Origin of the sequence: Pelagerythrobacter aerophilus, assembly GCF_003581645.1 — a bacterium.
Classification (GTDB): Bacteria; Pseudomonadota; Alphaproteobacteria; order Sphingomonadales; family Sphingomonadaceae; genus Pelagerythrobacter; species Pelagerythrobacter aerophilus.
In genome coordinates this window covers 1-110,336 of record NZ_QXFK01000008.1, presented here as the reverse complement: position 1 = coordinate 110,336, position 110,336 = coordinate 1, and the positions used below count along the sequence as shown (strand labels likewise).

Genomic DNA, 110,336 nt, shown 5'->3' with positions numbered 1-110,336 from the left:
GTGCGGAAGACGCCTGGGCTCGCATCCGCGCGGGCGCCAGCCTGGTCCAGCTCTACAGCGCCATGGTCTATGAAGGGCCGGGGCTGGCGCGGCGGATCGTGCGCGGGATGGAAGAGCTGATGCGCCGCGACGGCTTCGCCACGCTTGCCGAGGCGGTCGGGAGCGAATAGCCACGTCGCATGCTTCGCACCGTTCTCGTCCCCATCGCCGCCCTCCTCGCCCTAGCTGGGTGCGCGACCGTTCCGCCAGCGGAGACCGACGCCGGCTTCGTCGGGACGGTCAGCGCCGCCGATCCGCGCGCGCAGGAGGCGGGCATGGCCATGTTGCGCCGGGGCGGCAGCGCCACCGACGCCGCGATTGCGACGATGCTCGCGCTGACCGTGGTCGAGCCGCAGAGCTCGGGCATCGGCGGCGGCGGCTTCATGGTCCGGGGCGCCGCGGACGGAACGGTCGAAACCTTCGACGGACGAGAGAAAGCGCCGGCCGGCGCGACGCCGGACTGGTTCCTGCGCCCGGACGGCACGGTGCCGCCGTTCGGCGAGTCGGTGAAGAGCGGTCTCAGCGTCGGCGTTCCGGGTAACATTGCGCTGGCCGCACTCGCCCACGAACAGCACGGACGGTTGCCCTGGGCCACGCTGTTCGAGCCGGCGATCGAGCTGGCGCGCGAAGGCTTCCGCATCAATCCGCGGCTCAACGGGTCGCTCACCTCGACGGCCGAGCGCGCCGGATGGACCGAGACGGGGCGGGCGCTGTTCTTCGATGAGGCGGGCCAGCCGCAGCCCGCCGGGCACCTGGTCGTCAACGAAGAGCTTGCCCGCACGTTCGAGGCGATCGCCGCCGCAGGACCCGAAGCCTTCTACGAAGGTCCGCGAGCCGAGGCGCTCGCCGCAACGGTCGCCGCCGAGACACCGCACGATGGCGCGATGACGGCGGCCGATCTCGCCACCTATGAGGCGAAGGAACGTGAGGCCGTCTGCGGCACTTACCGTGCCTACCGCATCTGCGGCATGGGTCCGCCGAGCTCGGGCGGGATCGCGGTGCTGCAGATCCTCGGCCAGCTCGAGCGCTTCGACCTCTCCGCACTCGGGGCCGAGAGCCCGGTCACTTGGCATCTGTTCCTCGAATCGCAGCGGCTCGCCTATGCCGACCGCGAACTCTACATCGCCGACAGCGACTTCGTATCGGTCCCCGTCCAGGGCCTGATCGACCGCGATTATCTCGCGCGGCGCAGCGCGCTGATCGATCCCGATTCGACGATCGAGGCGGTCGTCGCCGGCGTGCCCGCTGGTGCATCGACCGCGCTGGCCGACGGCGACGAGCCGGAGGAGCGCGGTACCTCTCACTTTGCCGTAGTCGACGCCGACGACACGATGATCAGCTATACCTCGACCATCGAGAGCGCCTTCGGCTCCGGGCTAATGACCGGCGGCTTCTTCCTCAACAACGAGTTGACCGACTTCAGCCGGTCGCCGGAAGTCGACGGTCGCCCGGTCGTCAACAGGGTCGAAGCGGGCAAGCGTCCGCGCAGCTCGATGGCACCGATGGTCGTATGGGATCCGCAGGGCCGCCCGGTGCTGGCAATCGGCGCCGCAGGCGGGAGCACGATTCCGGTGCAGACCGCCCGCAGCATCATCGGCGTGATCGACTTCGGCCTGGGCACGGAAGCGGCGCTCGGCATGCCGTTCGTCATGGCGTACGGCGACGGTGTGACCGTGGAGGAGGGCACCTGGCTCGAAGGCGCAATCCCGCAGTTGAAGGCGCTCGGCCACAGCGAGATCGCGGTGCGCGAGGCGGGTGTGAAGGGGAATGCGGTGCTGCGCCGGGGCGACCGCTGGATTCCCGCCCGCGACCCGCGGGTCGAGGCGAAGCTGATCCTGCCCTGACGGCGATCCCACGCTTGCCGCTACCGCGACGGCGGCGTAATCCGGGCCACCGGCCGCAGTGAAGCCGGACGTGGGAGCAGGAGCCCAGAGACTTGCAGCTTTCCGATATCGATTCGGCGAATAACCTCGTCGAACTCTTCCTCAAGCGTGCCGATGCGAAGGGCGACGCGCCCATGCTGGGGGTCAAGCGCGGCGGGGCGTGGCAGACGACGAGTTGGCGCGAGGCGGCCGAAACGGTCTGCATTCTGGCCGAAAACCTCCGCGCCCTCGGGCTAGAGCAGGGCGACCGGGTTATGCTGGTCTCCGAAAACCGCCCCGAATGGTGCATCGCCGATCTTGCGATCATGGCGGCGGGCTGCGTTACCGTGCCCGCCTACACCACCAATACCGAGCGCGACCACGTCCATATCCTCGACAATTCGGGCGCCCGGGCGGTCATCGTATCGACCGAGAAACTCTCGCAGCCCCTGCTCCCGGCGATCATGCGCACCGGCATCGCCGAGCATGTCATCCCGATCGACGGCATCCGCAAATACCAGCAAGGCAATCTCGCCTGCCACGCCTGGCCGAACATGGTCAAAGGCGACGCCGTCGCCGCACGCAAGGCGGTGGAAGAGCGGATCGCCGCTATCGGCCGCGACGACACCGCCTGCATCATCTACACCAGCGGCACCGGCGGCGCGCCACGCGGCGTGTTGCAGCATCACGGTGCGATCCTTTGCAACGTCGCCGGCGCGGCGGATATCCTGGCGAACGATTTCGGGCTCGATGCAGACGAGCGCTTCCTCTCGTTCCTGCCGCTGAGCCATGCCTACGAGCACACCGGCGGCCAGTGCCTGCCGATCGCGGTGGGCGCGGAGATCTACTACGCCGAGGGACTCGAGAAGCTCGCCAGCAATATCGAGGAGACGCGCCCGACGATCATGGTCGTCGTCCCGCGCCTGTTCGAAGTCCTGCGCCAGCGGATCATGAAGCAGGTCGATAAGCAGGGTGGGGCGGCCAAGGCGCTGATGGACCGCGCGCTCGCGCTCGGCGAGCGGCAGGCGGAAGGCCGCTACCGTTTCGGCGACAAAACGCTGAATTTCGTTCTCGAGCGGCTGCTGCGGCCGAAGATTCGCCAGCGCTTCGGCGGGCGGATCAAAGCGATGGTCAGCGGCGGCGCGCCGCTCAATCCCGATGTCGGGGTGTTCTTCCAGGCGATGGGGCTGACCATGCTTCAGGGCTACGGCCAGACCGAGGCGGGGCCGGTGATCAGCTGCAATCGACCGAACGCAGGGATCGCGATGCATACGGTCGGCCCGCCCTTGCGCGGAGTGGAGATTCAGATCGCGGAGGATGGCGAGATCCTCTGCCGCGGCGAGCTGGTCATGCACGGTTATTGGCGCAACGAGGCCGAGACGCGGCGTACGCTCAAGGACGGCTGGCTGCACACGGGCGACATCGGTCATCTCGACGAGAAGGGCCGGATCGTCATCACCGACCGCAAGAAGGACATGATCGTCAACGACAAGGGCGACAACGTCGCGCCGCAGAAGATCGAGGGCATGCTGACCCTGCGGCAGGAGATCGCGCAAGCGATGGTGAGCGGCGACCGGCGCCCTTACGTCGTGGGCCTGATCGTGCCCGACGCGGAATGGGCGCTCGAATGGGCCAACGCCAACGACGAGAAGTTCGACATGAAGGAACTGCAAGGCCTGCCCGCCTTCCGCAGCGCGGTGCGCGCCGCGATCGACGAAGTGAACCGGGATCTCTCGGTGATCGAGAAAGTCCGCCAGTTCGCCTTCGCCGACGAGCCGTTCACGATCGAGAACGAGGAGATGACTCCCTCGATGAAGATTCGCCGCCACAAGATCCGCGAACGCTACCAGCCGCGATTGGACGCGCTCTACCGGAGTTAGCGCCGCCTAGGGAACGATCGTGATGAACAGGAAGGTCGCGAAAATCGTCAGGTGAATCACGCCTTGGACCACAGTCGTGCGTCCACGGCCCAGCGTGATCGCGGCGACCAGGAGAGTGAGGGCGAGGATCACGATCGAGGGCATCGACAGACCCAGTTCGAGATCGAGACCCAAGATCAGCGCCACCGTCGCGACCGCGGGAATGGTCAGCCCGATGGAGGCCAATGCGGAGCCGATCGCGAGGTTGAGGCTGGTCTGCACGCGATTGGCGCGCGCGGCACGCAGCGCTGCGAATCCCTCTGGCGCGAGCACCAGCGCGGCGATGATGATTCCGACTAGCGCACGCGGCGCGCCGATCGCCGCGACCCCGACCTCGATCACCGGCGAGAGGTTCTTGGCCAGCAGCACGACCGCCGCCAGCGCGACAAGCATGGCCGCACCTGCCGCCATTGCTTTCGGACGCGGCACCGGCGCTTCGTGCGCACGGTCGTCTGCGTCGGGAATGTGGTGCAGGAAATGGTCGCGATGGCGGATCGTCTGCGCGACGACGAACGTCGCGTAGATCAGCAGCGAGATGATCGCCACGAACACGAGCTGCTGGGAATTGTAGAAGGCGCCGCTGGCGCTGGTCGTGTAGTTCGGCAGGATCAGCGTCAGCACGGACAGCGTCGCAAGCATGGCCAGGCCGGCACTCACTCCCGACTGGGTATAACTCTGCTCGTGATGTCGCCGGCCGCCGGCCAGCAGACAGAGGCCGATGATGCCGTTGATCGTGATCATGATCGCCGCAATCAGCGTATCGCGCGCCAGCGCCTGGGCCTGCGCGCCCTCGCTCAGCATGATCGAGACGATCAGCGAGCTTTCGATGATCGTGACCGCCAGGGCGAGCACGAGCGTACCGAACGGCTCCCCCAGGTGATGCGCAAGGACCTCGGCATGATAAACCGCGGCCAGGATCGCGGCGCCGAGCAACACGCCGACCACGACCGCAAGGGCCGGACCTTCGGGTTTGCCCAGCAGAACGGCAGCCAGCGCGACAAGCGGTGCAAAAACCGACCAGGAAGAAAGGCCGAAGAAGCGCACGGACGGTCTGGTAGTCTGGGCTGCAGGCGCTGTCATCCGTCCCTCGCTAGCGCGTTGGACACCGCGCGACTAGTCGCGCCACTTGTCGTTCGTCGGGTCGTCGATGCTCTCGTCGTGACCGGTCCCGCTCGAGAGGAACACCAGCCCCATCAGGGCGGCGGTCAGCATCATTGCCACCCCGACGCCGAGTCCGGTGGCGATGTAGAAGTGGATCGAAAGCGCGCTGTCGGTGACATAGATGTAGCCAAGGACCAGCGCGACCACGACCAGCGTGACGAGCACCATCACGCGCATAAGCCGCTTGTAGCGGCCCCACGCGAATGCGGCCTTGTCGGGATCGTCGAGGGGCGATCGGGATGTCATCCAGTCCCAACTGGCTGTTTCCCGCCCGATTGGCAATGGCGGGCGTTTCATGGCATTCTCCCATCCTAGCGAAGGAGGCCGGATACCATGGACATAGCCAGCCTGATCGTCGGCCGGGCACGCGCCGACATCGTGCAGTGCGAAGCAGCGACCCGGATGCGCGATGCGGTCGCCCTGCTCGCCGAGCGCCGGATCGGCGCCATGCCGGTTATGGAAGGCGGCAGGGTTGCGGGCATCTTCTCGGAGCGCGATGTGCTCTACTGCGTGGCGAAGGAAGGGGCCGCCGCGTTCGACCGCACGGTGGGCGAGGTGATGACCGCGCCCGCAATCACCGTTTCGCCGAAAACCAAAGTCGACGAGGCCATGGCGCTGATGACCCGGCGGCGCGTGCGCCACTTGCCGGTCGTCGACGGGGAGGTCATGTGCGGGTTCATCTCGATCGGCGATCTGGTCAAGTCGCGGATCGACGAAGTCGAGCGCGATGCGGCTGCGATGCGTGACTATATCCGAACCGCTTGAGCGCGGCCCGGCGCATCCCCATATCGCCCCCATGGCCGACACGCTGACTCTCACGCCCGCCGCCGCGAAGCGCATTGCATGGATTGCCGAACGTCAGGCGAAACCCGCCGTGCTGCGGCTTTCGGTGGAAGGAGGCGGCTGCTCCGGCTTCCAGTACAAGTTCGATCTCGCCGATGCGCCCGACACGGACGACAGCGTGAGCGAGACCGACGGCGTGCGCCTGGTGGTCGATCCCGTCAGCCTGGACCTCGTCGCGGGCAGTACGGTCGATTTCGTGGAATCGCTGGGCGGTGCGGCCTTCAAGGTCGAGAATCCCAACGCCGCCGCCGGTTGCGGCTGTGGCTCCAGCTTCGGAATCTAGCGCCGCTTCCCACTTGGGCGCGCGCCGCGCTTTCGAAGCCGCCCATTTTCTTCTAGCGAAGCGTTGAAGGGCGGGACCGGTAGGCTCCGCTCCAACGGTGTGCGGGAGGTTGCTCTGAGAATCGCCAGCTTCAATATCAACGGCGTCAAGGCGCGCCTGCCGCGGCTGATCGAGTGGCTCGAGGAAACCCGCCCCACGGTCGCCTGCCTGCAGGAGATCAAGAGCCAGGACGAGGGCTTCCCCGCCGACGCGTTCGAGAAGATCGGCTACAAGGCGATCTGGCATGGCCAGAAAGGGTTCAACGGCGTCGCGATCCTCGCGGACGGGGTGCAGCCGGTCGAGGCGCAGCGCACCTTGCCCGGCGATCCGGACGATCTCCATGCGCGCTACATCGAAGCCGACGTGAACGGCGTGCGGATCGCCTGCATCTACCTGCCCAACGGCAATCCGCAGCCCGGCCCCAAGTTCGATTACAAGCTCGCCTGGATGGAGCGGCTACGTGCGCGCATGGCCGAGCTGTGGGCGCTGGAGATCCCCTGCGCCGTGGTGGGCGACTTCAACGTCATTCCCGAGGACAAGGACGTCTGGTCGCCCGCGGCCATGGCCAGCGACGCGCTGATGCAGCCGGAATCGCGCGCCGCCTATCGCCGGTTGCTGGCGGCCGGCTGGACCGACGCGCTCGATACGTTGAATCCGCGCGGCGGTGTGTGGACCTTCTGGGACTATCAGGCCGGCGCCTGGCAACGCGACCACGGCTTCCGCATCGATCACCTGCTGCTCAGCCCCGAACTCGCCGACCGCATGGTCGCCGCGGGGGTCGACAAGGAATACCGGGGCCGCGAAAAAGCCAGCGATCACACGCCGGTGTGGGTCGACGTCGCCGACCGGGCATGAGGCTGCGGAGGCATCGGCCTCCGCTCACCGATCAGCGGTAGAAGACGTGTGTGTCGATCGTGGCGCGCGCCTGCTTGCTGCGGCTCCACGACGGTTTGACGTAAGTGGCGTGGAAATAGAGCGAGTCCGCGGCTTCGCTTTCCCACAGCCCTTCGTGCGCGATGTGCGCCACGGCCTTGGCACGTTCCCACGCGGCCGATCCGCGCCGAATGTGAGGCATGCCGCCGCCCCGCACGAAGGAGAACTGGGCGCGCTGGAACACCACACCGCAGTAACTCGAGGGGAAGAGGCCCGAGTTGGCACGATTGATCACCACTTGCGCCACGGCAAGCTGGCCTGCGAGCGGCTCGCCGCGCGATTCGAAGTAGATCGCACCCGCGAGGCATTCCATCTCGCGCGAAAGCCGCCCATGATCGGGGATTTGCGCAACCAGTTCGCGCAGCGAGCTCGCATCGGCGAGATCCTGCGCCGTTGCGGCGTCGGGAAGCGGCTGGACCACTTCCTTCTCGACGAAAACCGGAACGACCTCCTCGGTCAGCACCGGTTCGGAAATCTGGGGGTTCTCGCCCATCTGGGCGTTGGCGCCGGAACCTTCGGCGCTGGCAACCGTAAAACTGGTCATTGCGGCAAGCGCCGCCAACGACGCCAAGCGGGTCTTTCGACTCATCAATCCGTCATATCTAGGCGGTGAACGAGCACAGTCGCAGGCTGGGACCTGATCGCGTCAAATTGCGTTTAGGATGGGTCCGGATGAAAAAGGCCTGCCGGCCGTTCCCCGTCTGCGTGCCTGCCGCGCGGCCGAAATGCCGCCCATGCCGCCTGCGCATCGGTAGTTGCGCGGCCAGATAGATAGCGGCGTTTCGATGTCAACTTAACGCGGCAGGGATGCGACGAACCGTTCTTGGTCCGCGATATCTGCCTCGAGAATCCAGATATCGCCGTCCTGGCGCTTGCGCCGCGTCAAATACTCGGAAAATTCCAATGGGTTTTCAGCGTCTTGCTCGCGAGACAGCACGAAAGCGCGGGTTCCGTCGAGCTGCGGCATTCTTTCGTAAAGCCGCGCCGCGCGACCGCGAAATATCGTTACCAGCAGAATCGTGCCCGAGTCGCGTTCACCTTTTTCGATAACCGTGCCGAACCCGCCGAGCGATTCGGCAAGCCGCAGAATCGCCGCCGCTTCGAGATGCGCGGGCAGCCGGCGGTCCACCATCAGGCCTGGCCGGGGCGATAGCCCGCGAGGCTCGAAAGTGCGATCCGCGAGCGCATGAACGTGCCCGTGCCCCGGCCGATCTCTTCGCCTTCGGCATCGATCAACCGCGCTTCGGCGACCAGAACGCGCCGCCGTCCGCTGATCCAGCGCCCCTCGGCCGTCACTTTGCCTTCGCGCACCGGCTTGGTGAAATGGAGGTTGAACGAAGTCGTCAGGAGGAAGCGGTCGGTGATCAGCGTGTTCGCCGCGTAGAAGGCGGCATCGTCGAGCATCTTGAAATAGATCGTCCCGTGCGCCGCGCCGGCGGCGTGATAGGCGGCCGGGGTCACGACGAACTCGATCCGCGACCGCCCTTCGTCGACGATTTCCAGCGTCGATTCGAACAGTGCGTTGACCGGCGCGGACCGGTAGAGCGCCTCGAGCCCTCGGTAGTGCGGGCCGGCGCCGGACCGAGAGTCAGGCGACGTCACGATCGCTGGCGTTGGTGAGCGACGCGATCAGCGCCTCTGTGTCGGTCGCCTCGAGCAGCATCCGATTGGTCGCCTCGTCGCGCACCAGCCGCGAAATGGCCGCGAGCGCGTGAAGGTGCGCGACGCCGGCGTTCTCGGGCGAGATCAGGCCGAAGGCGAGTTCCACCGGCATGCCGTCGGCCGCATGGAAATCGACCGGTGCGGACAGCTTGAGCACGGCCGCAACCGGGCGGTTGATCCCGGTGAGGCGTGCGTGCGGGATCGCGACCCCCCGGCCGAAACCGGTGCTGCCGAGCTTTTCGCGCTCCTCGAGCGCCTCCAGCACGTCGGACACGGCGAACCCGTAGGCGCGCGCGAAGCACTGGGCGAGATCGCCCAGAACCGCGGCTTTGGTGCCGGCATCGCTCAGCACGAATGCTTCGGGAATCAGCTTGAAATGTACGTTCATCGTTCGGTTGCGAATCAGTTCAGCATGCCATGATCTGGCGAGCGGGCCGCGCGCCGCAGGCGCGATCGACCGTAGCAAGCCCTTGCGATCCGGCTGATTTCCGTGGCGGGCGCTTGTCCGCGCCGCGGTGTCAACGGGGCTCGACCCAGCCGATCGAGCCATCTCGGCGGCGATAGACCATATTATGACGGCCGGTGCCAGCGTTTTTGAAGAACAGCGCATTCGTGTCGCGCAGGTCCAGCATCATGACCGCGTCGGCCACGCTCGTCTCGGGGACGTCTGCGGTGGTCTCGGCGACGATCATCGGCGGCTCGTTGCCCTCGACTTCCTCCACATCTTCGCCGATCGGCGCGAAGATCGTATAGGCCGCCTCCTCTTCCTGCAGCGCGTGCGCTGCCTGGGAGTGGCGATCCTGCAGGCGGCGCTTGTAGCGGCGGAGCTGCTTGTCGATCTTCTCCGCCGCGCGGTCGAGCGCCTGGTGGGCGTCCTGCGCTTCGGCATGGCTTTTGACGATCATGCCCTGCATCACATGGGTCACGATGTCGCAACTGAAGGCCCCGGCGGGTGCCTTGCCGAACGTGACCTGCGAGGTGAGCGCTCGGTTGAAATACTTCTCGACGATCGCGTTCAGCCGCTCGGCGGCGTGATCCTGCAGGGCAGTGCCCGTCTCCATCTGGTGGCCAGAAATGCGGATATCCATCGGCGATCATTCTCCATTGCTTGGGCGAGACCCCCCGGCCCCGATCAGCTACCCCAGAGGGGCGAAGTCATCTTGGCGATAAACGCCTGGTGCCGTGCGAGTTCCTCCTGGCTCGCAGCATGTGGTCGTGGTTCGCGGCGCACACGCGTCGCGGGTATGTGTCGCGGCATCGCGACGATGCCGACGCTGGTGGTTTCCGCAGCAAGCGCGAGCCCGATCTGCCGGCCGCCGGTCAGTTCGACGTAGACTTGCGCCAACAGTTCGGCATCGAGCAGCGCGCCGTGCTTCACCCGGTGGCTGCGATCGATGCCGTAGCGCGTGCACAGCGCGTCGAGCGAGAGCTTTGCGCCCGGATGCCGCTTGCGCGCGAGCGCGACGGTATCGATCATCCGGGTCATGCACACCGCCTCGCGCTCGCACAGCGCAAGTTCGGCATTGAGGAAGCCGAAGTCGAACGAGGCGTTATGCGCGACGAGCGGCGAGTCGGCGATGAAGTCGAGCACCGCGCTCACCGTGTCGCGAAACAGCGGCTTGTCCGACAGGAAGGCGCTCGACAGCCCGTGCACCGCCTCGGCGCCGGCGGGCATGTCGCGCTCCGGATTGAAATAGGCGTGGAAGGTCTGCCCGGTGGGCACGCGGTTGATCAATTCGACACATCCGATTTCCACCAGACGGTCCCCGCTGCGGGGGTCGAGGCCGGTGGTTTCGGTATCGAATACGATTTCGCGCATCCCTTTATCTATCGGCCTCGGACGGCCAAGTGACAAGGGGCGCCGAGCGCTTTTTTAGCTCGGGCCAGGCGAAATTCTAGGGAGCCAGCTCGGCGGCGAGGGCGCGCACGGCGACCTCGGTTTCGGCAAGGGGACCGCCGGTATCGATCACATGGTCTGCGCGGGCCCGCTTCTCCTCGTCGGGCACCTGCAGCGCGAGGATCTGCGCGAACTTCTCCGCCGTCATTCCCGGCCGCCGAAGCACCCGCTCGCGCTGGACGTCGGCCGGCGCGGAGACGACGACGATCGCGTCGACTTGCGCATGCCCCCCCTTCTCGAACAGCAGCGGGATATCGAACACCACCAGCGGCGCACCGGCGTGCTGGGCCAGGAATTCCTTGCGCCGCGCGGCAACCGCGGGATGGACGATCCCCTCCAGTCGGGCGAGCGCCTCGGAATCGCCGAAAACCTGGGCGCCGAGCGCCTGACGCCGGACGCCCTCGGGGCCAGTCGAGCCGGGAAAGGCCGCCTCGATTGCCGGGACCAGCGTGCCGTCCGGTCCCTGCATGCGCCGCACTTCGGCATCGGCGTCGAACACCGGCACGCCCGCGCGTTCGAACATCCCGGCCACGGTCGACTTGCCCATGCCGATCGAACCGGTGAGGCCGACGATCTTTGGACGGGTCATTGCACGAGCCTTTCGCGCAGTTCGCTATCGCGCCCGCGCGGCGGGGCGACACCAAAGAAGCACTCGAAGGCCGCGGCCGCCTGCCCGATCAGCATCGAGAGACCGTCGATCGTATCGAAACCGGCCGCGCGCGCACGCTGGAGGAAGTCGGTATCCACGGGATCGGTGACGATGTCGTAGGCGACCGATCCCGGCGGTGCATGGCTGAAGTCGAACGCAAGCGGCGCATGGCCGCGCATGCCCAGCGGGGTGGTGTTGACCAGCAGGTCGCAGCAGCCCTCGCGGTCGTCGAAGGCGAAATCGGTCGCCTCCGCGAAGTGATCCAGCGCCACCGCATAATGCTCGCCGCCGGGATCGAGCTCGTCGAGCAGCGCGCGAGCCTTCTCCGGATCGCGGCCGGCGAGGACGAGTGTGAATCCGTGACCAGCGAGGGCGGTGATCACCGCGCGCGTCGCGCCGCCGGTGCCGAACACGCGTGCCATGCGGAACAGGTGCCGCTTGCCGAGCATGGCTTCGAGCGGTTCGAGGAAGCCCGCCACGTCGGTGTTGTAGCCCGCCAGCGCATCGCCTTCCCGCACTACGGTGTTGACCGCGCCGACCCGCGCCGCGAACGGGTCGATCCGGTCGAGCAGGGGAATGATCGCCTGCTTGTGCGGCATCGTCACATTGCACCCGCGCCAGGCGGGGTCTGTCCGGCGCTCGGCGAGGTAGCCGGCCAGTGCTCCCTCGGCCACGCGGTGCGCGCGGTAGTCGGCGTCGAGCCCGGCACCTTCGATCCAGAAGCGATGGATGAGCGGCGACTTCGACTGCGCGATCGGATCGCCGATCACTTCGGCATAGGCGGCGCTCATCGCGGCAGCTCCCCCATGTCGCGCAAAGCGCCGAGCACTGCGAGCAGCGGCATTCCGAGCACGGTGAACTGGTCGCCTTCGATCCGTTCGAACAGTTGCACGCCGGGTCCTTCGATCCGAAACACCCCGACGCAGTGGCTTACGGCGGGCCATTCGGCGTTTAGGTAGGTCTGGATGAAATCTTCAGTAAACTTGCGCGTGTGAAGCATGGCGAGTGAAGTTTCGCGCCAGACGACCGAGCCGCCGCGGGCGATGGCGGCGGCGGAGTGGAGGTGCATGACCCGGCCCGAGAACGCGCGCAGGTGCTCGGCCGCTTCCTCGCGGCTGGCGGGCTTGTCGAAGCGCCGCTCGCCGACCACCACCAGCGAATCGCTGCCGAGCACCGGCCGCTCGGGCTCCGCGACGGCGAGCGCCTTGGCCTCGGCCAGCGCCAGCGCGACCTGGTCGGGCGGGGCGGCGCCGAGCTGCGCCTCCAGCGCCCGCTCGTCCACCCGCGCGGGCCGGGCCTCGAACGCGACGCCCGCCGCCTCGAGCATGGCCGCGCGCGAGGCGCTCTTGGATGCGAGCACCAGCGTCATATCGGCTTCGATCCGGTGAGCATGTCGTCGCCATCGCTCGCCCGCTCGCCCAGCAGGCGGATGATCGCCGCCGCGGTCTCCTCGATCGAGCGGCGCGTGACGTCGATCACCGGCCAGCCGTTGTCGGCGAACATGCGGCGGGCGAACTGGACTTCGCCGCGCACGCGCTCGGCATCGACATAGGACGTCTCGGCCGTCTCGTTGAGCGTGAGCAGGCGGTTGCGGCGGATCTGCACCAGCCGTTCGGGCGCGGTGGTCAGGCCGACGACCAGCGGATGGCGCAGTTCGAACAGCGCGGGCGGGGGCGGACTTTCGATCACGAGCGGGATGTTGGCGACCTTGTATCCGCGGTTGGCGAGATAGATGCTGGTCGGCGTCTTCGACGAACGCGAGACGCCGGCGAGCACGATATCGGCCTGCTCCCAGTCTTCCCATCCGAGCCCGTCGTCGTGCGCGATCGTGAAGTGGATCGCGTCGACCCGCCGGAAATAGGCCTCGTCCATCGCGTGCTGGCGGCCGGGGCGGCCATGCGCCTCCTGCCCGAGCTGCGCCTCGAGCGCTTCGGTCACCGCATCGAGCGCGGGCACCGCCGGCAGGCCGAGCTGGCGGCAATGCTCCTCCAACGTCGCGCGCGTCTCGGGATTGACCAGGGTGAACAGCACGAGCCCCGGATTGTCGGCAAGATCGGGCAGTATCCGCGAAAGATGCTGGCGCGAGCGGACCATCGGCCAGAAGTGGCGCACGATCTCCGCCGCGTCGAACTGGGCAAGCGCGGCCTTGGCCACCATTTCCAGCGTTTCGCCGGTGGAATCGGATACGAGATGGAGGTGGAGGCGGCTCATCCGGCAAGGTGCGCGATCGGCTGTGGAGAATGCCGGCATAAACCACGGGAGAAAGCTGGCGACAAGTTCGGGGGCCGATTTCATTCCCGCTGTCAGCCATTCGGCACCCGCGCTTGTGGACAGGGCGCGAGGCTTTTCGACAGGCTGGGGACAGCGGGGATAAGCTTCGGTTGACGCGGCAGACCGATGAGTCGCGAAGCCTCTGGGCCTGTTCATTCCGGGAGAAATCGGGCAGGGCGCGCCTGTCCCCGATATCCACAGGGCCAACAGACTCCAGCATCCTATTTAAATACTATATTATTTGGATTGGACCTTCCCGAATGCCCGGTCTTCTTCTCGACACCCTGCGCGGAAAACGCGGCGAGCGCGTGCCGCTTTGGCTCATGCGTCAGGCAGGCCGCTACCTGCCCGAATACCGCGCGCTTCGGGCGGAGAAGGGCGGTTTCCTCGAGCTGGTCTACGACAGCGAGGCCGCGGCCGAGATCACCATGCAGCCGATCGACCGTTTCGGGTTCGACGGCGCGATCCTGTTTTCCGATATCCTCATCGTGCCCTACGCGATGGGGCAGGATCTCGCGTTCCTCGCAGGCGAAGGCCCGAAGCTCTCGCCGCCGCTGGTCGATAGCGCGCTGGCGAGCCTGGAGGCGGTTCCGGGCCGCCTTGCGCCGATCTACGAAACGGTGCGGCAGGTGCGCGCGCGCCTGTCGCCCGAGACGACGCTGCTCGGCTTCGCGGGCAGTCCGTGGACCGTCGCGACCTACATGGTGGCGGGCGAGGGCAGCCGCGACCAGCACGCGGCGCGCGCGATGGCCTACTGCGATCCCCCGGCGTTCCAGGCGCTGATCGACGCGATCGTTTCGGTCACGGTCGAATATCTCGCCGGTCAGATCGAGGCCGGGGCGGAGGCAGTGCAGCTGTTCGACAGTTGGGCGGGCAGCCTCGCGCCGCACGAGTTCGAGCGCTGGGTGATCGCGCCCAATGCCGCGATCGCCGCCGCCATGGCCGAGCGGTTTCCCGGCCTGCCGGTGATCGGCTTCCCCAAGGGCTCGGGCGAGAAGCTGCCGGCCTATGCCCGGGAAACCGGCGTCGCGGCGATCGGGGTGGACGAGACGCTCGACCCCGCATGGGTGGCGCGCGAACTGCCGGCGGGCATGCCGGTCCAGGGCAATCTCGATCCCCTGCTGCTGCTCGCGGGCGGGGAGCGGCTGGCGAGCGGAGCGCGGGCGATTCTCGAGGCCTTCGCGGGCCGGCCCCATGTCTTCAATCTCGGTCACGGGATCGGCCAGCACACGCCGATCGCGCACGTCGAGACGCTGATCGAGACCGTTCGCGCATGGAGGGGGTGACGACCGCCCCGCGAGCTACTACATCGCGCCCATGCAGGACATCCTCGGCATGACCTACTACTGGCTCAAGGCGGGCCATCTGATTTTCGTGATTTTCTGGATGGCCGGCCTGTTCATGCTGCCGCGCTTCTTCGTCTATCATCAGGAATCTGCGCCCGGATCGGTCGAGGATGCCGCGTGGATCGAGCGCGAGCGGCGCCTGCTGAAGATCATCCTCATGCCATCGATCGTGGTCGTGTGGGTGCTCGGCCTGCTGCTCGCCTTCACCGTCGATGCCTGGAGCCAGGGCTGGTTCCACGCCAAGCTGCTGCTGGTGCTCGCGCTGTCGGGCTATCACGGGTGGATGGCGGCCTATGCGAAGAAGCTGGCACGCGGCGAGCGTCCGCTCGAGGGACGCAAATTGCGGCTGCTCAACGAGGTGCCGGGCATCGCCGTCGCACTGATCGTGGTACTGGTTATCGTCCGCCCGTTCTGATTGCCGGATCGACCGGCGCCGAACCTGCGCAAAGCGAATTGACGGCGCCGCAGCGCGCGCTTATTCCCAACGTCTCTTCCGGCTGAGGCCCCGCGGTCAAGCGGTGCCGGGTCTGCTTTCTCCAAGCCCATCGACCTGCCGGCCATTTCCACCACGGAACGAACACAATGCACTTGAAAGAACTTAAGCAGAAACCCCCGGCCGACCTGGTGTCGATGGCCGAGGAACTCGGCGTCGAGGGCGCCTCCACCATGCGCCGGCAGGACCTGATGTTCTGCATCCTGCGCGAACTCGCCGAAGACGAGGAATACGACGAGAAGATCATGGGCGTCGGCACCATCGAGGTGCTGCAGGACGGCTTCGGCTTCCTCCGCAGCCCCGAGGCGAACTATCTCGCCGGGCCCGACGACATCTACGTCTCTCCCAACCAGATCCGCAAATGGGGCCTGAGGACCGGCGACACGGTCGAAGGCGAGATCCGGGCGCCGAAGGACGGCGAACGCTATTTCGCGCTCACCAGCCTCACCAAGGTCAATTTCGATGATCCCGAAGCGGTCCGCCACCGGACCAACTTCGACAACCTGACGCCGCTCTATCCGGACGAGAAGCTCAATCTCGACACGCTCGATCCGACCGTGAAGGACAAGAGCGCGCGAGTGATCGACATCATCAGTCCGCAGGGCAAGGGCCAGCGCGCGCTGATCGTCGCCCCGCCGCGCACCGGCAAGACCGTGCTGATGCAGAACATCGCCAAGGCGATTACCGACAATCATCCGGAAGTCTTCCTGCTGGTTCTGCTCGTCGACGAGCGGCCGGAGGAAGTGACCGACATGCAGCGCAGCGTGAACGGCGAGGTCATCTCCTCGACCTTCGACGAACCCGCGACGCGCCACGTCCAGGTCGCCGAAATGGTGATCGAGAAGGCCAAGCGTCTGGTCGAGCACAAGAAGGACGTCGTGATCCTGCTCGATTCGATCACCCGCCTCGGCCGCGCCTACAACACCGTCGTCCCTTCGTCGGGCAAGGTCCTGACCGGCGGCGTCGACGCCAACGCGCTCCAGCGGCCCAAGCGCTTCTTCGGTGCGGCGCGCAACATCGAGGAAGGCGGCAGCCTCTCGATCATCGCCACCGCGCTGATCGACACCGGCAGCCGCATGGACGAGGTCATTTTCGAGGAGTTCAAGGGCACCGGCAATTCGGAGATCGTGCTCGACCGCAAGGTCGCCGACAAGCGCATCTTCCCGGCGCTCGACGTCGGCAAGTCCGGCACCCGCAAGGAAGAGCTGCTGGTCGAGAAGGACAAGCTCTCCAAGATGTGGGTCCTCCGGCGCATCCTCATGCAGATGGGCACGATCGATGCGATGGAATTCCTCCTCGACAAGATGAAGGATTCCAAGACCAACGAGGACTTCTTCGCGACGATGAACCAGTAGGTCGGGCATGTCGGTTCCGGTCCGCGCGGCGATCACCGGCGGGTCCCGGCACGGGCAAGTCGACCCTGCTCGAGGCGCTCGACCGGCGCGGGATCGCGACCGAGCCCGAGGTCGCACGCGCGATCCTGCGCGAGGCCGGCGGCATGGCTCTGCGGGCGGACGATCCTGCCGGCTTCGCGCGGGCGATGTTCGAAGCGGAGCTTGCCGCCTGGCGGGCGGCCGAGGGGCGGCCGGGCCCGACGGTGTTCGACCGCGGCTTTCCCGATATCGTCGGCTTCCTGCGGCTCGAAGACCTGCCGGTGCCCGAGGACATCGACCGCGTCTGCCGCGAGCTGCGCTACGACGGCCCGGTGTTCCGCGCGCCGCCGTGGCAGGCGATCTACCGGCCCGACGAGGAGCGGATTCAGGACTGGGAGGCGGCGCTGGCAAGCGATGCGGCGGTCACGGCCGCGTGGCGCGACTACGGCTACGAGTCGGTCGATCTGCCGCTCGTCAGTGCCGAGGAGCGCGTCGATTTTGTGCTTGAATGCCTACAGGCTGCGAACCTGCGTTGGTGACGCGCTAGCAGTCGTGAATCAGTTTCGAATCAACCATTCGAAATCGCCATTTGCTTTGAGCGTAAAATCACCGACCATCAGCGCCTCCCTTCCGATGATCACGTCGAAAGCAGGATACGGACTGACTTCGATTGCAAGGTAGGGTTCATCCAAGATGAACGGCAGTGGTCCGATATCGTCGCAATAGATTCCCAGGAATGTCGTCCATGATCGGTGATAGTTCTGTCCAGCCAGTCCCGATGCCGGCATCTTGCCTCGGTAATTGAGGTTGGCGGCTTCTGCGAGCGAGCGTGTCACGCTCATGCCGTCTGCACCAGTGTCAAGCAGGGCACGGCAATCTACACCCGATTGGGTTGGTGTAGGATTCGATGACGAGGTTGAAAGTAGTTCGGGAGTGGTGGGAAGGACGCAAACACGGATGATAGGCGGTTCGTTGCGCGCGTTACCCTTGATCAACAGCACCGCTGAACATTCCCAATTCAACTGGCCTGTCGGTTATGCGCTGGATCGAGTAGCGCCCGTCGGTGAATTCGCCATCTGCGCTCCGTATCGCCTCGCTAAGTTTTGCATACAGCCCAGCAATTCGCTGGTCTCGCAAAACGGCGAACCAACCTTCGTGATCGGGCAGTAGGTCGGGCAACTGGGGCAGAAACGCGAATAGATTGCGCTGAATTTCGCGATCGAGCTCGATATCCATGCTCCGACTCCTTGCGTGCAGAATATCAGACTCGACTCGTTGATTCCATTTCAAAGTACGAATCTTTCACAACAGAATCACGAAAGCTTGTTACAATCGGCTCGTAAAGGCTGAAATGGCTTTATAGCGCCTTCGCGAAGCTGTCGGCGCGGGCGAGGCGCCAGTCGCGCGCATACTGCGTGCCTTCGGGTTCCATCAGCAGCTCTCCGGGTTCGAGGAAGTTGTAGATGTAGTCGATACTGTCCGAGCGCGCGCTGTTCTGCCGCTCGGACAAGTCGCACGGTTCGATCTGCCACGGATTGTCCAGCCCCATGGCGACGACCATTTCGCGCAGCGCGTGGAGCGTATGGCGGTGGAAGCGGGTGACGCGCTCGGACTTGTCCATCACCACCAGCCCGCGCTGGCGGGTCGCGTCCTGGGTCGCGACGCCGGTGGGGCAGGTGTCGTCATGGCAGCGCATCGACTGGACGCAGCCGAGCGCGAACATGAAGGCGCGCCCGGCGTTGCACCAGTCGGCGCCGAGCGCGAACTTCATCGCCATGCCCGCGCCCGAATGGACCTTGCCGGCGGCGGACAGGCGGATTTCGTCCCGCAGTTCGCAGCCGACCAGCGCATTGCGCAGCAGGATCAGCCCTTCGCGTAGCGGCATGCCGATCCGGTTCGACATTTCGACCGGCGCCGCGCCGGTGCCGCCCTCGGCGCCGTCGACCACGATATAGTCGAGCCGGATGCCCGTCTCGCGCATGGCTTTCATCACTGCGAACACCTCGTGCGGCTTGCCGACGCAGAGCTTGATTCCGATCGGCTTTCCGCCCGAGAGATCGCGCAGTTGCGCCGCCCATTCGAGCAGGCCGACCGGGGTCGAGAAGGTCGAGTGGGCCGCGGGCGAGATGCAGTCCTTGTGCGGCAGAACGCTGCGCGCGCCGGCGATCTCCTCGCTCACTTTCGCCGCGGGCAGGACGCCGCCGTGGCCGGGCTTGGCGCCCTGGCTGAGCTTGATCTCGACCATCTTGACCTGGTCGGCCTGCGCCGCGTCCGCAAAGCGCGCGGGATCGAAGCGGCCCTTATCGTCGCGGCAGCCGAAGTAGCCGCTGCCGATCTCCCACACCAGATCGCCGCCGTGCTCGCGGTGGTAGCGCGAGATGCCGCCTTCGCCGGTGTCGTGGTAGAATCCGCCCGCCGCTGCGCCCTTGTTGAGCGCGAGGATTGCATTGGCCGAGAGCGACCCGAAGCTCATCGCGGAGATATTGAGCAGCGAGGCGGAGTAGGGCCGCGCGCATTGCGGCCCGCCGACGTCGACTCGCCACTCCGTAGGGGCCTCCTCGTTGGGCACGATGGAATGGGCGAGCCACTCGTATTCGTCCGAATAGACGTCGAGTTCGGTGCCGAAGGGATGCGAGTCGAGCTCGCCCTTGGAGCGCGCGTAGACCAGCGCCCGCTCGTCGTGGTTGAACGGCCGCCCTTCGAGATCGCCCTCGACTACGTAGGCGCGGGCATAGGGACGCAGGTCCTCCATGATCCAGCGCACCCGGGCGAGCAGCGGATAGTTGCGGCGCAGCGTGTGCTTGCGCTGGAAGAAGTCCCATACGGCGACCGCCAGCAGGGGGAGGGTGAGCACGAGGCCCCAGCGCAGCGGCTCCCACCACGCGAACAGCGCCGTCAGGACGATCAGCAGCGCCGGCACGACGAAGCGCGAGGCGACGTGCCCTGAGAAACGCCAGGACGCGCGGTTGATCATCGCCTGCCGCCCCTCAGCCGAGGTGCCGGGCGAAGAACTCCGCGGTGCGCTCGTCCGCCAGCGTCGCACCCTGTTCGTCGCGGCGCTTGCCGAATTCGGTGGCGAAGCCGTGGTCGAGGCCCGGATAATCGTGGAGCGTGACCTTGGGATGGTCGTCCAGCCCCTCGTGCATCGCCTTCTGCGTATCCTTGTCGACGAACCCGTCGTCGCCCGCGATGTGCAGCATCAATGGATTGGCGATGCCGTGCTTCTCGCGCAGCAGGTTGTCGATCCCGACCGCGTAATAGCCGACGGAGGCGTCCACGTCGGTGCGCGCCGCGGTCATGTAGGCGAGCCGCCCGCCGAGGCAGTAGCCGACCGCGCCGACTTTCGCGACGCCTTCGCTCCTGCGGATCCAGTGGATCGTCGCCTCGATGTCGCGGATGCCCTGATCCTGGTCGAACTTGCCCATCAGATCGAGCGCGCGCTGGAATTCAGCCTCCACATCGGGGTCGAGCTCGACGCCAGGTTCGATCCGCCAGAACACGTCGGGCGCGACCGCGAGATAGCCGGCCTCCGCCAGACGGTCGCACTTGCGGCGGATGCCGGGGTTCACGCCGAAGATTTCCTGGATCACGACGATCGCCGCCCGCGCCGTTCCCTCCGGCCGCGCGACATAGGCGCTGAACGTCCGGTCGCCCGACAGTGTCTCGATGGTCGCGGTCTCGCTCATTTCGTCGTCCCTTCCTTTCCCGGTTACACCTGCGTAGGCCGGGCTTACCGCTTGCGCGCGGCGAATGCCAAACCCAGTTTGTTTCCCGATCCAACGGAGGAACCGCGATGAAGGTCCATATCGAAATCGACTGCACGCCCGAGGAGGCCCGGACCTTCATGGGTTTGCCCGACGTCGGCAAGGCCAACGACGTCTACGTCGACATGATGGCCAAGGCGATGAAGGGGGTCAGCAATCCCGACCAGTTGCAGGACTACGCGCGCCAGCTCGCCCCGATGGGGCAGGCGGGCCTGAAGCTGTTCCAGAGCTTCATGGAAGGCGCGGCGCGCAACGCGGACAAGAAGCCGACGGACGAGAAGTCCTAGGAGCTCATCGCTTCGATACACCGCAAACAAATCCGTCATCCCAGCTTTTGGTGGGATGACGAGAGGGAGAGCGTGGCCGCGGGCGACCAACCAGCCATGAAACCAACGTCGACTCCTCACGATAGCGGCAAGGCGCTGGCCGAGACGATCTTCGCGCTGTCGAGCGGTGCAGTGCCCGCCGGCATCGCGGTCGAGCGTGTCAGCGGTCCGCGCGCGGGCGAGGCCTTGCAGGCGCTGGCTGGCGCGCTTCCCCCGGCGCGGCGAGCGGCGGCGCGGACCTTGCGCGACGGCCGGGGCGAAGTGCTCGACCGGGCGCTGGTGCTGTGGCTGCCGGGGCCGGGGACCGCGACGGGCGAGGACGTCGCTGAGCTTCACCTGCACGGCGGACGGGCGGTGGTGAGCGCGGTCGAGCGCGCGTTGGCGGAGCTGCCGGGCTTGCGCGCCGCGACGCCCGGCGAGTTCACCCGCCGCGCCTTCGCCAATGGCCGGATCGACCTTGCCGAAGCCGAAGGGCTGGCCGGCCTGCTTGAGGCGGAGACCGAATTGCAGCGGCGCTCGGCGATGGCATTGGCCGGCGGGGCGCTGTCGCAGCAGGTCGGTGAGTGGCGCGACCGGGTGCTCGCGCTTTCCGCGCAAGTGGAGGCGGTGCTCGACTTTTCGGACGAAGAGGACGCGGCGGACTTGCCGTCGTCGTTCACGGACGATGGGTCGCGGCTCGCCGAGGAACTCGACCAGTGGCTCGCTCGCCCGCGTGCGACCGTCTTGCGCGAGGGGTACCGGGTCGTCCTCGCCGGCCCGCCCAATGCCGGAAAATCGACACTTTTCAATGCTTTGCTGGAGAACGAAGCGGCCATAACCTCGCCGATCGCCGGAACGACGCGCGACGTTCTCGAACGGTCGGTCGCAGTCGCCGGAATTCCCTTCACTTTCGTCGACACGGCCGGGCTGCGCGAGGACGAGAGCGGGGACGATATCGAGAAGATCGGCATTGCCCGGGCGCAGGAGCAGCTCGGGCGCGCCGATCTCGTACTCTGGCTCGGCGAGGAAGGGCAGGGGCCGACGGGCGCCTGGGAGATCGATGCCAAGGCGGACGACCAGACTCGCCGGGCCAAGGGCGAGGGTGCGCTCGCGCTTTCGGCGAGGACCGGGTTCAACCTGGATCGGTTGCGCGAGCGGCTGATGGCCCGTGCGCGGGACGCGATGCCGGCGCCGGGAGAAGTCGCGCTGACCGAGCGGCAGTCCGCCTTGCTCGAGGAGGCCCGGGGTGCGCTCGCCGAGATCGGCGCGGCCGGCGACCCCTTGATCGCGGCAGAGCATCTGCGTCTCGCCCGCAGTGCCTTCGATCGCCTGACCGGACGCGCGTCGACCGAGCACATGCTGGACGCGCTGTTCGGGCGCTTCTGCATCGGCAAGTGATGTTTCACGTGGAACATCGCATTCCCGCCAGACCTGGCATCTATCCAGCGCGAGCGCTTTGACCGTCTGAGCGAGATCGCCTATCGCGCGGGCCATGCGCTCCTACGATATCCTTGTCATTGGCGGCGGGCACGCCGGCGTCGAAGCGGCGGCCGTCGCTGCGCGTATGGGCGCGCGCGTCGGACTGGTGACGTTCGATCCCGAAACGGTCGGGGCGATGAGCTGCAATCCCGCAATCGGCGGGCTGGGGAAGGGGCACCTTGTCCGCGAGGTCGACGCTTTCGACGGCGTGATCGGCCGCGCAGCCGACGCAGCGGCGATCCACTATCGCATGCTCAACATGTCGAAAGGCAGCGCCGTCTGGGGCCCGCGCATCCAGGCCGACCGCAAGCTGTTCAAGACCGCCGTCCAGCATGCGTTGGGTGAGCAGGCGAATCTCGACCTGATCCCGGGGGAGGCGGCGGCCCTGATTCTGGACGGCGGCCGGACAAAGGGCCTCACGCTCGCCGACGGTTCGCATATCGAAGCGCAGGCGATAATCCTCTGCACCGGCACGTTCCTCGGCGGCCGCCTGTTCCGCGGCGAGGAGCGGTTCGAAGGCGGACGGATCGGCGAGAACGCCGCGCATGTCCTCGCGGCGCAGCTCCGCGAGGCGAAGCTGCCGATGGCGCGGCTCAAGACTGGCACGCCGCCACGGCTGGACGGGCGGACGATCGACTGGGCGCGGCTGGCCGAGCAACCGTCGGACGACGGGACCTGGACGATGTCCGCCGTCACGCCGCGGCGCGCGAATCCGCAGGTCTTCTGCGCCATCACCCGCACCAACGCGCGCAGCCACAACATCATTCGTGCGGGGCTGGATCGGTCGCCGCTGTTCACCGGCGCGATCGATGCACAGGGGCCGCGCTATTGCCCCTCGATCGAGGACAAGATCCACCGCTTCGGCGACCGCGAGGGACATCAGGTGTTCCTCGAACCCGAAGGGCTCGACACCCACCTCGTCTATCCCAACGGCGTCAGCACTTCGCTTCCGGTCGACGTCCAGCTCGCCATGCTCAGAAGTATGGAAGGGCTCGAGGCCGTCGACATGGTCGTCCCCGGCTATGCCGTCGAATACGATCACATCGATCCGCGCACGCTCACGCCGGCGCTGGAGCTGCGCGCGATCGGCGGGCTCTATTGCGCGGGACAGATCAACGGCACGACCGGCTACGAGGAAGCCGCGGCGCAGGGGCTCGTCGCCGGAATGCATGCGGCGGCCGCGGTGCTGGGCCGGGAGCCGGCGCCGCTCGACCGCGCCAACTCGTACATCGCGGTCATGGTCGATGACCTGACTCTGCAGGGGGTCAGCGAACCCTATCGCATGTTGACCGCGCGGGCCGAGTATCGCCTGCGGCTGCGCGCCAACAATGCTTCGACGCGCCTGACGCCGTTGGCGATCGCGGCCGGTTGCGCCGGCGACGCGCGCCGCCGTTGGTTCGAATCGCGCGAGCAGCGGCGCGCCGAGTGGGACGCGCAGCTCGCGAGGGGAGTGCCTGCCTCAGAGCTGGAGCAGGCGGGACTGCCGATCCGGCGCGACTCCGGCGTTCACCGGCTAGACGAATGGCTACGGTACAACGGCGTCGATCTCGCGGGTCTCGCACCGTGGCTCGACGAGGGTTTCGACCCGGCTGAGGAGATCGCGGTGGAGCTGGCGGAAGACGCGATCTACGCGCCCTATCTTGAGCGGCAGGAGGCCGAGCTGCGGGATTTGCGTGCTAGCGAGACAGTAAGGCTGGGGAGTGGCTTCCCCTATGGGGAAGTGCCGGGCCTCTCCAACGAGATGGTGGAGCGGCTGACCACGGCGCAGCCCGAGACGCTTTCGGCAGCGGGGCGAGTTCCGGGGATCACACCCGCGGCGCTCTCGGCGGTGCTCGTCCATGCGCGCCGGCGCGATATGCGGCCAGAAGCGGCATGATCGCAAGCGAGGATCAGGCCCGCGCATACGTCGCCGGCCTGTGCGATTCGGTCGCCATGGACCGGCTCAACCGGCTGATCGGCGCACTCGCCGAAGAGAACGAGCGGCAGAATCTCGTCGCGCGCGCGACGCTGCCATCGATATGGCAACGCCACATCGCGGATTCGGCGCAGCTCCTCGAATATGTTCCACGTGAAACAGGACCTTGGCTAGACCTCGGCTCGGGGGCAGGGCTCCCGGGCCTGGTCATTGCCGCGATGCGGCCCGAATGGCCCGTGGTTCTCGTCGAATCGCGCCGGAAGCGAATCGAATGGCTGGAGCGTATGCGGGACGAGCTTGCACTCGAACACTGCCGGATCGAAGGGGTGCGACTCGAAAATGTCGACAGTGTTCCCGTGGGCGTGATCTCGGCGCGCGCCTTCGCATCGCTCGAACGTATCCTCGCGCTATCCGCACGATTTTCCACAAGCGAAACCCTGTGGCTGTTGCCCAAGGGGCGTTCGGCGGCGCAAGAATTGCAGGAGCTGCCCAAACGGCAGCGCGCGCTGTTTCACGTGGAACAATCGCGGACGGACCCCGCATCGGGCATTATCGTCGGTAAGCTGGCCGGGAGAAAAGCATGATCACCATCGCCATCGCGAACCAGAAGGGCGGGGTCGGCAAGACGACGACCGCCATCAACATCGCGACGGCGATGGCGGCGATCGGCTGGAAGACGCTGCTGGTCGATCTCGATCCGCAGGGCAATGCCTCGACCGGACTGGGAATCGCCAGCGCCGACCGCGAGAGTTCTAGCTACGACATTCTGGTCGACGAAGCTCCGCTCGCCGAATGTGTCCATCCGACGGCTATCCCGGGTCTCGATATCGTCCCTGCCACGGTCGATTTGAGCGGAGCGGAGGTGGAGCTCGTGTCGGTCGAGGATCGCACCGCACGGCTGCGGCGGGCGCTTGCCGACCATCACGCGCACGACATCTGCTTTATCGATTGCCCCCCGTCGCTCGGGTTGCTCACGCTCAACGCGCTGGGTGCGGCCGACACCCTGCTGGTTCCGCTTCAGTGCGAGTTCTTCGCGCTTGAGGGCCTGAGCCAGCTCCTGCAGACCGTCGAGCGGGTGCAGCAGCGCTTTAATCCCGATCTCGGCATCATCGGGATCGTCCTGACCATGTTCGATCGCCGCAATCGGCTGACGGACCAGGTTGCGGACGATGTGCGCGATTGCCTGGGCAAGCTCGTGTTCGAGGCGGTCATCCCGCGCAACGTGCGCCTGTCCGAAGCACCGAGCCACGGGCTCCCCGCGCTCGTCTACGACCACGCCTGCGCCGGCAGCCGCGCCTATATCGCGCTCGCACGTGAACTGATCGGACGCATTCCCGAGAAGAGGAAAGCCGCATGAGCAACTCCCCCGAACCGACCGCCGCCTCGGCGCCCGTTCGCAACGCGACCGACCGCAAGCGGAAGCTCGGGAGAGGGCTGGGTGCACTCCTGGGCGAAACTCAGCGCGAAGAGCCGCTCGCTCGCAGCGAGGCCGGCGGGTCGGTGGAAAATGCCGGTAAATCAAGTGCTTCACCGCGTTCGGGCCTTGCCTCCATTGCAACGTCGGCGATTGAGCCGCTGCCCGGTCAGCCGCGCCGCCGTTTCGACGAGGCGGCGCTCGAGGAACTTGCTGCGTCGATCGCCCAGCGCGGCGTGATCCAGCCGGTGATCGTCCGGCCGCTCGCCCGCGGGCGCTATCAGCTCGTGGCGGGGGAGCGGCGCTGGCGTGCAGCGCAGAAGGCGCGGCTGCACGAGATTCCCGCGATCGTGCGCGAGCTCGACGAAACCGAGGTCATGGCGCTCGCGCTGATCGAGAACATCCAGCGCGAGGATCTCAATCCGGTTGAGGAAGCGCGCGCCTATCAGGCGCTGGCCGACCGGCAGGGCATGACGCAGGGCGAGATCGCGCAACTGGTCGACAAGTCGCGCAGTCACGTCGCGAATCTCCAGCGTCTGCTCAATCTGCCCGAAGACGTGCTCGATCTGGTCGAGGAGGGCGCGCTGTCGATGGGGCACGCCCGGGCGCTAATCGGAAACGACGCCGCGGTCGAGTTGGCGCAACGTGCGGTCTCCCAGAAGCTCTCCGTTCGCCAGATCGAGAAGCTTGCCGCGCAGCCCGCCGAGGGCGAACCGCGCCGCAAGGTCCGCAATTCGCGCGATCCGGCGAAAGATGCCGACATTGCCGCGGTTCAGACCCACCTGGAGGAGTTTCTCGGACTGGGCGTGCGGATCAAGACCGACGCCGATCCGCGGTCGGGGGCTGTGACGATCCGCTACCGGACGCTCGATCAGCTCGATCTGATCTGCCAGCGCCTGACCGGCGGCGATATCTAGTTTCTATCTAAGTAACTGATATGTCAAGTAAAGGCGGCGACCGGGTGGCTCCGCGGCCGCCGCCTCCCCCTACGAAGCCGCAAGAATGCGGCTTCGCCCCAAGTCATCTGGTCTTGCTGTACTTGATCCGCTTGTCCGGCGCGGGCGTGCGGATCACGCGCCGTTTGGTCGAGACGGGCCGTTCGGCGCGCGGCTCGGCCTCGACCCATTCCTCCGTCACATATTCGCGCACGACCGCGCGCTGCGGCACGGCCATCAGGACGGGCATGTAGGTTACCGCCGGGGCGCAAGCGCAGCCGTGGCCGTAATAGCCGGGGTAGCCGTACCCGTAAGGAGCAGGGGGCGGATAGGCCGGCGCCGGTGCGTGCGCATAGCCGTGCGGATAGCGCTCGAGCATAGCCTCGCAGTAATCCTCCGCCCGGTCCCGATCGACGGCGGCGCCGATCGCGGTGCCGATGGCAAGGCCGGCCAAGCCGCCGACTCCCGCGCCGATCAGGGTGCCCGCAAGCCGCTCGCCGTCGGCAACGCGATTGCCGATCAGCCCGCCCGCGGCCGCGCCGAGCAGTCCCCCGGCGACACCGCCTTCCTCGCGGCCTTCGCCGGCGCGATAGCGCGCCCGGCAGTCCGCCAGCCACGCCTCGGCGTCGAAATGCGGCGGGGGCGCGGGCGGCGCAGGATAATAGGCAGCCGGCGGCGGCGGGACTTCGTGGTAGACCGGCCCACTGCGCTCGTATTCGTAGCGGTCGGCGTAGTCGTCATACGCAGGATCGTCGGAGTATTCCGGCTCGTGATAGACTTCCTGCGGCGGCGGAGACGGTTGTGCCGGCGCCGGAAGCGGCTGAACCACGGGCGCCTGCTCGTAAACGACTTCGCCAGGCGGCAGCGGATAGGCGTACTCGTACGGCATCTCGGGCTGCGCCATCGCCGGAGATGCGGCGCCGATCGCGCCCACTGCGGCGCCGAGCAGGGTCAGGTGACGGGCGGTCATGGTCGATCCCCTTCGTTAGGCCGAGTCGATTCCCGGCGTTAACGAAAAATCTACCATTGCAACCCGCAGAGGCACACGTGCCTGCGGGCGATGTCCCGAAACGGGGCGCCGGGGGGTCAGATCCGGTCGGAGAGGATCGCCGCGAGCGCTTCCAGACCGTCCGCGTCCTCCCGGTCGAAGCGCGCCGGCTCGGGACTGTCGAGATCGATCACCGCGATTACTGCCCCGTCGCGAAATACGGGCACGACCAGTTCGGAGCGGCTGGCTGCGTCGCAGGCAATATGGCCGGGGAAGGCGTGCACGTCCTCCACGAGCTGCGTCTCGCCCGTTCGCGCCGCTGCGCCGCACACGCCCTGGCCCAGCGGAATGCGGATACAGGCCGGCCGACCGGCGAACGGCCCGAGGACGAGCTCGTCCTCCACCATCCGGTAGAAGCCCGACCAGTTGAGGCGCGGAACGAACTCCCAGATCAGGGCGGCGACGTTGGCCATGTTGGCGATGCCGTCACGCTCGCCGGCAGTCAGCGCATCGGCGGCCGCGCAAAGCTGACGGTAAAGCTCGGGCTTGGGGAGCGCGGGGTCGGCAGCGAAATCGTACATGGCACGCCCTCTAGGGTCCGTACTTAACTGGAGCAAGGTCGTGACGGAGCGGATTTTGGTGCCAGGCTAGGAGCAAGGAGGGAGCGATGATGATTCATCGTGACCGACGCGCGACGCCGCATGGCGCCAAAATCCGCCCGCCGCGCAGCGGTTGCCCATGGAGGCTCGCCGAGCAGCGTCGCTTGCTTGCGCGTAGCGCTGCTACGCGCCTGCGCTGCGCTCCTTGTCGGCGGACCTCCATGGGCAATCACGATCCTTGCTCCAGTTAAGTACGGACCCTGGACCGCTGCGCCATTGCCGCAAAGGCCCGCAGCGCGTAATCCTTCCGCTCATGAGCACCAAGCGCAAGATCCTGATCTGGGTCCTTCTCCTGATCCTCGTCCTCATCTTCGCGGCCGCCTGGCTCGTCAGGGGCGACGAGGCCGAGCTCTCGGTGGCCGAGGTCACCGGTACGGATCCGACACTGGCGGAGCCCGACTCCCAGATGATTCCGACGGTTCGGATCGCCAAGCCGGTCGGCTGGGCGCCCGACCAGGCGCCGCAAGCGGCGGAAGGGCTGACCGTCACGCGCTTCGCCGAGGGGCTCGACCATCCGCGCGTCATCTACACGCTGCCCAACGGCGATGTCCTGGTGACCCTGACCCGGGCGCCCAAGAGCGACGACGACGAAGGCGGGTTTACCGACTGGGTCGCCGGCTTGCTGATGTCGCGTGCGGGGGCGACGGGCGAATCACCCGACACGCTCGTGCTATTGCGCGATGCAGACGGCAACGGCGATGCCGAGCAGCGGTTCGTGCTGACCGACGATCTCGAATCGCCGTCCGGCATCGCCTGGGCCGACGAGACGCTCTACGTCGCCAATCACGACGCGCTGCTTGCCTTTCCCTACGAACTCGGCGCGACGCAGATCACCGCCGAGCCGCGCAAGCTGATGGACCTGCCGGCTGCCGGCAACCACTGGATGCGCAACATCGCGCTCGATCCGGAAGGCGCCCACATCTACGTCGCGGTCGGATCGGCCTCCAACATCGCCGAGAAGGGCATCGAGCTGGAAGAAGGCCGGGCCGCGATCTGGGAGTACGATCTCGAGGACGACCGGCAGCGGATCTACGCAACCGGCCTGCGCAATCCCAACGGCCTCGACTGGAGCCCGTGGAGCGGCGAACTCTGGACCACGGTCAACGAGCGCGACATGCTCGGCTCGGACCTCGTGCCCGACTACCTCACCAACGTGCCGATCGGCGCGCAGTACGGCTGGCCCTGGGTCTACTGGAAGAACAATATCGACCGCCGGGTTGAGGCGCCGATGCCGGCGTTTCTCATCGAATATGCCCGGCGGCCCGAATATGCGCTCGGCCCGCACGTCGCGGCGCTCGGCCTGGTCTTCAGTGAAGAAGGCGCGCGCGTGGGTCCGCGTTTCGGTCAGGGCGCCTTCATCGCGCGCCACGGATCATGGAACCGCAAGCCACCTGCCGGGTACGACGTCGTCTACGTAGCCTTCGATGAGCGCGGCAACCCGCTCGGCAAGCCGATCCCGGTGCTGACCGGCTTCCTGACGGGCGAGGGCACGACGCGTGGCCGCCCCACCTGGGTCGAATGGGCCGGCGACGGCGCGCTGCTGGTGAGCGACGACACCGCGGGCATCATCTGGCGTGTGATTGCCCCCGGGGCTGAACCCCTGCCGGCGATCGAGCGCATCCAGGGCGCTTCGTTGCCGCCCCAGCGCGAACTGGGCGGCAGCACAGCCACGTTCGACGACGACTACGCGCGCGAAGACGTGATCCAGTAAAGCCTCAGATCGCGCGTCCGGCGCGTCCGGCAAGCTCGTTCACATAATGCCATGCCGTGCGGCCCGAGCGTGCGCCGCGCCGCCGCGCCCATTCGAGCGCATCGGGCTCGCTCCACTCGAGGCCGTATTCGCGGGCGTAACCTGCGATAATCGCCAGGTAATCGTCCTGCGTGCAGTTGTGGAAGCCGACCGAGAGTCCGAACCGGTCGGCCAGCGCGAGCGTATCGTCGACCGCATCGCGCGGGTTCAGCGGATCGTCCTGTTCGCGCGAATGGCGCGGCACGATTGCCCGGCGGTTGGAGGTGACCGCGAGGCGTACGTTCGTGGGCCGCGCTTCGACTCCGCCTTCGAGCCAACTGCGCAAGTGGCGCGGGCCGGCCGTATCCTCCTCGCCGAACCCGAGATCGTCGATATAGACGAGGAAATTGCGTCCCGCCTCGCGGAGCTGCGCGAACAGGCGCGGGAGTGAGGGCAGGGCGTCCGCCGCGACCTGCACCAGTGCCAGTCCGCCGGGCACTGCGGCTTGGGCTGCAACGACCGAAGCCCGCACCAGCGCCGATTTGCCCATGCCGCGTGCGCCCCACAGCAGCATGTCGTGCGCTGCGTGACCCCTGGCGATGCGCACGACGTTGGCCGCGACGGTGTCGCGCTGGGCGTCGATGCCCTGGAGCAGCGCGAGCGGCGGCGCATCGATCGCGCCGACGGGACGCGCCGCGTGCCCGTCCCATACATAGGCGGGCGCCGCGTTCCAGTCGGTCGCCGGCGCAGCTTCTCCCGCGAGCTTCTCCAGCGCATCGGCAATCCGCGCGAGAGGATCGCCTTGGTCGGACGAAGTCTCGCGCGTCATCCCGCGAGCTGCTCGCTGGTGAGCGTGTAGAGCGGCTCCGCGCCGGCCATGGCCGATGCCTTGAGACCGGCGGCCTCGGGCACGATCCGGTCGAGGAAGAAGCGCACGCTCGCGCGCTTGGCGGCGGCGGTGCCCGGCGCTTCGCCGCCTCCGATCGCGCGAAGCTGCCGCAGCAACTGCCACCCGGCGACCGCGACGGCCGACATCGTGCAGAACGGCACGCTGCCGGCAAGCCGGTCGTCCAGCGACGCAGTGTCGCGCATCCATTCGCCGATCGCGGCGCAATCGTTGGCGAGCGCGGCGAGGGACGGCTCATCGCCCGCCGCATCGCGCGCGATATCCGCCATCAATGCGGCGAACACCGCGCCGTTCTCGAGCCCCAGCTTGCGCGTCACCAGGTCGGCGGCCTGAATGCCGTTGGTGCCTTCGTAGATCGGGGCGATGCGCGCGTCGCGGTAATGCTGCGCCGCACCGGTCTCCTCGATGAAGCCCATGCCGCCGTGGATCTGTACGCCAAGGCTGGCGACTTCGATGCCCACGTCGGTCCCCCAGGCCTTGATCAGCGGCACGAGCACGTCGCCGCGCCGATCGGCCGCCTCGTCGCCCAGCGTGCCGCGGTCGACCTGGCCCGCGGTGTAGTAGAGGAGAGCCCGCGCGCCTTCGGTCAGCGCCTTCATCCGCAGCAGCATGCGGCGCACGTCGGGATGCTCGATGATCGCGACCGGCGTCTTGTCGGGCGATCCGGCGCGGGCCGACTGCACGCGCTCGGCAGCATAGGCGAGCGCGGCCTGGGTCGCGCGCTCGCCGATCTGTACGCCCTGGTTGCCGACGTTGATCCGCGCGTTGTTCATCATCGTGAACATCGCCATCAGCCCGCGGTTCTCCGCGCCGACGAGTTCGCCAATGCATTCGCCGTTGTCGCCGTAGCTCATCAAGCAGGTCGGCGAGGCATTGATGCCGAGCTTGTGCTCGAGGCTCACGCACCGCACGTCGTTCCGGGGGCCGGGCGATCCGTCGTCGTTGACGTGGTACTTCGGCACGAGGAACAGCGAGATGCCGCGGCTGCCCTCGGGCGCGTCGGGCAGGCGCGCGAGAACGAGATGGACGATGTTCTCCGCCAGCTCGTGCTCGCCGAACGTGATGAAGATCTTCTGCCCGGCGATGCGGTATTTGCCGGCGTGCTCGCCGTCTTCGATCGGGGTTGCCGTGGTGCGCAGCGCGCCGAGGTCGCTGCCCGCCTGCGGCTCGGTGAGGTTCATCGTGCCGGACCACTGGCCGCTGACCAGCTTGGGCAGATAGGCCGCCTTCTGCGCCTCGCTGCCGTGATGGTCGAGCGCCTCGATCGCGCCGACCGAGAGCATCGGCAGGAGGCTGAACGCCATGTTCGCGGTGCCGAGGTTCTCGAGCACGTTGCAGGCGAGCGTGAAGGGCAGGCCCTGGCCGCCGAACTCTGCCGGGCCGGCGATCGCGTTCCAGCCCTGCGCGACATAGTCGGCATAGCCCTGCGCGAACCCGTCCGGCAGGCGGACCACGCCGTTCTCCAGCTTCGCGCCTTCCAGGTCGCCCGCGCGGTTCAGCGGTGCCCATTCCCCGGCAGCGAAAGCGCCGATGCCTTCGACGATCGCCTCGACCATATCGGGCTCCGCCGCGGCGAAGCGTTCGGTCGCGGCGAGGTCGGCAATTCCCGCGTTGACGCGGATGGCGAGCAACTGATCCTGGGTGGCGGGCGAGTAGGTCACGTCGTGCGGTTCCCCTTGGCTTTGCGCCAAAGCGCATATAGCGCGCGGGAATGAGCGGCAAGAACGCGACCGAAACAGTTTCTGCAGATGCGAAAGGAATTGCTCGCGCGGCGAGAATTCTCGCCGCCGGCGGGCTGGTCGCGGTGCCGACCGAGACGGTCTATGGCCTCGCTGCCCGGGCCGACAGCGACGAGGCTGTGGCGCGGATTTACGATGCCAAGGGGCGGCCGAGCTTCAACCCGCTGATCGTGCACGTCCGCGATGCCGCGCAGGCCGCGCGGTATGCGCGGCTGGAGGGTGACGCCTCGCTGCTCGCCGAACGCGTGTGGCCAGGGCCGCTGACGCTGGTTCTGCCCCGGCGCGAGGATGCGGGTCTGGCCGCGGCGGTCACTGCCGGTCTGCCGACGGTCGCGCTGCGCGCGCCGGCGCATCCGGCCATGCGGGCACTGCTCGCCGCCTGCGATTTTCCGCTTGCGGCGCCCTCGGCCAACCGCAGCGGCTTCATCAGCCCCACACAGGCGGAACACGTCTCCGCCTCGCTCGACGGGCGGATCGACCTCATTCTCGATGCAGGGCCGTGCGAGGAGGGGGTCGAATCGACGATCCTCGCCATTCGTGACGGCGGGCGCTGGGACGAGCTTCGTCCTGGACCCGTGGATCTCGACGCGCTCCACCGCCTGTTGCTGGGAGCGCCGCGCGAAAGCGGCAGCGCGGGCGGTGCGATCGAGGCGCCCGGCCAGCTCGCGAGCCACTACGCGCCGGGCAAGCCGGTGCGCCTCAACGCCGCGACAGCCACGCCGGACGAGTTTCTGATCGGTTTCGGTGCCGTTGCGAGCCACTGCTCGCTCTCGCCATCCGGCGATCTCGCCGAGGCCGCCGCGCGCCTCTATGCCTGCCTCCACCAAGCGGCGCGATCGGACCTGCCGCGCATCGCGGTCGCGCCCGTGCCGGAAGCGGGGATCGGCGCCGCGATCAACGACCGGCTGCGGCGCGCCGCAGCCTGAGCCGGGCTAGCGCGGTTCGGGGGCGGCCGGAACGCTGGGCAGCAGGATCTGGATCTCGCCGTAGGTCCGTCGCGCGTCGTCGCAGGCGCGGCGGTCGCCGTCGCTGCAGTCGCGCATCTCGTCCGCATAACGGCGTTCGAGCCGGCCAAGTTGCGCCTCGCGCTGGCGTAGTTCGCGCCCGCGTTTCTCGTCCGCTTCGGATTGACTGGTGGTGGCGAGATCGACCGCCCCGCTGGCGACTCTGACCGGTGCCGTCACCGCGCCAACCGCGGCCTTTGCAAGACAGCCGCCGAGCATGAGCGCGCCGGGCAGAACGATGGAAGCCAAGACTATGCCGCGCATGGGAATTCCTCCTCTGCGCAGCATAGCCTGTAAAAAGCGTCGCGGCGATGAACGGGTGCGAATTTATTCCGCTTCGGCCGTTGCAGGCGCCGCATTGTCGCCCGCAGTGGCCGCTGCCGAGGAGCACTTGAGCGTGCCCGAACCCATCGAGCTGATCGTGCAGGAGGCCGAACCGGTCACCGATACGTCGCCCGAGCCCATGATCGACGCTTCCACCGTTCCGTCCGAGGCGAACGCCGCATCGCCCGATCCGGCGATCGTGATGTCGGCCTTGTCGACCTTGAGCCGTTCCATCTCGGCTTCGCCCGATCCGGCGATGTTGAGTTCGAGCGTCGTCGCCCGACCGGCCGCGCGATAGGTGCCCGATCCGGCGATGTTCACTTCGAGCACGTCGGCATCGACCTGCGCGGTATTCGCCGATCCGCTGCCGGCGATCGTCACTTCCGCATTTCCGTCGATCATGTCCGCCTCAACCGTGCCGGAACCTGCGACGACCAGCTTCTCCAGCCGGGGCAGGGTAACGCGCACCGTCGCGCGGCCGTCGGTGCTGCTCCAGTTCTCGTTCTCGCGCATGATGCCGAGCGTCTCGTCGTCGAGGGTGAAGCGCAGCGCGTCGACCGCTTCCCGGTCGCCGCTGACGTCGATGGCGAGGGTCTCGCCGCGGGTCACGATCACGCTGTCGGGCCCGGCTGCGACCACTTCGGTCGGGGTCTTGCCCGTGAGATCGAGCTCGGACAGCGGAACCCCGTCGGAGCCGTTGATGTTGATGCTTCCGTTGCAACCAGTGGCCATCATCAGCGCGATAACCGGGGCAACCCCCTTGAGAATCTTCTGCAGCATGTGAACCTTCCTCGTGCCGAAATGGACCCAGTCCGTGTTGCCGACATAATACAGCAGCATCGTGCGTGCAACCGCGATACGAAAAAGGCCGCCCGGTGGGGCGGCCTTTCGTCGGTCCGAGATGACCCTTGGTCGAAATCAGGCCTCTTCGGCGTTCTCGTAGTACTGCGGGGCGTGTTCGCGCAGGACATTGAGGATCTTCTCGAGCGCGGCGGGCTCATCGGTCTTCTCCATGGCCGCGAGTTCGCGCGCCAGTCGGCTCGAGGCCGCTTCGAAGATCTGCCGTTCGGAATAGGACTGTTCGGGCTGGTCATCGGGGCGGAACAGGTCACGGGTCACCTCGGCGATCGAGACCAGGTCGCCCGAGTTGATCTTCGCCTCGTACTCCTGCGCCCGGCGGCTCCACATCGTACGCTTGACCTTGGGCTTGCCCTTGAGCGTCTCCATCGCTTCCTTCAGCGTCTTGTCGCTCGACAGCTTGCGCATGCCGATCGCCTCGACCTTGTTGGTGGGAACGCGAAGCGTCATCCGCTCCTTCTCGAAGCGAAGCACGTAGAGCTCGAGCTGCATCCCGGCGATTTCTTCGTTCTGCAGCTCAATGACACGGCCGACGCCGTGCTTGGGATAGACGACGTAGTCGCCGACATCGAAGGCGGGAGCCTTGCTGGCCATGCAAAAGTCCTTTCTGCGGTCGGGCCCCGGGAGGCAGAAGTCAAATCGTCTTCGCGCCGCGCCGCACGGGGCACGGTCGAAAGGTCGATTGTCCTGTCGCGAGTGGTCCGGACCTTTCTGCTGTCACGCCTGCGACCGGTCACGACCGGTGCAGTTGTTGCATTATATAGCACAACAGCAACAAAATTGCGAGTCCGCAGTGTAGCCGCCCGAATCGGGTCGCCGGATGCCCCTTTCGGGCCGGCTCGTCAGTCGCCTTCGCCGGGCTCCGGGGTGAAGTACTTCTCGAACTTGCCTTCCTCGCCCTTGTGCTCGTCGGCGTCGGCGGGCGGCTCCTTCTGGCTCGTGATATTGGGCCATTCGGCGGAGTACTTGGTGTTGAGCTCGAGCCACTTCTCGAGATCGCTCTCGGTATCGGGCAGAATCGCCTCGGCCGGGCACTCGGGCTCGCACACGCCGCAGTCGATGCATTCGCTGGGGTTGATCACCAGCATGTTCTCGCCCTCGTAGAAACAGTCGACCGGGCAGACCTCGACGCAATCGGTGTACTTGCACTTGATGCAGGCGTCGGTGACGACATAGGTCATTGGGAAGCGCTTCCTTTGCGGGCCAGGCCCTGGTTCACGGTTTAGCCGCTGCTATGGCGGTTTGCCCCTCCGGGTCAAGCGCGCGATAGCAGGCCTGCGCTTCGGACGCGGGGCCGCGGCGGGCGGGCAGTTCCAGCAATTCGATCACGCGCACGGCCTTGCCGACCGGAAAAGTGAGCACGTCGCCCGGTGCGACCGGCTGGCTTGCACGAGTGACTCGCTGGCCGTTTCGCCGCACGTGCCCGGCCTCGACCAGCGCCTGTGCCCGCGCGCGCGTCTTCACGAAGCGCAAGTGGCACAGCAGCCGGTCGATCCGCATCACCGCACGAGGTCCGCCAGCGCCGCGAAGGCCCCGTTTGCGGGCGGTTTGCGGTCGGGCGGGCGCTTCGCCGGGGGGCGGCGCGACGGGCGCCATTCCCACAGATCGGGCGCCGGCGGGCCGAAAGCGCTTTCGGCGAGCTTGCGCGCGGGGAGGCGGCGGAAGCCCGCAGCGCCGAGCAGCCGGTGCCAGTTCTCGGGCGTCAGGCCGGTGGAGACGGCCAGCGCCTGATCGAGCACGAAGCGGCGCGTCTTCACCTCGCCGCGCGTCTGGTGCGCGGCGCGCAGGATCTTCTCTGCCATGTCGACGCGCACCGCCTGCCGGCCCGCCGGACGGTAGCCTGCGGGGAGCGCCTTTCCGCCGTCGATGACCGGCTGCATCGCTTCCTGCAGCGGCCGCCGGTCGTAGCCGAGCGCATGGAGCAGCGCGCGCGGCGCCGGCTTGAGCAGGGCAGGGGCGAAGACGTCGAGCGCGCCGAACGTGACGCCGAGCCGGCGCAGGAACGGCCGCATGTCCTTCGGCAAGTGTTCGATCCCCGCTTTCTCGCGGGCGACGAACCCATGTCCGCCGATCAGACCCAGCAGCAGCGCGCGGGCCTGCGACCCTGCCTCGGGGTTCCTGGCCGCTTCTTCCAGCTTGGCGAGCGGCTCGAGCGGCGCCAGCGCGGCGGCGAGCCAAGCGGCGAGCGCCTGGACCAGCCGCTCGCGCACGGCCTCGGGCAGGGCGTGGAGTTCGCGCGCGGGTACGATGCGCGGGTGCACCGCGTCGGGGCCCGGCTCCAGCCGTGCCAGCTCCTGCCCCTGCCAGCGGATCGCGCCCCGGTCGAGCGAGGCGCCTTCCATCTGCGAGGCGATCAGCGCCTCGGCACGGTCCGACAGGATGCGCGGCAGGGCCTTTTCTCCCGCAGCCAGCAGCATCTTGCGATCGCCATGGCTGGCCGTGTGATCGACCTTGAAGCGGAAACCCTCGACATGGCCGATCGGCTCGTCCTCCACCAGCAGTGCGCCGTCCTCCGCCAGCGTGACGGGCAGCAGCGCAGGATCGGTGCCCAGGCTCTTCATCAGGATCGTGGTCCTCCGGTTGACGAAACGTTCGGTCAGCCGTGCGTGTAGCGCATCCGACAGTCTTGCTTCCACTGCTCTTGCGCGCGCGGCCATCTCGTCGCGCGCCAGGACCCAGTCGGGCCGCTGGCAGATATAGGCCCAGCTGCGGATCGCCGCGATCCGGCCCTGCAGCGTGTCGATGTCGCCCTGCACGCGGTCCAGCTCCGCGATGCGCGCCGCGACATAGTCGGCGCCGAGGTGGCCTTGCGCCAGATCCTGCCACAGCCGCGCGACGAAGCGCGCGTGGACATCGGGGCCGAGCTGGCGAAAATCGGGCAGCGAGCAGGCTTCCCAGAACCGCCGCACCAGCCCTGCGCCCTTGACGCTATCGGCGATCGGCTCGTCCGCGAGCCGCTTGAGAACCGCGAGATCGATCGCCTCGGGCGCAGGCACGAGCTCGGGCTGGGCCGGCGAGGCCTCCAGATCGGCGATGAGCGTACGAAGGCTGTCGAAGCGCGGCTCGGCCTCGCGCCAGAACAGCTTGGTCAGGGGCGCGAAGCGATGCTCCTCGATCGCATAGACCTCTTCGTCGGTGAACTCGGGAACCGGCCCTTTGCCGGCGGCGAGCGTGCCGAATGTCCCGTCCTTCTGGTGGCGCCCGGCGCGCCCGGCGATCTGCGCCATTTCCGCCGGCGCCAGCCGCCGCTGGCGCACGCCGTCGAACTTGGTGAGCGAGGCGAAGGCGACGTGGGTGACGTCAAGGTTCAGCCCCATCCCGATCGCGTCGGTCGCGACGATGTAGTCGACCTCGCCCGACTGGAACATCGAGACCTGCTTGTTGCGGGTCTCCGGGCTGAGTGCGCCCATGACCACCGCCGCCCCGCCGCGGAAGCGCCGCAGCATCTCGGCGACGGCGTAGACCTGCTCCACCGAGAAGGCGACGATCGCGCTCCGCGGCGGCAGGCGCGAGAGCTTGCGCGCGCCGGCATGGGTCAGGGTAGAGAAGCGCGGCCGCTCGATAATCTCGGCGCGCGGGATCAGCGAGCGGACGACCGGCTCCAGCGTCGCCGCGCCGAGCAGCATGGTCTCCTCACGCCCACGGGCATGGAGCAGCCGATCGGTGAATACGTGTCCGCGCTCGCGGTCGGCGGAAAGCTGCGCTTCGTCGAGCGCGACGAACGCATGACCTCCGCCGTCGCGCGGCATCGCCTCGGCGGTGCAGCAGAAATAGCGCGCGCTTGCCGGCTCGATCCGTTCCTCGCCGGTGATCAGGGCGACCTGGCTCTCCCCCTTGATCGCGACCACCCGGTCGTAGACCTCGCGTGCGAGCAGGCGCAGGGGGAAACCGATCGCACCCGAGGAATGGGCGCACATCCGCTCGATCGCCAGATGGGTCTTGCCGGTGTTGGTGGGTCCGAGGACCGCCTTGATGGTACCATCGGTCACCCGGGGAATGTGGCATCGGGGAGGGCGCGCGGCAAGCCGCGCCAGTACCGTGGGGCCGAGTTCCCGCAGGCCGCCGCGCGAACGACTCGGTCCGCCGCAGGTTAAGGCGGTCTTTACTTTAATCGGGCAGGGATTGGGGCATAGAACACGCTCGGGTCGGGTCGCGAGGCCATGCATCGCGACCTGTGGAGGAGGCGCGGTGTACAAGCAGGGTTTGGGCGACGGTCACGTCTCCGCCGATTCGGGCGGCGACCTCTGGCGCCCGGCCGCGCTTTCGCACTCCCAGATCGTTGCCGATCCGCAGCCGCAGGTGATCCAGCGCGCGCGGCACCTCTCCGAGAAATTCGACGCCTGGCGCGCGGGCGTCTCCGGAACTTTCGAAAGCATGGATCTCGCGCCGGATCTGGCCGAGACGATCGGCAGCCGCCGCTGGTTCCGCGGGCTCGGCACCCTGATCGGCCTTTCCGCGCTAGCGCTGGCGATGTGGCCCGATTTTGCGCCGGTCGAGGCCGCACCGGTGATGCGGCTGGACAATCCGGCGCGCGACGAATTCCGCAGCCAGATGATCATGCCGCTCGCGCTCGGGTCCGACAGCGGGCGGCGCATGGGCGCGACGGCGCTGGTCGTGCCGCTCAAGTCCGCGCCCGAGCGTCCCCGGGTCGAACTGCTCGCCACGCTCGCGCGGGGCGACAGTTTCGAGCGCATGCTGCGCCGCGCCGGGGTCGGCACGACCGATGCGGAAAGAGTCGCCGACCTCGTCTCCGGTTCGGTCGCACTGGACGCGATCGAGCCCGGAACGCAGGTCGACATCACGCTCGGTCGCCGGCCGCAACCCGGGGCGGCGCGTCCGCTCGATGCGCTCGAATTCCGCGCCCGGTTCGATCTCGCGCTGGCCGTCACCCGTGACGATGCCGGGCATCTGTCGCTCACCCGCAAGCCGATCCGCGTCGACGAGACGCCGCTGCGCATCCGCGGCACCGTGGGCAGCAGCCTCTACCGCTCGATGCGCGCTGCGGGCGCTCCCGCGAGCGCGGTCCAGCAGTACCTGAAGGCGCTGAGCGATCAGGTCGATCTCGACCGGGCGGTGCGCTCGACCGATACCTTCGACATGATCGTGCAGTACCGCCGTGCCGCCACCGGTGAGCGTCAGGCCGGGCAACTGCTCTACGCCGGGATCGAGCGGGGTGGGGAGGCGAAGACCCAGCTTATGCGGTGGGGCGAGGAAGGCCGTTTTTACGAGGCATCGGGCGTGGGCGAACAGCGCAGCGGCCTCGTTGCGCCGGTGCCCGGGCGGATCTCGTCCAACTTCGGCATGCGCCGCCATCCGATCCTCGGCTACAAGCGCATGCACGCCGGCATGGACTTCCGCGCCAGCTACGGCACGCCGATCGTCGCGGTGACTGACGGCCGCGTCGCCAGCGCCGGGCGCGCCGGCGGCTGCGGCAAGGCGGTCAAGCTCAGCCACGGCGGCGGGCTCGCCACGCGCTATTGCCACATGAGCCGCGTCGCCGTGCGCAGCGGGCAGAGCGTGCGCCGCGGGCAGGTGATCGGCTACGTCGGGTCGACTGGCCTCTCGACCGGACCGCACCTGCACTACGAGATGTATCGCGGAGGCCGCGCGGTGAACCCGGCCTCGGTCGAATTTGTCACCCGGGCGCAGCTTTCGGGTGCCGAGCTGCGCCGTTTCCGTGCCGCGCTGGCCAGTCTCAAGACCGTCGAGGCCGGCACTGCGCTGGAGGACCTCTCCCCTACCGCGACCGAAGCCGCCGCCGCCGAGCCGGTGCGCGAGATCGACAAGCTCGAGACGCCCAAGCGCGTCGGGTGACTGCTGCTGCCGATTGAACCCGGCGCGGCTTTGCGGCAACAGGCGGGCATGACCGCCTCCTACCCCAACCTGCGGCTGCGCCGCGCCCGCGCGAGCGCATGGAGCCGCGCGCTGTATCGTGAGAACGTGCTGACGCCGGCCGACCTGATCTGGCCCCTGTTCGTCACCGATGGCAAAGAGGTGGAGGAACCGGTCGCGAGCCTGCCCGGCGTGTCGCGCTGGTCGGTCGACGGGATCGCCGCCCGCGCGAAAGAGGCCGTCCGGCTCGGCATCCCGTGCCTGGCGCTGTTCCCCAACACCCAGCCCGGCCGCCGCTCGGACGACGGGGCCGAGGCGCTCAACCCCGACAATCTGATGTGCCGGGCGATCAAGGCGATCAAGGACGCCTGCGGCAGCGACATCGGCGTCCTGACCGACGTGGCGCTTGATCCCTATACCAGCCACGGCCAGGACGGGCTGATCGACGAGGCGGGTTATGTCGTGAACGACGACACGGTCGCCGTTCTTGTGGACCAGGCGCTCAACCAGGCCGAGGCGGGGGCCGACGTCATTGCACCGTCGGACATGATGGACGGGCGCGTGAAGGCGATCCGCATGGCGCTCGAGATGGGCGGCCACCACAACGTCCAGATCATGAGCTACGCTGCGAAATATGCGAGCGCCTTCTACGGACCGTTCCGCGATGCCGTGGGGTCGGGCGGGCTGCTCAAGGGAGACAAGAGGTCCTACCAGATGGACCCGGCCAACGGAGAGGAAGCGCTGCGCGAAGTGGCGCTCGATCTCGCCGAGGGGGCGGACAGCGTGATGGTTAAGCCGGGGCTTCCCTACCTCGACATCGTGCGCCGGGTGAAGGAGCGGTTCGAAGTGCCCGTCTTCGCCTACCAGGTGAGCGGCGAGTACGCGATGATCGAGGCCGCGGCGGCGGCCGGCGCGGGGGATCGCGACGCGCTCGTGCTCGAGACGCTCACCGCCTTCAAGCGCGCCGGATGCAGCGGCGTGCTGACCTATCACGCGGCGCACGCCGCCCGGCTGCTGGGGGCATAGACATGGCTGAATTCCGGCACGAGACCGAACGGCTCGTCCTGCGCGATTGGCGCGAGGAGGACTGGGCTGAGTTCTTCCGCCACACCAACACGCCCGCGGTCATGCGCTGGCTCGGCGGTCAGCTCGACGAGGCGGGCATGGCGGCGCAGCGCGAGCGGGTCGAAGGGAGCGCCCGGCGCAACGGGTTCTGCTTCTGGGTGGTCGAACGCAAGGCCGACGGGGCGCTGCTCGGCTTCTGCGGGCTGAAACGGGCCGATGCTCCGGGTTCGACCGTCACCGGCGCGGTCGAGATCGGCTGGCGCCTGCGCGAGGACGCCTGGGGGCAGGGCTATGCCAGGGAAGCCGCGACCGCCGCGCTCGATCTCGCCTTCGGCCACTTCGGCGCCGAGGAGGTCGTCGCGCTCACAGTCGAGGGCAACGCCGGAAGCTGGGGCCTGATGCGCCGCCTCGGCATGCGCCGGCGCGAGGAGCTCGACTACCCGGACGAGCGCTACGATCCGCCTTGGCGCGACACGATCGTCTATTCGATAGACCGCGCGGCATGGGAAAGCCGCGATGGCTGACATCGTCGCCGAGACCGAGCGGCTGGTCCTGCGCACGATCGAGGAGGGCGACGCCGCGCTCCAGCATCGCCTGCTCAATACGCCCACGGTCATGGCCCGGCTCGGCGGCGTCAAGGAACTGCACGAGATCGAAGCGAAGCATGCCAAGGGCATGGCGCTCTACGCGCAGGAAGGCTTCAGCTTCCTGTTCATGATCGAGAAGGCGACCGGCGAGATGGTCGGCCATTGCGGGATCAAGCGGGTCGACAACCCGCTGGCGAAAAATCAGGGCGATCACGAGGTGGGCTGGCTGGTACGCGAGGACCGCTGGCGGCGCGGCTATGCGGAGGAAGCGATGCATGCCGTGCTCGACTGGGCTTTCGGCCGGGTCGGCGCGCCGCATGTCGTCGCACTGACCAGCGAGGCGAACGTCGGAAGCTGGAAGCTGATGGAAAAGCTCGGCATGGTCCGCCGCGGCGACCTCGACTTCGACGATCCCGCCTATCCGCCGGAGGATCGGCGGACGATCCTCTACAGTCTCACCGCCGAGCAATGGCAGGAGCACAAGGCATGAGCGCAAACCGCCCCGGAGTCCGGATCATCCCGATCCACGGCCGCAGCCCGAAGATTCACGACAGCGCCTTCGTCGCACCCGGCTGCGTGCTGATCGGGGAGGTCGAGATCGGCGCGGACAGCTCGGTCTGGTACAACTGCGTGCTGCGTGCCGACGTCAGCCGCATCGTCATCGGGCAGCGCACCAACGTGCAGGACGGGAGCGTGCTCCACTGCGACCCCGAGCGTCCTGGCGATCCCGAAGGCTCGCCGCTGATCATCGGCGACGACGCGCTGATCGGGCACATGGCGATGGTCCACGGCTGCACGATCGAGGATCGCGGCTTCGTCGGCCTCGGCGCGATCGCGATGAACAAGGCGGTGATCGGCACCGACGCCATGCTCGCGGCGGGCGCCATGCTGACCGAGGGCAAGGTCATGGCCGCCCGCGAGCTCTGGGGCGGACGGCCGGCGCGCAAGATGCGCGACCTCGACGATGCCGCGATTGCCGGGATGCGCGCAGGCGTCGCGCACTATGTCGAGAACGGGAAGGCGCACGCGGCGGCGCTCGATGGCGCGCCCGAAGGCTGATTTCCCCGCGGCGCAGGCGATCCGCGCCCTTGCCGATAGCGAAGGCCGGCTGGCGCTGCGGGTCACGCCGGGCGCGCGGAGCGAAAGCGTGGCGATCGAGAACGGCCGCCTGCTGATGAAAGTGCGCGCGAAACCCACCGACGGCGCGGCCAACGCCGCGGTGCTGACGCTGCTCGGCAAGGCTCTGGGGATCGGCAGTTCGCGGCTGCAACTGTTGCGCGGCGCAACTTCGCGGGAAAAGCTGATCCAGCTCCCGGATGTGCAAGAACCCTAGGCCCGAGCGCGTTCGATCCGGCGGGCCGCGATGCACAGACCCGCCGCCCACACCAGCGGTATCCACGGCGCAAGGGCAGGCAAGCCGATCGTCACGTGCGCGCCCAGCACGGCCCCGGCCGCCAGGCTCGCCCAGAGCAGGAGATGCGCCAGGCCGCCAGGTGCTTGCCTACCCGTCAATCGTGCTGCCAGGCCCTGGCCGAAGCGCACGAGCGCGCCCGTCATATATGTCACGCCGACCGCGACCTCGCCTTCGCGCCGGAAGGCGTTGTTGATCGCGCCCATCGCGAGCGCCGACATGCCGACGAACAGGGCGATCGCTCCCAGCGCGTGTGCGGCCGCGCCCGTGCCGATCAGCAATGTCGAGAGCATCAGAACCGCCGATTTCGGTCTCTCGCTGCGATTCGCCACCACCGCGCCGGCCGTTACGCCGCTCACGAAGCACAGGATCAGGAGAATCGGCACGAGCGCCGCTTCGGGCCGCGTCGCCGCCTCCACTCCAAACCTGGTGGTGTTCCCCGACATAAACGACACGAAATAGCCGCCTGCTGCGAGAAAGCCCGCCGCGTCCACGAACCCGGCCAGTCCCGCTATGCCGTAGGCAAGCGAGCGGCGCGGAAGGTCGTAGCGATGCATGGTCTGCCGGCCTTGCCGCCGGATGGGCGCGATTTCAATCCCGCACCAGCGCGCGCAGAGCATCGATGCGGTCCGCCTCGTGCGCGGGCTTGTCCCAGCGGATGCGGTGGATGCGGGGGAAGCGCATGGCGAGGCCGGACTTGTGGCGTTTGCTCGCGTGGACCGAGTCGAAGGCGACTTCGAACACCAGGCTCCTGTCGGTCTCGCGCACGGGGCCGAAGCGGTTGACGGTATGTGTGCGGACGTAGCGGTCGATCTTGCGCAGCTCTTCGTCGGTGAAGCCGAAGTAGGCCTTGCCCACCGGCAGCAGATCGGCGCCCGCGTCGGGATCGCCGTCCCAGCAGCCGAAGGTATAGTCCGAATAGAAGCTGGAGCGTTTGCCGCTGCCGCGCTGGGCATACATCAGCACGCAGTCGACCAGCAGGGGATCGCGCTTCCACTTGTACCACAGCCCCGTCTTGCGACCGGCGACATAGGGGCTGTCCCGGCGTTTGAGCATCAGCCCCTCGATCGCGTCGTCGCGAGCCCCGGCACGTATCTCGGTGAGATGGTCGAAGTGCTCGGCGTCGACCACGGGGCTGAGATCGAAACGATTCTCAGGCAGCCGCGGCATCAGCGCCTCGAGGTGGGCCCGGCGCCGCGTCCACGGCAAGTCGCGCAGATCGTCGTCTTCGAGGATCATGACGTCATAAAGGCGGATGAAGGCGGAGAACTCCGCGAGCATCGCCTTGGACACGGTCTTGCGTCCGAGCCGCTGCTGCAGCGCATTGAAGCTCGCTGCGCCCCCTTTCTCGCCGCCCTGGTGGACGCCGCGTACGAGCAATTCGCCGTCGAGCACTGCGTCGATCGGAAGAGCATCGAGGAATTCGGGGAAGGTGCCGGAAATGTCGTCGCCCGAGCGCGAGTAGAGGCGCGTTTCTCCCTTCTCACCGCCGACGCGCACGAGCTGGACGCGAATACCATCCCACTTCCATTCGGCCACGTAGTCCTCGAGGTCGACAATGGTGTCGTCCAGCGGGTGGGCGAGCATGAACGGGCGGAACAGCGGCAGGCTGCCGGTATCGGGCGGCGGCGCCCCCTCGGCGGCCCAGGCGAACAGCGCAAGGTAGGGTGGGGTGAGCCCGTGCCAGTACTCCTCGACGTCCTCCACGCCGACGCCGAATGCCTGGGCGAACGCGATCTTGGCGAGCCGCGCCGAGATTCCGATGCGCATCGCCCCGGTGGCGAGCTTCAGCAGCGCGAACCGGCCCGAGGCGTCGAGGCGGTCGAGCAAGGCCGGCAGTTCGGAGAGGACGCTCCTGCGAGTCATCGCGGTGAGCGCCTCGACCGCTTCCGAGACGCTCGGCGGATCGGGCGGCGCTTCGCCGGCCGGCCACAGCAGGCTCGCGGTCTCGGCCGTATCGCCCACGAAATCACGGCTCAGGGTCCAGAGGACGGGATCGACCCGCTCGTGCATCAGGTTGCGGATCGTGCTCGCCTTGACCGCGGGAAAGTCGAGCCCGCCCGTCAGCGCAGCGAGCGCCCATCCGCGGTCGGGATCGGGCGTCGCCTGCAGGTAGTTGGCGATCAACTCCAGCTTCTCGTTGCGACTGCGCGTATAGACCAGCGCATCGATCAGGGCGGCGAACTCCTCCATTAACGCGGCCGCCCCTTAGTCATCCTCGTCCTCGTACCCGATCAACGCCAGCGCACGGGCGCGGCGTTGGTGGAGCTGATGCCAGCGCAGCAGCGCCTCTTCGCGGCCGTGGGTGATCCAGGTCTCGTGCGGATCGACCTCTTCGACCGTACGCGTCAGTTCGCCCCAGTCGGCGTGGTCAGAGATGACCAGCGGCAGCTCGACGTTGCGCTGGCGGGCGCGCTGCCGCACGCGCATCCAGCCTGACGCCATGGCGGTGATCGGATCGGGCAGGCGGCGGCTCCAGCGGTCGTTGAGCGCGGACGGCGGGCAGACGACGACCTGTCCGCGCATGTCCTCCTTCGTCGCGTCGCTCACCAGGCGCAACTCGCCCAGGTCGACGCCCCATTCCTCGTAGAGCCGGCACATCCGCTCCAGCGCGCCGTGGAGGTAGATCGGCCGATCATGCCCGGCACGGCGCAGCTCCGCGATCACCCGCTGCGCCTTGCCCAGCGCATAGGCGCCGACCAGCACGCAGCGCTCCGGATGCGCGGCGAGGCGATCGAGCAGCTTGCCGATCTCGGTCTCGATAGGGGGATGGCAGAACACCGGCAGGCCGAAGGTCGCCTCGGTGATGAAGACGTCGCACGGCGTCACTTCGAACGGCGGACAGGTCGGATCGGGGCAGCGCTTGTAGTCGCCGGTTACGATCACGCGCTCGCCCGCATGCTCGAGCAGGATCTGCGCGCTTCCGAGCACATGCCCGGCCGGAAGGAACGTCGCGCCCACGCCGCCCGGCAAGCGGATCGTCTCGCCATAGCCCACCGGCACGGCGCCATCGGAAGTCGCGTAGCGCAACTTCATGATCGCGAGCGTCTCGGGCGTGGCGACCGTCCGCCCATGCCCACCGCGCGCATGATCCGCATGCCCGTGCGTCACCAGCGCATGATCCGCCGGCTCGGAGGGATCGATCCAGCAATCGGCGGGAACGACATGGATGCCATGCGGCTCGGGCCGGATCCATGCGAAGTCGTGCGCCATGCCCGTCAGAATGACGCGTAACGCCAGGCGGTTCCAGAGGATGGTTCGGGCGAAGGCGCGGGGAGGCTCCGCCGGTCACCTTGACCCGCCACCGACGAAGCGCGGGAATCAGCGAGCGGCGAAGAGTCTTCGCTACTCGGCAGGGCTACTCTTCGCCGCTGTCCACGCCTTCGCTGGCGTCGGCTTCGGGCTCGGCTTTTTTCGCGGCCGCCTTCTTCGCCTTGCGCTTCGGCTTGGCCTTGGGCGGAGCAGGCGTGAGTTCGAAGGCGGGCTTGCCGTCCTTCACGCTCACATGGACCTCGCCGCCGTCGGCGAGCTTGCCGAACAGCAGTTCCTCGGCCAGCGGCTGCTTGATCCTTTCCTGGATCAGGCGGCCCATCGGCCGGGCGCCGTAGAGTCTGTCGTAGCCCTTGTCGGCCAGCCAGCCGCGCGCATCCTTGTCGAACTGGATGTGCACATTCTGCTCGGCGAGCTGGAGCTCGAGCTGCAGGATGAACTTGTCGACCACGCGTGCGACGGTCGCCTTGCCGAGGTAGGCAAAGGGCACGATCGCATCGAGGCGGTTGCGGAATTCCGGCGTGAACATGCGCTTCACCGCTTCTTCGCCTGCATCTTCCTTGCTGACGTTGCCGAAGCCGATCCCCTGGCTTGCCATGTCCGCCGCACCGGCGTTGGTCGTCATGATCAGGACGACGTTACGGAAGTCGACCGTCTTGCCGTGGTGGTCGGTCAGGCGGCCATTATCCATCACCTGCAGCAGGATGTTGAACAGGTCGGGGTGCGCCTTCTCGATCTCGTCCAGCAGCAGCACGCAGTGCGGGTTCTGGTCGACCGCATCGGTCAGCAGGCCGCCCTGATCGTAGCCGACATAGCCCGGAGGGGCGCCGATCAGGCGGCTGACCGAATGGCGCTCCATGTATTCGGACATGTCGAAGCGCTTGAGCTCGATGCCCATGATGCTGGCGAGCTGGCGCGCGACCTCGGTCTTGCCGACGCCGGTCGGGCCCGTGAACAGGAAGCTGCCGATCGGCTTGTCCGGGTCGCGCAGCCCTGCGCGGCTGAGCTTCATCGCGGTCGAAAGGCGCTGGATCGCCTGATCCTGCCCGAAAACGACATGCTTCAGATCGCGTTCGAGGTTCTCGAGCGCCTTCTTGTCGTCGCTCGACACGGTCTTGGGCGGGATGCGCGCCATCGTCGCGATCACCGCCTCGATCTCGCGCGCGGTGATCTTCTTCTTCCGGCGGCTCGGCGGCACGAGCATCTGCATCGCGCCGACCTCGTCGATCACGTCGATCGCCTTGTCGGGCAGCTTGCGGTCGTTGATGTACCGCGCCGAAAGCTCGACCGCAGTCTTGAGCGCGTCGGGCGTGTACTTGACGTTGTGATGATCCTCGAACGCGGTCCTGAGGCCGCGCAGGATCTTTACCGTATCCTCGATCGTCGGTTCGTTGACGTCGATCTTCTGGAACCGGCGCAGCAGTGCGCGGTCCTTCTCGAAGTGATTGCGGAATTCCTTGTAGGTGGTCGAACCAATGCAGCGGATCGCACCGCTCGACAGCGCGGGCTTCAGGAGATTCGAGGCGTCCATCGCCCCGCCGCTGGTCGCGCCGGCGCCGATCACGGTGTGGATCTCGTCGATGAACAGAACCGCGTCGGGCATGCCTTCAAGCTCGCTCACGACCTGCTTCAGCCGTTCCTCGAAGTCGCCGCGATAACGCGTGCCGGCCAGCAGCGCGCCCATGTCGAGCGAATAGATCACCGCGTCCTTGAGCACTTCGGGCACTTCGCCTTCGACGATCTTGCGCGCGAGGCCTTCGGCGATCGCCGTCTTGCCGACGCCCGGATCGCCCACGTAGAGCGGGTTGTTCTTGCTCCGACGGCAGAGGATCTGGATCGTCCGGTCGACCTCGGGCCCGCGGCCGATCAGGGGATCGACCTTGCCCGCCTCTGCCTTGGCGTTGAGGTTGACGGTGAACTGATCGAGCGCCGTTTCCTTCTTGTTGTCGGCCTTCTCTTCCGCCTTGCCGGTCTCGTCGGCGCCTTGCGGCGCGCGGCTTTCGAGCTGCTTGCCGCCCTTGCCGATGCCGTGGCTGATGAAGCTTACCGCATCGAGCCGGCTCATGTCCTGCTGCTGCAGGAAGTAGACCGCGTAGCTGTCGCGTTCGGAGAACAGGGCGACGAGCACGTTGGCGCCGGTCACGGTGTCCTTACCGCTCGACTGCACGTGCAGGATCGCGCGCTGGATGACCCGCTGGAAGCCGGCGGTCGGCTGGGGATCGCCGTCATCCTCGGTCTTGAGCGACTGGTATTCCTGATCGAGATACTGGCGCACCGCCTCGCCCAGTTCGTCGAGGTCGACGCCGCACGCGTTCATCACTTGTGCCGCGTCCTCGTCCTCGACCAGCGCGAGCAGCAAGTGCTCGAGCGTGGCGTATTCGTGCCGCCGCTCGCTCGCGCTGGCGAGCGCGGCGTGGAGGGTCTTCTCGAGGTTCTGGGCGAAACTAGGCATCTAACGGACTTTCGTGGCGAAAAGCGGGATTTCCCTACGGTGGGAATGTAACCGGGTGTTGTTAACCAGGCCTATATGGGTGCGGTGCCCTAGATTGAGAACCGCGTGGCTCACGAACCCTGCTTTCGGAACAGTGCGTCGGCCGCATGACGATGCGCCGCGGCACTGAGCCGGTGCTTCTCGACCCGCGCGATCTCGGTTTCGAGCAAGGCGATTCGTTCGGCCAGCTCGTCCTGGGAATAGGGCGAAAGGTCTTCGGCGGCGAGCTTGCTCGCGGCGTCACCCCGAGGGCGCGGACGATCGTCCTCATCCATCGCCTGCAGTGTCGCAAGGCGGCGCGCTTGCTGTCAATGGGGCAGCGCGTTAGGTGCGCATGCGTGATGGCACTGCCACAGGGGGGAAGGCGAATGACGGCGCACCTGCCACGCGAGATGACCGCGATCGGATACGACGCGCCCGGTGGGCCCGAGGTGCTGCGGCCGGAGACGGTCCCGGTGCCGGAGCCGGGAGAGGGCGAGGTGCTGATTCGCGTCGCCTATGCCGGGGTCAACCGGCCCGACGTGATCCAGCGCCAGGGCCACTATCCGCCCCCGCCCGGCGCCTCGCCGATACCGGGCCTCGAGATTTCCGGCACGATCGCCGCAGTCGGCCCGGGCGTGCCGGAAGACTACATCGGCGACACGGTCTGCGCGCTCGTTTCGGGCGGGGGCTATGCCGAGTATTGCCTCGCGCATATCGGCCATTGCCTGCCGGTGCCGGAGAGCATGCCGCTGGCCGAAGCCGCGGCGATCCCGGAGACGCTGTTCACCGTCTGGCACAACGTGTTCGAGCGGGGCTGGGCGCGCGAGGGGGAGACGCTGCTCGTCCACGGCGGCACCAGCGGGATCGGCACGATGGCGACGATGCTCGGCAAGGCATTCGGGCTGACCGTGATCGTGACCTGCGGCGACGAGGCCAAGTGTACCGCCGCGCGGGAGTTGGGAGCGGACCTCGCGATCAACTACCGCGAGCAGGACTTCGTCGAGGAAGTGAAAGCCTTCACCGGCGGCAAGGGCGTCGAACTGGTGCTCGACATGGTGTCGGGCGACTACGTGCCGCGCAATCTCAAATGCCTGGCGGAAGACGGCCGGCACGTGACCATCGCAGTGCTCGGCGGTCCCAAGGCTGAACTGAACATGGCCGTGGTTATGAGCCGCCGCCTCACGCTCACCGGCTCGACGCTGCGCCCGCGGTCGGACGTGTTCAAAACGCTGCTCGCGGGCGAGATCGAGAAGAACGCCTGGCCGCTGTTCGAGGAGGGCAAGCTGCGCCCCGTGATGGACCGCGCCTTTCCTCTCGCCGAAGCCGCCGCCGCCCACGCCCGGATGGAAGCAGGCGACCACATCGGCAAGATCGTGCTGGAAGTTGTTGACGGCTGAAGCTTGTCGCAGATCAGGGGCGGTCGGCGTCGCCGCTCACTCATGAGCAGGTGCGCGACCACCTGACTGGCGGAAGCCGCTCTATACGGTGTGGACGTTCGGACGGAGATCGATCGCTGCCGTTAGCTGGGTGCTAGCGCCTGACGGCACCGCGCCAAGGCACGCTCCATGTGATATTTCACCGTCTTGTTGCTGACGCCGAGGTGCTGCGCGATTTGCTTGTAGGTTAGATGTCGCAACCGATGGAGCAGGAATATGTGCCGGGTCCTGCGCGGCATGGCGCGTAGTGCTCGCCAATAGGCACGCCGTACATCCGCGGCCTCGATCCGCCATGCCTGTTCGGGCCGGACTGAGGCATCGCGTTCCTCATCGAACGGATGGATTATTGCCGGTCGCCGCATCTTGCGGCGCGTCCGCTCGATCAAGAGATTGCGCGCAGTTCGGGTCAGATAGGCCCCAGGAAATTCAACCCGCTCGAATGCGCCGCTGCGAAGCACCCGCGTGAAAGCCTCCTGCGCCAGATCGGGCGCAGCATCTGGGCCAGCTCTCTTTCGGAAGTAGCGAAGCATCCGCTTATGCTCGGCACGATAGAATGCGTCGAACGCGGCGCTGGAGTTGGGCGCGGTCATGGCCGTGCCCTCCGCTCGCGCACGTTGAGCGGAGCATCACGCGAAGCGTGGTAGAGGGTGATCCCGGCTTCGATCCGGTCGAGAACGAAGGTGTCGCGCTCGGCCTCGGCGATGCGGATGTCGGCTTCAGAGTAGATTGCGAGGCCGACTGCACAGCGGTTGCCCAGCTCGCGCTCGATGATGGTCTGCGCGCGCTGCCAGCAGCGCTCGTCGGTAAGCAGCGGATGGTTGACGACGATCCACAGCTCGTAGTCGGAGAAGTGGATTGTTTGCTGGTCTTCAAACCAGGATCGCCGCGCATAGGGGCCGATCAGGATGATCTGCTGGATCTCGCCTGGCTCAGGCGCCTGCACCTGCGCCGGCTCGAAGCAGGCGCGCAGGATGCGGGTGATCCGCTCGATCTCCTGCTGCTTGCGGCGGACGAGATGGGCAACGCGCGCCATCACGACCTCGCGCGCGTAGACGTCGCTTGGAGTGGGAATAAGCATGGAAAGCTCGCACACAGGCGGTCCGCGCATGGATGCGCGGATGTGCAAGCGGTGTCCGCTGTGTGCCGCGGTGCGGCCTTACAGCAACCGTCCGACCGTAGCGGCCGGACCTACTTGATGCCTGGCAAGGACTATCCTCGAGATGGCCGCCAGTGTTCCATCTCGTGGTGAGGATTATGCCAGAATCGGTGAATCCCGGCAAGCTGGCCGGTGCTTGCTGGTCCGGGCCGCGCTATTCGCGCACGGCGGTTTCGATACGGTTACGCTTAGGTCAGGGCGCTCGTACGTTGATCCAGTGGCGCCGACACTGGCAGAACAAGCCCGAAGAACTTCAGCACCAGACCGGCAGAAAGTCTAAGGCGGATTAGTCGGGATCGTCGGTGGTCGGCCGAATGCGCTGCGCCTCAACCTGGCTTTGCAAAACGCGCGCGCGCATTTCCAGCTCACGATACTCGGCATCGGAAATGCCGTCGCGACCATAGCGATCTGCAAGCACACCGATCTGTCTGTTTTCGCGGCGTAGTGCGCGTGCCTCGCGTTTGGACAAGTCCCCGCTTTCCCGTCCCCGATCGATGCGTTCGCGTGTCTCACGAAGCTCGCGCCCGATCGCCGGGTTTGTTGAAGGATCGGCTATTCCGGACAAGCGCCCGCTATCCGGCGGTGTTCGAGGGGCAATCTGGGCTTGGGCAGCGAATGGCACGATCAAAAGTGCCGCCGTAACTACGATCGCTTTCATACCATCCTCCATCGTGAAGGGATATCCGACCCCGTGCGGAAAGCTCTGCCAACCTCAATGAACGATTGCTGACGCCAGCCCCCTGAATCCCGGCAAGCTGCGAGACTGCGGCTGTGCCACCGGCACTACTTGCGCGCTGCGGCTTCCAGGGCGGCGATCCGTTCGGAGCAGACCTCGTGGACCACGCGGCCGAGTTCCTCGACCCGCTCGCCGAGCCAGGTCAGCTCTTCCTCGCTGATCTTGTAGTGCTTGGAGTAGCGAGCCTTGGTGTAGGCTTCCTTCAGCTTCTGGAACATCGCGCGCTCGCGGCGGCTTTCCTCCAGCCAAATGCCGTGGAGCCGCCGATCGAGACCTTCCGCGAGTGAGCGCAGGAAGGCGATGTTGTGGTTGTAGGGCGTGTAGAAGGTCAGGGTGAGAAGGAGCCCTTGGTAGAGGCGTTCGGTGGCTTGATGTAGTTCGAAGGCCGCCTTCTTCTGCCAACCCCGTTCGCTAGCTTCCTTTCCTTGTATCAGAAATTGAAGTGCAGAAGGCAGGTACTCGTCGAAATACTCCCGTGCCGCTTCCAGCGCCTGCTCCGGCGTCTTTGGCTTGGGCGTGGCGAGTTCGCGGTCGTCGGCTTCGTAGAGCGCGATGCCATCCTTTGCGACCTCCATGAAGAACACGCGGCCGTGTGCGAGGCCATCGTTCACCTCATGCAGGCAATGCACGATGAAGTTGACCGGCGTGCGCAGCGTCTTCTCGATCGTATAGGCCCGGATCAGCCGTTCCTCGGCCTTCGCCCAGTACGCCGCGCGGTCGGTCATCTCCTTCTGGCTGACGATGACCAGGATGTCGTAATCGCTCTTGTACTGGTTGGCCGACATCGGCGCATCGACCCAGTCGCCGCGTGCATGGCTGCCGAACAGTATGATCTTGAGAATGCGCGCGCCCTTGCGCGGGCCGGTCGCGTTCTCGGTCGCGGCACCGAACTCGTCGAAAATGATCTCGACGATGCGCTCAAGCTCGCGCTGCTTGTTTGCGGGAAGATGATCGAGATCGGTGCGCATGTCCGATGAATCTTCGAGCAATATCCGATCAATGGCAAGCGCGGCCGAAACATGCCTCTCTGTGTAAGCTAATGGCCAGAAATTCGCGCGGCGCGAATCACGAGTCTCGAAAAGCGCCAGTTGGCATCAAGAGACGCGGGCACTTGGCAACCGGAAGCCCCTCGCTTGTCGGCGAGCGGTAGTGAGACTCCGCCATTCTAACGCACCTCGGTTACTTTCCGGCGCAGTTCGCCGCAGCCCGCTGCCGAGCGCCGTCGCATCCTCTTGAGAGAACTTACCGTGGGACCGAAGCTGCGTGCGGGTCGTCACGCTTGCTGAGAAAGGAAACTCATATGTCGTCGCCTGACAAGATACTTCGCCTCAGAGAAGTCCTGGATCGCACCGGACTCTCGCGCTCGACGCTCTATCGCAAGATCGCCGAGGGGACGTTCCCGTCCCAAGTAAAAATCGGTGCGCGCAGTGCCGGATGGTACCTAGCCGATCTTGATCGCTGGTTCGCTGACCCCATGGGGTATCGCTCCGAAGAGCCCGACCCAGAGCCGAGTTGGGACGAAGAGGAGGAGATTGGCGTAGATGCGGTTATGCCGGGGGCGGCAATCCTTCTGCTCCCGGTAGTCCTGCCCATCGCGCTGCAAGTCGGGACTCATAACGATGGGCCAGCACACCCGATCTGATGCCCGAGGGCAGTCAAGTGGCTGCACGGCCGACCTTAGCGCTCGGGAGGTGTCCGAATGGATCGTTTTTTCCGGACGCGCTTCCTTGCTCCGTCGGCCGTGCGGCAGAAAGGCTCCCACGATCCCCTTGCCAGCAGGCGAGGCGCGTCGCCTGGTAAAGTTAGCGCCCGACCCAGTGCTCCAAGGGTGTAATCGCACGTACTTGATGTCCTGAAACACCGTGATCATCTGTCGTTACATTGTCACGTTGACCACGAACGGTCATCAAACCGTGAATCGCCTGTAACAATTGCCTGTCATGTGCCTGACGTGAAATGCATTCGCTAGCGGAGTGCGGGCGGTGGGCGAAGAACGGATCAATGGGCTTCGGGGCGGACTGGCCGAACTGGCGACGATAGCGAGCCTGCCGCCGGTAAGGAGCGCGATTCCGGAGCCGGTCGACGGCAAGCGGCGAAAGTTCCGCACAATCTGGATCAGCGACATCCATCTCGGTACCAAGGGCTGCAACGCCGCGATGCTGATCGACTTTCTCGACAGCACCGACAGCGAGACCATGTACCTCGTCGGCGACATCATTGACGGCTGGCGGCTGAAGAAGAAGGTCTACTGGCCGGCGGAGCACAACGATGTGGTCTGGCGCATTCTCAAGCGCGCCAAGCGCGGGACGCGGATCGTCTACATCCCCGGCAATCACGACGAGATGCTCCGCCCGTTCTCGGGCATGAACTTCGGCGGGGTCGAGATCCGGCGCGCGGCCTTTCACGATACGGCCGACGGGCGCCGGCTGATGGTGCTCCACGGCGACGAGTTCGATGCGATCATGCTTGCGCACCGCTGGCTCGCGGTGGTGGGCGATGTCCTCTACCACCTGCTCATGGGGCTCAACCGATGGGTCAACCTCGTGCGCAAGGCGTTCGGACTGCCGTACTGGTCGCTGTCGAAAGTGGCCAAGCACAAGGTCAAGAACGCGGTCGAGTTCATCAGCCGCTATGAGGAGATTGTCGCCCGTGCCGCGGCCGAGCGGGGTGTGGACGGCGTCGTGTGCGGCCATATCCATACTGCCGAAATCCGCGCCTTCGACGGCATTGAATACTACAACGACGGCGACTGGGTGGAAGGCTGCACCGCGCTGGTCGAGCATTTCGACGGGCGCATGGAGCTGCTCCACTGGCCCGAGGAAATGGCGCGGCGCGCGCAATATGACGTCGCGGCCTCACCTACGCGCAAGGCGGCTGCATGAGCCGGATGGAGGTAGTCGTGCCCGAAGCGGACGCCGTGCGGCCCTATCCGCATCGGATCGCCATCGTCACCGACGCCTGGGCGCCGCAGATGAACGGCGTGGTCCGCACCCTCGCGGCAACATGCGATGTCCTCCGCAGGCGCGGGCACGAGGTGGAGGTAATCTCGCCCGAAGGCTTCCGCTCGCTGCCATGCCCGACGTATCCCGACATTCGCCTGGCGATGCCGCTGCCCGGCGCGATCGGGCGGCGCCTTACGGCCCTGGCGCCCGACGCGATCCACGTCGCCACCGAAGGGCCGCTGGGCCTCGCCGCACGGCGGTTCTGTACGGTGCGCGGTATTCCCTTCACGACCGCCTACCACACGCAGTTTCCCGAATACGTCGCCCGGCGCACCGGCCTCTCGCCCGCGCTGTTCTGGCGCTACATTCGCTGGTTTCACGCGCCTTCGCGCCAAGTGCTGGTCGCGACAGAGAGCATTCGCGAGGAACTGCGCGCGCACGGCCTGCGCCGCCTCCATCCCTGGAGTCGCGGGGTCGATCTGACCTGCTTCAATCGGGACGCGCCGGCACCGCCCGAGTTCGACGACCTCCCGCGACCGATCCAGCTCTATGTCGGCCGCGTCGCGGTGGAGAAGAATCTCGAGGCGTTTCTGGGCGGCAGCTATCCGGGCAGCAAGGTCGTCGTTGGTGATGGCCCCGCCTTCGCCGAGCTCAGTGCAAAGTTTCCCGATGCCCATTTCCTCGGGCGCCGCAGCGGCCGTGCATTGGCGGGATGCTACGCCCATGCCGATGTCTTCGTCTTTCCCAGCCGGACCGATACCTTCGGACTGGTCATGATCGAGGCGCTCGCTTGCGGGACGCCGGTCGCTGCGTTTCCCGTGCCGGGGCCGCGCGACATCGTGACCGATCGAGTCGGTGCGCTGTCCGAAGATCTCGACCGGGCGATTGCCGGCGCCGTGTTCAGCGACCGCGCAGACTGTGCCGAGCTGGGCGCACGCTATTCGTGGGATGCGGCGACCGATCAGTTCCTCGCCGGGCTCGCGGCCCTCGACGCGGAGCCGCTCGCCGCTTGAGCTTCCCGATGGGGGAGGCCGAAAAGCTTGCCCTTGCATGACGCATCGCCTAAATCGCCTGTGCAACGGCCGCTCCGCGAGGGGCGGCCCTTATATTTTCAGGACAGTTTCGATCATGGCGCAACCCACCCCGCTGATGCCGCATGCGACCGCCACCTGGCTCGTCGACAACACTTCGCTCAGCTTCACGCAGATCGCCGACTTCTGCGGCCTGCATATCCTCGAAGTCCAGGCGATGGCCGACGACCTCGCGGGCAGCAAGTACACCGGGCGTGATCCGATCCACTCGGGCGAGCTGACGCAGGAGGAAATCGAGCGCGGTCAGGCCGATCCGAGCTATGCGCTCAAGATGCAGCGCGCGCCGGTCGAAGTGACGCGGACCAAGGGCCCGCGCTACACCCCGGTGTCCAAGCGGCAGGACAAGCCCGACGGTATCGCCTGGATCCTGCGCAACCATCCGGAGATTTCGGATGCGCAGATTTCCAAGCTGATCGGCACCACGCGCAACACGATCGCGGCGATTCGCGAGCGCAGCCACTGGAACATCCAGAACATCCAGGCGAAGGATCCGGTGACGCTCGGCCTGTGCTCGCAGCGCGAGCTCGACGCGGTTGTTGCCAAGGCGGCGAAGAAGGCCGGCGCCGACGGTGAAGCGCCAGTACCAGCGGCCGACTCGGGCACGGATCGCGAGAAGCTGATCGCCGAACTGCGTGCCGAGCGCGAGGCGAACGAGAAGGCCGCTGCCGAAGCCGCCCAGGAAGCCGAAGCCGCTGCCTGGCTCGAAGCCCGCCGCGCCGCGGAGAACGAGGGCGACGAACAGCTCTGAAGCCGCCGGCCTCGCTGACGCGGGGAGCGCTCTTCCTCTCCTCTCGCGATCCCGGCTTTCGCCGGGATGACGGCGTGCGTGTGTCCGCACCGTCCCTGCCGGCTGGACCGGTGTCAGAAAGTCCTTGCCCTCGCGCACGGTCTCGCGCATCCATGTTGACATGGATGTCAGTAAGGCGCCTTATCAGCATGCCGCCCCGTGGGACACGCCGTTCGAGCCGGTAACGCTCCCCGATCTCTTCGCGCGCGCGGCAGAGCGGCGGCCCGATGCACCGCTGGTCGACTTCCTCGGGCGGATCTATTCCTACCGGGCGCTTTATGGGGAAGCGCGGCGCTTTGCGGCTGGCCTGCAGGAATTGGGCATTGCCCGTGGCGACCGGGTAGGGCTGTTCCTGCCCAACGTGCCCATTTACGTCTCCGCCTATTACGGCGCGATGATGGCTGGGGCGGTGGTGGTGAACTTCTCGCCGCTCTACACCGTCGAAGAGCTCAACCAGCAGGTCGAGGATTCGGGCGCCCGAATCCTCGTCACGATCGACGCCGCAAGCCTGCTGCCGACGGCGCTGGAAGTGCTCGATCGCTCTCCGCTCGAAACGCTGGTCGTCGGCCGCCTGGGGGCGATGCTGACGCCGCTGAAGCGGATCGCGCTCAAGCTGCTGGGCCGCAAGAGCATCGCGGCCATCCCGGCGCGGACGGATGTCCGCGAGTGGAGCGGCATGCTGCCCAAGGGCGAGCCTGCGCCCGTCGCGCTCTCGCCCGCCGATTTGGCGCTGCTGCAGTACACCGGCGGCACGACGGGCCGGCCCAAGGGCGCCATGCTCACCCATGCTAATCTGGCGGTCAATGCGATGCAGGTCGACGCGATCGATCCGTTCGACCGCGACGAGCCGGACGTGATCATGGGCGCGCTGCCGCTGTTCCACGTCTTCGCCAACACCTGCGTGCTCAACCGCACGGTCGCGAAAGGCGCTTGCATCGCCATGGTACCGCGGTTCGATGCGAAGCAGGTGCTGCAGACGATCGAGCGCACCCGCGTCACCGCCTTTCCCGGCGTGCCGACGATGTTCCAGGCGCTGCTCGACCATCCGCGGATCGGCCGGACCGATTTCTCCTCGCTCAAGGTGTCTATCTCGGGCGGGGCGCCGCTGCCTGCGCCGGTGCGCGAAAAATTCGAGGCGGCGAGCGGCGCGCGGCTGGTGGAAGGCTACGGACTGACCGAGAGCGCGGGCGTGGTCTCGACCAATCCCTACACCGGGCTGCGCAAGCCGGGCACGATCGGGCAGGTCATCCCGCAGACCCGCGTGATGCTGCTCGACAAGGAAGATCCCACCAGGCCCGCACCGGACGGGGAACCCGGGGAGCTGGTCATCGCCGGGCCGCAGATCATGCAGGGCTACTGGAACCGCCCCGATGCCGCGACGAACGCCTTTGCCGATCTGGGCGGCACGCGCTGGCTGCGCACCGGCGACGTTGCCGAGATCGACGAGGACGGCTTCATCACCATCGTCGACCGGATCAAGGACATGATCGCCGTCGGCGGGTTCAAGGTCTTCCCAAGCCAGGTCGAAGCCGTGCTGCTCGAGCATGCGGCGGTCAAGGAAGCGCTCGTGATCGGGGTGCCCGACGCCTATCGCGGAGAGATGCCGCAGGCTTACGTGACCCTGGCCGAGGGCGCCGAAGCGACCGCGGCCGAGCTCCAGACCTGGCTCAATGCCCGCGTGGGGAAGCACGAGCGCGTCTCCGGCGTCGTCATCCGCGAGGAACTGCCCAAGACGATGATCGGCAAGCTCGACCGCAAGGCCTTGCGCGCCGAGGTGCTGGTGGACGCGTAGCGGCGCTTCGGGCTTAGCCCGAGGCTCAGGTCGCCAGCGTCAGCTTCGGTTCGCCGTCATCACTCGCTGGGACCGGCGCGGCCGGCTTGTCGGCCCCGCGCTGGTTGGGCGCACGGTGGGCGAAGCGGCCTTCGACCTGGGCGCCCTGCTCGATGGTCAGAGCGTCGTAGTTCACGTCGCCTTCGACCCGAGCCGACTTCAATACGACGAGGTGACGCGCGGTGATCGAGCCGGAGATCCGGCCGGCGAGGCGCGCCGTCTCGGCACTGATCGCGCCTTCGATCACGCTCGTTTCGCCCTGGACGAGCGAATCGCAAGCGATGTCGCCCTCGATGCGGCCGTCGACGTGAAGCTCGGTGGAGGCGGACACGTCGCCCTTGATGGTGACGTCGGCTCCGATCACGGAGAACGTCGAACTGGAAGGTGCGGGGGGCCTAGCCATTGGAATCGCTCCCGCCGACTCGGGCTCTGGCTTCTTTGAGAACATCGGGCGCTGTCTCCAGGAAGGGCCGCGGATTGACCGCGCGGCCGTTGATGCGGACTTCGAAGTGGAGGTGCGGGCCGGTCGAGCGGCCGGTGCTGCCGATCGCGCCGATCACGTGTCCAGCGTCGACCTGCTGGCCCACTTTGGCGGAAAACTTCGACATATGGGCGTAGCGGGTGGTCAGGCCGTTGCCGTGAGTGATCTCGACCACGTTGCCGTAGCCCGACTTGCGACCGACGAAGCTGACGCGGCCTTCCGCCGCGGCGAAGATCGGCGCGCCGACCGGACCGCGGAAATCGAGGCCCTTGTGCATCGCGCCGTGGCCCGTGAACGGGTCGCGGCGATAGCCGAAGCCGGACGAAATGTACTTGAGATTGGCAGGCTCGAACTGCGGAATGCCGTCGAGACCCTGCTCGAGCGCGGCCATCTGCGCGAGGCTGAGGCCGAGGCGCTCGAAACGCGGATCGACTTTGCCGTCGGCGCCGGTCGCGAGCAGTTCGAGCGGACCACCCATTGCGTCCTGCTGGGCCGAGCGCAGGATCGTGGACGGATCGAGACCAAGCGTGCGCATTGCCGTTGCCGCGCGTTCGGCGCGGTGGTCGGCAAAGCGGGTCATTTTCTCGACCAGCGCGAGCTGGCGCGCCTCGATCTCGGCCAGCGACCGCGCTTCGGGGAAGACCGCGCTGACCTTGGCGACGGTTTCCGCCGCTTCGCCGGTGGAATCGCTGACCGGTGCCTGCCCCTTGATGTCGTCGGGCAGCATCTCGGCCATTTCCTCGAGCACCGTCTGGCGTTGTTCGAGATCCTTCGCGACGGAGGTAAGATCGTCGCCATAGGCGTCGAGCCGCTCTTCCGATGTCGCGACTCGCGCTTCGCGTTCGAGCAGCGACATGCGGTCGGCTTCAGCGCGGAACTGGCTCCAGCCCATGATCGCGAGGCTGACCATCCACGCGACGAGCGCCGCCGAGGCGATCCCTGCGGCGGTCATCTGCACGCGCGATGAAATCCGAATGAAACGGACCTGTCCCTGGGATCGCATGAAGAATTCACGATCCGGGAACCAAGCCCGAAGGCGGTCCACCCATCCGCCTACGGTTGAGCTAGTCACCAAAATTACGACCCCTATGCCGTCCTTTTATTCTGGCGGGGCCGCTAGCATGGGAGGGGCCTCGGGTCGAATCGTGAAATAAAGTAAAAGGGCGAATCGAACGACTCACACGCTGAATCGTTTCCAGGTTACGAAATTAACCCAAGTTCTTCGCAAATGGCTTCACCCGGTCGTGGAGCGAATCCGCGCCTGACAGACCTGGCCACCACTGCTAGGCCGCGGCAATGGGCTTGATCACACGCGGCCGCCTGAGGCCGATCTCCCCCTGATGCGTGCACGCCGGATCGGTCTGCTTGGCGGCAGCTTCAATCCCGCGCATGGCGGGCACCGCCGGATATCGCTCTTCGCCGCCGAGACGCTCGGGCTGGACGAAGTCTGGTGGCTCGTCTCGCCGGGCAATCCGCTCAAGCCGAGGGCCGGCATGGCTCCGCTCGCTGCGCGAGTGAAGTCGGCGATCCGCCAGGCGCGCCGCGCGCCGATCCGCGTCACCGCAATCGAGCGCGAACTCGGCACCCGGTACACGGTGGATACGCTGCGGGCGCTGATCCGGCGCTATCCGGACCGCGAGTTCGTGTGGCTCATGGGGGCGGACAATCTCGCGCAGTTCCACCAGTGGAAGGATTGGCGCGGCATAGCGCGTGCGATGCCGATTGCGGTGATCGCGCGGCCCGGCTATGATGGCGCGGCCTTCGCAAGCCCCGCGATGGCATGGCTGCGCCGACATCGGGTCGAAGCTGCCGAGTTCAGGAACAGGGGCGACTGGAGTGCGCCGAGCCTGGTGACATTGCGTTTCGATCCGGATCCCCGATCGGCCACGGCCATCCGCCGTGCCGACCCCGAGTGGGCCGGGCGCTACTCGCAGGTTCCGCCGCGCGATCAGCTTACATTCCGCCGAATAGTCCCCATATCCCGGGGGGAGCGCGTGCAGGCGCCATGATGCGCATCGCCGCCCTCGCATTTTCTCTCGCAACCGTCAGGAGCGCAACAACCGCCTATGAACCAGGCGCAAACATCCATGCCCGAGCACGATTCGCAGCACCCGCCGGCGATTGAAGCCGAGCCGGGCTCGCTTCACGCGCTCGTCCTCGCGCAACTGGAGGACGACCAGGCGCAGGACGTCGTGTCGATCCCGCTCGCGGGCAAGTCGAGCATTGCCGATCACATGGTCATCGCCTCGGGCCGTTCGACCCGTCAGGTGGCCGCGATCGCGCAGAAGCTCGCCGAAAGGGTCAAGCAGGAAGGCCATGGGCCGGTGCGGCTCGAAGGCTTGCCCCAGGCCGACTGGGTGCTGATCGACGCCGGCGACGTCGTCGTCCACCTGTTCCGCCCGGAAGTCCGCAGCTTCTACAACCTGGAACGCATGTGGGCCTTCGGCGACGCTCCACCCGTGGCCGCCGGAACCGCCTGAGGCCGACAAAACATGCTTCTGCATGTCGTTGCGCGCGGCAAGATCGGGCGCTCGCCCGAGGCCGAACTGGTCGCGCGTTACGAGAAGCGGCTGACCTGGCCATTCAAGTCCACCGAACTGCCTGAGACCGGGGGCAAAGTGCCCGATCCGCAGGCGCCGGCGCGCACCGTGCTTCTCGACGAGCGCGGCAAGCAGCTCTCCTCCGAAGATTTTGCCGCGCTGCTCGGCCGCTGGCGCGACGAGGGCGTGCGCGAGGCGCGCTTCGTGCTTGGCGCCGCCGATGGCCATTCGGCGGAGGAACGCGCGGAGGCGGACCTTCTGCTCGCGTTCGGCAATGCGACCTGGCCGCACCTGCTCGCGCGCGCCATGCTGCTGGAACAGCTCTACCGCGCCACTACGATTCTTGCCGGACACCCCTACCATCGGGCAGGGTAGCGCAATGCCGCGTCGCGCGACGATCCTCGTCCTCACCATGACTGCTACCGCCGGGGTGATCGGCGGTATTGCTGCCGCGCAGCGGGCCGACGGCGTGTTCGATCCCGGTGACGCACGTGCCGCGCTCCGCGAGGCGCGGGAGGAAGCGCGGGCCGCGCAAGCGCGCGGGGCGCGGCTCGAAGCCGAAGCGCGCGCTGCGACCGAGGCGGCGGAGAAGACCGCGCGAGAGGCAGCCGCGCTCGCCGCGCGTATCCAGCAGGCGGAAGCCGACATCGCCGCCGCGGAGGCGCGAATCGCGCTGATCGACGGCCAGCGGCAGCAGCTCGACATGCGCCTCGCCGAGCGGCGCGAGCCGCTGCTGCGCCTCACTGCGGCCTTGCAGAAGTTCGCCCGCCGGCCGCTCGCGCTGTCGGCCTTGCGCCCCGGATCGCTCCGCGAGACGGTCTATCTGCGTGCCCTGCTGGAGACGACCGTTCCCGAAGTGCGCCAGCGCACCGCCGCCCTCCGCGCGGAGATTGCGCGCGGGGCACGGCTCGAAACCGAAGCGCTGCAGGCTCTCGCGGCCTTGCGCCAGAGCGAGGCGCAGCTCGGCGCGCGGCGCCAAAGACTGGTCGGGCTGGAAAGTCGGCAGAGGCTCGCGTCGCGCCGCGCCACGGGCGTCGCTGCCCGCGAGGCCGAGCGGGCGCTCGCGCTGGCGGAGGAGGCGCGCGATCTCGACGGGCTGATCGCAAGGCTCGACGACGCCAGCGCGCTGCGCCGTGACCTCGCCGCGCTTCCCGGCCCCATGATCCGGCCGGCAAGCCCCGAATCGGCTCGGGTTTCTGCCGCCACCGGCCCGACGCCAACGCCTTCCGCGACCGCGCCGCCCGACGATTTCCAGCTTCCCGTCGTCGGGCAGACCGTGGCGGGCTTCGGCTCGGTGTCCTCCGCAGGCGTGCGCAGCAATGGTCTCTCGCTGGCCCCGCGCCCGGCCGCGCAGGTCGTCGCCCCGGGCAGCGGCCGAGTCGCTTTCGCCGGCCCCTATCGCGGCTACGACCGGATCGTCATCATCGAACACGAGGGCGGGTGGACCAGCCTCGTCACAGGCCTTTCGCGTGTCGATGTCGATGTCGGGGAGGCGCTCGTTTCCGGCGCCCCGCTCGGCGTCGCGGCGGTCGACGCGCCGGTCGTGACACTCGAACTCAGGCGCGACGGCACACCGGTGAACCCGCTCGACTATCTCGGGTAGGAGGGCTGCGGCGCGGACCGCATCCTCATCTGGCATTAAGCCTGCGCGCGCGATAAAAGCGTTCTCGTAAAGGAGGCTTTATGGCCATCAAATTCGCCGATCTCGCCCGGTCGGCCGCGCTCGTCACTGCGGTGGCGCTCATTCCGGCGACCACTGCGGGCATCGCGCAGGTCGATGGCCGCGCCGGCTCCGAATTCGCGCGCCTGTTCGCGACGTACGAGCGGATTAAGGCCAGTTACGTCGAGCCGGTCGACGACGAGAAGCTGATCCGCGGCGCGATCGACGGCATGCTCGCCAGCCTCGATCCGCATTCCGCCTATCTCGACGGGTCGGACCTGCAGCGCCTCGAAACGATGATCGACGGCAATTACACCGGTCTCGGCCTGTCCGTGCAGATGGACGACGGCGCGGTGAAGATCATCTCGCCGTTCCGCGGCAGTCCTGCGATGGAGGCCGGGCTCAAGGCCGGCGACTACATCACGCACCTCGATGGCGAGCTGATCTATGGGGGCGACCTCGACGAGGCGGTCTCCCGCATGCGCGGGGCGGCCGGCACCTCGATCCGCCTGACCATCTTCCGCCCCGGGCGCGACGAACCCTTCGATGTCACGGTCACGCGCGGGCTGATCGAACTCGAACCGGTCACGCACGAACTCCAGTCCGGCAATATCGGCGTGATCATGGTCAACGAGTTCTCGCGCGACGTGGGGGCCGACGTGTTCTCCGCGTGGGAAGCGCTCTCGAAGGAAGCCCCGGGGGGCCTCAAGGGTCTCGTGCTGGACTTGCGGGCCAACCCCGGGGGCTCGCTCGATGAAGCAGTGGCGCTGAGCGACCTGTTCCTCGAGAAAGGCCGTATCGTCTCGCAGCGCGGCCGCGCGGCGGGAGAGACCTACGTCTACAACGCCGAGACGGTCTATCGCGGCGAGATCGCCAAGGGCGTGCCGATGATCGTTCTGATCGATGCCGGTTCGGCCTCCGCCAGCGAGATCGTTGCCGGTGCGCTGCAGGATCACCGCCGCGCCGTGGTCATGGGCCAGCGCAGCTTCGGCAAGGGCAGCGTGCAGACGCTGCTGCCGCTCGGTCCCGACGCCGCGCTCAAGCTCACCACCGCGCGCTATTACACGCCGGGGGGGCATTCGGTGCAGGAAGGCGGGATCGAGCCCGACATCGCCGTGCCGCAGCTTTCCGATCCGGATCTGGCCAAGCGGGCCAAGTTCATCCTGCGCGAATCGGACCTTCGCGGGCACCTCGTCAACGAAGCTGCCCTGAAGGATGAGGAGCTCGAGCGCGATCTGCGCGAGGATCCGCGCTTCACGATGACGGCCGACGAGCTGAAGGAGCAGGGGATCAAGGATTACCAGCTCCACTACGCGCTCGAAACGCTGCGCCGGACCGCTCCGACCGCTCTCGTGCACCGGAAGTAGAGCGCGTGCGGATGATCGAAACGCCTCACGGCCGGCTGGCCCAGCGGCTGGCGCTGGGCGTGCCCGCACTGCTGCTCGCCGGCGCCTACGTCTCGCAGTACGGCTTCGGCCTCTATCCATGCGAGATGTGCTGGTGGCAGCGCTGGCCGCATTTCGCGGCGCTTGCGCTTGCGTTGCTTTCCACCGTCGCGGTGCCCCGGCGGCTGTGGATTGCGCTGGCCGCGCTCGCCATCCTCGTGTCGGGTGCAATCGGGGCGTTTCATGCCGGTGTCGAATACGGCTGGTGGGAAGGCGTGACGGCGTGCGCGGTCACGTCGCAGGCCGGCACCGGCGACCCATTGGAAGCGATCATGAACGCGCCGATGGTCCGCTGCGATCAGGCGCCCTGGACGCTGGTCGGCATTTCGCTGGCGGGGTGGAACTTCCTGTTCTCGGCAGCAGGCGGCCTGGCGATCCTCTGGTTGCTGGCGAAGGAGCGGCGTACCTCATGACGAAACAGGATATCGCGCGGATGATCCGGGTCGACCAGGCAGGCGAGTTCGGCGCTACCCGCATCTATCAGGGCCAGCTCGACGTGATCGGCGACCGCGGCCCGCACGCGGCCGAGATCGCCGAAATGGCCGAGCAGGAGAAGGGACACCGGGCGAAGTTCGACGCCCTGATGGCGCGGCGCGGCGTGCGCCCGACCGCGCTGCAGCCCTTCTGGTCGGCGGCGGGCTACGCGCTCGGCGCGGGTACGGCGTTGATCGGGCCGGAGGCGGCCATGGCCTGCACCGCGGCGGTAGAGGAAGAGATCGACCGCCACTATTCGCAGCAACTCGACCGGCTTGCCGAAAGCGGCGCCGACCCCGAACTCGCCACGATGATCGACGAATTTCGCGAGGACGAGCGCGCGCACCGCGATGCCGCTCTCGCCGCAGGGGCGGAAAGGGCGCCGGCCTATCCGCTGCTGTCGGGGGCGATACGCCTCGGCTGCCGCGTCGCGATCAAGCTCGCCGAACGGGTCTGAGGGCCACGGGCGGGAACCGCTTTCGCCCTCCGCACGCTTCATATAGAGTTCACGGCTCGCGCCCGAGAATGGCGGGCAACGCAGATTAGGATAGCCATCGCATGAAGTCGCTTCTCGCAGCATTCGCGCTTTCTGGCGCCACGCTTCTCGCCAGCCCGCTCGCGGCGCAGGCGACGGCGGAGGAGGTGCCCGACGACGTGCGCATGTCGGTGGTCTATGGCGAGGATGCCGCGCCGCCGTGCCCGGAAGGCGAGATCTGCGTCGTCGCCCGCCTGCCCGAATCCGAACGCTTCCGCATTCCGGAAACGCTGCGCTACAGCGACGACCCGGCGAACACCGCCTGGACCCGGCGCGTCGAATCGCTGGAGATGATCGGCGATTTCGGCACGCTTTCGTGTTCCACCGCGGGCGCGGGCGGCTTCACCGGCTGCACCCAGGATCTGATCCGCCGCGCCTATGGCGAACAGGCGACGAGTGCGAGCGTCCGCTTCAGCGAGCTCATCGCCGCCGCCCGCGCTGAACGTTTGTCCACGATCGACGAATCGGCCGCCGCCGAGCAGGAACGCGTCGAGCAGATCGAACGCGAGTACATGGAACGCCTCGAACGCGAGCGCGATGCCGAGCTGCCCGACGAGCAGAACCCCGAGATCCTGCCGAGCGAAGACGCCGAACCGATCATGGACGCGCCCGAAACGTCCGAGCCGCAGGAAACGCCGGAAAGCTGAGGCGGCGTTAACCCTCCTGCGGTAAGACCGGCGGCATGACCGCGCCGCGCACCATTCTCACCGTCTTCGGCACCCGGCCCGAAGCGATCAAACTGTTCCCCCTGATCCACGCGCTCGAGAGTGACGAGCGCTTCGTTTCCCGCGTCTGTGTTTCAGGGCAGCATCGCGGAATGCTGGACCAGGTGCTGGAGATCGCGGGCATTTCGCCCGATCACGATCTCGACCTGATGCAACCGGACCAGACGCTCGATGCCCTGACCGCGCGGCTGCTCATGGGTATCGGCCACGTGCTGGATATCGAACGGCCGGACGTCGTCGTGGTTCAGGGCGATACCGCGACCGCGATGGCAGGCGCGTTGGCAGCATACTACCGCAAGATTCCCGTGGCGCATGTGGAAGCGGGTCTGCGGAGCGGCAATATCCATCATCCCTGGCCGGAGGAGGTCAATCGCAAGGTCATCGGCAGCTTCGCCGCGCTTCACCTCGCGCCGACCGAAACTGCGGCCGAGGCGCTGCGGCGGGAGAACGTCGAGTCCGCGGCGGTCCACGTCACCGGCAATACGGTTATCGACGCGCTGCACTGGATAACGGGCAAGATCGCCCGTGAGCCGTTGCTTGCAGCGAACCTGATGCCGCTGGAAAGGCGTTTCGCCGGGCGCCGGATCATCGGCATGACGACGCACCGGCGCGAGAACTTCGGGCAGGGGATGGAGTCGATCGCGAATGCCGTGTCCCGCCTCGCGGCGCGCCGCGACGTGGCGGTGATCTTCCCTGTGCACCTAAACCCGAACGTCCGCGCCGTGATGAACGACCGGCTCGCGGGGCTCGACAACGTCGCGCTGATCGAACCGCTGGACTATCCGCATTTCGCCCGCCTGCTCGATGTTGCGCATCTCATGCTGACCGACAGCGGCGGCGTGCAGGAAGAAGCGCCTGCATTGGGCAAGCCGGTCCTCGTCATGCGCGAAACGACCGAACGGCCCGAGGGTGTCGCGGCCGGTACCGCCAGGCTCGTCGGAACCGACGCCGACCGTATCGTTGCGGAAACCGAGCGCCTGCTCGACGATTCCGCCGCCTACGACGCCATGGCACGGGCTCACAACCCGTTCGGCGACGGGCGGGCCACGCAGCGGATCCTCGAGCTTCTCGCGGTCTGACGCTCCATCCGCTCGCTACCGGAATCGCACGCCATCGTTACCGGTATCTTTACCCCTCGCCGTTAGGCGTCGCGCGAAGGCGAATATCAAGCGGAGCGGCCATGCGCGGCGAGGAAAAACCGGAAGTCTGTGTCATCGGCCTTGGGTATATCGGCCTGCCGACGGCGGCGATCATCGCGCGGGCCAACTGCCCGGTAACCGGTATCGACGTTTCCGAAGCGGTGGTCGAGACGATCAACCGAGGTGAGATCCATATCGAGGAAATTGATCTCGACGGTCTCGTGCGGGGGGTCGTCCAGCGCGGCCTGCTCAAGGCGTCGACGCAGGTGCAGCCAGCTGACGTGTTCGTTATCGCGGTGCCTACGCCGTTCGAGAAGGACGGGCAGCACACGCCCGATATCTCCTATGTCATGGCCGCGGCTACGGAGATCGCGGGCGTGCTCAAGAAGGGCGATACCGTGATTCTCGAATCGACCTCACCGGTCGGCACCACCGACGCGATGCGCGATCTGTTCGCCGGATTGCGCCCGGATCTCAAGCTTCCGGGGCTGACGAACGAGACGCCCGATGTGGCGATCGCCTATTGCCCCGAACGTGTCCTTCCCGGGCGCATCCTCGAAGAGCTCACCAACAACGACCGCTCGATCGGTGGCATCACCCCGCGTTGCGCACGAAAGGCGCTCGCCTTCTACAAGCGCTTCGTGCGCGGCACCTGCGTCACCACCGACGCGCGCAGCGCCGAGATGTGCAAACTGGTCGAGAACGCCTTCCGCGACGTCAACATCGCCTTTGCCAACGAGCTGTCGATGATCGCCGATCACATGGGCCTCGATGTGTGGGAAGTTATCCGCCTCGCCAACCGCCACCCCCGCGTAAATGTCCTCCAGCCCGGCCCGGGCGTCGGCGGCCACTGCATTGCGGTCGATCCATGGTTCATCGTCCATGGCGCGCCGGAACAGGCGAAGATGGTCCGTGCCGCGCGCGACACCAACGATGCGAAGATGCATCACGTCGTCGCGCAAGCGGAGAAGCTGATCGCTGACAACCCCGGCGTGCCGGTCGCCTGCCTGGGGCTCGCATTCAAGGCCAACATTGATGACTTCCGCGAAAGTCCGGCGCGCTTCGTGGCGGGCAGACTGGCGCGCAGGTTCGGTGAACGCGTTCACGTGGTCGAACCCTATGCCGCCGAACTGCCGACCGAGTTCGAAGGCACCGGCGCAGCGCTGATCGACCTCGACACAGCGCTCGAGACGTGCGGCATCCTGATCGTCCTCGTCGACCACGATATATTCCGAGTGGTCCCGAGCGAGGAACGCTCTCACGCGCTGATCTACGACACACGCGGGATCTGGCCGGACGCCGCGGCTAACGTTGAGCGACCGGGGTTACGACTGGCGAGCTAGCACGCCTCAGACGCCGTAGTAGTCACGATACCAGCCAACGAACTGCCGGATACCTTCCTTCGCGTCGGTCTGCGGGCGATAGCCGGTGAGTTCCTGCAGCAGTGTTGCATCGGCCCAGGTGGCCGGCACGTCGCCTTTCTGCATGTCCATGAAGTTCTTCACCGCTTCGCGCCCGCATTCGGCTTCGATCGCCTCGACGAAGTCCATCAGGCGGACCTTGTCGCTGTTGCCGATATTGACGACGCGGAACGGCGCCGCGGGTGAGAGGCTGTCATGCTCCGGGATGTCGTCGGCGCTCTCCGGGCGCTCCGGCACAGCGTCGATCAGCAGGCGGATACCGCGCACCAGGTCGGTCACGTAGGTGAAGTCGCGGTACATCTCGCCGTGGTTGTAGATGTCGATTGGCGTGCCATCGAGAATGCCCTTGGTAAACTTGAACAGCGCCATGTCCGGGCGGCCCCATGGGCCGTAGACCGTGAAGAAGCGGAACATGGTTGTCGGCAGATTCCACAGATGCGCGTAGCTGTGCGCCATCGACTCGTTCGCCTTCTTGGTCGCGGCGTAGAGCGTGAGCTGTGTGTCGCATTTCTCGCGCTCATCGAACGGCATCTCCTCGTTCGCGCCATAGACCGAACTGGTACTGGCCATCAGCAGATGCTCGACGCCGAGCTCACGCGCGCATTCCATCACGTTGAACGTACCGACGATATTCGCGTCGATATAGGCGCGCGGGTTCTCGAGCGAATATCGCACGCCGGCCTGCGCGGCGAGATGGACGATCACGTCCGGCCGCTCCGCCATGGCCAGCGCGTGGAGCTGGTCAAAGTTCTCCAGCATGCCGACGTGCGCGCTGAAATGCTCATGCTGCAGCAGCATCTGGTGCCGCCGCTCCTTGATCCTGACGTCGTAGTAGTCGGTCATGCCGTCGTAGCCGACGACGGCAAAACCTTCCTCGAGCAGCAGCTTGGACAAGTGGAAGCCGATGAAGCCGGCGCTGCCGGTGACGAGCACTTTGCGCATTAATTGTTCCTCTGTGTCCCTTGGAGTCCCGCAGATGGCCCGACAGGATGGGCCATAGCAGACCGACGGATGGCCATCATTCGCCGAAGGAAATAGAAAGTGTAGAGATGCTGCCGGTTATTCGTTGACCGTACGACCAGGCTCGGCCTGACAGCGAAATCTTCACGAAGCCGCAGTCGGCCGGCAGCGTGGCATCGAGCGCGATTGTCCCGCCGGTGAGATTTCCTTGGGCAATCGGGGCGTCGCCGTCGACGCATGAGACTGCGATCTCCAGCTTGTCTGCCTGCTGCTGCGGCTTCAGGTCATGTCGGCCGCTGATGCTGAGCGCTCGTGAGCGCGCCGGCAGGATGCGGCTGGCAAAAACACCACCTTTGCCGCGTGCGATCTCCAGCTGAAGTTCCTCTTCCCCGCCGAGGACTTGGGCGCGGAAACCGGCTTGATCGACCAAGGTCCAGTCGAACGGCGGGATCTCAGAACTCCAACCGTCGACCTCCTCGGGACGCTCCGCAGACAGGCGCGCATAGAGATCGTATGCGAGTTGAAACTCGCCCGCGCTGGCAAAAGCATGCACCAGCCTGCGGTCGGTCTTCGGGTCTACAATGTCGTCGGACAGCCGTTGACGAATGAGACCGAGATTCCCGAGCGCTTCTTTGTCGCGTGAGGCGGCGACGAGGAAACCATCGGCCCAGTCCGGCCCGGTTCCGAGAATATCCACGAACGTGTCCACCGAGCGCGGATCGCGCAGCGCCTGCGTCAGCGCGATGTAGGCGGCCGGCCGCTGCTCGACGCGCACTTGCAGAATCTGATTGAGAACGCGGATGGCGCCGTCGAGATTATCGGCTTGCAGGTGGGAGTTAAGAAGCATGCCCTGGAGAAGCGTGTCGCGGCGGCTGATCTTCGCCGCCGCGTTCCAGAATGGGGCGTTTCCATCGCCAGGCTGTGCGGCACCAATCACCGCGAGCGCGCCGGGCACCAGCGGTTGGCTCCGATAGGCCTCCAGCGCGAGGTCGGCCATCCAATCCGCCGGCGGTTCGGCTGTCGCAGGGTTCTGCGCGAGTTGGCCTTGATAAGCGGCTTTCGCGAAATGGGCCTGTGCCGAACCATCCCAAGGCGCGATTGTCGCTGCCTTGTCCGGCTGACTGTTCTCGCCCACGATGGCCAGCGTCTGCGCCGCGGAAAGGACCGCGAGAACGGGAAATATCAGCACCACCGACGCAAGGCGCAGACGGCTTGGCCGTGTCTCAGCTGCGTCCGGCATTCGCATCATCTATGGGTTCGCCATAGCCGTACCCATAGCCATACCCATAGCCGTAGCCGTACGCCGAGTTGCGATCGTCGAGCTTGGTCACGATTGCACCATAGACCTTCGCGTTGGCGGCACGCAAACGGCGTAGCGCGTTGTCGATGGCGCGGATCTTCACGTCATTGGATTCGATGACGTAGACCACGCCTTGGACCGCGGTGGAGATTTCCAGCGCATCGGCAAGGCCGAGCACCGGCGGGCCGTCCACGAGGATAAAGTCGTAGCTCTGCTCGAGCTTCGCGATCAACTGGGCAAGCCCGTCGGTCGCGAGAAGATCGGCGGGATTCGGCGGCATCATCCCGCTTGGGATCAGGTCAAATCCATGTTCCTCGATCGGTATGGTGACCGCCTGAGGTTCGCTTCCACCGACCAGCAAGCTGCTCAAGCCGGCGTCCTTCGATGCCTGCTTGCCGAGGAAATCGACGAGGGCCGTGTTGCGAAGGTCGGCATCGATCAGCAGCGTCCGCTTGCCCAACTGGGCGAAGCTGCGGCAGATCGCGACGGAGGTCAGCGATTTGCCTTCGTTCGGCCGGGTGCTGGTAAGCATCAGTGACTTCGGTGCACCTTGCGGTGTCAGGAACGAGATATTCGAACGCGCCGCCACGTAGGCCTCTGAAAGCTCCGAACTGCGTCGACGGAGCTCGTCGAGCAAATCGTCCTGCTCCACCCGTGGGATGAGGCCGAGTGTCGGCAGGCCGAACAGACGTTGGACGTCGTTGGGATCCCGGATCGTCCGATCCATAGTCTCACGGAGGAAGACAACGGCTGCGGCAACAGCTGTGGCGGCGAGCAATGCCAGCGCCAGGTTCAAGACCAGCGAGGGCTTGTAGGGCTCGTCCGCTGGTAGAGCAGGTTGAACTAGGGTCATGTTGTTCTTGCCAGCGCCCGCCGCCTCCAGTTCCTTGGAACGCTGCAGGAGCGCGTCGTAGAGCTGCCGATTGGTGTCCACTTCACGCTTCAGAATTCCATACTGAATCCCGCCGCCTTGCTGCGAAAGGAACCGGTCTTGGACCTCTTTTACGCGCGCCTGCAGTTCCGCCTCTTCGCTACGCGCCTGGCGATACGCCGCCTGCAGACCCGAAATATCGCGGCCCTCCGAAGAGGCGATGGATTCGCGGATGGCTTCCACCTCGGATCGAGCCGCCTGAACTTCAGGATATGCCGGGCCGAAATTTGCAGATAGGCTTGCAAGCTTGGCCTCGGCTGTTGCCAGCATGCTCCGGAGCTGACTAGATGCTGCGCGCGTTTCGGCCGTGGTAGCTTTCGCTCTTAAGGCACTTTCCGCAGCGATTCGTTCTGCAGTTGCTTGTGCCAGCGCCTGATTGAGTGTCGTAAGCGTATCCCCAATCAGCGATCGTGCGGCGCTGCTGCTGTCGTCATCGTTTACGCCCGTATCGACGATCACGATCTGATTGGCATTCGCGTAATCAACCAGTTCCTCCTCGGACTGGGCGAGCCGCTCGCGGAGTTCCGCGATCTGATCGCGCAAATACCGCCGAGCATCGATATTCGCACCGAAGCGCTTTTCGTAGTTCGCGGCCAGGAACTGCTCAGCCCAGATATTGGCAATCTCGGCGGAAAGGCTCCGGTTGGGGCTGGAGAAATGCACATTTACGAGATTCGACAATCGCACAGGTTCGATGCTGATGTGTTCCAGAAGAATCTCGACAGCGTCTCGTCGTTCTAGCGGAGCCTCTGGATCGTCAGCAAATGCGTCGCGAAACGATTCCGACGCAGTGAGATTCGCCGCATCGACTACCGCTTCGGCGAGAAAACGTGAGCCGAGCAGCTCATATTGTGTCTGAAAATACTGTTCGTCCGCCTGCAGTTCTTCGATCTCTGTTTGATCGATATTCGTTACGTTTGCTGTCGCGCGGCTGATCTCGATCACGGCCGTGCTCCGATACTGCGGCGTGGAGAGCAACGTGATGAGCAAGCCAAGCACGAGCCCGCCTGCGAGAATACCAGCGATCAGAAGCCGAGAGTTGACGGCCTGGCGCCAGTATCGCTCGAACGCCAGAATCCCCGAATTTTCGTCCGCGTTCTCGGCCATGTCCGGCTGCGCGGAATATATTACTGCGTCTGCCATTGGTTTCTTCTCGACGGATTAGTTGCCAATGCGATCGATCAGGATCGCGCTCGATGTCAGCAGGGGCACGAACTGCAGAATGGTTTCGAGGCGGCGGCGTGCTGGAGAGTCGCCCACCGTGACGATATCGTCGGCGTAGATCCGTGGATCCGGATAGTTCCCGCGCTGAATAGCCTCGATGTTGTAGACGCCGATGTATGTCGTGTCGCCGACGGTTCGCATGACCACGACATCGTCCGTCTTGGCGTAGTCCGCGAGACCACCGGCATTGTTGATCGCCCGTGCGAGCGTTCGGGAAAGGCGGGCCGGATATGCGCCAGGCTTCTCAACCTCTCCGCCGACGGACACGGTGGGCTGAGACAACTCTGCGGGGATCACGCTGACATTGGGGTCGCGAAGAAATCGGCCTTCAAGGTGCTGAGCGATTATCTTGCCCACACCCGTCGCAGATTCCCCCTCGACATTAATCGGGCCAATCAGCGGAAAATCGAGATTCCCACGGTCGTCCACAATATACGTACCGCTTAACGGTTCAGAGTTGAGGACGGTGATTTCCAGCTGGTCACCTGGCTGCACCCGAGTGACGTAGCCGCCATCGGGCGGCGGCAGGCTATCGAGATCAGTTAACTCGATACCAGGCGCCATAGCCACGGAGCGATCCTTGCCAGCGCATCCGGCGAGCAGGCTGGCCGCCGTGAGGCAGACGAGGAAATACCTGATTGTTGACATTCGCTTCGTCCAATTTCGCATTTGTATTGCGCACTTACCGGAGCGCCTTTGATAAGCAAGCCCAGGCCTTCGGAAATTAGGAGCTCTTTTTAGAGTGCCGACCCATCCGTGTACGACGTGGACCATATTCCGCTGGATCCGCGACGTATGATCCCCTGCTAGCCCAAATCGCGAGCAGAACCGCATAGCTCGCCATTGCCGGGACACGCAGAGGATAGTCGATGAGTGATGCGATGAATAGGATCGCTAATGCGATCAGCGCCGCAGCGGGCCAGATATTGCCGCGAATTTTGGCGCGGCCGGCGCGCCATATTCCCCAGCCTCGAGCAGCGAAAAGCACAATGCCAAAGATCAGGATCAGAAGTCCCGGTAGACCACCGGTCATCAGAACTTCCAGGAAATCGTTATGTGCGTGATTCACATACTCCGGCCTCAGAAGCGTGTCGGATTCGCGCATCCGATAAACATCGTCGAACGAGCCAGCCCCCGTCCCCCATGGAAATGCATCAACCGCGATCCGCCAGGTCGCGGGCAAAAGATCGGCCCGGGTGTCCGCGATCGGATCCGAGCCGATGAGCCGCTCAAAGGCTCGATCGCGCCCCAGACCAATCGTGACGAGCCCGAGCCCTCCCACAACCGCTGCGGCAACCGCTGCAGGAGCAATGCGGGCAAGCGCGGAGGATCGGTGCGTACGCCTAGCGCCCGCAGGCGCAATCACGGCGATCAGCGCGGCAGTAACACATACTGAAAGAATGAGCGTCAGCAGCCCGGCGCGTGATCCCGTAATCAGAAGCAACGGAATGAGCAGAAGCATGCCACCGGCAGCCATCGCGCTGCGCTTGCCCTTGGTGGTTCCTATGTCTTTCCACGACCCTTGCGCGAGTTGCGCCCAGCAATACATCACTGGAATCAGACTGGCGAGGAACACGGCCTGATGGTTTCGATTGGCGAACAGCCCCACTGGCGAGCCATAACTCGTCAGGCTGTAGAGGTAGAGCGGTCCCCGGGGACTGCCCATGAGTTGCAGTAGCCCCCAGATAGCCGTCAAGACACCGAGTCCTAGGATGAAGGTCAATAACTTCTCGTGCTGCCCGGTACCAAGCTGGATGCCCAAAACGAGAACGGCACAAGGCGTGGCCAGCGCCAACAGAGCATTGCGAGTTGTCTGGGGGTCCAGAGTCAGCGGCCGCCATTGATCATTGAGTCCGAGCAAGGCATCCAACTCCGCGATGGTCTCTCGTCCCGGCAAAGAGTGCCAAAGCCCGGGCGGCAGGGGGATGAGGTGAAACGCGAAAAGGACCACGGTAGCCGCTGCTATCGTAACGAGGGGCCAGTAACGTCGGATATGCTCCTGGGAGATTGTGAGTAGTCCGTACCCCAAAGCGAGCAATGAGATGGGGCGGAGCAGGACCAGCGATTGCATGTCGGCCCGCGAACTGCCGCCGGTCAGAAAAATGACGACCAGGAGCCCGCAAAGGACGCTTAGTCGCGCCCGTGACGACAGGACACTCTCCAGAATGCGCCCGCGACGCCGCGAGCGCTTCGTTCGGTTCAAAGCAACAGGCGGTGCCTCCATCATCCAACCTCATGCTGAGGCTGGGCACGCCCGTGGACGCCCAATTGGCGACGGGGCGGGCAGCGGCGCAATATCGTCGCGAACATTGCCGTTCTCTCGCAGTCGCACTTATCGAGGTCAAGACGCACCTGGGCCGTGCGCTTCCGGACTTGACGCTGTCTTCCACTGGGCGCGTGCGCGACACGCGCCATCGTTCCGGTGGGGATGGGGGTTTGCCAGAATCTCCAACTCACCTATTGCGCCTCGGTCATTGTGGAATAGCTGCCCTCCTCGAAGTTTTTGGGGGTGCAGTCTACCCCGGCAGGTGTCTAGAGACGAAAGAGGTCGGCTCCGGAATGAAACTGGACCTGTTTTCAGAGAGAACATCGATGCTGCAGCAAGTTCTCGGCAGCGCGATCGCGTCATCATTCGGATGGCTCGGAGCGCTACCACGGCGAACGCGGCAGCTCATCGTAGCCGCGATCGACGGCGTGTTATGCACGATCGCGGTTTGGACGGCCTTCTCATTGCGTCTGGGTGAATTCTACCGCGTGGAGGCAAACGTTGTACTGGTTACGGCTGCGGCGCTAGTTCTATGGTATCCTATCGCTAGCTGGCGTGGCGTTTATCGCTCAATCATCCGCTTCTCGGGCGCCCGTGCCATGTTCGGCCTGGGAACGGCTGTCGTCATCTTCACGATACCGATGATCATCCTGTTTTTGGCCAACGGGTTCGACGGGATTCCCCGTACGATCGCTTTGATTCAGCCAATTGTATTTCTAACACTGATGGCTATTAGCCGCCTGACGATCCGGTTCGTGCTGATCGATATTGTCAATGGGCGCCAAGCGGACTCCACTCGTCGGGTGGTGGCCATCTATGGCGCCGGTAGTGCCGGTCAGCAGCTCGCGCTCTCTTTGCGGCACGAGCCGCGCGTGCGGGTCGCGGCGTTCATCGATGATGACGTGCGTCTGGCCGGTCAGCAGCTTGACGGAGTAACAGTGCATCCGTCGACAAAGCTCGACGCGCTTCTGGGTAGCAACGATATTGATGAAGTTCTGCTCGCGCTTCCGAGTGCGAGTCGGTCGCGTCGCAAGGCAATTATTGAAGCATTGCAGAAGCACCCCGTGGCGGTCCGCTCGCTTCCGAGCGTCGGCAATCTCATCGATGGAAAAGTCTCGGTCAGCGATTTGCGGGACGTTTCAGTAGACGACCTCCTCGGACGTGATCCGGTCCGTCCGAACGAATTGCTCATCGGGAAGACCGTGACGGCAAAGCGGGTTATGGTGACGGGGGCCGGCGGATCGATCGGCAGCGAACTTTGCCGCCAAATATTGCGGTCTCGTCCTTCCGAGCTGATCCTGCTTGAGCGCTCGGAATACGCTCTTTACGCGATCGGGGCCGAACTGGAAGCGCTCGCGGAGTCTCTTCACGTGGGCGTTCCCATCATGCCGGTCCTTGGGGATGTCGGGGATCGCGATGCTATGCGGCGAGTTTTCGAGAAGTGTCAGCCTGAAACACTATTTCACGCGGCTGCCTACAAGCATGTGCCTTTGGTTGAAAGTAACCCTATCGCGGGCCTGCGCAACAATATATTTGGCACGTTGAATGCCTGCCTTGTTGCCGAGGAATGCGGCGTGCGGAACTTCGTCTTGATCAGCACGGACAAGGCCGTCCGACCGACGAACGTGATGGGGGCGTCCAAGCGCGTGTGCGAATTAATCCTGCAGGCGCGTGCTCAGTTGCACGGGTCGGCGCGCGATCGGACGATCTTCACGATGGTGCGGTTCGGTAACGTGCTGGGATCCAGCGGCTCCGTCGTGCCGCGCTTTCAGCGTCAGATCAAGGAGGGCGGCCCCGTCACGCTCACTGACAGGGACGTCACTCGATATTTCATGACGATACCGGAAGCTGCGCAGCTCGTCATTCAGGCGGGTGCGATGGCGAAAGGCGGAGAGGTCTTTGTCCTCGACATGGGTGAGCCGGTGCGCATCCTGGATCTTGCTCGAAGCATGATCCATCTCTCGGGCAGGACGGTTCGTGACGAGATGAATCCCGAAGGCGACATCGAGATTCGCGAGATCGGCCTTCGCCCGGGCGAAAAGCTCTACGAAGAGCTTCTTATCGGCGACAATCCCGAGCCGACCGTCCATGAGCGAATCCGAAGAGCAAACGAGGCGCTGATTCCGTGGAAATCGTTGCAGGCGACACTGGATAAGATGAGTGCGCTTCTCGGCGCAGGCGATAGCATGATGGCCACGGCGCTACTCGGTGAGCTGGTCCCTGAATATCAATCCCCTGTCGGGGAAAGCGTTAATGGCATAATGGAGAGAGCGAGCTGAAGCACTAAAATCACTGCGCATCAATGATTCGGATCATCTGTAAATTGCGTGCTCGACGTTTCATCCGCAAGTTCAAACAGATCTAACTATAATACTTCTTAATTTCCATGTAAGTGTAATCGCCGCGGATGGAAAAGATCCTTTAGCGGTAGGCAGACCTATCTTTTCATCGCGGGGGCCGCCATGGTTCGTGCAATTCGCGAATTGTACCGCTGCGGAGTTGACCTTTGGAATGGCTGCTCTCGAGTGCGCGTAAAGCGGAGTGGCTGGTTAGCTCGCTCTGTCTCAAAAGTATGAGGAATGACTCCTAGTAATGACAATCACCCCACCGCCATCCTTGGATGAACTAAAGATTGCCATAATCGGCCTCGGCTATGTCGGTCTGCCGCTTGCCGTTGAATTCGGTCGCATTCGTTCCGTGGTCGGGTTCGATATTGACCAGCAGCGGATCGCTGCACTTCGTCATGGCGTCGATGCGACGTTGGAGACGACGACAGAGGAGCTGTCGGCGGCCGCGCAGCTATGTTTCTCCTCCGATCCTGCCGATCTTGCCTCTTGCAATCTGTTTATAGTGACGGTGCCCACACCGATTGACGTGCATCGTCGTCCTGATCTCAGCCCCTTGATTCGAGCGTCAGAAGCCGTGGGGGCGGTGCTGAAGCCCGGTGACATAATAGTTTTTGAATCGACTGTCTATCCGGGGGCGACCGAAGAAATTTGCGTACCCGTGTTAGAACGCAAATCGGGCTTGGCTTACAACCACGACTTCTTTTGCGGCTATAGCCCGGAGCGGATCAATCCAGGTGACAAAAAGCATCGCTTGACCTCAATCTGCAAGGTGACGTCCGGGTCTACACCGGAGGTGGCGGCGCTTGTGGATAGTCTATATGCTTCCATTATCACCGCGGGAACCTATAGGGCAGAGTCTATTCGTGTTGCTGAGGCGGCCAAGGTGATCGAGAATACTCAGCGGGACCTCAACATTGCGCTTATCAATGAACTTGCCATAATTTTCAATCGTATGGGCATCGATACGGAAGCTGTCCTGGAGGCGGCAGGCACGAAGTGGAACTTCTTACCGTTCCGCCCTGGGTTGGTCGGCGGTCACTGCATTGGTGTTGATCCCTATTATCTAACACATAAGGCCGAGGCGATAGGTTACCGCCCGGAGGTCATCTTGGCGGGGCGTCGCCTCAACGATGGTATGGGCGCCTATGTGGCGGAGCAACTTGTTAAGGCAATGTTGAAGGGGCGTATTCAAGTTAATGGCGCTCGAGTTCTTGTAATGGGGTTGACCTTCAAAGAGAATTGCCCCGACCTCCGCAACACGCGGGTTGTCGATGTAATTGCCGAACTCGAAGCATATGGAATCGATGTCGATGTTTATGATCCTTGGGTGGACGCTCAGGATGCACGACGAGAGTATGGGTTGGAACTGATCGACGTGGTGCCTGCTCATACTTACGACGGCGTGATGGTTGCGGTTGCGCACGACATGTTTCGCGATCGAGGCATGTCGCTCTTTGATGCATGTGTTAAGCCCGTTCATGTCGTATATGACCTGAAAGGCATATTGCCGCGGGAGGCTGGCGCCCTGCGCCTGTAGACTGCGTCCCTCAGCATAAAGGCGTCCGCGGCCCCGTTGGGAACAGCTCGATCGGGCGATGTGATGAAGCTCTGGATATGTATGAGAAGGCCACGTAACGATGGGCACAGGTAAAGTTCGGAGGGTGCTGGTTACTGGAGGAACCGGCTCGTTCGGCAAAACGATGGTTCATGAGCTCCTCAGGGGCGACATTGAAGAGGTGCGCATCCTCAGCCGAGATGAGGAGAAGCAGGACGCTTTGCGTAACAGGTTGGGGGATGCGCGGGCACGCTTTTTCATTGGCGACATACGTGATCGTGAGAGCGTGTCGCGTGCCGTCAAGGGTGTTGAAGCCGTGTTTCATGCGGCTGCTCTAAAGCAAGTTCCGAGTTGCGAATTCTTTCCGATGGAGGCGGTTCGGACGAATGTCCTCGGGTCGGAAAATGTCATCCGTGCTTCGATTGAACATGGGGTCGGCAGCCTGGTCTGCCTATCCACCGACAAAGCAGTGCAGCCGATCAACGCGATGGGCATATCGAAGGCAATGATGGAGAAGATGGTACAGGCCGCGTCCCGGGAGATCGGCCCGGAAGCCGCCACGACGATCAGTTGCGTACGCTACGGCAACGTTATGTGCTCGCGCGGATCGGTGATCCCATTGTTCATTCGTCAGATCAAGAACGGACAGCCGATCACGGTGACCGAGCCCAACATGACACGCTTTTTGATGCCATTGCGCGACAGCGTCGCATTGGTGCGCTTCGCTTTCGAGCACGCGCGGCAGGGCGATTTGTTCATCAAGAAGGCTGCGGCGTCAACGATCGCCGACCTCGCCACCGCGCTCGCGGAACTGTTCGGATCGCCCAACCATCCTGTGAAGGCGATCGGCTGGCGCCATGCCGAGAAGCTTTATGAGACGCTGGCCAGCGCGCAGGAACTCGGTACCGCAGAAGATATGGGCGACTATTGGCGGCTGCGGCTCGATGACCGCGATCTTAACTATGCCGCCTATTTCAGCGAGGGGGAAACGACGACCGCAACGATGGATGATTATCACTCGCACAACACCGAGAGGCTCGACGTGGAGGGGGTGAGGCAGCTTCTGCTCAGCCTTCCCGAAGTGCAAGCGGAGCTCGAGGGCTGGACGCGCGGTTGAATTTCGATCCGGGTAGTCCGGGGCGAACGAATTGAAGGAGGCGGTTCTTGGCCGAACCAATCCGAGTGCTGGTGCTGGGCGCCAGCGGGATGCTGGGTACAGCGATGCTGCGCACCTTTGCGCAGTCTAAGGGCTATGCAGCGATCGGCGCGGTACGTTCACTCAGCCCGCGGCTGGAGAAAATCGCCGGCGACGCGAGCTTCATCACCGGTCTCGATGCCGGGAGCAGCGACAGCTTGGCGGGAGTTTTCGCCGCAGCGCGACCCGATATTGTGATCAATGCGGTCGGGTTGATCAAGCAACTCGCGGGTGGCAACGCGGTCACGTCGGCGGTGCCAGTCAACACGCTGCTGCCACACAGGCTGCAGACGCTCGCCGAGATCGCGGGCGCGCGCTTGGTCCATGTCAGCACCGACTGCGTCTTTTCAGGCGCGAGGGGTAATTATCTGGAAACGGATAAGGCCGACGCGAACGACGTGTATGGGCTCAGCAAATATCTAGGTGAGGTTACGGGGCCGAACGCGGTGACGCTGCGCACGTCCATCATCGGTCACGAACTCGCGTCGGCGAATGGGCTGGTCGAATGGTTTCTGGCGCAGAAGCATGCGATCAGGGGCTTTACCAAGGCAATCTTTTCAGGACTGCCGACGGCCGAGTTGGCTCGCGTTGTGCGTGATTTCGTGCTGCCGCGCACTGAGCTCACCGGCCTTTATCATGTTTCGGTCGATCCGATCACCAAATATGATCTGCTGCGGCTAGTGGGCGAAGCCTACGATCATAATATCGCGATCGAGCCTGACGCGTCCTTGGTCATCGATCGATCACTCAACTCAGATCGCTTCCGCATGGCCACCGGATACACTCCACCCTCATGGCCAGACCTCGTCGAGTTCATGAAAGCCAGCAGGATCGAAAGCCGATAATATGATGAAGGTGATGACTATCGTCGGCACGCGTCCTGAGATTATTAAGATGTGCCGAGTGATCGCCGAGTTTGAGGCATATGTGAATCATGTCCTGGTCCACACAGGGCAGAACTACGACTATGAGCTCAATCAGGTCTTTTTCGACAATCTGGGCATCCGCAAGCCCGACCATTTTCTGAATGCGGCGGGCGCTAACGCCGCGAAAACGATCGCAGAGGTGATCGCGAAAGTTGACGACGTGCTCGAACTCGAAAGGCCCGACGCGGTATTGCTCTATGGTGACACCAACAGCTGTCTCGCGGTGATCCCAGCGAAGCGCCGCCAGATACCGGTCTTTCACATGGAAGCGGGCAATCGTTGCTTTGACCAGCGCGTTCCCGAAGAGCTCAACCGGAAGGTGCTGGACCATCTTAGCGACATCAATTTCGTGCTGACCGAACATGGTCGGCGCTATCTGATTGCGGAGGGCATTCGACCTGAGACGATCATCAAGTCCGGTAGCCATATGCGCGAAGTGCTCGATCATTTCGCCTCAGAGATCGACGCATCGGACGTGTTGGCACGTGAAGGGGTGGAGGCCGGGAAGTATTTTATCGCTAGCGTTCACCGGGAGGAGAACGTCGACGATCCGCGCAACCTTGAGCAACTGATGCAGGGGCTCTCGGCCGCGGCGGCTGAGTTCGACATGCCGGTGATCGTATCAACGCATCCACGCACACAGAAACGCATCGCTGACTTACCCAATGCGGGGGTCGACGCGCGCGTTCGCTACCAGGCTCCCATGGGCTTCTTCGACTACGTGAAGCTGCAGAAATCGGCCTTTTGCGTGTTGTCAGACAGTGGCACTATCTCCGAGGAAGCGAGTCTGCTCAACCTACCAGCGATTACGCTGCGAAACGCGCACGAGCGGCCCGAAGGGATGGATGTGGGCACACTGATCATGACCGGGCTGAAGCGCGACGATATTCTAGCATCAATCCGAGTCGTTACCTCACAGCACGATGCTGAGAGGCGGCAGTTCGAGATTGTCGCCGATTACAATGTGCCCAACGTGTCGCGAAAGATACTGCGCGTCGTGATGAGCTACACCGGCTACGTTAATCGTACCGTGTGGAAGAAGGGCTGAGCCAGGACGCTGCGTGTGAAGACGATCATCTATGTCGGCGGCTTCGAACTGCCCGACCGGAACGCCGCGGCGCAGCGGATACGCAACAACGCGCGCGTTTTCCGCTCTCTTGGCTATCGGGTCGTGCTGGTCGGGGTCAGCCGCGCTCGCGCCTATGATCGAACGCTTCATCCGGCCGATAACGGCGGCGACGATGTCGAGGCGTGGGAGATCGGCTACCCCCACCAGCGGAGCCACTGGTTCGATCATATCCGCAGCGATTGGCTCCTTCGCGCATTAACAAAGCAGGGGATTGTGACCGCCAGCGAGGTGTCCGCGGTGATTTGCTATAACTATCCCGCGGTGGCGCAGATGCGTATCGCGCGGCTGGCGCGCCGATGGGGTGCGGCGGCGCTCGCCGACTGTACCGAATGGTATGCGCGGCGGCCGTGGACGAGTCCCGCGAACATCATTAAGAATCTTGATGTGCCGTTGCGGATGCATTGCGTCAATCGACGCATGGACGGGCTGATCACCACCGCGCCCTTCATCACCGCCTTTTACCGGCCAACCGGATTACCGATGGTAGAAATCCCGACCCTGATGGAAGGGCCCGAGGGCGAGGGCGTGACGGAGAGCCTGGGCCGCCCGATGCCGCTCTTCGCGGTCGCGTCTGGCTTTGCAGAGGGCGCGCGGGCGGAATCGATTCACGACCGCATCGATTGGATACTCGAACTGCTGGACGGTGCGGCGGCGCTGGGTGCTGACTTTCGTTTGCAGGTCGCCGGGGTCGACCGCAGCCGCTATCTGTCTGTGTTTCCTAGGCACCGCATTCTGCTCGACCGGCTGGGGGAACGCGTCGAGTTGCTCGGTCGCCTGCCGCGCAACGAGGTGCTCCGCCTGTTGCAGGAGTCCGCCTTTGCCTTTGTGTTGCGCCACGAAAGCCGAGTGACGCTCGCGGGATTTCCATCGAAGTATTCGGAAGCCATCAGCTTTGGCACACCGTGCATCATCAACGCCGTGCCTAGTGTCAGCGCCTATCACGTCGAAGGGCGCACGGGCTTCGCGCTGGACCTGAGCAGCCGGGAAGGCGCAGCGCGCCGCCTGTCGGACATCCTTGCGATGGACGCCCAGGCGGTTATGGCGATGAAGCAGTACTGTCGGGAGAGCAGAGTCTTTACCGCGGAGGCCTTTGCGCCGCTTGTCGACACCTTCCTATCGGCCGTGACAAAGGAAAGCTCATGTCGCTCTACCGCCTGAAGAACGCTTTGCGTTGGCCATTTCGAGCCCTTTACGCGCGGCTACAGCCGGTTGCCTATGCTAGGATGATCGGCGTTACGATCAAAGGCCGGGTGACGATCTATGGCAGCAGCTACAAGATGTTCAGCTCGGAACCGTATCTCGTCACCCTACACGACAATGTGTTCATCAGCGTCGATGCGCAGTTCATTTGCCACGACGGCGGTGTGCTGCCTTTCCGCAGCGAGTTTCCTCGCCTCGATCTCGCTGGGCCGATCGTAGTGAAATCCAATTGCTTCATCGGCGCCGGAGCCTCGATCATGCGAGGCGTAACCATTGGGGAGAATTGCGTCGTCGCCGCCCACGCCGTCGTGACTAAGGACGTCCCCGACGGATCAGTTGTCGGCGGCAATCCAGCCAAGGTGATCAAATCGACGCAAGCCTATCTTGAGGGGGCTCGCGAAAGATCTCTAAATATAGGGCACCTTTATGGCGAGGAAAAGGCTATCGAGTACAAACGGATTTTTAATATAGGCGCGCGATGAAGATGGTGTTGCCGCTCAATAACAGGTCGAAGCCCTTCGCGGCTTTCGCGCCCCTGAAATTTGTGATTGCCTACCTTGCTTTCACACTTTCCATAGCGGTTTGGGGGCCGATAGAATACTACATGTTCCCTCTGGGTAAGACCGTCACTTACATGTGCGCCATCATCGTTGCTATTACGATCGGCTATACTTGGGGTATAGAGGTAGGTGTTAGGCCTTGCCGGGGCGCTTCGGAGGACTCCTCATTTACCCGCCGGCTTCTCGATTTCTCATTGATCATTGCGTGGCTGGCACTGATTGTGGCAGTCATTAGTGCTAGCACTTCTGGACAACTCAATACAGATATTTCAAATATTGGCGATGTCTATCTGAGTGGATACGAAGACTATCAAAGAAATACAGGGCAATATTCACTTATATTCATTCTATATTCTATATCGCTTCCTTTTAATTTTATAGCGATCGTTTTGGGGTTCTATTATTTCAAGTCGATGCCGCCCCTGCGACGCAAGCTCGTTGCCGCGCTTGCCGTCGGGACGCTTCTTTTCTACGTTCTTGGGTCAGGAAAGCAAAAGCAACTTGGAGATATATTAATATACTTGTTCGCGGTTATAGCCCTTAAATATGGGGCCTCTCGTAAGGCGATCAAGGTAAAATGGGTGGCTATTATAGGTGTTATTTCAATAACTTCTCTGTTCATTTTTGCTGCTATTTTAGGGCAGCGTTATTCTAGCATAGGTGTGGATGCCGATAACATAAATAGAGTTGTGAATAGCAGGATATTTTTCAAATTTGATCACCCGGTATTCTCAATATTTGGGCTGGATTACGGCCTGAGCATCGCAATGTTCCTCAGCTATCTGTCCCAAGGGTATTACGGTTTAGGGCTGGCTTTGGAGGCCGATTGGCAGTGGACGTACTTTCTGGGTTCGTCCTATTCGATCTCGGTTTTAGCTAATCGTATTCTTGGAATAGAGTGGGTATGGCCTAACAATCTTGTTTCTCAGGTTTCTATTACGACGGGGTGGGATGAGTCCAAATGGCACACCGTCTTTGCGCATTTTGCGTCAGATTTCACATTCCCTGGCACGGTTGTTCTGTTTGGCTGGTTCGCCTATATTTATGCACGGACTTGGATCTCTGCAATTAGTTATGAAAATCCGTTTTCCGTTTTAATGTTCTCTCTGATGACAGTGGGGATGTTTTTCATGCCTGCGAACAATCAATTGTTCCATTCTCCGGGCGGTCTGTTCACCGTCGTGGTCGTGTCGATTCTATATCTGTGGAAGGGTAAGCGCTACGATAGGCCAGCGGCGCTTTGGCGCAGGTCGCATCGACGAGGGAAGCTGGTGCCGCAGGTGCTATGATAGTGGCCGCTCTGGTTCTGCTGACCATCGCCGGGAAACTTGCGGCGATGGTGAAGGATATTGTCTTTGCATACTTCTTCGGGGCCAGTCCTGAAACGGATGCTTACTTCATCGCGAATCAGTTGCCGGGCGTGATCTGGCTTGCCATTTATGGGACGATCGCATCGGTCTTCGCGCCAATGTATGTGCGCACGATGGCTAATCCGGCGGCGGCCGAGCGACTAGTAAACGAAGCGATCCGCTACTACGCCTATGCCGCGATCTCATTGACCGCTCTTTGCCTTATTTTGGCGGAGCCGATGGTGTCGATTTTCGCGCCGTTGATCGATGGTTTCACTCATGATCTAGCGGTCAAACTGACCAGCATCATGGTGCTAGGATTCGTGTTCACCGGCTACGTCGGCGTGCAGAGTGCACTGCAGCAGGCAAACCGTCATTTCGTGCCACCGTTGGCAGTTCCCGTCATAAACAATCTGATCGCGACGGCGGCGATCGTCGTCGCCTATCTGATGGATGACGTGACCGTCGCGGTGGTCGGCGCCGTCGCCGCATATCTGGTACAAGCGGTAATTCAGCGCACACAGACGCGTCGCTTCTATGCCACGAAATGGGGGTGGAGGATTCGCCCTGAAACGTGGCGCCGCTTGTCATTGTTGTCGGCGCCGATGATCTTTGCGGTGATTCTCGATCAGCTCAACATCTTCATTGGCACCGCCATCGCCTCCGGGTTTGGTGCGGGTGCGATTTCACACTTCAACTATGCTAGCCGCCTAGCCTTGTTTATTTCGGGTGTATTTTCGTGGCTGGTTTCCTACCTCTTTTTTCCAGCGCTCGCGACTCACGCTGCGCAAGGGGACGACGCCAGAAACGCCGACGTCCTCACCCGCGCTCTCGGACTGATCCTGGTTAGCACCGCGCCGGCCGCGGCGGGGGCCCTCGCGCTACGGACAGAAGTCGTCGCGCTGATTTATCAGCGCGGCGCCTTCCAGCCGGACGATGTCCAGACAACCGCTACGCTGTTCGGCATCCTCGGCCTCGGCGTAATGTTCGTCGCGTTGCGCGAACTGCTCAATCGCGTCTATTTTTCCTATCAGAAGACGATGGCGCCGCTGTTGATCGGGATCGTCGCGGCGGCGGTGAATCTCGCGAGTAGCCTGATCTTGTCGGATCTGTACGGGATATGGGGCGTCGCGGCGGGCGCTTCGATCTCTGCGCTGATCTTTTGCATAGGGCAGTTCGCGATCATGGCGATGTGGAAGCCCGCGCTACTGACGAGCCGCCTGGCGGTCTACTTCATGGCGGCCGTGGTGGCGGGCGCGGCCGCTTTCCTGGCGGCGGTCTCGGCTTCCGGCGCTTTCGTCGCCTTGCCATTGGTGGCGCGCTTCGTTGCCGCCGGGTTGATCGTCGGTGGGGTTTACGTCCCGCTGCTGCTCGCCCTGTTGGCGCTGTTCGGGGTCAAGCCATCGGCAGTCCACGCCGACCTGCGAGGTTTGCCAAGAATCTCGCCGGATGGGATACCGTGATGGCGCTTGCCCCCCCTCGTTTTCTGTTGATCGGAGCGCTGCCGCTGTCGCTCGTCAATTTTCGCGCGCCCTTGTTGCGCGCGCTCCGCGATGCTGGGTGCGAGGTTCATGTTGCGGCAGCTGCAATCGAAGCCGACCCCGCGACCGCCAACGCGCTGCGCGAGATGGGGGTCACGGCCCATTCGGTACCGATCGCACGGGCAGGGCTCAACCCGGCCGCTGACCTGAGGGCCCTAATCGCGCTGGTGCAGCTGATGCGCCGGATCAAACCGACGCTGATTCTTAGTTATACGATCAAACCCGTCGTATGGGGCACACTCGCCGGATGGCTCGCTGGGGTGCCGCAGCGGTATGCAATGATTACCGGCCTTGGCTATGCCTTCACCGGTGAGGCGAAGGGCAAACGCCGAATAGTGCAACGGATTTCGCGCACGTTGTACCGCATCGCACTGGCGCGCGCTCACGGTGTTTTCTTTCAAAATCCTGATGATTTGGCGATGTTCCGTGATTTCGGTCTCCTCTTACCCCTGACGCCGGTGACCATCGTCAACGGATCAGGGGTTGACCTCGTACATTATCCCCCGCGACCCATGCCCAAGGGACCGTTGCGCTTTCTGATGATCGCGCGGCTGCTAGGAGACAAAGGGGTGCGAGAATATGTGGCCGCGGCCGAGTGCGTACGCCAGACCTATCCCGACGCAAGCTTTCACCTTGTCGGCGGGATCGACCCCAATCCTAATGCGATCAGCGAAGCGGAAGTGACGCGCTGGGCGGAGGAGGGACATATCGTCTGGCATGGCGAGCAGGCCGACGTGCGGCCTTTTTTGGCCGAAGCCCACGTGTTCGTGCTACCGAGCTATCGTGAAGGCACACCCCGCACGGTGCTGGAGGCGCTGGCAACTGGTCGTCCGGTCATCACCACTGACGCGCCAGGATGCCGCGAAACGATTGAGGACGGCATCAGTGGCTTTCTGGTGGCACCGCAATCGGTCGAGCAACTGACAGATGCGATGTTTCGTATCCTCGCCGCGCCGAGGGCGATTGACGGCATGGGGGCAAAGGCGCTTGAGCGGGCGCGGGAGAAATATTCCGCAGAGAAGGTCACGGTCGTCATGTTTAGCGCGATGGGCATAACGGACCGCAGGGCATGAAGCGCTTGATTGACATCATCGCCGCGTTGGCAGCGTTGATCCTTCTGGCGCCGGTGATTGCGGTGGCGGCGCTCGCTGTGCGCCGGTGTATGGGATCGCCGGTGCTCTTCGCGCAACAGCGGCCGGGTCGCATGGGTAAGCCGTTCCGCATGATCAAGTTCCGGACAATGCGTGATGCTGTTGACGCCGATGGCGTGCTATTACCTGACGCGAGCCGGCTCACGCCGTTTGGCTGTTTTCTCCGTTCTACTAGCCTCGACGAGCTGCCAAGTCTTTGGAACGTGCTGAAGGGCGACATGAGTCTGGTCGGACCACGCCCGCTCTTGATGGAGTACCTGCCGCGCTACAGTGCCGAGCAGGCCAGGCGGCACGAGGTGCGTCCGGGCCTCACCGGCTGGGCGCAAATCAACGGACGGAACGCGCTCAGCTGGGATGAGAAGTTCGCCCTCGACGTGTGGTATGTCGACAATCGGAGTATGAAGCTCGACATGCAGATACTGTGGCTGACCGTGCTGAAGGTCCTGCAACGCGATGGCATCAGCGCGGACGGGGAGGCAACCATGCCCAAATTCCAGGGCACGCCCAAATCGTGAAGCCACTGTATGGCGTCTACGGCGCGAGCGGCTGCGGGAGGGGCATCATGCCCTTGCTTCGACAGCAGCTTGCAACAACGGATGCCCAGCTCGTGTTTATCGATGACGCTCCCACGACGGACGTTGCCAATGGCCATTCCATCTGGACCTTTGATCGCTTCGTCAGCGAGCCCGCGTCTCAGCGGCTGGCAGCATTGGCCGTTGCAAATGCCGGTGTTCGTGAGGTGCTCGACCATCGCTGCCGCACCGCGGGAATCGATGTCATCGGGGTCTTCGCCGCCAACGTCATCATCATGGACGACGTCGAGATCGGCCCCGGCGCTTTGCTCTCGCCCTTTGTCACCCTGACCTCGAACATTCGGATCGGGCGGTGCTTTCACGGAAATCTGTACTCCTATGTCGAACACGACTGCGTGATCGGAGACTACGTCACGTTCGCCCCGGGAGTGCGCTGCAACGGCAACGTGACGATCGGTAGCCATGCTTATATCGGATCGGGCGCGATCATCCGCCAAGGTATCTCGATCGGCGCCGGCGCGACCGTCGGAATGGGCGCCGTGGTGACGAAGGATGTACCTCCCGGTGTCACCGTCGTCGGCAATCCTGCCCGGATCATGGATAAAGAGATGAAATGCTGAACACCGCTTTCGCCCCTTGGCCCAGTTTTACCGAGGAGGAAGTGAACGCGGTCTCCGCGGTCTTGCGCTCCAACCGCGTCAACTATTGGACGGGTGAGGAATGCCGTCAGTTCGAACGCGAGTTCGCCGAATGGTCGGAATGCACGCATGCCATCGCGCTGGCTAACGGGACGGTCGCGCTCGACCTCGCGCTGCACGGATTGGGCATCGGCGCAGCGAACGGCGGTTCGCCCACCGATGAGGTCATCGTTACCCCGCGGACTTTCCTCGCTTCCGTCAGTTGCGTCGTCAACGCAGGCGCCGTTCCGGTGTTTGCCGACGTCGAGCGCGACAGCGGGAATATCTCCGCGGCGACGATCGCACCTCATCTGACCGACCGCACCCGTGCGATCATCGTCGTCCATCTCGCCGGCTGGCCGGCAGATATGGATCCGATCATGGCGCTTGCCGAAACGCGGGGCATCAAGGTGATCGAGGACTGCGCGCAAGCGCACGGCGCACGTTACAAGGGGCGCAGCGTCGGATCGATTGGCCACGTCGGCGCGTGGTCCTTCTGTCAGGACAAGATCATGACGACAGGGGGCGAGGGCGGCATGGTCACGACCAATGATCGCGATCTCTGGTCCCGCATGTGGTCGTTCAAGGACCACGGGAAGAGCTGGGAAGCGGTATACGAACGTTCGCACCCGCCAGGTTTTCGCTGGGTGCACGAGAGCTTCGGCACGAACTGGCGGATGATCGAGGTTCAGGGGGCGATCGGCCGTATTCAGCTCCGGAGAATGGCCGACTGGACGGCCGCCAGAACGCGGAACGCCAATATCCTGCATCAGGCGCTTGGGCCTCATTCCGGCCCGGAGGGCATTGTCCGCACCCCGGTGATCGGCGACCGCGATACCGTCCACGCGCAATACAAGTTCTATGCCTATGTCCAGCCGGAGCGGCTCGCGCCTGGCTGGGACAGGGACCGGATCGTTGCGGAGATCGTGGCGGGCGGCGTGCCGTGCTTCCAGGGCAGCTGCTCCGAAGTCTATCTTGAGAAAGCCTTCGAAGGCACCGATCTGCGGCCACCCGAGCGGCTCCCGGTCGCTCGCGAGCTGGGAGAGACGAGCATCATGTGGCTGGTCCATCCGACCTTGACGGAAGACGAGATCCGCAAGACGGCCGAGGTCAGCGCTGCGGTCCTAGAGCGCGCCACCCGACACGCATAGCGGCCGCGCACCGCCGCCTGCGACAGCGGCGGTACATGGACGAAATACCCCGCATTGTCGTACCGCCATTGCCACCCCACCAGCTGCACCCTATGTCGCCGCCGATGGAAATCGGCTCGTTCTTCATGGCGTTGGCAGCGCAGGCCGATCCGTGGATCGTTCGCATTGCGGCCGAGTGGATCGGGTGGAAGTTCTGGCTCTCGGACTGGACCGGCATCAGCCACTCGATTCTGCATGCCTATTTCGGGCTGCTGCTGCAGGTCCTCGCGGCGGCGTTCATGCGCCGGGGGCTGGCGAGTGCCTGGCCCTGGCTGTTCGTGTTCGCCCTCGAGATCGGCAACGAGCTGCTCGATTGGTCGCGGGCGCTGACCTATGGAACGGCGCGCGAAGGATTGGTGTACGAGACGATCTCGGATATCCTGTTCACCATGGTGCTGCCGACCGTCCTGCTCATCCTCGCGCGCAGCTTTCCGCGGCTCGGCCTCGGCGAGCGGACCGTGCCGGTCGCCGAGGCTTGCGAGAGCGACTGAAGCCCTACCGGTCCAGCGCGATATCCGGCGCGTCTTCCTGTTTCATGCCGACCACGTGGTAGCCCGCGTCGACGTGGTGCGTCTCGCCGGTGACGCCTGAGGAGAGGTCGGACAGGAAATAGAGTCCCGATCCACCGACGTCCTCGATCGTGACGTTGCGGCGGAGGGGCGAATTGAGCTCGTTCCACTTCAGGATGTAGCGGAAGTCGCCGATCCCGCTTGCGGCGAGGGTCTTGATCGGGCCGGCACTGATCGCGTTCACGCGGATATTGTCGGGGCCGAGGTCGTTGGCGAGGTACTGCACGCTGGTCTCGAGCGCGGCCTTGGCGACGCCCATGACGTTGTAGTGCGGGATGACCTTCTCCGCGCCGTAATAGGTCAGCGTCAGGATGCTGCCGCCATTCGGCATCATCTGCGCGGCCCGCTTGGCCACCGCGACCAGGCTGTAGGCGGAAATGTTCATCGTCATCAGGAAGTTGTCGAGACTGGTGTCGACATATTTCCCGCGCAGTTCGTTCTTGTCGGAAAAGCCGATCGCGTGGACCACGAAGTCGATCGTTTCCCAGCGGCTCTTCAGCGTCTCGAACGCCGCGTCGAGCGCGTCCATCTCCGACACGTCGCATTCGAAGGTGAAATCCGACCCAAGCTGCTCGGCGAGCGGCTTCACGCGCTTCGCCAGCGCCTCGCCCTGATACGTGAACGCCAGTTCCGCGCCGTGTTCGCGCAGCTTCTGCGCGATGCCCCAGGCCAGCGACTTGTCGTTGGCGAGACCCATGATCAGCCCGCGCTTGCCAGCCATCAACCCGCTCATCTCGTTTCCTCTTTCTGCTCTTCTGCCAAGGCGCGTGCTTTCTCCACCGCCGCGCGGCGCGCCGCCGCCCGTCTACGATTGTCGGCCTGGCCGATCCGGTTCTCCTCTTCCTCGGGAGTCTCGGCCATGGCGGCGTTGAGTTCGGCGCCGATAACCATCCCTAGGCCGACGAGATAGAAAAAGAAAAGCGCGATCATGATGCCGGCCAGACTGCCGTAGGTCAGATCGTAGCTGAAGAAGCTGCGGATCGCCGGCGGTAGCGCCACCGTTACCGCCACCCACCAGATCGTCGTCGCGAGCGCGCCCGGCCACTTGGGATAGCGCCGATCTCGGTAGGCACTGGGAGCGAGTGTCAGGAACAGCAGATAGAGCGATCCGAACAAGCCGAAAGCGGGGATAAGGCGCGAGAGCTGCAACTGCGAGATCACGTGCGAAAGCCACGGGAGATAGGCGTCGATCACTTCCTGCGCCGCGCCGATCACCACTTGCGCGATCAGCGAGAGCATCAGCAGGACCACCGCGGCCACGATCACCCCGGCGGAGAGCAGGCGGTATTTCCAGAACGCCTCGGTCGCCGCCGTGCCGTAGGCCCGGCGCAGGATATCGCGGATCGTCTCGATCAGGCTCGATACGGTCCACAGCGCGACCAGCCCGCCGGCCCACAGCAGTAAGCCGCTGCGCGCCTCGACGACGTTGCGCGCGACCGGCTCGATCACGTTGCCGACGATCGGCGGCAGGGCATAGAGCACCGCCTCGATCGTCGCCGCGCGTTCGCTTTCCTCGCCGACGAACGAGAAGATCGCCGCGCCGAGGATGAAGAAGGGGAAGATCGCCAGCATCGCCATGTAGGCGAGGTTGCCGGCGTGGATGAAACCGTCGTTGTAGGTGCCGACGAGCACGCGCTTGGCGACCTCGAACGCTCGCGTACCGGGGCCGACGTGCTGGGCCACGCGCTCGCGCAGGCCGAGACTGGCCTCTATCGCTTCCTTGCGCCGTTCCTCGGGCGAGAGCGTGTGGACCACGCGTTCCTCAGGCTGGGGAAGGTCTTTCTCGCTCATCGGCCCGTTCGGTTGGCGGGGGCCCGGGTCAGGTTCCCAGGTCGGCGCGCGGGTTGCCGCCGTCCTGCCAGCCTTCCAGCCGTTTGGCCAGTTCCGAAACGTCCGCCGGCAGCGCGATCTCGAGCTGCACCAGCTGATCGCCCCGCTGGCCGGACTTGGCCGAAAAACCCTTGCCCTTGAGGCGCATCGTGGTCCCGCCGCTGGTGCCGGGCTTGATCGTCAGCATGACCGGGCCGTCGACCGTGGGGCAGCGGACCTTGGCGCCGTTCACCGCTTCGTCGAGCGTGATCGGCAGGTCCATGCGCACGTCGTCGCCGTCGCGGCGGAAGAACTTGTGGCGATCGATCGAAATCGTGACGATCCCATCGCCGGCGCCGCCGGGGCCCTGGTCGCCCTTGCCCTTGAGGCGCATCTGCGTGCCGTCCTCGACCCCGGCGGGCAGCTTGAGGTCGATCGTCTTGCCGTCGGCCAGGGTGATGCGCTGATCCTTGCGGACCGCGGCGTCGACGAAAGGCACGCGCAGGCGATAGGCGATGTCACCGCCCTTGCGGGGCGGGGGCGGGCGGCGCTGCTGGCCGAAACCGCCGCCCATGCCGCCGGCCGTGCGCCGCGCGCCGCCCATGCCGCCGCCGAACAGCCCTTCGAAGATGTCGCCCAGGTCGACGCCCTCGTCGGCAAACCCCTGGAAATCCTCCGCGCGGAAACCGCGCTGGCCGCGGCCCGCACCACCGGCGAATCCGCCACCGCCCATGCCGGCGAAGGGATTGGCCGGGTTGCCGTCCGCATCGATCTCGCCGCGGTCGAAACGGGCGCGCTTGTCCTTGTCGCTGAGCAGATCGTAGGCCTGCGTCACTTGCGAGAAGCGTTCGGCGGCCTTCGGATTGTCCTTGTTGCGATCCGGATGCAGCTCCTTGGCGAGCTTGCGGTAGGCGCTCTTGATGTCCTTCTCGGTCGCACTGCGCGAAACACCGAGCGTTGTGTAGGGATCGGCCATGGCGTGTTAGCTAGGTGCAACAGTCTCGCCGCGCAAGCGGCGTGGCGGTGGGCAGAGGCTTTCCTCCACGCATCCCGCGCGATAGGGCTGAGCAATATCCGGCGGGGCTGCGGTCCGGCCGCTTGGTTGTAAGGTCACGGCCATGTGCGACTTTCCCGCCGGGAGGCGGCGAAGCGTGTCGCATGTGTCAACACTTAGTCAGGAATGCCCGGTGGAAGCTGAACAAACTGCCCTCCCCGACAGCGATCCGCTGGCCCTGTTCGACGCATGGCTGGCCGAGGCGCGGGAGACGGAGCCGAACGATGCCAATGCCATGGCGCTCGCCACCGCCACGCCGGACGGCGCGCCCTCGGTCCGCATGGTCCTGCTCAAGGGGCACGGGGCGGGCGGCTTCACCTTCTTCACCAACGCCCGGAGCCGCAAGGGCCAGGAAATCCGCGCCAATGCCCAGGCTGCGCTGCTGTTCCACTGGAAGAGCCTGCGGCGCCAGATCCGCATCGAGGGTCCCCTGATGGAGGTCAGTGCGGCCGAGGCCGACGCCTATTTCCGTTCGCGTCCGTTCGTCAGCCAGCTCGGCTCGGCCGCGAGCGACCAGTCGCGCCCGCTCGACAGCCGCGCGACTTACGTAGCCCGGGTCGAGGCGCTGGAGGACGCGTGCAAGGCTTCGGGCGAAGTGCCGCGGCCGCCGCACTGGACGGGGTTCACCCTGCGGCCGCAGCGGATCGAGTTCTGGCTCGACCGCCCCAATCGCCTTCACGACCGGCGCCTCTTCACCCGCGAGGGCGAGGGCTGGTCGAGCACGCTGCTCTACCCGTGACCGCGCAGGCCGCCCCCGCCGATCGCGCCGCGCTGACCCGCAGCGCCGCCTATGCCTCGATCGCGACGGCGCTGTTCCTGGCCGTGCTCAAGGGCTGGGCGACCTGGCGCACCGGATCGAGCGCGATGCTCGGCAGCCTCGCGGACACCGCGCTCGACCTCGTCGCCAGCCTCGCCACGCTCGCCGGCGTGTGGATCGCGGCGCAGCCGGCGGACGAGGAGCACCGCTTCGGCCACGGCAAGGCCGAGGCGCTGGCGGCGGTGTTCCAGGTCATGCTGATCGCGCTCTCCGCCTCGGGCATCGCGTTCCGGGCGATCTCGCACCTGATCGAAGGCGGCGAGACCACTGCGGCGGAGGAGGGGATCGCGGTCTCGCTGCTGGCGATCCTCGCGACCTTCGCCCTGCTCGCCTGGCAGCGCCACGTGATCCGCCGCACGGGCAGCCTCGCGGTCCGGACCGACAACGTCCACTACCAGTCCGACCTGCTGCTCAACCTCGCGGTCATCGCCGCGCTCGTGCTCGACCAGTATCTCGGCTTCTCGCGCGCGGACCCGCTGTTCGGCCTCGCGATCGCGGCCTGGCTGCTGTGGGGCGCCTGGCGCGCGGCGAGCGAGGCGATCGACCAGATCATGGACCGCGAATGGCCGGAGGATAAGCGCCAGCGCTTCGTCGAACGCGCCGCCCGCCACCCGGAGCTGACCAACCTCCACGATCTTCGCACGCGCACGAGCGGCACGCGCGACTTTGTTCAATTTCACGTCGACCTCCCCGGCACCATGACCGTCGCCCAGGCGCACGAAATCATTGAACGGGTCGAAGCCGATCTCTGCAGTCATTTTCCCGAGATGGAGCTACTGATCCACATCGACCCGCAGGGCCATGTCGACGAACCGGACAACCCGCTCGCGGAGACCGACGAGTTCGAGAAGCTGGAGAAGGACGCGCCATGAAGCTGCCCTACTGGCATGTCGATGCCTTTGCCGACCGGCCTTTCGCCGGCAACCAGGCCGCGGTCATGCCGCTGGGCGAATGGCTGCCCGACGATGTGTTGCAGGCGATCGGGGAGGAGAACAACTTCGCCGAGACGGCCTTCGTCGTGCCCGATGAAACCGGCGCGGCGGATTGGGAGCTGCGCTGGTTCACCCCGGCCTGCGAAATCCGCCTCTGCGGCCATGCGACGCTCGCCAGCGGCCACGTGCTGCTCGGCCGCGACGGCGGGGAGCGAGTGACGTTCCGCACCCGGAAGGCGGGCGTGCTGGAAGTGCGGCGAAGCGAAGCGGGCTACGAGCTTGCGCTGCCCGCGATCCCCACCGAGCGCTCCGACCGGCCCGAGGCCGTCACGCTGCTCGGCGCGCAGCCGCTCGAGATCTGGCGTAATCCTGACCGTTACGGGATCTATCTGTTTGGCAGCGAGGACGAGGTTCGCGCGCTGGCGCCCGACCTCCGCGGCCTCGGCGCGCTCGGCGATGACCAGTTCATCTGCACCGCGCCGGGCCGCGACGTCGATGTGGTGAGCCGCGTCTTCGTGCCCGGCGGCGGGGTCGACGAGGACAGCGTCACCGGCTCCGCCCACGCGGCACTCACGCCGTTCTGGGCGGCCCGGCTGGGGCGGGAAAGCTTCACCGCCCACCAGGCTTCCCGCCGCGGCGGCGACCTCACTTGCCGCTTCGAAGGCGATCGCGCCTGGCTCGGCGGCCCGTGCGTGACGGTGGTGGAGGGGACGTTTTACCTGCCCGAGTGAGAGTCGCGCGGGCTCAAGTCGCCGGATAGAGCTCCACAATATCGGCGAGCTCCTGCAGCATCGCCTTGCGCTCCTCGGCATCCGAATGACCGAGGCGGACCACGGTCAGCTTCTGCTCGGGCGAAACGAGGATGTACTGGCCCATGTGGCCGATCGCCGCGAACATCGTCGCAGGCGCGCGGTCGGGGAACAGCGGGTGGCTCTTGCTCCCGCTCTCGTCGTCCAGCGGTCGGTTGAGCCAGGTCTGCATGCCGTAGTGTGGGCTGCGCGGGCTTGGCGTGGTCATCAGCTCGATCCACTTGCGCGGGACGAGCTGGATGCCGCGGTAGGAGCCCTTGTTGCGCAGGAAATCGCCGAACCGCGCCCAGTCGCGCGCATTGCCGTGGATCAGGCTGCCGCCGATCAACGTGCCGCTGGCATCGAACTCCGGCACCATCGAATCCATCGCCAGAGGGACGAACAGCCGCGTCTCGAGATAGTCCGCGACGGCGCGCCGCCGTGCCTCCGGATCGTCACTGCGGGAAAGCACGCGCGCGGCGATGTCGGCCAGGATCACGCTGGTGGCGGAGGAGTACTCGAACTCCCGCCCCGGCTCGGCTTCGAGCGGCTGACTCTCGGCCCAGTCGGCCATGTCGTCACGCCCGTCGAGGAACAGCATCCGCACTTCGGATGATTCGTATGGCGGATCGCCCCCTTCGGTATGGCGCAGCCCGCTGCGCATCTGGAGAAGCTGGCGCAGGGTGATCTCTCCGCGCGGGTCGCCCGGGCGCTGCCAGCGGGGTACCGGCGGCGAGTCGTCGAGCGCCAGCCGCCCGTCGGCCACCAGCATGCCGATCATCACCGCCGTCACCGTCTTGGCCATCGACCAGCTGACGAAGCGCGTATCCTTGTCATAGCCCGGCGCGTAACGCTCGGCCGCGATCTCGCCGCCGTGCATCACGATCAGCGCGCGGGTCTCGCCAAGCCCTTCCTTTGCGAACAGGTCGTCCACCCGGCGCGCAAGCTGCTCGGTCGGGGCGCCCGGATTCTCGCTCACCGCCGCCAACGCTTTCTCGGTCAGCGGCTCCGGCACGGGCGCAGCGTCGCTGCACGAGAGCAGGGCTGGCAGCGAAGCGAGGCAGACGATAAGGGGGGCGGGCCGCAGGCGCATGCGGCGTTCCCTCGCGCAGCATGGCAGGCTTGGCAATGGCAAAATCCTCCTCCCGCAAAGGCCAACTGCGCCGCCGGCGCTGGCCGCTGGTGCTGGGGATCGTGGTGCTGATCGCAGCGGGTTTCGCGTGGTACTTCCGCGCGCCGATCACCGGATACTCGCAGACCGCGGCAGCCTATTCCGCACGCGTCGCATGCTCGTGCCGCTACCTCGGCGGGCGCAGCCTCGAAGACTGCGGGAAGGACAAGCTCGCCGGGATGGAACTCGTCATCCTGAGCGAGGATGCCGAGACAAAGAGCGTCACCGCCCGCTTCCCCCTCCTCGCCAACGAAACCGCCACCTTGCGCGACGGCTACGGCTGTGTGTTGGAGCCGTGGGAGGGTTGAGACCGCACACCGGAAAGCATGGTGTTTGTTGCGCGAACTCGCGCGTGCGCGGCCTAGGGGCCGGTCAAGTAGAGACGGTAATCTCAGCGGGCAGGGTTTGCGGAGATCATGGCCGCCGACCCGAACTCTCGTCGTCGCACGTACAACTGCATGAAAATGCCTAAACGAGATCGTCCACTGCAACGTTAAGCGCTTCGGCAAGCCGCTTCACGGTACTGATGGATCCCTGCTTCCGGCCCACCTCGATATCAGCAATCTGCACGCGGTTTACGTTCGACGCATCGGAAAGTTGCTGCTGCGTGAGGCCGCGCAGCTCGCGGTACACACGCACTGGGCTTTCGCCAGAAAGGAGGCGCGCGGCCGCTTCGGCAGGGATCAACTCATCCTCGCCGGCCTCCAGACGCGCCATGGCCCGGTCATAAGCGCGCAGATCCTCAAGTTCGTTCACTGCCTCCGTCAGGCGGTCGTATTCGGCGCGGTCAATGGTCACGGTATCCATCATCTAGCTCCTATCCGTATACGCTTCCGCGCGGGCCAATCTCGAGAACCGCAAGAACGGTCCCATCGTCATTCATGATCACGCGCCAGCTATTAACTCGCAAACGAAGGCCCGTTCGGCCCTTAAGTTCGGTCACATTGTTCGCGAGTGACGCGGGATCGGCAGCATATTGCTCCACTTTGGATACGATCAGCCTAGCGGTGTTGGCGGGCATCTTCCGAAGGATCTTGAGGGCCGCGCGCGTGTAAGTGATCTGTCTCACTTTCATTATGTAGCTTACGGCGACATTGTAGTCAATGGCTACATCGTCAATCGGGCTGTGCGTCTCGTGTCGCGCCGGCTGCGCAGAATCTGACTTGTGACCGTCGCTGGCGAATACACGATCGAGGCGCGCGTACGATCTGCAGCATAGTCCTGCAGCGCAGCATAGTCTTGCAAGTTGCCATAAGCGTTTGTGCTAGTGGATCGAAAATTCCCGAGATTAAACAACTCGAGATTCTTGACCTCAGCCAATCAGCGCTAGGGAACAGCGCCTTCAGTGGAATCGATCCATCCGCCGCCCACGACGCGTTCGCTGGCGTAGATCACGGCGGCTTGGCCCGGGGCGACGCCGTATTCTGGGTTGGCGAAGCGGATCGTGCAGGATGCGCCGCCCCCGAGTGGTCCGTCGATCGTGATCGGGACGGGCTTGGCGAGCGAGCGGACCTTGGCCGTTAGCGGTGTCTGCGGCAGCGGGCCGATGCGGTTGGTTTCGATCAGTCGGGCGGCGGTGACTGCCAGCATGTGCCGGGGACCGACCCTGACGGTGCGGCTTTCCGCATCGATTCCAACGACGTAGAGCGGTTCTGCCTGACCGCCGATCTCGAGGCCTTTGCGCTGCCCGACGGTGTAGTGAACGATGCCCCTGTGCGTGCCAAGCGTCTCGCCGGTGGCAGTATGGACGATCGGACCGGGCTCGCCGCCTTCGGGACGCAGCGTCTTGACGATCCTGGCATAGTCGCCGTCGGGCACGAAGCAGATGTCCTGGCTGTCGGGCTTGGCCGCGTTGCGCAAGCCGGCGGCTTCGGCGAGGCGGCGCACCTCGCTTTTCGGCAGGCCGCCCAGCGGGAAGCGCAGGAAGTCGAGCTGTTCCTCGGTCGTCGCATAGAGAAAATACGACTGGTCGCGGGCCGGATCGAGCGCGCGGTGGAGTTCGGGGCTCTCGGCGCCGGCGATCCGCCGCACGTAGTGCCCGGTGGCCAGACAGTCCGCTCCGAGCTCGCGCGCCATGCGGAAGAGATCGGTGAACTTCGGCCCCATATTGCAGCGGATGCATGGAACCGGCGTGCGCCCGGCGAGGTAATCGTCGGCGAACGTCTCGACCACCTCTTCGCGGAACGCGCTCTCGTGATCGAACACGTAGTGCGCGATACCGAGCCGGTCGGCCACGGCGCGCGCGTCGGCGATGTCGTCGCCCGCGCAGCACGCGCCCTTGCGACCGGTGGCGGCACCATAATCGTAGAGCTGGAGCGTGACGCCGATGGTTTCCGCGCCGCTCGCCGATGCAAGGGCGGCGACGACCGAAGAGTCGACCCCGCCGGACATAGCCACGACGATCCGGCTTTCCTGCGCGGGGCGCGGCAAGTCGAACAGCGCGGCACGATCCATTTCACGCGCAAAGGTGGCGGGTGCGTTCATGCGCGGGCCCATACACGTCCGCGGCCAATCCATAAAGCCGCAGCCGCGCGGATGAATTCTCGGCGACAAATGATGGTCGGCTTTACCTCACGTTGACGATCTCGGGCGTAAGGCGAGTCCATGTTCGAAGGCACCATCATACCCGCTGTGGCCGGCCGGCCGGCCGAAGGCAGCGCATTGCGCGTACCCTGCTGGGAGGAAATCGTCATGCGGCTGGCCGCCGCGGACGAAGTGCGCCACGCAATGACGGCCGCAGGCGATCATCCGGTGGGCAACTTCGAGCGATTCGGCGAGCGTGCAGGAGATGCGGGGCGCCAAAAGCAACGCCTCGTTAACCTTAATAATTTAACCCATGGCAAAGATCCGGGCGGCAAGATCTTGCCGCCGCAGAGAGCGCGGTGGGCCGGCGACCGAGAGATACGATGATCGAGAACCAGAAATTCCGCCCCGCCCAGGTGATCGGCCCGCTCGGAGAGCCGCTCACGCTCGAGGATCTGCCGCCGCGCAATACGAAGCGCTGGGTCGTTCGCCGCAAGGCGGAAGTCGTTGCCGCGGTCAATGGCGGCCTGCTGACCATCGATGAAGTGCTCGATCGCTATTCCCTGACGCTGGAGGAGTTCGCATCCTGGCAGCGGGCGGTCGACCGGTCGGGCATGCAGGGCCTGCGCGTCACCCGGATTCAGCACTACCGCGACCTCTACGAGCGGCAGTTGAAGTACTGATCCGCCCGCTCCGCTCCAGCGCGAGGTATGCGCCCGGCCTAGCTCTCGACCCACATTTGTCGTATCCTCCTGCCGCGGTATGGAAAATGCCGGGAACCGCAATGCCTTGCGCTTCGTTTGAGCCGGGCACTGCATAAACAGGAGGATTTCCGAATGGGATGGATTATCGCAATCATCGTCGGCGGCGTTGCCGGCTGGCTGGCGAGCCTGGTGATGAACCGCGACGCGTCGATGGGCATCTTCTGGAACGTAGTGGTTGGCTGTATCGGCTCGCTGATCGGCAATGCGCTCGCAGGACCCCTGTTTGGTGTCGAGGGAAGCGTGCAGGAGTTTTCGCTGACCGGCCTCATCATCGCCCTCGTCGGTGCCATCGTGCTGCTAGCTATCGTGAACCTGGTTCAGCGCGGCCGCGTTCGCTAAGCGCCGCGATCTCCTGAACACATGCAAGGGCGGGTGCGGCGAAAGCCGTCCCCGCCCTTTCGCATTTCGTGGTCATTCGTCGGGCGCATACGCCCCCCGTCGAACTGCGGATTGTCGCGCTTCGCGCAGCGGTTTAATGGCGACCGGCTATTGCCAGCAGTGAGTTATAGGGGTAATACACTGCCCGGTTCCGGAAGGCTGAGAACGCGATGAACTACGAAACGACCGTCACGGCCGACAGAGCCGAAGGCTATCCCGCCGATCTCGATGGGGAAATGAACGTACGTGCCACGCGGCGGCGCCGGCTGATCATAATCGGCGTGATCGCGCTGATCGTGCTGGCCGGGATTGCGTTCTTCGTCACCCGCGGGGGCAACGGTGCGAACGTCGCCGCCGGCGAAGACCAGTCGCAGTTGCCGGTCATATCGGTGATTACGCCGGGCACGACCACGATCGAAGGCCAGATCGAGGCGAGCGGGACGCTCGCCGCGCGCAGGCCTCTGCCGGTGGGCTCCGTGGGCGAGGGTGGCCGTGTCGTCTCCGTGCCGGTCGATGCCGGCGACTGGGTCAACCAGGGCCAGGTTCTCGTGGTCATCGACAGTTCCGTGCAAACGCAGCAGATCGCATCCGCGCGCGCCAATATTGCCGTGGCCGAGGCCGACGCCGATCTCGCGCAGGCCGATCTCGACCGTGCGCTCCAACTGGTCGACCGCGGGTTCATTTCGCAGGCCGACGTCGATCGGCTGACCGCCACCCGCGACGCGGCCCGCGCCCGGGTTCAGGTCGCCCGCGCACAGCTCCGCGAGCTTCAGGAACGCACCGCGCGGCTCAACATCTATGCGCCGGCCTCCGGCCTGGTGCTGGACCGCAACGTCGAGCCTGGGCAGACCGTTGCGGGCGGCGGCGAACCGCTGTTCACCATCGCCAAGGGCGGCGAGATGGAGATGCTTGCGAAAGTAAGCGAATCCGATCTCGCCAAGCTGACGGTCGGCGTCCCGGCCACCGTCACACCGGTGGGAACCGACAAGCGCTTTACCGGCCAGGTCTGGCAGCTCTCGCCGACCATAGACGAGACGAACCGCCAGGGCACCGCGCGCATCGCCCTGCCTTACGCGCGTGAGCTGCGTCCGGGTGGCTTCGCCAGCGCGACCATTGGCGGCGGGAACGTCGTAGCGCCGTTGCTGCCCGAATCGGCAGTCCTGTCGGACGACGAGGGCAGCTATGTCTTCGTTATCGACGATGAGAACAAGGCGCAGCGGCGCGGCGTCCGCATCGGCCTGGTGACCAGCCGGGGCATTGCGATCGCCGAGGGCCTTACGGGCGCCGAGCAGGTCGTCCTGCGCGCCGGCGGGTTCCTGACCGCGGGCGAAACCGTTTCGCCTCGCAAGGTAACCGCGGACGGGAATTGAGCGCATGAATTTCCGCAACATCTCCGCCTGGTCGATCCGCAACCCGGTCATTCCGCTCGTCTTCTTCACGGCGCTGCTGCTGGCCGGGCTGATGTCGTTCGCGCGGATGGATGTGGTCAACAACCCGGAGATCGAGTTCCCGGCGGTCAACGTTTCGATATCCCAGCCCGGTGCCGCGCCGACAGAGATCGAGAACCAGATCACGCAACGCGTGGAATCGGCGGTCCGATCGATCAATGGGGTGAAGTCTATCAACTCGACTGCCAGCGAAGGCAGTTCGAGCACTTTCATCGAGTTCGAGATCGGGACCGATCCGAACGATGCAGTCGCCGAAGTCAAGAACGCGGTCGACCAGATCCGCGGCAGTCTTCCCGACGGGATCATCGAGCCGCGCATAACCAAAGAGGAGATCTCGGGCGGCTTCCTCGGCATCTTCGCCGTCGAAGCCGACGATATGACGATCGAGCAGCTGAGCTGGTTCATTGACGATACGGTGGCGAAAAGGCTGCTCTCGATCGAAGGCATGGCCGAGGTAAACCGTTTCGCGGGTGTCGACCGCGAGATAGAGGTCATCATCGATCTCGAGCGGATGCAGGCGTTCGGCGTCACCGCCAGCCAGATCAACAATGTGCTGCGGCAGACCAATCTCGACGCGGCGGGCGGCAACACCGAAGTCGGCGGTACGCGCCAGTCGGTCCGCGTCCTCGGCAGCACCGAGACCGCCTACGAACTGTCGCAGCGGCAGATTCAGCTCGGCGACGGAAGGACCGTCAAGCTGGCCGATGTCGCCACGGTGCGCGACGGCTATAGCGAGCGGACCTCGATCAGCAAGGTGCGCGACAAGGAAGTGGTGAACTTCGCGATGTCGCGCGCCAAGGGCGCATCCGACGTCACCGTCTTCGAAGCGGCGAAGGAGGAGATCGAGAAGATCGAGGCCGAGAATCCCGGCGTGCGCTTCATCCCGTTGTTCAACACCGTCCAGTATACCGAAGAGCAGTACGAAAGCTCGATGGCGGCGATGATCGAAGGCGCCATTCTTGCGGTCGTCGTCGTCTTCTTCTTCCTGCGCGACTGGCGGGCCACGGTGATCTCGGCGATCGCGATCCCGCTTTCGGCTATCCCGACGTTCTGGTTCATGGACCTGCTCGGGTTCAACCTGAACTCGCTCTCGTTGCTCGCGCTGGGACTTGTGGCAGGCGTGCTGGTCGACGACGCGATCGTCGAGATCGAGAACATCGTGCGCCACATGCGCATGGGCAAATCGGCCTATCAGGCATCGATCGACGCCGCGGATGAGATCGGCCTGCCGGTGGTCGCGACCAGCTTCTGCATTGTCGCCGTGTTCCTGCCGGTCGGGCTCATGCCCGGTATTTCCGGTCAGTTCTTCAAGAACTTCGGCATCACCGTGGTGATCGCGGTGCTGATGTCGCTGGCCGTCGCGCGCATGATCACGCCGATGCTCGCGGCCTACTTCCTCAAGGCCAAGGGGCATGCCGCACACGGCGAAGGGCCGATGATGGACCGCTACATGGGCGTCCTCGCGTGGTCGCTCAATCGCGGAAAGATGCATGCGCGCCGCGAAGGGCTCGCGGGGCCGCGCAATCGTTTCCTCTATGGACTGGGGTTCTTGGCAACGGTCCTGTTGCTCATCGTAGTGCCGTTCGCCGTCGTTTTCGGGGCGTACAACGCGCTGCAGGCGATCAGCATACCCGAAACGGTTGCAGGCGCCCTGTTCGCTAGTGGGGAAGGGATCTTCCATTTCCTCGTCCTCAAGCTGATCGAGACCCTCGAGCTCTTGCTGGTCGTGGCGATCGGGTTCGGCGCCGGGTGGGGCTTGCTCAAGCTGATAGGCCTTCCCTGGCGGATGATCGGCGGCGGCATCCACGACACCTGGCGCTGGCTGGAGGCCCGCTTCTACGACCACCGTGTGTGGATGATGATGACCGGCTATTTCGCGCTGATCCTCACTATTCTGCTGTTCATGAACGTTCCGCCCCAGTTTCAGCCGAACATCAACAGCGACAACAGTCAGGTCGAGATCGAGATGGTGCCCGGCACCACGCTAGAGACCACCGAGCGGGTTGCGGATGACGTCGCGGAAATTCTCTATCAGGAGCCCGAGGTGCTGCGCGCGCTCGAGCGCGTGCGCGTGGGCAATGCGTCGATCTACATCACACTCAAGCCCGATCGCGAGCGGACATCGGTTGAATTCGAACGCGCGCTCGCGCCCCGGCTGGCGCAGATTCCTGATGCGCGGGTGCGTTTCCAGTCGCAATCCGGCGGTTTCGGCAGCGGGCGCGATGTGACTGTGATGCTCGCAGGTTCCGATCCGGAGTTGCTGGAGGAGACCGCCGCCACGCTCGTCGAACAGATGAAAGCGCTCGACACACTCGTTGCGCCGCGCATCAGCGCCGATATCAACCGGCCGGAGATCATCATCGAGCCGCGCGCCGATCTCGCCGCCGAGCTAGGCGTGACGACCGCCGCGATGAGCCAGGCGATCCGGATCGCGACCCTCGGCGAAATCGAACAGAACGCCGCCAAGTTCTCCCTGTCGGACCGGCAGATCCCGATCCGGGTCAAGCTGCCCGAGCAATCGCGCGAGAACCTGACGACGATCGAGAACCTGCCTGTACCCACCCGCACTGGCGGAACGGTGCCGCTGTCCCGGGTCGCCGATATCAGCTTCGGCTCCGGCCCGACCACGATCCAGCGCTACAACCAGAACCGCCGCGTGCTGATCGGCGCGGACCTCGCGCAAGGGGTGGTGAAGGGCGAGGCCGACGCACAGATCAACGAACTGCCGATCCTGAAGGACCTGCCGCAGGGCGTGATCCGCGACCTCGTGGGCGAGGACGAGTGGCAGCAGGAAATGATGACGAGCCTCCTGATCGCGATCATGTCCGGCATCCTGCTGGTCTTCGCGGTGCTCGTTCTGCTCTACAAGCGGGTGATGAGCCCGCTGGTCAACATGACCTCGCTCGCACTCGCACCGCTGGGCGGCATTTTCCTAGTCTGGCTGGTCGGTCAGCCGCAGTCGATGCCGGTCTATATCGGCATTCTGCTGCTGCTCGGCATCGTCTCGAAGAACTCGATCCTGCTGATCGACTTCGCGATCGAGGAGATGGACAAGGGCGTGCGCAAGCTCGACGCCATCATGGATGCGGGGCACAAGCGTGCGCAGCCGATCGTGATGACCACGGTCGCGATGACGGCGGGAATGGTCCCGGTCTCGCTGTCGCTCTCGGGCGACGGCGCTTGGCGGGCACCGATGGGCACCGTGGTCATCGGCGGCCTCATCATGTCCACCCTCCTCACGCTGTTGATCGTGCCGGCTGGGTTCAGCCTCGCCGATGGCCTGGAAAAGCGACTTGGTCCCTGGCTGCGTGGCCGCTTGCTCACTTACCGTCCGGGCGACGAGAGCCGCGCTCCCGCTCCGCCGCCGGAGCCCGGACCGGACGGGGAGCCGGTCCCCGCAACGCGGCGCCCGCCCCCGGGGCCCTACCCCGCGGAGTGAGCGGCGAAACTCCGCCGCGACCCGCGCGTTTCCTCTCCATGAGGCGCGCTCCGCTCCCGCCCGACCGTGCGCGCCGCATGCGCATGACCGCCACGGCCATGCTCGTGGCGATGGCGGGGGTGTTCCTGTTCTCGCACCAATATCTTGGCGTGCATCCTGCCTGGGGTTACGTGCACGCGTTCGCCGAGGCCGCGATGGTCGGCGGGCTGGCGGACTGGTTCGCGGTGACGGCGCTGTTCCGCCATCCGCTCGGCCTGCCGATCCCGCACACCGCGATCATTCCCGAAAACAAGGATCGTATCGCCGATACGATGGCGCAGTTCCTGCGCGACAACTTCCTCACGCCCGCCGTTGTTGCGCGCCGGATGCAGGCGATGAACCTCGCGCGGGCGGTCGGCGACTTTCTCGTCAAGCCGGGTGGCGGCGCGCAGTCGCGGATTGGCGCAGGTGCCGCCGAACTGTTCGCCGGCGCGCTTGAGTCGCTCGATCAGGAACGGCTCGGCGGTCAGGTGCGCAGCGGCCTCAAGCGCCAGCTCGACAAGCTGGAAGCCGCCCCGCTGCTCGGACAGATGCTTAGCGCGGCAATCGCCGACAAGCGGCACTTGCCGCTGATCGACAGCATCATCCGCTGGGCGGGTCTGACGCTGGAAGACAACGAGGAAATGGTCCGCGCGATGATCCACGAGCGCGCTAATGCGCTGCTGCGCTGGACCGGCCTAGACGAACGTCTGGCGAACTCGGTTCTCGACGGACTTTACCGCCTGCTCGCCGAAGTGCTGGTCGATCCGGAGCATCCACTCCGCGGCAAGATCGAGGAGGGGCTGGAGAAAGTCGCGCACGACCTGGTCCACGATCCCGAAACTCGTGCCAAGGTCGAGCGGATGAAGCGCGAGCTGCTCGACAATCCGGCGGTCGCGAACTGGTGGCAGGGCGTGTGGGAACGGATGCGCACCGGCCTGATCGCCATGGCCCGCGATCCTGACTCGACAATGGATGGATGGCTGGGCGGTACCTTGGCGGAACTCGGTGCAGCCTTACGCGACGATCCGCGCCTGCAGCCGCAGGTCAACCGCTTCGCCCGCCGCACCGCCGTCGGCATCGCGACCCGTTACGGCGGGCAGATCGTCCAGCTCGTTTCTGAAACCGTCCGCCGCTGGGACGCGCGCACGATCACCGATCGCCTCGAAAACGCCGTCGGCCGCGACCTGCAGTTCATCCGCATCAACGGCACGTTGGTTGGCGGGCTGGTGGGCGTGACGATCCATGGGGTGAGCGCGTTGCTTTAGAGCGGGGCGCTCGACGCTGTGTCAGCGGGTTTCGCGCGCCGAACCGTAGTGCTTCGCGACCGTGCCCTGCAGTTTCGCCAGATCGTCTGCGTCATACCATTTGCCGGCTGCCATGACACCTGCCGGCTCACGCAGCGTCGCGGGATTTTCCAGCGGATTGGCGTTGGAGAGGATGAGGTCCGCTCGCTGACCGGCCAAGACGCGGCCGAACGGTGTCCCGCCCTTGGTCTTGGCGATGAAATCGCCCGCGGCTCCGGTTGCGGTCATCAGTGCCTGATAGGGCGTTAGGCCCGCGGCCAGCAGCTCATCGAGCTGGTCATGCGCCGAAACCCCGGGAAATAGGCCGGGGATGGTCGGCGCGTCGGTCCCCAGGATCAGCCGTACACCGCCATCGGCAAACGCCTTGACCAGCCGTCGCTCGAAATCGGCGCGTGGGAGCAATTTGGCGGTCTTGGCGAAATAGTCGCTCGACAGCCATTGCAATTGACGACGCTGCGGCAACAGGTCGAACTCGGGCCTGCGGAAGATGGTCGGGCCGCGTTCCGGATGGCTGGCGAGCAGGGCGATGGTGCGATATGTCAGCGGATCAGCGGTGACCGTGGCATCGTACTGTTTCGCGAGTGCAACCGCATCGGCGATCCGCGACTCGGGCGGCACATCCTCGCCTCCGCCCTGCCCGGGCGGAAACAGGTAGGAATAGAAGAATTCCTCCAGATGCGCGATCATCGCTTGGCCCTGGGCGAATTGGCTGTCGATCCGAACCGCGTACACGCCGTGACCGATAATGGGCATCTCGGCGCGCTCGGCTGCCTGGGCCAGTGCGGCATAGACGGGGGGTGTCAGGCCGACATAGACCTTTATGAAATCATAGCCTTGCGCCTTCGCCAGCGCGGGAAAGGCGCTTGCTTGCTCGGGCGTGTCTAATACCAGGCCGTTGTAGTCGGCCGTGCCATCAACCAGCCAGCTCGTGTATACGTGCGGCGCTGCGATTTTCCCGCTATTGGCGCGGGCTGCGGTCCGGCCAGCCAGATTCTGCCGCGCGCCGCCCATGTTGAGTACGGTGGTGACGCCATTGACCAGATAGATCGCCAGCTCGTCAGGCGCCTCCGAATGGACGTGCATGTCGGCGAGGCCGGGCGAGAGCCACTTGCCCCGTGCGTCGATGACGGTGGCGTCGGCCGGAACGGAGACATCCTTGCCGATTTGCGCGATCACGCCGTCGCGAACCACGATCGTCTGGTCAGCGAGCACGCGCTCGCTATCCATCGGGACCACATTGGCATGCGTGAAAGCGGTGGCTGGCGCGGGTTCGGCCGTCACGGCGCTGGCAGTCAGGGTTGCCAGTACCGCGAGTGTGAGACGCGCCAGCTTGCGCATATCTACAGTTTCTCGGTCAGCTCCGGCACCACCTTGAAGAGGTCGGCGACCAGGCCAATGTCCGCGACCTGGAAGATCGGCGCGTCCTCATCCTTGTTGATGGCGATGATGGTCTTGGA

114 protein-coding genes and 1 pseudogene (1 of these 115 running past the window's edge) are annotated in these 110,336 nt (G+C 65.3%); 64 read left to right on the top strand and 51 right to left on the bottom strand.

The window, feature by feature from the left end; translation table 11 throughout:
* From D2V04_RS02020 to D2V04_RS02010, 3 genes are all read left to right on the top strand, one after another.
* A protein-coding gene (locus D2V04_RS02020; RefSeq protein ID WP_119511688.1) for a quinone-dependent dihydroorotate dehydrogenase crosses the window boundary here: on the top strand, positions 1–170 show its final stretch. Its footprint begins 859 nt before the window's first position; the window shows 170 of its 1,029 coding nt (coding positions 860–1,029); its start codon lies off the left edge, out of view; the stop codon is at positions 168–170.
* A gap of 9 nt (positions 171–179) precedes the next feature.
* On the top strand, positions 180–1,883 hold the full coding sequence (gene ggt, locus D2V04_RS02015; RefSeq protein WP_119511687.1) for a gamma-glutamyltransferase: 1,704 nt from the start codon (positions 180–182) through the stop codon (positions 1,881–1,883).
* Between the two features lie 92 nt (positions 1,884–1,975).
* Positions 1,976–3,781: an AMP-dependent synthetase/ligase gene (locus D2V04_RS02010; protein WP_119511686.1), complete on the top strand. Its 1,806-nt coding sequence runs from the start codon at positions 1,976–1,978 to the stop codon at positions 3,779–3,781.
* A gap of 6 nt (positions 3,782–3,787) precedes the next feature.
* On the opposite strand, the gene D2V04_RS02005 is transcribed toward D2V04_RS02010, so the two are convergent.
* Together D2V04_RS02005 and D2V04_RS02000 are read right to left on the bottom strand one after the other, a co-directional pair.
* Positions 3,788–4,900 (bottom strand): calcium:proton antiporter, encoded by a 1,113-nt coding sequence (locus D2V04_RS02005; protein WP_119511685.1) that lies wholly within the window; start codon positions 4,898–4,900, stop codon positions 3,788–3,790.
* Positions 4,901–4,933: 33 nt separating this feature from the next.
* On the bottom strand, positions 4,934–5,227 hold the full coding sequence (locus D2V04_RS02000) for a hypothetical protein (RefSeq protein ID WP_119511684.1): 294 nt from the start codon (positions 5,225–5,227) through the stop codon (positions 4,934–4,936).
* Between the two features lie 87 nt (positions 5,228–5,314).
* Between D2V04_RS02000 and D2V04_RS01995 the strand changes: the two genes are divergently transcribed.
* The 3 genes from D2V04_RS01995 (at position 5,315) to xth (ending at position 7,001) form a co-directional block, all read left to right on the top strand.
* Entirely contained in the window at positions 5,315–5,746 is a 432-nt protein-coding gene (locus D2V04_RS01995) for a CBS domain-containing protein (RefSeq protein ID WP_119511683.1), read from the top strand.
* 31 nt (positions 5,747–5,777) lie between these two features.
* Positions 5,778–6,107 (top strand): iron-sulfur cluster insertion protein ErpA, encoded by a 330-nt coding sequence (gene erpA / locus D2V04_RS01990; RefSeq protein WP_119511682.1) that lies wholly within the window; start codon positions 5,778–5,780, stop codon positions 6,105–6,107.
* A gap of 114 nt (positions 6,108–6,221) precedes the next feature.
* The gene (gene xth / locus D2V04_RS01985; RefSeq protein ID WP_119511721.1) at positions 6,222–7,001 is read left to right on the top strand and encodes an exodeoxyribonuclease III; all 780 of its coding nucleotides are present in this window, start codon (positions 6,222–6,224) and stop codon (positions 6,999–7,001) included.
* A gap of 31 nt (positions 7,002–7,032) precedes the next feature.
* Here xth and D2V04_RS01980 read toward each other — a convergent pair whose 3' ends face one another.
* The 10 genes from D2V04_RS01980 to D2V04_RS01935 form a co-directional block, all read right to left on the bottom strand.
* Positions 7,033–7,623, bottom strand: coding sequence for a cell wall hydrolase (locus tag D2V04_RS01980; RefSeq protein WP_228766200.1), 591 nt, complete (start codon positions 7,621–7,623; stop codon positions 7,033–7,035).
* A 249-nt stretch (positions 7,624–7,872) separates the two neighbouring features.
* Positions 7,873–8,211, bottom strand: a complete 339-nt coding sequence (locus D2V04_RS01975) for a DUF1491 family protein (protein ID WP_324186837.1) — start codon at positions 8,209–8,211, stop codon at positions 7,873–7,875.
* Positions 8,211–8,681: a PaaI family thioesterase gene (locus D2V04_RS01970; RefSeq protein WP_119511680.1), complete on the bottom strand. Its 471-nt coding sequence runs from the start codon at positions 8,679–8,681 to the stop codon at positions 8,211–8,213. The genes D2V04_RS01975 and D2V04_RS01970 overlap by 1 nt, the downstream gene beginning before the upstream one ends.
* Positions 8,668–9,129, bottom strand: a complete 462-nt coding sequence (locus D2V04_RS01965; RefSeq protein WP_119511679.1) for a PTS sugar transporter subunit IIA — start codon at positions 9,127–9,129, stop codon at positions 8,668–8,670. Before D2V04_RS01965 ends, D2V04_RS01970 begins: the two co-directional genes overlap by 14 nt.
* 130 nt (positions 9,130–9,259) lie before the next feature.
* A complete protein-coding gene (hpf, locus tag D2V04_RS01960; RefSeq protein ID WP_119511678.1) occupies positions 9,260–9,829 on the bottom strand; it encodes a ribosome hibernation-promoting factor, HPF/YfiA family in 570 nt (189 codons plus the stop codon).
* 44 nt (positions 9,830–9,873) lie between these two features.
* Positions 9,874–10,560 carry a DNA polymerase III subunit epsilon gene (gene dnaQ / locus D2V04_RS01955; RefSeq protein ID WP_119511677.1) on the bottom strand — a complete coding sequence of 229 codons (687 nt, stop codon included), beginning with the start codon at positions 10,558–10,560 and terminating at the stop codon, positions 9,874–9,876.
* 76 nt (positions 10,561–10,636) lie between these two features.
* On the bottom strand, positions 10,637–11,227 hold the full coding sequence (gene coaE / locus D2V04_RS01950) for a dephospho-CoA kinase (RefSeq protein WP_119511676.1): 591 nt from the start codon (positions 11,225–11,227) through the stop codon (positions 10,637–10,639).
* Complete coding sequence (gene aroE / locus D2V04_RS01945) at positions 11,224–12,078, bottom strand: shikimate dehydrogenase (RefSeq protein ID WP_119511675.1); 855 nt, start codon at positions 12,076–12,078, stop codon at positions 11,224–11,226. Before aroE ends, coaE begins: the two co-directional genes overlap by 4 nt.
* A complete protein-coding gene (locus tag D2V04_RS01940; protein WP_119511674.1) occupies positions 12,075–12,656 on the bottom strand; it encodes a Maf family protein in 582 nt (193 codons plus the stop codon). Before D2V04_RS01940 ends, aroE begins: the two co-directional genes overlap by 4 nt.
* Positions 12,653–13,498, bottom strand: a complete 846-nt coding sequence (locus D2V04_RS01935; protein WP_119511673.1) for a pyruvate, water dikinase regulatory protein — start codon at positions 13,496–13,498, stop codon at positions 12,653–12,655. The genes D2V04_RS01940 and D2V04_RS01935 overlap by 4 nt, the downstream gene beginning before the upstream one ends.
* A gap of 320 nt (positions 13,499–13,818) precedes the next feature.
* Here D2V04_RS01935 and hemE point away from each other — a divergent pair, with 320 nt between their 5' ends.
* The 4 genes from hemE to D2V04_RS01915 all read left to right on the top strand — a co-directional run bounded on the left by hemE (position 13,819) and on the right by D2V04_RS01915 (position 17,309).
* Entirely contained in the window at positions 13,819–14,844 is a 1,026-nt protein-coding gene (gene hemE / locus D2V04_RS01930) for a uroporphyrinogen decarboxylase (RefSeq protein WP_119511672.1), read from the top strand.
* Between the two features lie 31 nt (positions 14,845–14,875).
* Positions 14,876–15,319 carry a CopD family protein gene (locus D2V04_RS01925; protein WP_119511671.1) on the top strand — a complete coding sequence of 148 codons (444 nt, stop codon included), beginning with the start codon at positions 14,876–14,878 and terminating at the stop codon, positions 15,317–15,319.
* A gap of 167 nt (positions 15,320–15,486) precedes the next feature.
* Entirely contained in the window at positions 15,487–16,752 is a 1,266-nt protein-coding gene (rho, locus tag D2V04_RS01920) for a transcription termination factor Rho (protein ID WP_119511670.1), read from the top strand.
* On the top strand, positions 16,635–17,309 hold the full coding sequence (locus D2V04_RS01915) for an AAA family ATPase (RefSeq protein WP_228766199.1): 675 nt from the start codon (positions 16,635–16,637) through the stop codon (positions 17,307–17,309). The genes rho and D2V04_RS01915 overlap by 118 nt, the downstream gene beginning before the upstream one ends.
* A gap of 18 nt (positions 17,310–17,327) precedes the next feature.
* Here D2V04_RS01915 and D2V04_RS18335 read toward each other — a convergent pair whose 3' ends face one another.
* From D2V04_RS18335 to D2V04_RS01895, 4 genes are all read right to left on the bottom strand, one after another.
* The gene (locus D2V04_RS18335) at positions 17,328–17,771 is read right to left on the bottom strand and encodes an aspartyl protease family protein (RefSeq protein WP_324186836.1); all 444 of its coding nucleotides are present in this window, start codon (positions 17,769–17,771) and stop codon (positions 17,328–17,330) included.
* Positions 17,752–18,006, bottom strand: a complete 255-nt coding sequence (locus tag D2V04_RS01905; RefSeq protein ID WP_119511668.1) for a hypothetical protein — start codon at positions 18,004–18,006, stop codon at positions 17,752–17,754. Before D2V04_RS01905 ends, D2V04_RS18335 begins: the two co-directional genes overlap by 20 nt.
* A gap of 121 nt (positions 18,007–18,127) precedes the next feature.
* Positions 18,128–19,744: an FMN-binding glutamate synthase family protein gene (locus tag D2V04_RS01900; RefSeq protein WP_119511667.1), complete on the bottom strand. Its 1,617-nt coding sequence runs from the start codon at positions 19,742–19,744 to the stop codon at positions 18,128–18,130.
* A 13-nt stretch (positions 19,745–19,757) separates the two neighbouring features.
* Positions 19,758–20,456, bottom strand: a complete 699-nt coding sequence (locus D2V04_RS01895) for a dienelactone hydrolase family protein (protein WP_119511666.1) — start codon at positions 20,454–20,456, stop codon at positions 19,758–19,760.
* A 107-nt stretch (positions 20,457–20,563) separates the two neighbouring features.
* Between D2V04_RS01895 and D2V04_RS01890 the strand changes: the two genes are divergently transcribed.
* From D2V04_RS01890 to D2V04_RS01865, 6 genes are all read left to right on the top strand, one after another.
* Positions 20,564–20,821, top strand: coding sequence for a DUF6489 family protein (locus D2V04_RS01890; RefSeq protein WP_119511665.1), 258 nt, complete (start codon positions 20,564–20,566; stop codon positions 20,819–20,821).
* 96 nt (positions 20,822–20,917) lie between these two features.
* Positions 20,918–22,237 (top strand): tRNA uridine-5-carboxymethylaminomethyl(34) synthesis GTPase MnmE, encoded by a 1,320-nt coding sequence (gene mnmE, locus D2V04_RS01885; protein ID WP_119511718.1) that lies wholly within the window; start codon positions 20,918–20,920, stop codon positions 22,235–22,237.
* Positions 22,238–22,331: 94 nt separating this feature from the next.
* Positions 22,332–24,194, top strand: coding sequence for a tRNA uridine-5-carboxymethylaminomethyl(34) synthesis enzyme MnmG (gene mnmG, locus D2V04_RS01880; protein WP_119511664.1), 1,863 nt, complete (start codon positions 22,332–22,334; stop codon positions 24,192–24,194).
* The gene (gene rsmG, locus D2V04_RS01875; protein WP_119511663.1) at positions 24,191–24,817 is read left to right on the top strand and encodes a 16S rRNA (guanine(527)-N(7))-methyltransferase RsmG; all 627 of its coding nucleotides are present in this window, start codon (positions 24,191–24,193) and stop codon (positions 24,815–24,817) included. Before mnmG ends, rsmG begins: the two co-directional genes overlap by 4 nt.
* Positions 24,814–25,590, top strand: coding sequence for a ParA family protein (locus D2V04_RS01870; RefSeq protein ID WP_119511662.1), 777 nt, complete (start codon positions 24,814–24,816; stop codon positions 25,588–25,590). The genes rsmG and D2V04_RS01870 overlap by 4 nt, the downstream gene beginning before the upstream one ends.
* Positions 25,587–26,564, top strand: a complete 978-nt coding sequence (locus D2V04_RS01865) for a ParB/RepB/Spo0J family partition protein (RefSeq protein WP_119511661.1) — start codon at positions 25,587–25,589, stop codon at positions 26,562–26,564. Before D2V04_RS01870 ends, D2V04_RS01865 begins: the two co-directional genes overlap by 4 nt.
* 103 nt (positions 26,565–26,667) lie before the next feature.
* Here the strand turns inward: D2V04_RS01865 and D2V04_RS01860 are convergent, their stop codons facing one another.
* Together D2V04_RS01860 and D2V04_RS01855 are read right to left on the bottom strand one after the other, a co-directional pair.
* Complete coding sequence (locus tag D2V04_RS01860) at positions 26,668–27,552, bottom strand: hypothetical protein (RefSeq protein WP_119511660.1); 885 nt, start codon at positions 27,550–27,552, stop codon at positions 26,668–26,670.
* Positions 27,553–27,668: 116 nt separating this feature from the next.
* Positions 27,669–28,151 (bottom strand): GAF domain-containing protein, encoded by a 483-nt coding sequence (locus tag D2V04_RS01855; RefSeq protein WP_119511659.1) that lies wholly within the window; start codon positions 28,149–28,151, stop codon positions 27,669–27,671.
* Between the two features lie 331 nt (positions 28,152–28,482).
* On the opposite strand from D2V04_RS01855, the gene D2V04_RS01850 reads away from it, so the two are divergent.
* Positions 28,483–29,940: a PQQ-dependent sugar dehydrogenase gene (locus D2V04_RS01850; RefSeq protein ID WP_119511658.1), complete on the top strand. Its 1,458-nt coding sequence runs from the start codon at positions 28,483–28,485 to the stop codon at positions 29,938–29,940.
* A 4-nt stretch (positions 29,941–29,944) separates the two neighbouring features.
* On the opposite strand, the gene D2V04_RS01845 is transcribed toward D2V04_RS01850, so the two are convergent.
* Both D2V04_RS01845 and D2V04_RS01840 read right to left on the bottom strand, forming a co-directional pair.
* A complete protein-coding gene (locus tag D2V04_RS01845; protein WP_119511657.1) occupies positions 29,945–30,787 on the bottom strand; it encodes a DUF815 domain-containing protein in 843 nt (280 codons plus the stop codon).
* On the bottom strand, positions 30,784–32,526 hold the full coding sequence (locus D2V04_RS01840) for an acyl-CoA dehydrogenase (protein WP_119511656.1): 1,743 nt from the start codon (positions 32,524–32,526) through the stop codon (positions 30,784–30,786). Before D2V04_RS01840 ends, D2V04_RS01845 begins: the two co-directional genes overlap by 4 nt.
* Positions 32,527–32,576: 50 nt before the next feature.
* On the opposite strand from D2V04_RS01840, the gene D2V04_RS01835 reads away from it, so the two are divergent.
* Positions 32,577–33,530, top strand: a complete 954-nt coding sequence (locus D2V04_RS01835; RefSeq protein WP_119511655.1) for an L-threonylcarbamoyladenylate synthase — start codon at positions 32,577–32,579, stop codon at positions 33,528–33,530.
* Positions 33,531–33,536: 6 nt separating this feature from the next.
* On the opposite strand, the gene D2V04_RS01830 is transcribed toward D2V04_RS01835, so the two are convergent.
* The 6 genes from D2V04_RS01830 to D2V04_RS01805 all read right to left on the bottom strand — a co-directional run bounded on the left by D2V04_RS01830 (position 33,537) and on the right by D2V04_RS01805 (position 38,707).
* Positions 33,537–33,872 carry a hypothetical protein gene (locus tag D2V04_RS01830; RefSeq protein WP_119511654.1) on the bottom strand — a complete coding sequence of 112 codons (336 nt, stop codon included), beginning with the start codon at positions 33,870–33,872 and terminating at the stop codon, positions 33,537–33,539.
* Positions 33,873–33,935: 63 nt separating this feature from the next.
* The gene (locus tag D2V04_RS01825; protein WP_228766198.1) at positions 33,936–34,772 is read right to left on the bottom strand and encodes a head GIN domain-containing protein; all 837 of its coding nucleotides are present in this window, start codon (positions 34,770–34,772) and stop codon (positions 33,936–33,938) included.
* A gap of 78 nt (positions 34,773–34,850) precedes the next feature.
* Entirely contained in the window at positions 34,851–35,384 is a 534-nt protein-coding gene (locus tag D2V04_RS01820; RefSeq protein ID WP_119511653.1) for a CarD family transcriptional regulator, read from the bottom strand.
* 248 nt (positions 35,385–35,632) lie between these two features.
* Entirely contained in the window at positions 35,633–35,971 is a 339-nt protein-coding gene (gene fdxA / locus D2V04_RS01815) for a ferredoxin FdxA (protein ID WP_119511652.1), read from the bottom strand.
* 34 nt (positions 35,972–36,005) lie between these two features.
* A complete protein-coding gene (locus tag D2V04_RS01810) occupies positions 36,006–36,290 on the bottom strand; it encodes an RNA-binding S4 domain-containing protein (protein ID WP_119511651.1) in 285 nt (94 codons plus the stop codon).
* Positions 36,290–38,707 (bottom strand): helicase-related protein, encoded by a 2,418-nt coding sequence (locus D2V04_RS01805; protein WP_119511716.1) that lies wholly within the window; start codon positions 38,705–38,707, stop codon positions 36,290–36,292. The genes D2V04_RS01810 and D2V04_RS01805 overlap by 1 nt, the downstream gene beginning before the upstream one ends.
* A 271-nt stretch (positions 38,708–38,978) precedes the next feature.
* Here D2V04_RS01805 and D2V04_RS01800 point away from each other — a divergent pair, with 271 nt between their 5' ends.
* The 6 genes from D2V04_RS01800 to D2V04_RS01775 are packed head-to-tail and all read left to right on the top strand — an operon-like array spanning position 38,979 to position 43,607.
* Positions 38,979–40,604, top strand: coding sequence for a M23 family metallopeptidase (locus tag D2V04_RS01800; protein WP_228766196.1), 1,626 nt, complete (start codon positions 38,979–38,981; stop codon positions 40,602–40,604).
* Between the two features lie 48 nt (positions 40,605–40,652).
* Positions 40,653–41,648 carry a porphobilinogen synthase gene (gene hemB, locus D2V04_RS01795; protein ID WP_119511649.1) on the top strand — a complete coding sequence of 332 codons (996 nt, stop codon included), beginning with the start codon at positions 40,653–40,655 and terminating at the stop codon, positions 41,646–41,648.
* A gap of 2 nt (positions 41,649–41,650) precedes the next feature.
* Complete coding sequence (locus D2V04_RS01790) at positions 41,651–42,211, top strand: GNAT family N-acetyltransferase (RefSeq protein WP_119511648.1); 561 nt, start codon at positions 41,651–41,653, stop codon at positions 42,209–42,211.
* Complete coding sequence (locus tag D2V04_RS01785) at positions 42,204–42,764, top strand: GNAT family N-acetyltransferase (RefSeq protein WP_119511647.1); 561 nt, start codon at positions 42,204–42,206, stop codon at positions 42,762–42,764. Before D2V04_RS01790 ends, D2V04_RS01785 begins: the two co-directional genes overlap by 8 nt.
* Positions 42,761–43,333, top strand: a complete 573-nt coding sequence (locus tag D2V04_RS01780; protein ID WP_119511646.1) for a gamma carbonic anhydrase family protein — start codon at positions 42,761–42,763, stop codon at positions 43,331–43,333. The genes D2V04_RS01785 and D2V04_RS01780 overlap by 4 nt, the downstream gene beginning before the upstream one ends.
* Entirely contained in the window at positions 43,314–43,607 is a 294-nt protein-coding gene (locus D2V04_RS01775; RefSeq protein ID WP_119511645.1) for a DUF167 domain-containing protein, read from the top strand. Before D2V04_RS01780 ends, D2V04_RS01775 begins: the two co-directional genes overlap by 20 nt.
* Here D2V04_RS01775 and D2V04_RS01770 read toward each other — a convergent pair.
* The 5 genes from D2V04_RS01770 to D2V04_RS01750 form a co-directional block, all read right to left on the bottom strand.
* Positions 43,604–44,242, bottom strand: coding sequence for a YoaK family protein (locus tag D2V04_RS01770; RefSeq protein ID WP_119511715.1), 639 nt, complete (start codon positions 44,240–44,242; stop codon positions 43,604–43,606). The genes D2V04_RS01775 and D2V04_RS01770 overlap by 4 nt on opposite strands.
* Positions 44,243–44,276: 34 nt before the next feature.
* Positions 44,277–45,878, bottom strand: a complete 1,602-nt coding sequence (locus D2V04_RS01765; RefSeq protein ID WP_119511644.1) for a cisplatin damage response ATP-dependent DNA ligase — start codon at positions 45,876–45,878, stop codon at positions 44,277–44,279.
* A gap of 15 nt (positions 45,879–45,893) precedes the next feature.
* Positions 45,894–46,898: a ligase-associated DNA damage response exonuclease gene (locus D2V04_RS01760; RefSeq protein WP_119511643.1), complete on the bottom strand. Its 1,005-nt coding sequence runs from the start codon at positions 46,896–46,898 to the stop codon at positions 45,894–45,896.
* 145 nt (positions 46,899–47,043) lie between these two features.
* Positions 47,044–49,407, bottom strand: coding sequence for an ATP-dependent Clp protease ATP-binding subunit ClpA (gene clpA, locus D2V04_RS01755; protein WP_119511642.1), 2,364 nt, complete (start codon positions 49,405–49,407; stop codon positions 47,044–47,046).
* 110 nt (positions 49,408–49,517) lie between these two features.
* Positions 49,518–49,721 carry a DUF1192 domain-containing protein gene (locus D2V04_RS01750; protein WP_119511641.1) on the bottom strand — a complete coding sequence of 68 codons (204 nt, stop codon included), beginning with the start codon at positions 49,719–49,721 and terminating at the stop codon, positions 49,518–49,520.
* Positions 49,722–49,814: 93 nt separating this feature from the next.
* On the opposite strand from D2V04_RS01750, the gene D2V04_RS01745 reads away from it, so the two are divergent.
* On the top strand, positions 49,815–50,825 hold the full coding sequence (locus tag D2V04_RS01745; protein ID WP_119511640.1) for an NAD(P)H-quinone oxidoreductase: 1,011 nt from the start codon (positions 49,815–49,817) through the stop codon (positions 50,823–50,825).
* 122 nt (positions 50,826–50,947) lie between these two features.
* On the opposite strand, the gene D2V04_RS01740 is transcribed toward D2V04_RS01745, so the two are convergent.
* The 4 genes from D2V04_RS01740 to D2V04_RS01725 all read right to left on the bottom strand — a co-directional run bounded on the left by D2V04_RS01740 (position 50,948) and on the right by D2V04_RS01725 (position 53,724).
* Positions 50,948–51,454: an RNA polymerase sigma factor gene (locus D2V04_RS01740; protein WP_119511639.1), complete on the bottom strand. Its 507-nt coding sequence runs from the start codon at positions 51,452–51,454 to the stop codon at positions 50,948–50,950.
* Positions 51,451–51,972, bottom strand: a complete 522-nt coding sequence (locus D2V04_RS01735; protein WP_228766195.1) for a hypothetical protein — start codon at positions 51,970–51,972, stop codon at positions 51,451–51,453. Before D2V04_RS01735 ends, D2V04_RS01740 begins: the two co-directional genes overlap by 4 nt.
* Positions 51,973–52,306: 334 nt before the next feature.
* Complete coding sequence (locus D2V04_RS01730) at positions 52,307–52,678, bottom strand: hypothetical protein (protein ID WP_147391749.1); 372 nt, start codon at positions 52,676–52,678, stop codon at positions 52,307–52,309.
* Positions 52,679–52,803: 125 nt separating this feature from the next.
* On the bottom strand, positions 52,804–53,724 hold the full coding sequence (locus D2V04_RS01725; protein ID WP_119511637.1) for a HEPN domain-containing protein: 921 nt from the start codon (positions 53,722–53,724) through the stop codon (positions 52,804–52,806).
* A gap of 332 nt (positions 53,725–54,056) precedes the next feature.
* Between D2V04_RS01725 and D2V04_RS18330 the strand changes: the two genes are divergently transcribed.
* The 5 genes from D2V04_RS18330 to D2V04_RS01700 all read left to right on the top strand — a co-directional run bounded on the left by D2V04_RS18330 (position 54,057) and on the right by D2V04_RS01700 (position 59,368).
* Positions 54,057–54,398 carry a helix-turn-helix transcriptional regulator gene (locus D2V04_RS18330; RefSeq protein ID WP_119511636.1) on the top strand — a complete coding sequence of 114 codons (342 nt, stop codon included), beginning with the start codon at positions 54,057–54,059 and terminating at the stop codon, positions 54,396–54,398.
* Positions 54,399–54,729: 331 nt separating this feature from the next.
* A complete protein-coding gene (locus tag D2V04_RS01715; RefSeq protein ID WP_119511635.1) occupies positions 54,730–55,638 on the top strand; it encodes a UDP-2,3-diacylglucosamine diphosphatase in 909 nt (302 codons plus the stop codon).
* Positions 55,635–56,711, top strand: a complete 1,077-nt coding sequence (locus D2V04_RS01710) for a glycosyltransferase family 4 protein (RefSeq protein WP_407672027.1) — start codon at positions 55,635–55,637, stop codon at positions 56,709–56,711. Before D2V04_RS01715 ends, D2V04_RS01710 begins: the two co-directional genes overlap by 4 nt.
* A gap of 115 nt (positions 56,712–56,826) precedes the next feature.
* Positions 56,827–57,537: a DUF1013 domain-containing protein gene (locus tag D2V04_RS01705; protein WP_119511634.1), complete on the top strand. Its 711-nt coding sequence runs from the start codon at positions 56,827–56,829 to the stop codon at positions 57,535–57,537.
* A 160-nt stretch (positions 57,538–57,697) separates the two neighbouring features.
* On the top strand, positions 57,698–59,368 hold the full coding sequence (locus D2V04_RS01700) for a long-chain-fatty-acid--CoA ligase (RefSeq protein WP_119511633.1): 1,671 nt from the start codon (positions 57,698–57,700) through the stop codon (positions 59,366–59,368).
* 25 nt (positions 59,369–59,393) lie between these two features.
* On the opposite strand, the gene D2V04_RS01695 is transcribed toward D2V04_RS01700, so the two are convergent.
* Together D2V04_RS01695 and D2V04_RS01690 are read right to left on the bottom strand one after the other, a co-directional pair.
* A complete protein-coding gene (locus tag D2V04_RS01695; RefSeq protein ID WP_119511632.1) occupies positions 59,394–59,810 on the bottom strand; it encodes a bactofilin family protein in 417 nt (138 codons plus the stop codon).
* Complete coding sequence (locus D2V04_RS01690) at positions 59,803–60,891, bottom strand: M23 family metallopeptidase (RefSeq protein WP_119511631.1); 1,089 nt, start codon at positions 60,889–60,891, stop codon at positions 59,803–59,805. The genes D2V04_RS01695 and D2V04_RS01690 overlap by 8 nt, the downstream gene beginning before the upstream one ends.
* Positions 60,892–61,228: 337 nt before the next feature.
* Between D2V04_RS01690 and D2V04_RS01685 the strand changes: the two genes are divergently transcribed.
* From D2V04_RS01685 to wecC, 10 genes are all read left to right on the top strand, one after another.
* Positions 61,229–61,897: a nicotinate-nucleotide adenylyltransferase gene (locus D2V04_RS01685; RefSeq protein WP_119511630.1), complete on the top strand. Its 669-nt coding sequence runs from the start codon at positions 61,229–61,231 to the stop codon at positions 61,895–61,897.
* A gap of 78 nt (positions 61,898–61,975) precedes the next feature.
* Positions 61,976–62,368 (top strand): ribosome silencing factor, encoded by a 393-nt coding sequence (gene rsfS / locus D2V04_RS01680; RefSeq protein WP_119511712.1) that lies wholly within the window; start codon positions 61,976–61,978, stop codon positions 62,366–62,368.
* 12 nt (positions 62,369–62,380) lie between these two features.
* Complete coding sequence (locus tag D2V04_RS01675; protein ID WP_119511629.1) at positions 62,381–62,803, top strand: 23S rRNA (pseudouridine(1915)-N(3))-methyltransferase RlmH; 423 nt, start codon at positions 62,381–62,383, stop codon at positions 62,801–62,803.
* Positions 62,804–62,807: 4 nt separating this feature from the next.
* Positions 62,808–64,031, top strand: coding sequence for a murein hydrolase activator EnvC family protein (locus D2V04_RS01670; RefSeq protein ID WP_119511628.1), 1,224 nt, complete (start codon positions 62,808–62,810; stop codon positions 64,029–64,031).
* Positions 64,032–64,111: 80 nt separating this feature from the next.
* A complete protein-coding gene (locus tag D2V04_RS01665; RefSeq protein WP_407672026.1) occupies positions 64,112–65,455 on the top strand; it encodes a S41 family peptidase in 1,344 nt (447 codons plus the stop codon).
* A gap of 11 nt (positions 65,456–65,466) precedes the next feature.
* On the top strand, positions 65,467–65,946 hold the full coding sequence (locus tag D2V04_RS01660; protein WP_119511627.1) for a disulfide bond formation protein B: 480 nt from the start codon (positions 65,467–65,469) through the stop codon (positions 65,944–65,946).
* Positions 65,943–66,464, top strand: a complete 522-nt coding sequence (locus D2V04_RS01655) for a demethoxyubiquinone hydroxylase family protein (protein ID WP_119511626.1) — start codon at positions 65,943–65,945, stop codon at positions 66,462–66,464. The genes D2V04_RS01660 and D2V04_RS01655 overlap by 4 nt, the downstream gene beginning before the upstream one ends.
* Positions 66,465–66,565: 101 nt before the next feature.
* On the top strand, positions 66,566–67,189 hold the full coding sequence (locus D2V04_RS01650) for a hypothetical protein (RefSeq protein WP_119511625.1): 624 nt from the start codon (positions 66,566–66,568) through the stop codon (positions 67,187–67,189).
* A gap of 35 nt (positions 67,190–67,224) precedes the next feature.
* A complete protein-coding gene (gene wecB, locus D2V04_RS01645) occupies positions 67,225–68,346 on the top strand; it encodes a non-hydrolyzing UDP-N-acetylglucosamine 2-epimerase (RefSeq protein ID WP_119511624.1) in 1,122 nt (373 codons plus the stop codon).
* A gap of 101 nt (positions 68,347–68,447) precedes the next feature.
* A complete protein-coding gene (gene wecC, locus D2V04_RS01640) occupies positions 68,448–69,749 on the top strand; it encodes a UDP-N-acetyl-D-mannosamine dehydrogenase (RefSeq protein ID WP_119511623.1) in 1,302 nt (433 codons plus the stop codon).
* 6 nt (positions 69,750–69,755) lie between these two features.
* On the opposite strand, the gene D2V04_RS01635 is transcribed toward wecC, so the two are convergent.
* The 5 genes from D2V04_RS01635 to D2V04_RS01615 form a co-directional block, all read right to left on the bottom strand.
* Positions 69,756–70,769, bottom strand: a complete 1,014-nt coding sequence (locus D2V04_RS01635; protein WP_119511622.1) for an NAD-dependent epimerase/dehydratase family protein — start codon at positions 70,767–70,769, stop codon at positions 69,756–69,758.
* 76 nt (positions 70,770–70,845) lie between these two features.
* Positions 70,846–72,033 (bottom strand): hypothetical protein, encoded by a 1,188-nt coding sequence (locus D2V04_RS01630; RefSeq protein ID WP_147391748.1) that lies wholly within the window; start codon positions 72,031–72,033, stop codon positions 70,846–70,848.
* Entirely contained in the window at positions 72,011–74,125 is a 2,115-nt protein-coding gene (locus tag D2V04_RS01625) for a GumC family protein (protein WP_182849621.1), read from the bottom strand. Before D2V04_RS01625 ends, D2V04_RS01630 begins: the two co-directional genes overlap by 23 nt.
* A 54-nt stretch (positions 74,126–74,179) precedes the next feature.
* Positions 74,180–74,806, bottom strand: a complete 627-nt coding sequence (locus tag D2V04_RS17705) for a polysaccharide biosynthesis/export family protein (protein WP_182849620.1) — start codon at positions 74,804–74,806, stop codon at positions 74,180–74,182.
* Between the two features lie 160 nt (positions 74,807–74,966).
* On the bottom strand, positions 74,967–76,469 hold the full coding sequence (locus D2V04_RS01615; protein ID WP_119511619.1) for an O-antigen ligase family protein: 1,503 nt from the start codon (positions 76,467–76,469) through the stop codon (positions 74,967–74,969).
* Between the two features lie 332 nt (positions 76,470–76,801).
* Here D2V04_RS01615 and D2V04_RS01610 point away from each other — a divergent pair, with 332 nt between their 5' ends.
* The 14 genes from D2V04_RS01610 to D2V04_RS01545 all read left to right on the top strand — a co-directional run bounded on the left by D2V04_RS01610 (position 76,802) and on the right by D2V04_RS01545 (position 92,353).
* Entirely contained in the window at positions 76,802–78,787 is a 1,986-nt protein-coding gene (locus D2V04_RS01610; RefSeq protein ID WP_228766194.1) for a polysaccharide biosynthesis protein, read from the top strand.
* 313 nt (positions 78,788–79,100) lie between these two features.
* A complete protein-coding gene (gene tviB / locus D2V04_RS01605; RefSeq protein WP_119511617.1) occupies positions 79,101–80,393 on the top strand; it encodes a Vi polysaccharide biosynthesis UDP-N-acetylglucosamine C-6 dehydrogenase TviB in 1,293 nt (430 codons plus the stop codon).
* 100 nt (positions 80,394–80,493) lie between these two features.
* The gene (locus D2V04_RS01600) at positions 80,494–81,528 is read left to right on the top strand and encodes an SDR family NAD(P)-dependent oxidoreductase (RefSeq protein WP_119511616.1); all 1,035 of its coding nucleotides are present in this window, start codon (positions 80,494–80,496) and stop codon (positions 81,526–81,528) included.
* A 47-nt stretch (positions 81,529–81,575) separates the two neighbouring features.
* Entirely contained in the window at positions 81,576–82,451 is an 876-nt protein-coding gene (locus D2V04_RS01595; RefSeq protein WP_228766193.1) for a dTDP-4-dehydrorhamnose reductase family protein, read from the top strand.
* Position 82,452: 1 nt separating this feature from the next.
* Positions 82,453–83,580, top strand: coding sequence for a non-hydrolyzing UDP-N-acetylglucosamine 2-epimerase (wecB, locus tag D2V04_RS01590; protein WP_119511615.1), 1,128 nt, complete (start codon positions 82,453–82,455; stop codon positions 83,578–83,580).
* 15 nt (positions 83,581–83,595) lie between these two features.
* Entirely contained in the window at positions 83,596–84,819 is a 1,224-nt protein-coding gene (locus tag D2V04_RS01585) for a glycosyltransferase (RefSeq protein ID WP_119511614.1), read from the top strand.
* Positions 84,801–85,343, top strand: a complete 543-nt coding sequence (locus D2V04_RS01580) for an acyltransferase (protein ID WP_119511613.1) — start codon at positions 84,801–84,803, stop codon at positions 85,341–85,343. Before D2V04_RS01585 ends, D2V04_RS01580 begins: the two co-directional genes overlap by 19 nt.
* Positions 85,340–86,710, top strand: a complete 1,371-nt coding sequence (locus tag D2V04_RS01575; RefSeq protein WP_119511612.1) for a hypothetical protein — start codon at positions 85,340–85,342, stop codon at positions 86,708–86,710. The genes D2V04_RS01580 and D2V04_RS01575 overlap by 4 nt, the downstream gene beginning before the upstream one ends.
* A gap of 2 nt (positions 86,711–86,712) precedes the next feature.
* Positions 86,713–88,233, top strand: coding sequence for a lipid II flippase MurJ (locus tag D2V04_RS01570; protein WP_182849619.1), 1,521 nt, complete (start codon positions 86,713–86,715; stop codon positions 88,231–88,233).
* On the top strand, positions 88,233–89,384 hold the full coding sequence (locus D2V04_RS01565) for a glycosyltransferase family 4 protein (RefSeq protein ID WP_119511610.1): 1,152 nt from the start codon (positions 88,233–88,235) through the stop codon (positions 89,382–89,384). Before D2V04_RS01570 ends, D2V04_RS01565 begins: the two co-directional genes overlap by 1 nt.
* Positions 89,381–89,977 (top strand): sugar transferase, encoded by a 597-nt coding sequence (locus D2V04_RS01560; RefSeq protein WP_119511609.1) that lies wholly within the window; start codon positions 89,381–89,383, stop codon positions 89,975–89,977. The genes D2V04_RS01565 and D2V04_RS01560 overlap by 4 nt, the downstream gene beginning before the upstream one ends.
* Entirely contained in the window at positions 89,974–90,615 is a 642-nt protein-coding gene (locus D2V04_RS01555; RefSeq protein WP_119511608.1) for a NeuD/PglB/VioB family sugar acetyltransferase, read from the top strand. Before D2V04_RS01560 ends, D2V04_RS01555 begins: the two co-directional genes overlap by 4 nt.
* The gene (locus D2V04_RS01550; protein WP_119511607.1) at positions 90,609–91,823 is read left to right on the top strand and encodes a DegT/DnrJ/EryC1/StrS family aminotransferase; all 1,215 of its coding nucleotides are present in this window, start codon (positions 90,609–90,611) and stop codon (positions 91,821–91,823) included. Before D2V04_RS01555 ends, D2V04_RS01550 begins: the two co-directional genes overlap by 7 nt.
* Positions 91,824–91,927: 104 nt before the next feature.
* Positions 91,928–92,353: a hypothetical protein gene (locus D2V04_RS01545; RefSeq protein WP_147391747.1), complete on the top strand. Its 426-nt coding sequence runs from the start codon at positions 91,928–91,930 to the stop codon at positions 92,351–92,353.
* A gap of 4 nt (positions 92,354–92,357) precedes the next feature.
* Here the strand turns inward: D2V04_RS01545 and fabI are convergent, their stop codons facing one another.
* From fabI to D2V04_RS01530, 3 genes are read right to left on the bottom strand one after another with little or no spacing between them, the layout of a single operon-like run.
* Positions 92,358–93,164, bottom strand: coding sequence for an enoyl-ACP reductase FabI (gene fabI, locus D2V04_RS01540; protein WP_119511605.1), 807 nt, complete (start codon positions 93,162–93,164; stop codon positions 92,358–92,360).
* On the bottom strand, positions 93,161–94,222 hold the full coding sequence (locus D2V04_RS01535; RefSeq protein ID WP_119511604.1) for a YihY/virulence factor BrkB family protein: 1,062 nt from the start codon (positions 94,220–94,222) through the stop codon (positions 93,161–93,163). The genes fabI and D2V04_RS01535 overlap by 4 nt, the downstream gene beginning before the upstream one ends.
* Before the next feature lie 28 nt (positions 94,223–94,250).
* Positions 94,251–95,216 carry a DnaJ C-terminal domain-containing protein gene (locus D2V04_RS01530; RefSeq protein WP_119511603.1) on the bottom strand — a complete coding sequence of 322 codons (966 nt, stop codon included), beginning with the start codon at positions 95,214–95,216 and terminating at the stop codon, positions 94,251–94,253.
* A 211-nt stretch (positions 95,217–95,427) separates the two neighbouring features.
* Between D2V04_RS01530 and pdxH the strand changes: the two genes are divergently transcribed.
* Genes pdxH through D2V04_RS01515 form a run of 3 tightly spaced genes read left to right on the top strand, consistent with a single transcriptional unit; the run spans position 95,428 to position 97,774 of the window.
* The gene (gene pdxH / locus D2V04_RS01525) at positions 95,428–96,033 is read left to right on the top strand and encodes a pyridoxamine 5'-phosphate oxidase (RefSeq protein ID WP_119511602.1); all 606 of its coding nucleotides are present in this window, start codon (positions 95,428–95,430) and stop codon (positions 96,031–96,033) included.
* Positions 96,030–96,983, top strand: coding sequence for a cation diffusion facilitator family transporter (locus D2V04_RS01520; RefSeq protein ID WP_119511601.1), 954 nt, complete (start codon positions 96,030–96,032; stop codon positions 96,981–96,983). The genes pdxH and D2V04_RS01520 overlap by 4 nt, the downstream gene beginning before the upstream one ends.
* On the top strand, positions 96,980–97,774 hold the full coding sequence (locus D2V04_RS01515) for a PhzF family phenazine biosynthesis protein (RefSeq protein ID WP_119511600.1): 795 nt from the start codon (positions 96,980–96,982) through the stop codon (positions 97,772–97,774). Before D2V04_RS01520 ends, D2V04_RS01515 begins: the two co-directional genes overlap by 4 nt.
* Before the next feature lie 13 nt (positions 97,775–97,787).
* On the opposite strand, the gene D2V04_RS01510 is transcribed toward D2V04_RS01515, so the two are convergent.
* Positions 97,788–98,924 carry a serine hydrolase domain-containing protein gene (locus D2V04_RS01510; protein WP_119511599.1) on the bottom strand — a complete coding sequence of 379 codons (1,137 nt, stop codon included), beginning with the start codon at positions 98,922–98,924 and terminating at the stop codon, positions 97,788–97,790.
* 35 nt (positions 98,925–98,959) lie between these two features.
* Here D2V04_RS01510 and D2V04_RS01505 point away from each other — a divergent pair, with 35 nt between their 5' ends.
* On the top strand, positions 98,960–99,310 hold the full coding sequence (locus D2V04_RS01505; protein ID WP_182849617.1) for a hypothetical protein: 351 nt from the start codon (positions 98,960–98,962) through the stop codon (positions 99,308–99,310).
* A 160-nt stretch (positions 99,311–99,470) separates the two neighbouring features.
* Here D2V04_RS01505 and D2V04_RS01500 read toward each other — a convergent pair whose 3' ends face one another.
* From D2V04_RS01500 to mnmA, 3 genes are all read right to left on the bottom strand, one after another.
* Complete coding sequence (locus D2V04_RS01500) at positions 99,471–99,809, bottom strand: helix-turn-helix transcriptional regulator (RefSeq protein WP_228766191.1); 339 nt, start codon at positions 99,807–99,809, stop codon at positions 99,471–99,473.
* 10 nt (positions 99,810–99,819) lie between these two features.
* Positions 99,820–100,077, bottom strand: a complete 258-nt coding sequence (locus D2V04_RS18325; protein WP_324186833.1) for a type II toxin-antitoxin system RelE family toxin — start codon at positions 100,075–100,077, stop codon at positions 99,820–99,822.
* Between the two features lie 251 nt (positions 100,078–100,328).
* Positions 100,329–101,486 carry a tRNA 2-thiouridine(34) synthase MnmA gene (mnmA, locus tag D2V04_RS01490; RefSeq protein WP_182849616.1) on the bottom strand — a complete coding sequence of 386 codons (1,158 nt, stop codon included), beginning with the start codon at positions 101,484–101,486 and terminating at the stop codon, positions 100,329–100,331.
* Positions 101,487–101,606: 120 nt separating this feature from the next.
* Here mnmA and D2V04_RS01485 point away from each other — a divergent pair, with 120 nt between their 5' ends.
* From D2V04_RS01485 to D2V04_RS01460, 6 genes are all read left to right on the top strand, one after another.
* Positions 101,607–101,912, top strand: coding sequence for a hypothetical protein (locus D2V04_RS01485; RefSeq protein WP_119511596.1), 306 nt, complete (start codon positions 101,607–101,609; stop codon positions 101,910–101,912).
* The gene (gene sciP / locus D2V04_RS01480; protein WP_119511595.1) at positions 101,909–102,208 is read left to right on the top strand and encodes a CtrA inhibitor SciP; all 300 of its coding nucleotides are present in this window, start codon (positions 101,909–101,911) and stop codon (positions 102,206–102,208) included. The genes D2V04_RS01485 and sciP overlap by 4 nt, the downstream gene beginning before the upstream one ends.
* Positions 102,209–102,361: 153 nt before the next feature.
* Positions 102,362–102,628, top strand: a complete 267-nt coding sequence (locus tag D2V04_RS01475) for a GlsB/YeaQ/YmgE family stress response membrane protein (protein WP_119511594.1) — start codon at positions 102,362–102,364, stop codon at positions 102,626–102,628.
* A gap of 209 nt (positions 102,629–102,837) precedes the next feature.
* Positions 102,838–104,037 carry an efflux RND transporter periplasmic adaptor subunit gene (locus D2V04_RS01470; protein ID WP_119511593.1) on the top strand — a complete coding sequence of 400 codons (1,200 nt, stop codon included), beginning with the start codon at positions 102,838–102,840 and terminating at the stop codon, positions 104,035–104,037.
* 4 nt (positions 104,038–104,041) lie between these two features.
* Positions 104,042–107,554: an efflux RND transporter permease subunit gene (locus tag D2V04_RS01465; protein WP_119511592.1), complete on the top strand. Its 3,513-nt coding sequence runs from the start codon at positions 104,042–104,044 to the stop codon at positions 107,552–107,554.
* 77 nt (positions 107,555–107,631) lie between these two features.
* Positions 107,632–108,840: a DUF445 domain-containing protein gene (locus D2V04_RS01460; RefSeq protein ID WP_119511707.1), complete on the top strand. Its 1,209-nt coding sequence runs from the start codon at positions 107,632–107,634 to the stop codon at positions 108,838–108,840.
* 21 nt (positions 108,841–108,861) lie between these two features.
* Here the strand turns inward: D2V04_RS01460 and D2V04_RS01455 are convergent, their stop codons facing one another.
* The gene (locus tag D2V04_RS01455) at positions 108,862–110,217 is read right to left on the bottom strand and encodes an amidohydrolase family protein (RefSeq protein ID WP_119511591.1); all 1,356 of its coding nucleotides are present in this window, start codon (positions 110,215–110,217) and stop codon (positions 108,862–108,864) included.
* 2 nt (positions 110,218–110,219) lie between these two features.
* Positions 110,220–110,336, bottom strand: a pseudogene (locus D2V04_RS01450) (electron transfer flavoprotein subunit alpha/FixB family protein); the annotation flags it as partial.

What these genes read in the sequence shown, in the direction of transcription:
- ggt (WP_119511687.1), top strand. Translation starts at nt 180, where the DNA reads ATGCTTCGCACCGTTCTCGTCCCCATCGCCGCCCTCCTCGCCCTAGCT.
- D2V04_RS02005 (WP_119511685.1), bottom strand. Translation starts at nt 4,900, where the DNA reads ATGACAGCGCCTGCAGCCCAGACTACCAGACCGTCCGTGCGCTTCTTC.
- D2V04_RS02000 (WP_119511684.1), bottom strand. Translation starts at nt 5,227, where the DNA reads ATGACATCCCGATCGCCCCTCGACGATCCCGACAAGGCCGCATTCGCG.
- D2V04_RS01995 (WP_119511683.1), top strand. Translation starts at nt 5,315, where the DNA reads ATGGACATAGCCAGCCTGATCGTCGGCCGGGCACGCGCCGACATCGTG.
- erpA (WP_119511682.1), top strand. Translation starts at nt 5,778, where the DNA reads ATGGCCGACACGCTGACTCTCACGCCCGCCGCCGCGAAGCGCATTGCA.
- D2V04_RS01980 (WP_228766200.1), bottom strand. Translation starts at nt 7,623, where the DNA reads ATGACCAGTTTTACGGTTGCCAGCGCCGAAGGTTCCGGCGCCAACGCC.
- D2V04_RS01975 (WP_324186837.1), bottom strand. Translation starts at nt 8,211, where the DNA reads ATGGTGGACCGCCGGCTGCCCGCGCATCTCGAAGCGGCGGCGATTCTG.
- D2V04_RS01965 (WP_119511679.1), bottom strand. Translation starts at nt 9,129, where the DNA reads ATGAACGTACATTTCAAGCTGATTCCCGAAGCATTCGTGCTGAGCGAT.
- hpf (WP_119511678.1), bottom strand. Translation starts at nt 9,829, where the DNA reads ATGGATATCCGCATTTCTGGCCACCAGATGGAGACGGGCACTGCCCTG.
- dnaQ (WP_119511677.1), bottom strand. Translation starts at nt 10,560, where the DNA reads ATGCGCGAAATCGTATTCGATACCGAAACCACCGGCCTCGACCCCCGC.
- coaE (WP_119511676.1), bottom strand. Translation starts at nt 11,227, where the DNA reads ATGACCCGTCCAAAGATCGTCGGCCTCACCGGTTCGATCGGCATGGGC.
- aroE (WP_119511675.1), bottom strand. Translation starts at nt 12,078, where the DNA reads ATGAGCGCCGCCTATGCCGAAGTGATCGGCGATCCGATCGCGCAGTCG.
- D2V04_RS01940 (WP_119511674.1), bottom strand. Translation starts at nt 12,656, where the DNA reads ATGACGCTGGTGCTCGCATCCAAGAGCGCCTCGCGCGCGGCCATGCTC.
- D2V04_RS01935 (WP_119511673.1), bottom strand. Translation starts at nt 13,498, where the DNA reads ATGAGCCGCCTCCACCTCCATCTCGTATCCGATTCCACCGGCGAAACG.
- hemE (WP_119511672.1), top strand. Translation starts at nt 13,819, where the DNA reads ATGCCCGGTCTTCTTCTCGACACCCTGCGCGGAAAACGCGGCGAGCGC.
- D2V04_RS01925 (WP_119511671.1), top strand. Translation starts at nt 14,876, where the DNA reads ATGCAGGACATCCTCGGCATGACCTACTACTGGCTCAAGGCGGGCCAT.
- rho (WP_119511670.1), top strand. Translation starts at nt 15,487, where the DNA reads ATGCACTTGAAAGAACTTAAGCAGAAACCCCCGGCCGACCTGGTGTCG.
- D2V04_RS01905 (WP_119511668.1), bottom strand. Translation starts at nt 18,006, where the DNA reads ATGGATATCGAGCTCGATCGCGAAATTCAGCGCAATCTATTCGCGTTT.
- D2V04_RS01900 (WP_119511667.1), bottom strand. Translation starts at nt 19,744, where the DNA reads ATGATCAACCGCGCGTCCTGGCGTTTCTCAGGGCACGTCGCCTCGCGC.
- D2V04_RS01895 (WP_119511666.1), bottom strand. Translation starts at nt 20,456, where the DNA reads ATGAGCGAGACCGCGACCATCGAGACACTGTCGGGCGACCGGACGTTC.
- D2V04_RS01890 (WP_119511665.1), top strand. Translation starts at nt 20,564, where the DNA reads ATGAAGGTCCATATCGAAATCGACTGCACGCCCGAGGAGGCCCGGACC.
- mnmE (WP_119511718.1), top strand. Translation starts at nt 20,918, where the DNA reads ATGAAACCAACGTCGACTCCTCACGATAGCGGCAAGGCGCTGGCCGAG.
- mnmG (WP_119511664.1), top strand. Translation starts at nt 22,332, where the DNA reads ATGCGCTCCTACGATATCCTTGTCATTGGCGGCGGGCACGCCGGCGTC.
- rsmG (WP_119511663.1), top strand. Translation starts at nt 24,191, where the DNA reads ATGATCGCAAGCGAGGATCAGGCCCGCGCATACGTCGCCGGCCTGTGC.
- D2V04_RS01870 (WP_119511662.1), top strand. Translation starts at nt 24,814, where the DNA reads ATGATCACCATCGCCATCGCGAACCAGAAGGGCGGGGTCGGCAAGACG.
- D2V04_RS01865 (WP_119511661.1), top strand. Translation starts at nt 25,587, where the DNA reads ATGAGCAACTCCCCCGAACCGACCGCCGCCTCGGCGCCCGTTCGCAAC.
- D2V04_RS01860 (WP_119511660.1), bottom strand. Translation starts at nt 27,552, where the DNA reads ATGACCGCCCGTCACCTGACCCTGCTCGGCGCCGCAGTGGGCGCGATC.
- D2V04_RS01855 (WP_119511659.1), bottom strand. Translation starts at nt 28,151, where the DNA reads ATGTACGATTTCGCTGCCGACCCCGCGCTCCCCAAGCCCGAGCTTTAC.
- D2V04_RS01850 (WP_119511658.1), top strand. Translation starts at nt 28,483, where the DNA reads ATGAGCACCAAGCGCAAGATCCTGATCTGGGTCCTTCTCCTGATCCTC.
- D2V04_RS01845 (WP_119511657.1), bottom strand. Translation starts at nt 30,787, where the DNA reads ATGACGCGCGAGACTTCGTCCGACCAAGGCGATCCTCTCGCGCGGATT.
- D2V04_RS01835 (WP_119511655.1), top strand. Translation starts at nt 32,577, where the DNA reads ATGAGCGGCAAGAACGCGACCGAAACAGTTTCTGCAGATGCGAAAGGA.
- D2V04_RS01830 (WP_119511654.1), bottom strand. Translation starts at nt 33,872, where the DNA reads ATGCGCGGCATAGTCTTGGCTTCCATCGTTCTGCCCGGCGCGCTCATG.
- D2V04_RS01825 (WP_228766198.1), bottom strand. Translation starts at nt 34,772, where the DNA reads ATGCTGCTGTATTATGTCGGCAACACGGACTGGGTCCATTTCGGCACG.
- D2V04_RS01820 (WP_119511653.1), bottom strand. Translation starts at nt 35,384, where the DNA reads ATGGCCAGCAAGGCTCCCGCCTTCGATGTCGGCGACTACGTCGTCTAT.
- fdxA (WP_119511652.1), bottom strand. Translation starts at nt 35,971, where the DNA reads ATGACCTATGTCGTCACCGACGCCTGCATCAAGTGCAAGTACACCGAT.
- D2V04_RS01810 (WP_119511651.1), bottom strand. Translation starts at nt 36,290, where the DNA reads ATGCGGATCGACCGGCTGCTGTGCCACTTGCGCTTCGTGAAGACGCGC.
- D2V04_RS01805 (WP_119511716.1), bottom strand. Translation starts at nt 38,707, where the DNA reads ATGTGCGCCCATTCCTCGGGTGCGATCGGTTTCCCCCTGCGCCTGCTC.
- hemB (WP_119511649.1), top strand. Translation starts at nt 40,653, where the DNA reads ATGACCGCCTCCTACCCCAACCTGCGGCTGCGCCGCGCCCGCGCGAGC.
- D2V04_RS01790 (WP_119511648.1), top strand. Translation starts at nt 41,651, where the DNA reads ATGGCTGAATTCCGGCACGAGACCGAACGGCTCGTCCTGCGCGATTGG.
- D2V04_RS01785 (WP_119511647.1), top strand. Translation starts at nt 42,204, where the DNA reads ATGGCTGACATCGTCGCCGAGACCGAGCGGCTGGTCCTGCGCACGATC.
- D2V04_RS01780 (WP_119511646.1), top strand. Translation starts at nt 42,761, where the DNA reads ATGAGCGCAAACCGCCCCGGAGTCCGGATCATCCCGATCCACGGCCGC.
- D2V04_RS01775 (WP_119511645.1), top strand. Translation starts at nt 43,314, where the DNA reads ATGGCGCGCCCGAAGGCTGATTTCCCCGCGGCGCAGGCGATCCGCGCC.
- D2V04_RS01770 (WP_119511715.1), bottom strand. Translation starts at nt 44,242, where the DNA reads ATGCATCGCTACGACCTTCCGCGCCGCTCGCTTGCCTACGGCATAGCG.
- D2V04_RS01765 (WP_119511644.1), bottom strand. Translation starts at nt 45,878, where the DNA reads ATGGAGGAGTTCGCCGCCCTGATCGATGCGCTGGTCTATACGCGCAGT.
- D2V04_RS01760 (WP_119511643.1), bottom strand. Translation starts at nt 46,898, where the DNA reads ATGGCGCACGACTTCGCATGGATCCGGCCCGAGCCGCATGGCATCCAT.
- clpA (WP_119511642.1), bottom strand. Translation starts at nt 49,407, where the DNA reads ATGCCTAGTTTCGCCCAGAACCTCGAGAAGACCCTCCACGCCGCGCTC.
- D2V04_RS01750 (WP_119511641.1), bottom strand. Translation starts at nt 49,721, where the DNA reads ATGGATGAGGACGATCGTCCGCGCCCTCGGGGTGACGCCGCGAGCAAG.
- D2V04_RS01745 (WP_119511640.1), top strand. Translation starts at nt 49,815, where the DNA reads ATGACGGCGCACCTGCCACGCGAGATGACCGCGATCGGATACGACGCG.
- D2V04_RS01740 (WP_119511639.1), bottom strand. Translation starts at nt 51,454, where the DNA reads ATGACCGCGCCCAACTCCAGCGCCGCGTTCGACGCATTCTATCGTGCC.
- D2V04_RS01735 (WP_228766195.1), bottom strand. Translation starts at nt 51,972, where the DNA reads ATGCGCGGACCGCCTGTGTGCGAGCTTTCCATGCTTATTCCCACTCCA.
- D2V04_RS01730 (WP_147391749.1), bottom strand. Translation starts at nt 52,678, where the DNA reads ATGAAAGCGATCGTAGTTACGGCGGCACTTTTGATCGTGCCATTCGCT.
- D2V04_RS01725 (WP_119511637.1), bottom strand. Translation starts at nt 53,724, where the DNA reads ATGCGCACCGATCTCGATCATCTTCCCGCAAACAAGCAGCGCGAGCTT.
- D2V04_RS18330 (WP_119511636.1), top strand. Translation starts at nt 54,057, where the DNA reads ATGTCGTCGCCTGACAAGATACTTCGCCTCAGAGAAGTCCTGGATCGC.
- D2V04_RS01710 (WP_407672027.1), top strand. Translation starts at nt 55,635, where the DNA reads ATGAGCCGGATGGAGGTAGTCGTGCCCGAAGCGGACGCCGTGCGGCCC.
- D2V04_RS01705 (WP_119511634.1), top strand. Translation starts at nt 56,827, where the DNA reads ATGGCGCAACCCACCCCGCTGATGCCGCATGCGACCGCCACCTGGCTC.
- D2V04_RS01700 (WP_119511633.1), top strand. Translation starts at nt 57,698, where the DNA reads ATGGATGTCAGTAAGGCGCCTTATCAGCATGCCGCCCCGTGGGACACG.
- D2V04_RS01695 (WP_119511632.1), bottom strand. Translation starts at nt 59,810, where the DNA reads ATGGCTAGGCCCCCCGCACCTTCCAGTTCGACGTTCTCCGTGATCGGA.
- D2V04_RS01690 (WP_119511631.1), bottom strand. Translation starts at nt 60,891, where the DNA reads ATGCGATCCCAGGGACAGGTCCGTTTCATTCGGATTTCATCGCGCGTG.
- D2V04_RS01685 (WP_119511630.1), top strand. Translation starts at nt 61,229, where the DNA reads ATGCGTGCACGCCGGATCGGTCTGCTTGGCGGCAGCTTCAATCCCGCG.
- rsfS (WP_119511712.1), top strand. Translation starts at nt 61,976, where the DNA reads ATGCCCGAGCACGATTCGCAGCACCCGCCGGCGATTGAAGCCGAGCCG.
- D2V04_RS01675 (WP_119511629.1), top strand. Translation starts at nt 62,381, where the DNA reads ATGCTTCTGCATGTCGTTGCGCGCGGCAAGATCGGGCGCTCGCCCGAG.
- D2V04_RS01670 (WP_119511628.1), top strand. Translation starts at nt 62,808, where the DNA reads ATGCCGCGTCGCGCGACGATCCTCGTCCTCACCATGACTGCTACCGCC.
- D2V04_RS01665 (WP_407672026.1), top strand. Translation starts at nt 64,112, where the DNA reads ATGGCCATCAAATTCGCCGATCTCGCCCGGTCGGCCGCGCTCGTCACT.
- D2V04_RS01660 (WP_119511627.1), top strand. Translation starts at nt 65,467, where the DNA reads ATGATCGAAACGCCTCACGGCCGGCTGGCCCAGCGGCTGGCGCTGGGC.
- D2V04_RS01655 (WP_119511626.1), top strand. Translation starts at nt 65,943, where the DNA reads ATGACGAAACAGGATATCGCGCGGATGATCCGGGTCGACCAGGCAGGC.
- D2V04_RS01650 (WP_119511625.1), top strand. Translation starts at nt 66,566, where the DNA reads ATGAAGTCGCTTCTCGCAGCATTCGCGCTTTCTGGCGCCACGCTTCTC.
- wecB (WP_119511624.1), top strand. Translation starts at nt 67,225, where the DNA reads ATGACCGCGCCGCGCACCATTCTCACCGTCTTCGGCACCCGGCCCGAA.
- wecC (WP_119511623.1), top strand. Translation starts at nt 68,448, where the DNA reads ATGCGCGGCGAGGAAAAACCGGAAGTCTGTGTCATCGGCCTTGGGTAT.
- D2V04_RS01635 (WP_119511622.1), bottom strand. Translation starts at nt 70,769, where the DNA reads ATGCGCAAAGTGCTCGTCACCGGCAGCGCCGGCTTCATCGGCTTCCAC.
- D2V04_RS01630 (WP_147391748.1), bottom strand. Translation starts at nt 72,033, where the DNA reads ATGCGAATGCCGGACGCAGCTGAGACACGGCCAAGCCGTCTGCGCCTT.
- D2V04_RS01625 (WP_182849621.1), bottom strand. Translation starts at nt 74,125, where the DNA reads ATGGCCGAGAACGCGGACGAAAATTCGGGGATTCTGGCGTTCGAGCGA.
- D2V04_RS17705 (WP_182849620.1), bottom strand. Translation starts at nt 74,806, where the DNA reads ATGGCGCCTGGTATCGAGTTAACTGATCTCGATAGCCTGCCGCCGCCC.
- D2V04_RS01615 (WP_119511619.1), bottom strand. Translation starts at nt 76,469, where the DNA reads ATGATGGAGGCACCGCCTGTTGCTTTGAACCGAACGAAGCGCTCGCGG.
- D2V04_RS01610 (WP_228766194.1), top strand. Translation starts at nt 76,802, where the DNA reads ATGAAACTGGACCTGTTTTCAGAGAGAACATCGATGCTGCAGCAAGTT.
- tviB (WP_119511617.1), top strand. Translation starts at nt 79,101, where the DNA reads ATGACAATCACCCCACCGCCATCCTTGGATGAACTAAAGATTGCCATA.
- D2V04_RS01600 (WP_119511616.1), top strand. Translation starts at nt 80,494, where the DNA reads ATGGGCACAGGTAAAGTTCGGAGGGTGCTGGTTACTGGAGGAACCGGC.
- wecB (WP_119511615.1), top strand. Translation starts at nt 82,453, where the DNA reads ATGATGAAGGTGATGACTATCGTCGGCACGCGTCCTGAGATTATTAAG.
- D2V04_RS01580 (WP_119511613.1), top strand. Translation starts at nt 84,801, where the DNA reads ATGTCGCTCTACCGCCTGAAGAACGCTTTGCGTTGGCCATTTCGAGCC.
- D2V04_RS01575 (WP_119511612.1), top strand. Translation starts at nt 85,340, where the DNA reads ATGAAGATGGTGTTGCCGCTCAATAACAGGTCGAAGCCCTTCGCGGCT.
- D2V04_RS01565 (WP_119511610.1), top strand. Translation starts at nt 88,233, where the DNA reads ATGGCGCTTGCCCCCCCTCGTTTTCTGTTGATCGGAGCGCTGCCGCTG.
- D2V04_RS01560 (WP_119511609.1), top strand. Translation starts at nt 89,381, where the DNA reads ATGAAGCGCTTGATTGACATCATCGCCGCGTTGGCAGCGTTGATCCTT.
- D2V04_RS01550 (WP_119511607.1), top strand. Translation starts at nt 90,609, where the DNA reads ATGCTGAACACCGCTTTCGCCCCTTGGCCCAGTTTTACCGAGGAGGAA.
- D2V04_RS01545 (WP_147391747.1), top strand. Translation starts at nt 91,928, where the DNA reads ATGGAAATCGGCTCGTTCTTCATGGCGTTGGCAGCGCAGGCCGATCCG.
- fabI (WP_119511605.1), bottom strand. Translation starts at nt 93,164, where the DNA reads ATGAGCGGGTTGATGGCTGGCAAGCGCGGGCTGATCATGGGTCTCGCC.
- D2V04_RS01535 (WP_119511604.1), bottom strand. Translation starts at nt 94,222, where the DNA reads ATGAGCGAGAAAGACCTTCCCCAGCCTGAGGAACGCGTGGTCCACACG.
- D2V04_RS01530 (WP_119511603.1), bottom strand. Translation starts at nt 95,216, where the DNA reads ATGGCCGATCCCTACACAACGCTCGGTGTTTCGCGCAGTGCGACCGAG.
- D2V04_RS01515 (WP_119511600.1), top strand. Translation starts at nt 96,980, where the DNA reads ATGAAGCTGCCCTACTGGCATGTCGATGCCTTTGCCGACCGGCCTTTC.
- D2V04_RS01510 (WP_119511599.1), bottom strand. Translation starts at nt 98,924, where the DNA reads ATGCGCCTGCGGCCCGCCCCCCTTATCGTCTGCCTCGCTTCGCTGCCA.
- D2V04_RS01505 (WP_182849617.1), top strand. Translation starts at nt 98,960, where the DNA reads ATGGCAAAATCCTCCTCCCGCAAAGGCCAACTGCGCCGCCGGCGCTGG.
- D2V04_RS01500 (WP_228766191.1), bottom strand. Translation starts at nt 99,809, where the DNA reads ATGGATACCGTGACCATTGACCGCGCCGAATACGACCGCCTGACGGAG.
- D2V04_RS18325 (WP_324186833.1), bottom strand. Translation starts at nt 100,077, where the DNA reads ATGAAAGTGAGACAGATCACTTACACGCGCGCGGCCCTCAAGATCCTT.
- mnmA (WP_182849616.1), bottom strand. Translation starts at nt 101,486, where the DNA reads ATGAACGCACCCGCCACCTTTGCGCGTGAAATGGATCGTGCCGCGCTG.
- D2V04_RS01485 (WP_119511596.1), top strand. Translation starts at nt 101,607, where the DNA reads ATGTTCGAAGGCACCATCATACCCGCTGTGGCCGGCCGGCCGGCCGAA.
- sciP (WP_119511595.1), top strand. Translation starts at nt 101,909, where the DNA reads ATGATCGAGAACCAGAAATTCCGCCCCGCCCAGGTGATCGGCCCGCTC.
- D2V04_RS01475 (WP_119511594.1), top strand. Translation starts at nt 102,362, where the DNA reads ATGGGATGGATTATCGCAATCATCGTCGGCGGCGTTGCCGGCTGGCTG.
- D2V04_RS01470 (WP_119511593.1), top strand. Translation starts at nt 102,838, where the DNA reads ATGAACTACGAAACGACCGTCACGGCCGACAGAGCCGAAGGCTATCCC.
- D2V04_RS01465 (WP_119511592.1), top strand. Translation starts at nt 104,042, where the DNA reads ATGAATTTCCGCAACATCTCCGCCTGGTCGATCCGCAACCCGGTCATT.
- D2V04_RS01460 (WP_119511707.1), top strand. Translation starts at nt 107,632, where the DNA reads ATGCGCATGACCGCCACGGCCATGCTCGTGGCGATGGCGGGGGTGTTC.
- D2V04_RS01455 (WP_119511591.1), bottom strand. Translation starts at nt 110,217, where the DNA reads ATGCGCAAGCTGGCGCGTCTCACACTCGCGGTACTGGCAACCCTGACT.